This is a genomic window from Pseudomonas sp. Z003-0.4C(8344-21), assembly GCF_900104975.1.
Lineage (GTDB): Bacteria > Pseudomonadota > Gammaproteobacteria > Pseudomonadales > Pseudomonadaceae > Aquipseudomonas > Aquipseudomonas granadensis.
In genome coordinates this window covers 5,409,621-5,524,963 of record NZ_LT629756.1, presented here as the reverse complement: position 1 = coordinate 5,524,963, position 115,343 = coordinate 5,409,621, and the positions used below count along the sequence as shown (strand labels likewise).

At 58.8% G+C, this 115,343-nt stretch carries 97 protein-coding genes, 3 tRNA genes, 1 other RNA gene and 2 pseudogenes; 61 read left to right on the top strand and 42 right to left on the bottom strand.

Translation table 11 applies throughout. From position 1 onward, the window contains the following. Nucleotides 1-43: 43 nt before the first annotated feature. The 6 genes from BLU24_RS24990 (at nucleotide 44) to BLU24_RS24965 (ending at nucleotide 6,463) form a co-directional block, all read left to right on the top strand. A complete protein-coding gene (locus BLU24_RS24990) occupies nucleotides 44-955 on the top strand; it encodes a LysR family transcriptional regulator (RefSeq protein WP_093104905.1) in 912 nt (303 codons plus the stop codon). Between the two features lie 103 nt (nucleotides 956-1,058). Continuing rightward, nucleotides 1,059-1,952: an NAD-dependent epimerase/dehydratase family protein gene (locus tag BLU24_RS24985; protein WP_093104901.1), complete on the top strand. Its 894-nt coding sequence runs from the start codon at nucleotides 1,059-1,061 to the stop codon at nucleotides 1,950-1,952. A 338-nt stretch (nucleotides 1,953-2,290) separates the two neighbouring features. Further along, nucleotides 2,291-3,640 (top strand): GntP family permease, encoded by a 1,350-nt coding sequence (locus tag BLU24_RS24980; RefSeq protein WP_093106951.1) that lies wholly within the window; start codon nucleotides 2,291-2,293, stop codon nucleotides 3,638-3,640. A gap of 16 nt (nucleotides 3,641-3,656) precedes the next feature. Then, entirely contained in the window at nucleotides 3,657-4,517 is an 861-nt protein-coding gene (locus BLU24_RS24975) for a MurR/RpiR family transcriptional regulator (protein ID WP_093104897.1), read from the top strand. Nucleotide 4,518: 1 nt separating this feature from the next. Then, nucleotides 4,519-5,976 carry an N-acyl-D-amino-acid deacylase family protein gene (locus BLU24_RS24970; RefSeq protein ID WP_093104893.1) on the top strand — a complete coding sequence of 486 codons (1,458 nt, stop codon included), beginning with the start codon at nucleotides 4,519-4,521 and terminating at the stop codon, nucleotides 5,974-5,976. Between the two features lie 118 nt (nucleotides 5,977-6,094). After that, nucleotides 6,095-6,463, top strand: coding sequence for a glyoxalase superfamily protein (locus BLU24_RS24965; RefSeq protein ID WP_093104889.1), 369 nt, complete (start codon nucleotides 6,095-6,097; stop codon nucleotides 6,461-6,463). A gap of 278 nt (nucleotides 6,464-6,741) precedes the next feature. Here BLU24_RS24965 and BLU24_RS24960 read toward each other — a convergent pair whose 3' ends face one another. Further along, entirely contained in the window at nucleotides 6,742-7,689 is a 948-nt protein-coding gene (locus BLU24_RS24960; RefSeq protein WP_093096277.1) for an IS110 family transposase, read from the bottom strand. Between the two features lie 234 nt (nucleotides 7,690-7,923). Further along, on the bottom strand, nucleotides 7,924-8,940 hold the full coding sequence (gliR, locus tag BLU24_RS24955) for an AraC family transcriptional regulator GliR (protein WP_093104885.1): 1,017 nt from the start codon (nucleotides 8,938-8,940) through the stop codon (nucleotides 7,924-7,926). Between the two features lie 206 nt (nucleotides 8,941-9,146). Here gliR and BLU24_RS24950 point away from each other — a divergent pair, with 206 nt between their 5' ends. The 5 genes from BLU24_RS24950 (at nucleotide 9,147) to BLU24_RS24930 (ending at nucleotide 14,738) form a co-directional block, all read left to right on the top strand. Then, entirely contained in the window at nucleotides 9,147-10,742 is a 1,596-nt protein-coding gene (locus tag BLU24_RS24950) for an FAD-binding oxidoreductase (protein WP_093104881.1), read from the top strand. Nucleotides 10,743-10,747: 5 nt separating this feature from the next. Further along, on the top strand, nucleotides 10,748-12,340 hold the full coding sequence (locus BLU24_RS24945; protein ID WP_093104878.1) for a glycerol-3-phosphate dehydrogenase/oxidase: 1,593 nt from the start codon (nucleotides 10,748-10,750) through the stop codon (nucleotides 12,338-12,340). Continuing rightward, nucleotides 12,337-13,896: an FGGY-family carbohydrate kinase gene (locus BLU24_RS24940; RefSeq protein WP_093104874.1), complete on the top strand. Its 1,560-nt coding sequence runs from the start codon at nucleotides 12,337-12,339 to the stop codon at nucleotides 13,894-13,896. The genes BLU24_RS24945 and BLU24_RS24940 overlap by 4 nt, the downstream gene beginning before the upstream one ends. A gap of 180 nt (nucleotides 13,897-14,076) precedes the next feature. Next, nucleotides 14,077-14,322: a FitA-like ribbon-helix-helix domain-containing protein gene (locus BLU24_RS24935; RefSeq protein ID WP_093104871.1), complete on the top strand. Its 246-nt coding sequence runs from the start codon at nucleotides 14,077-14,079 to the stop codon at nucleotides 14,320-14,322. Continuing rightward, a complete protein-coding gene (locus tag BLU24_RS24930; RefSeq protein ID WP_093104867.1) occupies nucleotides 14,319-14,738 on the top strand; it encodes a type II toxin-antitoxin system VapC family toxin in 420 nt (139 codons plus the stop codon). The genes BLU24_RS24935 and BLU24_RS24930 overlap by 4 nt, the downstream gene beginning before the upstream one ends. Nucleotides 14,739-14,882: 144 nt before the next feature. Here the strand turns inward: BLU24_RS24930 and BLU24_RS28295 are convergent, their stop codons facing one another. Both BLU24_RS28295 and BLU24_RS28290 read right to left on the bottom strand, forming a co-directional pair. Further along, nucleotides 14,883-15,587: a methyl-accepting chemotaxis protein gene (locus BLU24_RS28295; RefSeq protein ID WP_370593651.1), complete on the bottom strand. Its 705-nt coding sequence runs from the start codon at nucleotides 15,585-15,587 to the stop codon at nucleotides 14,883-14,885. Between the two features lie 201 nt (nucleotides 15,588-15,788). Next, a pseudogene (locus BLU24_RS28290) lies at nucleotides 15,789-16,667 on the bottom strand (methyl-accepting chemotaxis protein); the annotation flags it as partial. A 388-nt stretch (nucleotides 16,668-17,055) separates the two neighbouring features. Here BLU24_RS28290 and BLU24_RS24920 point away from each other — a divergent pair. Together BLU24_RS24920 and BLU24_RS24915 are read left to right on the top strand one after the other, a co-directional pair. Beyond that, on the top strand, nucleotides 17,056-17,727 hold the full coding sequence (locus BLU24_RS24920) for a histidine phosphatase family protein (protein WP_093104859.1): 672 nt from the start codon (nucleotides 17,056-17,058) through the stop codon (nucleotides 17,725-17,727). Next, complete coding sequence (locus tag BLU24_RS24915) at nucleotides 17,724-18,545, top strand: phosphatase PAP2 family protein (RefSeq protein ID WP_093104855.1); 822 nt, start codon at nucleotides 17,724-17,726, stop codon at nucleotides 18,543-18,545. Before BLU24_RS24920 ends, BLU24_RS24915 begins: the two co-directional genes overlap by 4 nt. Nucleotides 18,546-18,604: 59 nt before the next feature. Here BLU24_RS24915 and BLU24_RS24910 read toward each other — a convergent pair whose 3' ends face one another. The 4 genes from BLU24_RS24910 to BLU24_RS24895 form a co-directional block, all read right to left on the bottom strand. Further along, entirely contained in the window at nucleotides 18,605-20,044 is a 1,440-nt protein-coding gene (locus tag BLU24_RS24910; RefSeq protein WP_093104851.1) for an ArnT family glycosyltransferase, read from the bottom strand. A gap of 68 nt (nucleotides 20,045-20,112) precedes the next feature. Further along, nucleotides 20,113-20,700 (bottom strand): ribosomal protein S5-alanine N-acetyltransferase, encoded by a 588-nt coding sequence (gene rimJ, locus BLU24_RS24905; RefSeq protein ID WP_093104848.1) that lies wholly within the window; start codon nucleotides 20,698-20,700, stop codon nucleotides 20,113-20,115. Nucleotides 20,701-20,949: 249 nt separating this feature from the next. Next, complete coding sequence (locus tag BLU24_RS24900; RefSeq protein WP_093104845.1) at nucleotides 20,950-21,312, bottom strand: DUF6124 family protein; 363 nt, start codon at nucleotides 21,310-21,312, stop codon at nucleotides 20,950-20,952. Between the two features lie 378 nt (nucleotides 21,313-21,690). After that, a complete protein-coding gene (locus BLU24_RS24895; protein ID WP_231982447.1) occupies nucleotides 21,691-22,476 on the bottom strand; it encodes a hypothetical protein in 786 nt (261 codons plus the stop codon). Nucleotides 22,477-23,327: 851 nt separating this feature from the next. On the opposite strand from BLU24_RS24895, the gene BLU24_RS24890 reads away from it, so the two are divergent. The 4 genes from BLU24_RS24890 (at nucleotide 23,328) to BLU24_RS27715 (ending at nucleotide 28,051) form a co-directional block, all read left to right on the top strand. Further along, nucleotides 23,328-24,563, top strand: a complete 1,236-nt coding sequence (locus tag BLU24_RS24890; RefSeq protein WP_083354178.1) for a hypothetical protein — start codon at nucleotides 23,328-23,330, stop codon at nucleotides 24,561-24,563. After that, on the top strand, nucleotides 24,550-25,194 hold the full coding sequence (locus BLU24_RS24885) for a hypothetical protein (protein ID WP_083354179.1): 645 nt from the start codon (nucleotides 24,550-24,552) through the stop codon (nucleotides 25,192-25,194). Before BLU24_RS24890 ends, BLU24_RS24885 begins: the two co-directional genes overlap by 14 nt. Nucleotides 25,195-25,458: 264 nt before the next feature. Next, on the top strand, nucleotides 25,459-26,631 hold the full coding sequence (locus BLU24_RS24880) for a ComEA family DNA-binding protein (RefSeq protein WP_083354180.1): 1,173 nt from the start codon (nucleotides 25,459-25,461) through the stop codon (nucleotides 26,629-26,631). A gap of 217 nt (nucleotides 26,632-26,848) precedes the next feature. Beyond that, nucleotides 26,849-28,051: a hypothetical protein gene (locus BLU24_RS27715; RefSeq protein ID WP_157720872.1), complete on the top strand. Its 1,203-nt coding sequence runs from the start codon at nucleotides 26,849-26,851 to the stop codon at nucleotides 28,049-28,051. A 230-nt stretch (nucleotides 28,052-28,281) separates the two neighbouring features. Here BLU24_RS27715 and BLU24_RS24865 read toward each other — a convergent pair whose 3' ends face one another. The 19 genes from BLU24_RS24865 to BLU24_RS24780 form a co-directional block, all read right to left on the bottom strand. Next, nucleotides 28,282-28,647 carry a histone-like nucleoid-structuring protein, MvaT/MvaU family gene (locus BLU24_RS24865; protein WP_093104838.1) on the bottom strand — a complete coding sequence of 122 codons (366 nt, stop codon included), beginning with the start codon at nucleotides 28,645-28,647 and terminating at the stop codon, nucleotides 28,282-28,284. Nucleotides 28,648-28,711: 64 nt separating this feature from the next. Continuing rightward, nucleotides 28,712-28,900, bottom strand: a complete 189-nt coding sequence (locus tag BLU24_RS24860) for a hypothetical protein (RefSeq protein WP_083354184.1) — start codon at nucleotides 28,898-28,900, stop codon at nucleotides 28,712-28,714. A 57-nt stretch (nucleotides 28,901-28,957) separates the two neighbouring features. Continuing rightward, nucleotides 28,958-29,806 (bottom strand): chromosome segregation protein SMC, encoded by an 849-nt coding sequence (locus tag BLU24_RS24855; protein WP_231990175.1) that lies wholly within the window; start codon nucleotides 29,804-29,806, stop codon nucleotides 28,958-28,960. Between the two features lie 93 nt (nucleotides 29,807-29,899). Further along, a complete protein-coding gene (locus tag BLU24_RS24850; RefSeq protein WP_093104835.1) occupies nucleotides 29,900-32,806 on the bottom strand; it encodes a DUF927 domain-containing protein in 2,907 nt (968 codons plus the stop codon). Further along, nucleotides 32,803-33,075, bottom strand: a complete 273-nt coding sequence (locus tag BLU24_RS24845) for a DUF3077 domain-containing protein (RefSeq protein ID WP_083354187.1) — start codon at nucleotides 33,073-33,075, stop codon at nucleotides 32,803-32,805. The genes BLU24_RS24850 and BLU24_RS24845 overlap by 4 nt, the downstream gene beginning before the upstream one ends. Beyond that, on the bottom strand, nucleotides 33,072-33,356 hold the full coding sequence (locus tag BLU24_RS24840; RefSeq protein ID WP_083354188.1) for a hypothetical protein: 285 nt from the start codon (nucleotides 33,354-33,356) through the stop codon (nucleotides 33,072-33,074). Before BLU24_RS24840 ends, BLU24_RS24845 begins: the two co-directional genes overlap by 4 nt. Next, a complete protein-coding gene (locus BLU24_RS27860; protein WP_172833297.1) occupies nucleotides 33,353-33,511 on the bottom strand; it encodes a hypothetical protein in 159 nt (52 codons plus the stop codon). The genes BLU24_RS24840 and BLU24_RS27860 overlap by 4 nt, the downstream gene beginning before the upstream one ends. Before the next feature lie 373 nt (nucleotides 33,512-33,884). Further along, the gene (locus BLU24_RS24835) at nucleotides 33,885-34,190 is read right to left on the bottom strand and encodes a hypothetical protein (protein ID WP_093104830.1); all 306 of its coding nucleotides are present in this window, start codon (nucleotides 34,188-34,190) and stop codon (nucleotides 33,885-33,887) included. Next, on the bottom strand, nucleotides 34,187-34,795 hold the full coding sequence (locus BLU24_RS24830) for a hypothetical protein (protein ID WP_083354190.1): 609 nt from the start codon (nucleotides 34,793-34,795) through the stop codon (nucleotides 34,187-34,189). Before BLU24_RS24830 ends, BLU24_RS24835 begins: the two co-directional genes overlap by 4 nt. Continuing rightward, complete coding sequence (locus BLU24_RS24825) at nucleotides 34,792-35,112, bottom strand: helix-turn-helix transcriptional regulator (RefSeq protein ID WP_083354191.1); 321 nt, start codon at nucleotides 35,110-35,112, stop codon at nucleotides 34,792-34,794. Before BLU24_RS24825 ends, BLU24_RS24830 begins: the two co-directional genes overlap by 4 nt. An 88-nt stretch (nucleotides 35,113-35,200) precedes the next feature. Next, a complete protein-coding gene (locus tag BLU24_RS24820) occupies nucleotides 35,201-36,040 on the bottom strand; it encodes a hypothetical protein (protein ID WP_083354192.1) in 840 nt (279 codons plus the stop codon). A 280-nt stretch (nucleotides 36,041-36,320) separates the two neighbouring features. Continuing rightward, the gene (locus BLU24_RS24815) at nucleotides 36,321-37,556 is read right to left on the bottom strand and encodes a tyrosine-type recombinase/integrase (protein ID WP_083354193.1); all 1,236 of its coding nucleotides are present in this window, start codon (nucleotides 37,554-37,556) and stop codon (nucleotides 36,321-36,323) included. Nucleotides 37,557-37,723: 167 nt separating this feature from the next. Further along, nucleotides 37,724-38,112: a transfer-messenger RNA gene (ssrA, locus tag BLU24_RS24810) on the bottom strand. A gap of 95 nt (nucleotides 38,113-38,207) precedes the next feature. After that, entirely contained in the window at nucleotides 38,208-38,486 is a 279-nt protein-coding gene (locus tag BLU24_RS24805) for a hypothetical protein (RefSeq protein ID WP_093104826.1), read from the bottom strand. 130 nt (nucleotides 38,487-38,616) lie between these two features. Continuing rightward, a complete protein-coding gene (locus BLU24_RS24800; protein WP_093104822.1) occupies nucleotides 38,617-41,427 on the bottom strand; it encodes an FAD-binding and (Fe-S)-binding domain-containing protein in 2,811 nt (936 codons plus the stop codon). Beyond that, nucleotides 41,424-42,095: a LutC/YkgG family protein gene (locus BLU24_RS24795; RefSeq protein ID WP_093104818.1), complete on the bottom strand. Its 672-nt coding sequence runs from the start codon at nucleotides 42,093-42,095 to the stop codon at nucleotides 41,424-41,426. The genes BLU24_RS24800 and BLU24_RS24795 overlap by 4 nt, the downstream gene beginning before the upstream one ends. Beyond that, on the bottom strand, nucleotides 42,095-43,549 hold the full coding sequence (locus BLU24_RS24790) for a LutB/LldF family L-lactate oxidation iron-sulfur protein (protein ID WP_093104814.1): 1,455 nt from the start codon (nucleotides 43,547-43,549) through the stop codon (nucleotides 42,095-42,097). The genes BLU24_RS24795 and BLU24_RS24790 overlap by 1 nt, the downstream gene beginning before the upstream one ends. Further along, entirely contained in the window at nucleotides 43,546-44,370 is an 825-nt protein-coding gene (locus BLU24_RS24785) for a (Fe-S)-binding protein (protein WP_093104809.1), read from the bottom strand. Before BLU24_RS24785 ends, BLU24_RS24790 begins: the two co-directional genes overlap by 4 nt. A gap of 149 nt (nucleotides 44,371-44,519) precedes the next feature. Then, complete coding sequence (locus BLU24_RS24780; RefSeq protein WP_093104806.1) at nucleotides 44,520-46,214, bottom strand: lactate permease LctP family transporter; 1,695 nt, start codon at nucleotides 46,212-46,214, stop codon at nucleotides 44,520-44,522. Between the two features lie 263 nt (nucleotides 46,215-46,477). Here BLU24_RS24780 and BLU24_RS24775 point away from each other — a divergent pair, with 263 nt between their 5' ends. Continuing rightward, nucleotides 46,478-47,245 (top strand): GntR family transcriptional regulator, encoded by a 768-nt coding sequence (locus BLU24_RS24775; RefSeq protein WP_093104802.1) that lies wholly within the window; start codon nucleotides 46,478-46,480, stop codon nucleotides 47,243-47,245. Between the two features lie 119 nt (nucleotides 47,246-47,364). On the opposite strand, the gene smpB is transcribed toward BLU24_RS24775, so the two are convergent. After that, nucleotides 47,365-47,847, bottom strand: a complete 483-nt coding sequence (gene smpB / locus BLU24_RS24770) for an SsrA-binding protein SmpB (RefSeq protein WP_007953781.1) — start codon at nucleotides 47,845-47,847, stop codon at nucleotides 47,365-47,367. Nucleotides 47,848-47,966: 119 nt separating this feature from the next. Here smpB and BLU24_RS24765 point away from each other — a divergent pair, with 119 nt between their 5' ends. From BLU24_RS24765 to BLU24_RS24755, 3 genes are read left to right on the top strand one after another with little or no spacing between them, the layout of a single operon-like run. Further along, complete coding sequence (locus tag BLU24_RS24765; RefSeq protein ID WP_093104799.1) at nucleotides 47,967-49,370, top strand: sodium-dependent transporter; 1,404 nt, start codon at nucleotides 47,967-47,969, stop codon at nucleotides 49,368-49,370. A 7-nt stretch (nucleotides 49,371-49,377) separates the two neighbouring features. Next, the gene (locus BLU24_RS24760) at nucleotides 49,378-49,824 is read left to right on the top strand and encodes a type II toxin-antitoxin system RatA family toxin (RefSeq protein WP_090281361.1); all 447 of its coding nucleotides are present in this window, start codon (nucleotides 49,378-49,380) and stop codon (nucleotides 49,822-49,824) included. After that, the gene (locus BLU24_RS24755) at nucleotides 49,805-50,113 is read left to right on the top strand and encodes an RnfH family protein (protein WP_093104795.1); all 309 of its coding nucleotides are present in this window, start codon (nucleotides 49,805-49,807) and stop codon (nucleotides 50,111-50,113) included. Before BLU24_RS24760 ends, BLU24_RS24755 begins: the two co-directional genes overlap by 20 nt. 62 nt (nucleotides 50,114-50,175) lie before the next feature. Here the strand turns inward: BLU24_RS24755 and BLU24_RS24750 are convergent, their stop codons facing one another. Next, complete coding sequence (locus tag BLU24_RS24750) at nucleotides 50,176-50,703, bottom strand: outer membrane protein assembly factor BamE (RefSeq protein ID WP_093104791.1); 528 nt, start codon at nucleotides 50,701-50,703, stop codon at nucleotides 50,176-50,178. Between the two features lie 97 nt (nucleotides 50,704-50,800). Between BLU24_RS24750 and fur the strand changes: the two genes are divergently transcribed. Further along, nucleotides 50,801-51,205: a ferric iron uptake transcriptional regulator gene (gene fur, locus BLU24_RS24745; protein WP_016771770.1), complete on the top strand. Its 405-nt coding sequence runs from the start codon at nucleotides 50,801-50,803 to the stop codon at nucleotides 51,203-51,205. Between the two features lie 76 nt (nucleotides 51,206-51,281). On the opposite strand, the gene recN is transcribed toward fur, so the two are convergent. Further along, complete coding sequence (gene recN / locus BLU24_RS24740) at nucleotides 51,282-52,955, bottom strand: DNA repair protein RecN (RefSeq protein WP_093104788.1); 1,674 nt, start codon at nucleotides 52,953-52,955, stop codon at nucleotides 51,282-51,284. 241 nt (nucleotides 52,956-53,196) lie between these two features. Between recN and grpE the strand changes: the two genes are divergently transcribed. The 8 genes from grpE (at nucleotide 53,197) to BLU24_RS24700 (ending at nucleotide 63,670) form a co-directional block, all read left to right on the top strand. Then, nucleotides 53,197-53,763, top strand: a complete 567-nt coding sequence (gene grpE / locus BLU24_RS24735; RefSeq protein WP_090281700.1) for a nucleotide exchange factor GrpE — start codon at nucleotides 53,197-53,199, stop codon at nucleotides 53,761-53,763. A gap of 101 nt (nucleotides 53,764-53,864) precedes the next feature. Further along, nucleotides 53,865-55,781, top strand: a complete 1,917-nt coding sequence (gene dnaK / locus BLU24_RS24730) for a molecular chaperone DnaK (protein ID WP_039759567.1) — start codon at nucleotides 53,865-53,867, stop codon at nucleotides 55,779-55,781. A gap of 296 nt (nucleotides 55,782-56,077) precedes the next feature. After that, a complete protein-coding gene (gene dnaJ, locus BLU24_RS24725; RefSeq protein ID WP_090281702.1) occupies nucleotides 56,078-57,202 on the top strand; it encodes a molecular chaperone DnaJ in 1,125 nt (374 codons plus the stop codon). Nucleotides 57,203-57,211: 9 nt separating this feature from the next. Beyond that, nucleotides 57,212-58,018 carry a 4-hydroxy-tetrahydrodipicolinate reductase gene (gene dapB, locus BLU24_RS24720; RefSeq protein ID WP_090281703.1) on the top strand — a complete coding sequence of 269 codons (807 nt, stop codon included), beginning with the start codon at nucleotides 57,212-57,214 and terminating at the stop codon, nucleotides 58,016-58,018. Between the two features lie 257 nt (nucleotides 58,019-58,275). Then, the gene (carA, locus tag BLU24_RS24715; RefSeq protein ID WP_093104784.1) at nucleotides 58,276-59,412 is read left to right on the top strand and encodes a glutamine-hydrolyzing carbamoyl-phosphate synthase small subunit; all 1,137 of its coding nucleotides are present in this window, start codon (nucleotides 58,276-58,278) and stop codon (nucleotides 59,410-59,412) included. 124 nt (nucleotides 59,413-59,536) lie between these two features. Beyond that, entirely contained in the window at nucleotides 59,537-62,758 is a 3,222-nt protein-coding gene (gene carB / locus BLU24_RS24710) for a carbamoyl-phosphate synthase large subunit (RefSeq protein WP_039759558.1), read from the top strand. Between the two features lie 2 nt (nucleotides 62,759-62,760). Beyond that, on the top strand, nucleotides 62,761-63,237 hold the full coding sequence (gene greA, locus BLU24_RS24705; protein WP_093106947.1) for a transcription elongation factor GreA: 477 nt from the start codon (nucleotides 62,761-62,763) through the stop codon (nucleotides 63,235-63,237). A 28-nt stretch (nucleotides 63,238-63,265) separates the two neighbouring features. Next, entirely contained in the window at nucleotides 63,266-63,670 is a 405-nt protein-coding gene (locus tag BLU24_RS24700) for an MFS transporter (RefSeq protein ID WP_093104781.1), read from the top strand. Nucleotides 63,671-63,679: 9 nt separating this feature from the next. Here BLU24_RS24700 and BLU24_RS24695 read toward each other — a convergent pair whose 3' ends face one another. Further along, entirely contained in the window at nucleotides 63,680-63,988 is a 309-nt protein-coding gene (locus BLU24_RS24695; RefSeq protein ID WP_003221534.1) for a YhbY family RNA-binding protein, read from the bottom strand. Between the two features lie 101 nt (nucleotides 63,989-64,089). Here BLU24_RS24695 and rlmE point away from each other — a divergent pair, with 101 nt between their 5' ends. The 16 genes from rlmE (at nucleotide 64,090) to BLU24_RS24615 (ending at nucleotide 79,630) form a co-directional block, all read left to right on the top strand. After that, nucleotides 64,090-64,719, top strand: a complete 630-nt coding sequence (rlmE, locus tag BLU24_RS24690) for a 23S rRNA (uridine(2552)-2'-O)-methyltransferase RlmE (protein ID WP_090281706.1) — start codon at nucleotides 64,090-64,092, stop codon at nucleotides 64,717-64,719. A 200-nt stretch (nucleotides 64,720-64,919) separates the two neighbouring features. Further along, nucleotides 64,920-66,827 (top strand): ATP-dependent zinc metalloprotease FtsH, encoded by a 1,908-nt coding sequence (gene ftsH, locus BLU24_RS24685; protein WP_090281707.1) that lies wholly within the window; start codon nucleotides 64,920-64,922, stop codon nucleotides 66,825-66,827. 8 nt (nucleotides 66,828-66,835) lie between these two features. Further along, entirely contained in the window at nucleotides 66,836-67,687 is an 852-nt protein-coding gene (gene folP, locus BLU24_RS24680; protein WP_093104778.1) for a dihydropteroate synthase, read from the top strand. A gap of 16 nt (nucleotides 67,688-67,703) precedes the next feature. Then, entirely contained in the window at nucleotides 67,704-69,041 is a 1,338-nt protein-coding gene (gene glmM / locus BLU24_RS24675) for a phosphoglucosamine mutase (RefSeq protein ID WP_090281709.1), read from the top strand. Between the two features lie 65 nt (nucleotides 69,042-69,106). Continuing rightward, a complete protein-coding gene (gene tpiA / locus BLU24_RS24670) occupies nucleotides 69,107-69,862 on the top strand; it encodes a triose-phosphate isomerase (protein ID WP_090281710.1) in 756 nt (251 codons plus the stop codon). Nucleotides 69,863-69,866: 4 nt separating this feature from the next. Then, on the top strand, nucleotides 69,867-70,253 hold the full coding sequence (gene secG, locus BLU24_RS24665; RefSeq protein WP_093104776.1) for a preprotein translocase subunit SecG: 387 nt from the start codon (nucleotides 69,867-69,869) through the stop codon (nucleotides 70,251-70,253). A 22-nt stretch (nucleotides 70,254-70,275) separates the two neighbouring features. Further along, a tRNA-Leu gene (locus BLU24_RS24660) sits at nucleotides 70,276-70,361 on the top strand. A 97-nt stretch (nucleotides 70,362-70,458) separates the two neighbouring features. Continuing rightward, nucleotides 70,459-70,535, top strand: a tRNA-Met gene (locus BLU24_RS24655). A 139-nt stretch (nucleotides 70,536-70,674) separates the two neighbouring features. Further along, entirely contained in the window at nucleotides 70,675-71,133 is a 459-nt protein-coding gene (rimP, locus tag BLU24_RS24650; protein ID WP_048385666.1) for a ribosome maturation factor RimP, read from the top strand. A gap of 47 nt (nucleotides 71,134-71,180) precedes the next feature. Beyond that, nucleotides 71,181-72,662, top strand: coding sequence for a transcription termination factor NusA (gene nusA, locus BLU24_RS24645; protein WP_093104773.1), 1,482 nt, complete (start codon nucleotides 71,181-71,183; stop codon nucleotides 72,660-72,662). Between the two features lie 27 nt (nucleotides 72,663-72,689). Next, entirely contained in the window at nucleotides 72,690-75,218 is a 2,529-nt protein-coding gene (gene infB, locus BLU24_RS24640; protein ID WP_093104770.1) for a translation initiation factor IF-2, read from the top strand. Between the two features lie 159 nt (nucleotides 75,219-75,377). Further along, nucleotides 75,378-75,779, top strand: a complete 402-nt coding sequence (gene rbfA / locus BLU24_RS24635; RefSeq protein ID WP_016771753.1) for a 30S ribosome-binding factor RbfA — start codon at nucleotides 75,378-75,380, stop codon at nucleotides 75,777-75,779. A 4-nt stretch (nucleotides 75,780-75,783) separates the two neighbouring features. Further along, complete coding sequence (gene truB / locus BLU24_RS24630; protein WP_024011571.1) at nucleotides 75,784-76,701, top strand: tRNA pseudouridine(55) synthase TruB; 918 nt, start codon at nucleotides 75,784-75,786, stop codon at nucleotides 76,699-76,701. A gap of 144 nt (nucleotides 76,702-76,845) precedes the next feature. Beyond that, entirely contained in the window at nucleotides 76,846-77,115 is a 270-nt protein-coding gene (gene rpsO, locus BLU24_RS24625) for a 30S ribosomal protein S15 (RefSeq protein WP_016771751.1), read from the top strand. A 204-nt stretch (nucleotides 77,116-77,319) separates the two neighbouring features. Further along, nucleotides 77,320-79,425, top strand: a complete 2,106-nt coding sequence (pnp, locus tag BLU24_RS24620) for a polyribonucleotide nucleotidyltransferase (RefSeq protein WP_090281714.1) — start codon at nucleotides 77,320-77,322, stop codon at nucleotides 79,423-79,425. A gap of 129 nt (nucleotides 79,426-79,554) precedes the next feature. Then, nucleotides 79,555-79,630, top strand: a tRNA-Thr gene (locus tag BLU24_RS24615). 7 nt (nucleotides 79,631-79,637) lie between these two features. On the opposite strand, the gene BLU24_RS24610 is transcribed toward BLU24_RS24615, so the two are convergent. Further along, entirely contained in the window at nucleotides 79,638-80,132 is a 495-nt protein-coding gene (locus BLU24_RS24610) for a hypothetical protein (protein ID WP_090281715.1), read from the bottom strand. Between the two features lie 275 nt (nucleotides 80,133-80,407). On the opposite strand from BLU24_RS24610, the gene BLU24_RS24605 reads away from it, so the two are divergent. Continuing rightward, nucleotides 80,408-80,707 (top strand): DUF6388 family protein, encoded by a 300-nt coding sequence (locus BLU24_RS24605; RefSeq protein ID WP_093104769.1) that lies wholly within the window; start codon nucleotides 80,408-80,410, stop codon nucleotides 80,705-80,707. 81 nt (nucleotides 80,708-80,788) lie between these two features. Here the strand turns inward: BLU24_RS24605 and nadC are convergent, their stop codons facing one another. Next, a complete protein-coding gene (nadC, locus tag BLU24_RS24600) occupies nucleotides 80,789-81,637 on the bottom strand; it encodes a carboxylating nicotinate-nucleotide diphosphorylase (protein WP_093104768.1) in 849 nt (282 codons plus the stop codon). 387 nt (nucleotides 81,638-82,024) lie between these two features. On the opposite strand from nadC, the gene BLU24_RS24595 reads away from it, so the two are divergent. From BLU24_RS24595 to BLU24_RS28280, 5 genes and pseudogenes are all read left to right on the top strand, one after another. Then, a complete protein-coding gene (locus BLU24_RS24595) occupies nucleotides 82,025-84,205 on the top strand; it encodes a DUF1631 domain-containing protein (protein ID WP_093104767.1) in 2,181 nt (726 codons plus the stop codon). A gap of 64 nt (nucleotides 84,206-84,269) precedes the next feature. After that, the gene (gene ampD / locus BLU24_RS24590; protein WP_093104766.1) at nucleotides 84,270-84,830 is read left to right on the top strand and encodes a 1,6-anhydro-N-acetylmuramyl-L-alanine amidase AmpD; all 561 of its coding nucleotides are present in this window, start codon (nucleotides 84,270-84,272) and stop codon (nucleotides 84,828-84,830) included. Beyond that, nucleotides 84,827-85,666 carry a regulatory signaling modulator protein AmpE gene (ampE, locus tag BLU24_RS24585; RefSeq protein ID WP_093104765.1) on the top strand — a complete coding sequence of 280 codons (840 nt, stop codon included), beginning with the start codon at nucleotides 84,827-84,829 and terminating at the stop codon, nucleotides 85,664-85,666. Before ampD ends, ampE begins: the two co-directional genes overlap by 4 nt. Nucleotides 85,667-85,863: 197 nt before the next feature. Then, a pseudogene (locus BLU24_RS28285) lies at nucleotides 85,864-86,955 on the top strand (methyl-accepting chemotaxis protein); the annotation flags it as partial. Next, nucleotides 86,932-87,861, top strand: a complete 930-nt coding sequence (locus BLU24_RS28280; protein ID WP_442965791.1) for a methyl-accepting chemotaxis protein — start codon at nucleotides 86,932-86,934, stop codon at nucleotides 87,859-87,861. The pseudogene BLU24_RS28285 and the gene BLU24_RS28280, both read left to right, overlap by 24 nt. A 116-nt stretch (nucleotides 87,862-87,977) precedes the next feature. Here the strand turns inward: BLU24_RS28280 and BLU24_RS24575 are convergent, their stop codons facing one another. Both BLU24_RS24575 and cra read right to left on the bottom strand, forming a co-directional pair. Beyond that, the gene (locus BLU24_RS24575) at nucleotides 87,978-88,754 is read right to left on the bottom strand and encodes a TatD family hydrolase (protein WP_093104763.1); all 777 of its coding nucleotides are present in this window, start codon (nucleotides 88,752-88,754) and stop codon (nucleotides 87,978-87,980) included. Nucleotides 88,755-88,757: 3 nt separating this feature from the next. Beyond that, nucleotides 88,758-89,753 (bottom strand): catabolite repressor/activator, encoded by a 996-nt coding sequence (gene cra / locus BLU24_RS24570; RefSeq protein WP_093104762.1) that lies wholly within the window; start codon nucleotides 89,751-89,753, stop codon nucleotides 88,758-88,760. Nucleotides 89,754-90,056: 303 nt separating this feature from the next. Here cra and ptsP point away from each other — a divergent pair, with 303 nt between their 5' ends. From ptsP to BLU24_RS24550, 4 genes are all read left to right on the top strand, one after another. After that, nucleotides 90,057-92,918, top strand: a complete 2,862-nt coding sequence (ptsP, locus tag BLU24_RS24565) for a phosphoenolpyruvate--protein phosphotransferase (RefSeq protein ID WP_093104759.1) — start codon at nucleotides 90,057-90,059, stop codon at nucleotides 92,916-92,918. Continuing rightward, on the top strand, nucleotides 92,918-93,859 hold the full coding sequence (gene pfkB, locus BLU24_RS24560) for a 1-phosphofructokinase (RefSeq protein WP_093104756.1): 942 nt from the start codon (nucleotides 92,918-92,920) through the stop codon (nucleotides 93,857-93,859). Before ptsP ends, pfkB begins: the two co-directional genes overlap by 1 nt. Nucleotides 93,860-93,870: 11 nt before the next feature. Then, a complete protein-coding gene (locus BLU24_RS24555) occupies nucleotides 93,871-95,604 on the top strand; it encodes a PTS fructose-like transporter subunit IIB (protein WP_093104742.1) in 1,734 nt (577 codons plus the stop codon). A gap of 179 nt (nucleotides 95,605-95,783) precedes the next feature. After that, nucleotides 95,784-97,325 (top strand): alkaline phosphatase D family protein, encoded by a 1,542-nt coding sequence (locus tag BLU24_RS24550; RefSeq protein WP_093104741.1) that lies wholly within the window; start codon nucleotides 95,784-95,786, stop codon nucleotides 97,323-97,325. A 124-nt stretch (nucleotides 97,326-97,449) separates the two neighbouring features. Here BLU24_RS24550 and BLU24_RS24545 read toward each other — a convergent pair whose 3' ends face one another. After that, entirely contained in the window at nucleotides 97,450-99,978 is a 2,529-nt protein-coding gene (locus BLU24_RS24545; protein WP_093106943.1) for a PepSY domain-containing protein, read from the bottom strand. 235 nt (nucleotides 99,979-100,213) lie between these two features. Next, nucleotides 100,214-102,517 (bottom strand): TonB-dependent receptor, encoded by a 2,304-nt coding sequence (locus tag BLU24_RS24540; protein WP_093104737.1) that lies wholly within the window; start codon nucleotides 102,515-102,517, stop codon nucleotides 100,214-100,216. Nucleotides 102,518-102,724: 207 nt separating this feature from the next. Between BLU24_RS24540 and BLU24_RS24535 the strand changes: the two genes are divergently transcribed. From BLU24_RS24535 to BLU24_RS24520, 4 genes are all read left to right on the top strand, one after another. Further along, nucleotides 102,725-103,405: a Fe2+-dependent dioxygenase gene (locus BLU24_RS24535; protein WP_093104734.1), complete on the top strand. Its 681-nt coding sequence runs from the start codon at nucleotides 102,725-102,727 to the stop codon at nucleotides 103,403-103,405. Continuing rightward, nucleotides 103,402-104,157, top strand: a complete 756-nt coding sequence (locus tag BLU24_RS24530; protein WP_093104732.1) for a tetratricopeptide repeat protein — start codon at nucleotides 103,402-103,404, stop codon at nucleotides 104,155-104,157. The genes BLU24_RS24535 and BLU24_RS24530 overlap by 4 nt, the downstream gene beginning before the upstream one ends. A gap of 241 nt (nucleotides 104,158-104,398) precedes the next feature. Further along, nucleotides 104,399-106,600, top strand: a complete 2,202-nt coding sequence (locus BLU24_RS24525; protein WP_231990174.1) for an alpha-xenorhabdolysin family binary toxin subunit A — start codon at nucleotides 104,399-104,401, stop codon at nucleotides 106,598-106,600. A gap of 48 nt (nucleotides 106,601-106,648) precedes the next feature. After that, nucleotides 106,649-107,527, top strand: coding sequence for a hypothetical protein (locus tag BLU24_RS24520; protein ID WP_093104730.1), 879 nt, complete (start codon nucleotides 106,649-106,651; stop codon nucleotides 107,525-107,527). A 39-nt stretch (nucleotides 107,528-107,566) separates the two neighbouring features. On the opposite strand, the gene BLU24_RS24515 is transcribed toward BLU24_RS24520, so the two are convergent. The 5 genes from BLU24_RS24515 to BLU24_RS24495 form a co-directional block, all read right to left on the bottom strand. Then, nucleotides 107,567-108,730: a type III PLP-dependent enzyme gene (locus tag BLU24_RS24515; RefSeq protein WP_090281733.1), complete on the bottom strand. Its 1,164-nt coding sequence runs from the start codon at nucleotides 108,728-108,730 to the stop codon at nucleotides 107,567-107,569. A gap of 785 nt (nucleotides 108,731-109,515) precedes the next feature. Further along, nucleotides 109,516-110,673 carry an osmoprotectant ABC transporter ATP-binding protein OsmV gene (locus BLU24_RS24510; RefSeq protein WP_093104729.1) on the bottom strand — a complete coding sequence of 386 codons (1,158 nt, stop codon included), beginning with the start codon at nucleotides 110,671-110,673 and terminating at the stop codon, nucleotides 109,516-109,518. Then, nucleotides 110,670-111,323, bottom strand: coding sequence for an ABC transporter permease (locus tag BLU24_RS24505; protein ID WP_090281735.1), 654 nt, complete (start codon nucleotides 111,321-111,323; stop codon nucleotides 110,670-110,672). Before BLU24_RS24505 ends, BLU24_RS24510 begins: the two co-directional genes overlap by 4 nt. A 13-nt stretch (nucleotides 111,324-111,336) precedes the next feature. Beyond that, nucleotides 111,337-112,230: a glycine betaine ABC transporter substrate-binding protein gene (locus BLU24_RS24500; RefSeq protein ID WP_093104728.1), complete on the bottom strand. Its 894-nt coding sequence runs from the start codon at nucleotides 112,228-112,230 to the stop codon at nucleotides 111,337-111,339. 19 nt (nucleotides 112,231-112,249) lie between these two features. Next, nucleotides 112,250-112,939: an ABC transporter permease gene (locus BLU24_RS24495; protein ID WP_172833351.1), complete on the bottom strand. Its 690-nt coding sequence runs from the start codon at nucleotides 112,937-112,939 to the stop codon at nucleotides 112,250-112,252. A 358-nt stretch (nucleotides 112,940-113,297) separates the two neighbouring features. Here BLU24_RS24495 and BLU24_RS24490 point away from each other — a divergent pair, with 358 nt between their 5' ends. Beyond that, the gene (locus BLU24_RS24490; RefSeq protein ID WP_093104726.1) at nucleotides 113,298-114,881 is read left to right on the top strand and encodes a peptide chain release factor 3; all 1,584 of its coding nucleotides are present in this window, start codon (nucleotides 113,298-113,300) and stop codon (nucleotides 114,879-114,881) included. Nucleotides 114,882-115,343: the final 462 nt, after the last annotated feature.

Sequence of the window (115,343 nt, the reverse complement as noted above, 5' to 3'; positions counted from 1 at the left end):
GGGCCTGCGCCTGCGTGGCAGGCCCATCGAGCAGAGGACACCCGTGAAAGCCAGATCCGATGAATTGCAGATTTTCGTCTGCGTGATCGAGTGCGGTTCGATTTCCGCCGCGGCCGAACAGGTCGGGCAGACGCCATCGGCGGTCAGTCGCACGCTGTCGCGGCTGGAAGCCAAACTCGAAACGACGCTGATCAACCGCACCACGCGGCGCATGGACCTGACCGAGGAGGGCCGGTACTTCTTCGAACAGGCCAAGCTGATTCTCGATCAAATGGACCAACTCGAAGAACGCCTGTCCTCGCGCCAGCAAACCCCGTCCGGGCGACTGCGAATCAACGCCGCCTCACCGTTCATGCTGCACGCCATCGTGCCCTACATCGACGAGTTTCGCCGGCTCTACCCGGACATTCAGCTCGAACTCAACAGCAATGACCTGATCATCGATCTGCTGGAACAAAGCACCGACATCGCCATTCGCATCGGCAATCTCGCCGATTCGACGTTGCATGCGCGTTCGCTCGGTTGCAGTCCGTTGCTGATCGTCGCCAGCCCGACCTATCTGAAACAGCGCGGTACGCCGCGCCAAGTGGCCGATCTCAGCGAGCACACATTGCTCGGTTTTACCCAAAACGAAGGTCTCAACCAGTGGCCGCTGCGTTACGTACACGGTGACCGTTGGCCGATCACTGCGGCGATCAGCGCCTCCAGCGGTGAGACCGTGCGCCATCTGGCGCTGGAAGGGCAGGGCATTGCCTGTCTGTCGCACTTCATGACCATCGATGACATTCGTGCCGGGCGCTTGAAAGTCCTGCTGGGTGAATTCAACAGCGGATATCGCCAGCCGATCAATGCGGTGTACTACCGCAACTCGCAACTGGCGCTGCGCATTCAGTGCTTTCTGGATTTCATTCAAGGCAAACTTGCGGCGTACGCCAGCGCGGATTTCAAGGGCTGATTCGTGATCCCTGCGCAAGAGTGATTTGGGTGCGGGCGGGTTTTTCGATCGAGTTCAGCGGTCGATACTCGCCTCATCACTTATTCACGCAGGGAGTTTCTCCATGAACGTATTCGTTACCGGCGCTGCCGGTTTCATCGGCGGTTCCATTGCCACTGGCCTGGTCCAGGCCGGGCATCAGGTCACCGGGCTGGTGCGCAGTGCCGAACAGGCTGATGAACTCAAGGCTCTGGGGATTAACGCCGTCATCGGCACCCTTGACGATCAGGCATTGCTCGCCGAACGGGCCCGCGCGGCGGATGCGGTAATCAACGCCGCCAGCAGCGACCATCGCGGCGCGGTCGAAGCGTTGCTCGACGCTTTGCGCGGCTCCAACAAAGTGTTCCTGCACACCAGCGGTTCGAGCATTGTCGGCGATGCGTCGGGCGGTAAGTCCAGCGACGTCATCTATTACGAAGATAACTTGCCGGAACCGACCGTCGACAAAGCCGCCCGCGTGGCGATCGACAACCTGGTGCTTGCCGCGGCGAAGGATGGCGTGAATTCCGCTGTCATTTGCAACACGCTGATCTACGGTCATAGCCTCGGCGTCAAACGCGACAGCGTGCAGTTGCCGCGTCTGCTGAAGCAGGCGCGCAAAAGTGGTGTGGTGCGGCATGTTGGTACCGGGCAGAACATCTGGTCCAACGTGCACATCGAAGACGTCGTGGCCCTTTACGTACTGGCGCTGAGCAAGAATGTGCCGGGCACTTTCTACTTCGTCGAAAGCGGTGAAGCGTCGTTCATCGACATGACTACCGCCATGGCCGCCGCGCTGAATCTGGGCCAGCCACAAGACTGGCCGCTGCAGGACGCCGAAGCCGAATGGGGCTATGAGATGGCCAACTACGGCCTCGGCTCCAACAGCCGCGTCCGCGGCAAGAAGGCCCGCGAACTGCTGGGCTGGGCGCCGAAGCGTACTTCGGTAGTTGAATGGATTCGTCACGAAATGGTGTGATCCGTACGCTACGTCCCACAGGTTTTGCGCATTCTGTCTGGAGGAATGCGATCAAACTGTAGGAGTGAGCCTGCTCGCGATAGCGGTCATTCAGCCAATGATGATATTGACTGTTACGACACAATCGCGAGCAGGCTCACTCCTACAGGGGGCTGTGTTGGCTGTAAAAGCATGTAAATCCCACCCCACGATTTTCATTCATCACGACAACCCATACCCATCAGCGACACACCTTGCCTTTCCACGAAAATTACTTTCATGCGGTTTGAAATCTCGATCTCGAAATGATTTATGAGTTTCACGACCCATTCGAACGTGACCCTTTCGAGGAGTACCGCATGACGCCTTCTTTCGGCTACTGGCTGTTGATCTATGCCGCTGTCGCCATCATCGCGCTGATCGTGTTGATCGCCCGTTACCGGCTCAATCCGTTCATCGTCATCACCCTGATTTCCATCGGCCTGGCTCTGGTCGCCGGCATGCCACCGTCGGGCGTGGTAGGGGCATATGAGGCCGGGGTCGGCAAGACGCTGGGGCACATTGCGCTGGTGGTGGCGCTGGGGACGATGCTTGGCAAGATGATGGCCGAGTCCGGCGGTGCCGAGCAGATGGCGCGAACCTTGATCGATAAGTTCGGTGAGAAGAACGCGCACTGGGCGATGGTCTGCATCGCCTTTCTGGTGGGGCTGCCGCTGTTCTTCGAAGTCGGTTTCGTCTTGCTGGTACCGATTGCCTTTACCGTGGCGCGGCGAGTCGGTGTGTCGATTCTGATGGTCGGGTTGCCGATGGTTGCGGGCCTGTCGGTGGTGCATGCACTGGTGCCGCCGCATCCGGCGGCGATGCTCGCGGTGCAGGCGTATCAGGCCTCGGACGGGCAGACCTTGCTCTACGCGATCGCCATCGGCATTCCGACTGCAATCATCGCCGGCCCGCTGTACGCCAGATTCATCGTGCCGCGCATTCAATTGCCGGCGGATAACCCGCTGGAAAAACAATTTCTGGACCGCGAGCCACGCGACAAACTGCCCGGTTTCGGCATCACCATGGCAACCATTCTGTTGCCGGTGGTACTGATGCTGATCGGCGGCTGGGCCAATCTGATTTCCACCCCGGGCAGCGGGTTCAACCAGTTCCTGCTGTTCATCGGTAACTCGGTCATCGCCCTGTTGCTAGCGACCTTGCTGAGCTTCTGGACACTCGGCATCGCCCAAGGCTTCAACCGCGAATCGATCCTCAAGTTCACAAACGAATGCCTCGCGCCCACCGCCAGCATCACCCTGCTGGTCGGCGCCGGCGGTGGCTTGAACCGGATTCTGGTGGACGCAGGCGTGACTGATCAGATCGTCGGCCTCGCCGATGAATTTCATCTGTCGCCGCTGCTCATGGGCTGGCTGTTAGCCGCGTTGATGCGCATCGCCACCGGCTCCGCAACCGTTGCGATGACCACCGCATCCGGGGTGGTCGCGCCGGTGGCCATTGGTCTGGGTTATCCACACCCGGAGCTGCTGGTGCTGGCGACCGGCGCCGGGTCGGTTATCTTTTCCCACGTCAACGACGGCGGCTTCTGGTTGATCAAGGAATACTTCAACATGAGCGTCGCGCAGACGTTCAAGACCTGGACGGTACTTGAGACGCTGATCTCGCTGGTCGCTTTCGGCCTGACCGTTGGCCTTTCTTACCTGCTGTAACCGGAGCCCGCCGCCCATGGATATCCTCTACCAGATCCGCGCCCGCCAGGATTCCTTCAGCGCAGGCGAAGGGCGTATCGCCCGGCTGATGCTCGACGACGTCGGTTTCGCCGCCAGCGCCAGCCTCGAAGACCTCGCGCAACGCGCCGAAGTCAGCACCGCCACGCTGTCGCGCTTTGCCCGCACAGTCGGCTGCCGCGACCTGCGTGACCTGCGCCTGCAACTGGCCCAGGCCAGCGGCGTCGGCAGCCGTTTTCTTGATCCGGCGGGCACGCCTGAACAGTCGGCGTTCTACGGCCAGATCGTCGGCGACATCGAAACCACGCTGCGCCAGCATCTGGCCGGTTTCGACGAATCGCGCTTCGACGATGCGGTGAAAATGCTTGGCCAGGCGCGGATGATTCATGCGTTCGGCATGGGCGGATGCTCGACCCTGTGCAGCGATGAATTGCAGGTGCGCCTGGTGCGCCTCGGCTATCCGATTGCGGTGTGTCATGACGCGGTGATGATGCGCGTCACCGCGGCCAGCCTGAACGCCGAGCAAGTGCTCATCGTCTGCTCATTGACCGGCATCACCCCGGAGTTGCTGGAAACGGTCGAACTGGCGCGCAACTACGGCGCGCGCATTCTGGCAATCACCCGCGCCGATTCGCCGCTGGCCGAACTGGCCGATGTCGTCCTGCCGCTGCAAGGCGCGGAGACCTCGTTCATCTATAAACCGACGGCGGCGCGCTACGGCATGCTGCTGGCCATCGACGTGCTCGCCACCGAGCTGGCGCTGGCCAGTCCTGAAGACAATCAAGAACGTCTGCGGCGGATCAAACTCGCCCTCGACGAATACCGTGGCGGCGACGATCACCTGCCGCTGGGAGACTGACATGCTGTACGACACGCTGATTCGCAACGCCTTGCTCATCGATGGCAGCAATACCCCAGGCTATGAAGCCGACGTGGCGATTCTCAACGGCCGCATCGAGCGCATCGGCGACCTGCACGACGCCAGCGCCAGGGAAGAAATCGACGCCGCTGGCCGCGTGCTGGCGCCGGGTTTCATCGATGTCCACACCCACGACGACACCGTGGTCATCCGCCAACCGCAGATGTTGCCCAAGCTCAGCCAGGGCGTGACCACGGTGATTGTCGGCAACTGCGGCATCAGCGCTTCGCCGGTCACGTTGAAGGGCAATCCGCCGGACCCGATGAACCTGCTCGGCAATCAGGCCGCGTTCGTTTACCCACGCTTCAGCGATTACCGCGCGGCGGTGGAAGCGGCCAACATCACGCTGAATGTTGCGGCACTGGTCGGCCACACGGCGCTGCGCAGCAATCACCTCGACGACCTGTTCCGCACCGCAACGGCGGAGGAAATCGCTGCGATGCGCGTGCAGTTGCGCGAAAGCCTGGAGGCCGGTGCCTTGGGTTTATCCACGGGCCTGGCCTACGCCAGTGCCTACAACGCTTCAACCGATGAAGTCATGCAGCTGACCGAAGAACTGACGGCATTCGGTGCGGTTTACACCACCCATTTGCGCAGCGAATTCGCCCCGGTGCTCGAAGCCATGGACGAGGCGTTTCAGATTGGCCGTCACGCGCAATCACCGGTGATCATTTCCCACCTCAAATGTGCCGGCGTCGGCAATTGGGGGCGCAGTCCACAGTTATTGGCAGCGTTGGAGGAGGCAGCAAAAAGTCACCCGGTCGGTTGCGATTGTTATCCCTACGCGGCGAGTTCGTCGACCCTGGATCTCAAGCAAGTCACCGACGCCCACCGCATCACCATCACCTGGTCGACACCGCACCCGCAAGTCAGCGGGCGCGACCTGATCGACATCGCCGCCGAATGGAATCTGTCGCTGCTCGACGCCGCGAAACGTCTGCAACCGGCAGGCGCGGTGTACTACGGCATGGACGAGGCTGATGTCAGAAGAATCCTCGCCCATCCACTGTCCATGGTCGGCTCTGACGGCCTGCCCGAAGACCCGTTCCCGCATCCGCGCCTGTGGGGCGCTTTCCCACGGGTGCTGGGGCATTTCAGTCGCGACGTCGGCCTGTTTCCGCTGCACACCGCCGTGCACAAGATGACCGGCCTGTCGGCAGCGCGCTTTGGCTTGAAAGAACGGGGCGAAATCCGTGAAGGCTATTGGGCGGACCTGGTGTTGTTCGACCCGGCGACAGTGCGCGATGTGGCTGATTTCAACGACCCGCAACGGCCGGCGCAGGGCATTGACGGGGTGTGGGTCAACGGCGTGTTGAGCTATCGAGAGGGCCAGGCGAATGGCAGTCGGGCAGGGCGGTTTCTTGCGCGACAGGGGGATTTGCGCGACAACTTTCGTTGACGATTCGTGGTCTGCGTCACAGTGATGGCACATTGCGACTAAAGAAAGCCGGCAGCAGGCCGACTTGCTGACATCCACCCCGTCTACACTGTGGGGCCAATCAGTCAGGGAGCACCCCATGAGCTTCGGCAAAACCACACCGATCCTGCGGATCTTCGATGAAGCCAAAGCTGTTGAGTTCTACGTCGATTTTCTTGGTTTCAAGATCGACTGGCAGCATCGCTTCGAAGCGAATTTTCCGCTGTATCTGCAGGTGTCGCGCGGCGATTGTGTGCTGCATTTGTCCGAGCATCACGGCGACGCGTGCCCGGGTTCGGCGCTGCGCATCGAGACGGATGAGCTGGAAGTTTTTCAGCAACAACTGATCGCCAAGGACTACACGTTTTCACACCCGCAGATTCAGGCGATGCCGTGGGGCAGCCAGGACATGACGATTGCCGATCCGTTTGGCAATCGGCTGGTGTTTACCAATGCGATCAGTCTCTGACGCGGGAAAAAAGCCCCTCACCCTAGCCCTCCCGAAACGTCGGACCGCCCAGAGGGAGAGGGGACTGACCGAGGTGTCTTGCGCTATACACCGACCTGAAAAATCGAGTCGATTGGGGATTCACCGCCGCTCTTGCAGGTCGGCGCATCGTTCGAGCAACCCCCGGTCGGCTCCCTCTCCCTCTGGGAGAGGGCTGGGGTGAGGGGAAACGGGGTAAACACCAAACTCGCGACCAACCACGATCAACCGTGGGAGATTCTATGGTTCATGCCTAGCCCCTAAACGCCTTTGGGTGAGTATTCGCTCTGGTTTTTCAACAGAGCAAATACCACCCGTGCAAGCTTGCGGGCTAGTGCGACCAGTGCTTGGGTAGTGCTCAAACCACGCCCTCTCATAGCCTCATAAAACCCTTTCCACACCGAGGTCCGACTGGCCGCCATTGCAGCGTTGTGCAGCAATCGACGTGCCTCAGGGTCGCCTCGTTTGGTCAGGCAGCGCCGGCCTTTCTTTTTGCCTGAGTCCGCTATGCGCAGATCCATGCCTAGAAAAGCGATGAAAGCGTCGGCATTCCTGAAGTCCCCACGCTGAAAGGATGCGAGCAAGCGGGCGCCAGTCAACGTACCGATGCCTTCGACCTTCATGCAGCGCTTGAGCTGTGCGCCCAAACCGGCTTCTTCTATCTGCGTCAGGATCGTTTTTTCAAGCAAGGTTTCCAGCCTTTGCATGGCGCTTATCTGATTCTTGAAAGCGGTTTTGAGCAGCGGCTCATTCTCCCAGCTCTGCTTGAGGCTGACACGAGCCTGAACCAGAGCCGCACGACGCCGGAACAGACTGATGAGCCGGCAATACAGCGGAGACGGCGGTGTCCAAGGGCGCAAATGGTCCCCTTCGTTTGTCAGATAGCGGGCCAATAAACGAGCATCCAGCGCATCAGTTTTAGCGCGAACGTTCACGCCTTTGCGGTAATGACTGAGTTCATAACCGCCAACCATATAGATCCTGCAGCCATCCGCGTGCGCCAGCTCGGCGAACTCCTGGTGATAAATATTGGTGGCTTCGATGGCGATTGCTACTGGTTTGGCAACGGTCTTGAGCCATTTCTTGATCGCCGTTTTGGTATTGGAGATTGTCTCGAGCCGATCTGATTCGACGTGATAAATCACCAGTTCGTCTTTGGCGACATCAACCCCGACAATCGACTGGGTAGTAGCGACGGGCATTGCCATGAGAAATCCTCCGGGCTAAGGTTTGAACACTTGAAGGGTTCACCCAGAGGCGCAGGCTTGTTCCTATCGTCGGTCTAGGCCAGATGCATTCTTTATCGGCGCTTGGGTGAAAGGAGGAGGGTGAAAATCTCCCACGGTCTGTACTGCGCTAACAGTCAGAATCGAGCCTTGTCCCTCCTCCTCCCTTCAAGTCCTACCATACAAGCGAGCCCGCTCGCGAAGAGACCCGACCCATCACCGCCGATGCATCTGCCGAAACTCCCCTGGCGGCATCCCCCTCTGACTCTTGAACGCCCGGTGAAATGACCGCGGTTCGGTAAACCCGAGATACTGGGCAATCTCCTGAATCGGCAAATCACTGTTGAGCAAATAATGCTCCGCCAGTTCTTGCCGCAACTCATCGAGCACCTGCTGATACGACGTCCCCGCCTGCTGCAACTGTCGCTGCAAGGTGCGCAGCGACACATTCAGCTGTTCGGCCACTTGCTCCTTGCGCGGCAAGCCCTGCTTGAGCAGACCGCGCAGAATGTTTTTCACCTGCTGCGCCAGCGGCGCGTCCTCCAGTGTCGCCAGCAAGCCCAGCGCGTGTTCCTCCAGCGTGCGCAACAACTGCGCATCGGCCTGACGCAACGGCAATTGCAGATAGGCCAGCGGCACGATCAACGCCGAATACGGCTGATCGAACAACACCGGGCAACCGAAGAAGCTCTGGTATTGCGCCGGCGTCACCTCGGCCGGGCAGCAGTGTTCCAGCCAGACAGCGGCCGGCGACAGCTGCGTGTCGGCAATCCAGCGCGCATAGTGCAGCCACGAACCGAGCACGTTTTCCACCAGATGCCGCCGGATTCGCGGGCGCTGATGACGGCAATCCCAGATCAAATGCACCTGACCGTCGCGCATTTCGGTGCGGCTGACGCCCATGTCGCCGACCAGTTTTTCAAACGGCATGATCCGGCTCATCGCATCGCCCAGCGTCGCGCAGTTCATGGTGATGTAACCGAGCACGCTCCAGGAATTGGGCAGGACGAAATTCGCCGCGTTGAGACCAAACAGCGGATCGCCGGAATGCTCGCAGAAATAGTCGAGCAAACGCTCATGCGCCTCGCCTGGCAAGCGCAAGCTGTTGTCGCTCAACTGCTGCGTCTGCAACCCGGCCGCCGCCAGCGCCGGCTCGATGGCCATGCCCAGTTGCCCGGCATGGCGCAGGTACTTGAGCAGCGGCGGAACCGAAGTGAAACCGAGCGATTGCATGATCGCGTTCCTTTGAGCAACGCCTGAGCGAAGGGATGGCCGAAAGGTACGGTGAAACCCCGGCGAAAGTAAATGACCGTATCTGGCACGCCGGTTGACTCAATTAGCTACCCCGATTGGCCGGATACGACCGTGACACTCTTGCGCCGCTGGCTAGTATGAGGACTTGAAGCCGCACTGATTCGACGGCTCATAAGGACACACGCATGCGACGCTGGAACGGCTGGGGAGACGCAACCACGGTGGTCGAGTTACCAGCGCAGGGCGCAAGCTTTCTTGCGCAGCGAGTGGGCGAGGGCCGCGCGCTGCCCGACGCCTCGCTGGACACCGCGCTGGCCCGGGTGCCCGCCTCGCGGTTGCCGGCGCACGCCTTGTACAGCATCGACGCCCATGAGCGTTTGCTGCATGCGCGCGGTCAGAGTCTGCCGGACTGGCTGGCGCTGCGCGAAGGCACGCTGGGCGTTTATCCCGACGCCGTGGCATTTCCGGAGAGCGCCGCCGCCATTCGCCAATTGCTGAAGCTGGCCGAGGAGCAGGACGTGTGCCTGATCCCTTACGGCGGCGGCACGTCGGTGGCCGGGCACATCAATCCGCCGAATTCGGCACGGCCAGTACTGACCGTTTCACTGGCGCGAATGAACCGCTTGACCGACCTCGACGAACAGAGTCTGCTGGCGACCTTCGGCCCCGGCGCGAGCGGCCCGCAGGTCGAGAGCCAGTTGCGCGCGCGCGGCTATACCCTGGGGCATTTTCCGCAGTCGTGGGAGCTGTCGATGCTGGGCGGTTGGGTCGCCAGTCGCTCGAGTGGCCAGCAGTCGTTGCGCTACGGGCGCATCGAGCAATTGTTCGCCGGCGGAACGCTGGAAACCTTCGCCGGACCGCTGCAGATCCCGACCTTTCCAGCCTCGGCGGCTGGCCCGGACCTGCGCGAAATCGTGCTCGGTTGCGAGGGCCGTTTCGGAATCATTTCCGAGGTCAAGGTGCGCGTCAGTGCGCTGCCTGCCGATGAACATTTCTATGGCGTGTTCCTGCCGGACTGGACGCAGGCACTCGGCGCCATTCGCCAACTGGCCCAGGCGCGCGTGCCGCTGTCGATGCTGCGCCTGTCCAACGCGGTGGAAACCGAAACGCAACTGGCCCTGGCCGGTCATCCGCAACAGATTGCCTGGCTGGAAAAGTACCTGAGCCTGCGCGGTGCCGGCGAGGGCAAATGCCTGCTGACCTTCGGTGTGACCGGCAATCGTCAGCAGAACGCGCTGTCGTTGCGCCAGGCGCGGCAGAATCTCAAAGCGTTCGGCGGTGTGTTCACCGGCACCTTGCTCGGCAAGAAGTGGGCGCAGAACCGCTTCCGTTTTCCCTACCTGCGGGAGAACCTGTGGAACGCCGGTTACGTGGTCGACACCCTGGAAACCGCGACCGACTGGAGCAACGTCGACCACTTGCTCAACCTCATCGAAAACAGCCTGCGCGACGCCCTGGCCGCTGAAGGCGAGCGCGTGCATGTGTTCACCCACCTGTCCCACGTCTACGGCGAAGGCTCGAGCATCTACACCACTTACGTGTTTCGCCCGGCGGCGGATTACCCGGCGACGCTGGCGCGCTGGCAGGCGCTCAAACATGCGGCCAGTCAAACCATCGTCACCCACCACGGCACGATCAGCCATCAGCACGGCGTCGGCAAGGACCACGCGGCGTATCTGCTGCGCGAGAAGGGCGCGCTGGCGGTGGAAACCTTGCAGGCGTTGAGCAGACATTTCGATCCGGCCGGGCGCCTCAATCCCGGCACGTTGCTGCCGGAATGACTGCCGTGAATGAGAACTGGAACGCCGCATGGCGCGAGCAGATGCTGCCAACCCTGGCGGACGAACGCTGGGATCTGATCGTGATCGGCGGCGGCATCAGTGGCGCCGGGATAGTGCGTGAAGCGGCGCGGCGTGGCTGGCGCTGTCTGTTGCTGGAGCAGCGGGATTTTGCCTGGGGCACCTCCAGTCGTTCTTCGAAAATGGTCCATGGCGGTTTGCGCTACATCGCCAAGGGCCAGTGGCGGCTGACCCGCGATTCGGTGCGCGAACGCCAGCGCCTGCTCGACGAGGCGCCGGGGCTGGTCGAGCCGATGAGTTTCCTGATGCCGCACTATCGCGGCGGCTTTCCCGGCCCGCGTGTGTTGAGCGGTTTACTGAGTATTTACGACGCCTTGGCCGGGCGCCGCAGCCATCGTTTCCATGACGCGCAGCAGCTGCGTTTTCTGACGCCGGGGCTGAAGGAACATGACCTTGTCGGCGGCACCCGTTTCGTCGATGCATTGACCGACGATGCCCGGCTGGTGATGCGCGTATTGCACGAGGCGCGCGCCGATGGCGCCGTGGTGCTCAATGGTTTGCGCGTGACGCAGGTGCTGCGTGAAGACGGGCGGGTGTGTGGCGTTGAAGTTGAAGATGGCGAGTCGGGTAACGCATTGCAATTGCGCTGCGCTGTGCTCGCGGTTGCCACGGGCGCATGGGCCGAGCGCCTGCGTCCAAGCGATTCGCCACGGCAATTGCGCCCGCTGCGCGGCAGTCATTTGCTGCTGCCGGGTTGGCGTTTGCCGGTGGCGCAGGCGCTGACCTTTCTGCATGCGCGTGACCGGCGGCCGGTGTTCGTTTTCCCGTGGGAAGGCGCGACTGTGGTCGGCACCACTGATCTCGATCATCGTGAAGATCTCGATCAGAGCGCGAGCATCAGCGGCGAAGAACTCGACTATCTGCTGGCCGCTTGCACGCAAGCCTTTCCCGCTGCCGAATTGACGGCGACGGATGTGCTGTCGACCTGGGCCGGCGTGCGTCCGGTGGTCGGCGCTGCTGGCGAGCATCAGGGCAAACCGTCGAACGAAACCCGGGAACATGTGCTGTGGCAGGAGCCCGGCTGCGTCACCCTGGCCGGCGGCAAACTGACCACGTTCCGTCCGCAAGCGATTGAAGTGCTCAAGGCATGCGCGGACATGCTCGGCCGCGCTTTTGAAGATGACGCCGCGCCGGTGTTTGCCGCGGTGCAGCCATCGCCGATTCCTGGCCTCAGCCCGCAGCAATGGCGACGCCTGGCCGGGCGCCATGGCCGTGATCTGCCGAGGCTGGCGCAACTCATTGCCGAAGTCGGGCAGGAAACGGTCGGCGCCACGGATACGTTGTGGGCCGAACTGGCGTTTGCCTGCGAGGCGGAAATGGTCCTGCATCTGGATGACTTGCTGCTGCGTCGCACTCGTCTGGGGCTGTTGCTGGCGCGCGGTAGCGAGGAGCATTTCGCCGCGATCCGTACGCTCTGCCAGCCGCGCCTGGCCTGGAGCGACGAGCGCTGGCAGGCGGAGATTCAGCGTTATCGTTTGCTGTGGCAACGCGATCATGGCTTGCCGGAGGTCACGCCATGACGGCTAAAAAATACCTGCTGGCGATCGACAACGGCACCCAGAGCGTGCGCGCGCTGCTGTTCGATCTGCAGGGCAATCTGCTCGGCAAGGGCAAGGTCGAGTTGCAAGCGTATTACTCGACGCAACCGGGCTGGGCCGAGCAGGATCCGGAATATTACTGGGCGAAACTCGGCGAGGCGTGTCAGCAACTCTGGCAGCAGACCGGGATCGACCGTGCGCAGATTGTCGGCGTTTCCCTGACTACGCAGCGCGGCACGGTGATCAATCTTGATGCCGATGGCAAACCACTGCGCCCGGCAATTGTGTGGCTCGATCAGCGTCAAAGCGAAGTTGCTGGCGGCATCAAAGGGCCGTGGGGCTGGCTGCTCAAACTGGTCGGCGCGAAAGCCACCGTCGACTACTTTCGCGCCCAGGCCGAGGCCAACTGGATTGCCCGGCATCAACCGCAAGTGTGGGCGGCGACCGACAAGTTTTTGCTGCTGTCGGGGTTTCTCAGCTATCGACTCTGCGGGCGCTTTGTCGACTCGGTGGGCTGCTGCGTCGGCTACCTGCCGTTCGATTTCAAGCGGCTGAAGTGGGCGGCGCTGCGTGACTGGAAATGGCAGGCGCTGGCGGTGCGTCCCGAGCAGTTGCCGAGCCTGCACAAGCCCGGCGAAACCCTCGGCCACATCAGCGCTGAAGCCAGCCGTCATACGGGTATTCCCGAAGGGTTGCCGCTGATTGCCGCCGGTGCCGACAAGGCCTGCGAAGTGCTCGGTGCCGGCGTGGTCGATACAAGCACCGTGTGCCTGTCCTACGGCACCACGGCGACCATCACCAGCACCCGTTCACGCTACCTGGAAATCGTCCCGCTGATCCCGCCGTACCCCGCGGCAGTGCCCGATCAGTACAACTGCGAAGTGATGATCTACCGCGGCTACTGGATGGTCAGCTGGTTCAAGAACGAGTTCGGCCTGCGCGAAATGCAGCAGGCGCAAGAGCAGGGTATCGAGCCCGAGCAACTGTTCGACGCGCTGGTCAATGCGGTGCCACCGGGTTCGATGGGATTGATGCTGCAACCCTACTGGTCGCCGGGCATTCGCGAACCGGGCGTGGAGGCCAAAGGCGCGATGATCGGCTTCGGCGATGTGCACACTCGCGCGCATATCTACCGGGCGATTCTGGAAGGTTTGGCTTATGCGCTCCGCCAAGGCATGGAAAACATCGAGAAACGCTCGAAGGTCTCGATCAAGCGCCTGCGCGTGGCCGGGGGCGGATCGCAAAGTGATGCGGCGATGCAACTGACCGCCAACATCTTCGGCCTGCCGGCAGAGCGCCCGCACGTCTACGAAGCCTCCGGCCTCGGCGCCGCGATCTGCTGTGCAGTAGGGCTGGGCCTGCATCCCGACTTCCCCAGCGCCATCGCCGCGATGACCCACGTGGGCACGGTGTTCACCCCACAACCTGAGGCGCAGCAGGTTTATCAGCGACTGTATGCAGAGGTGTATCTGCGCATGTATCGGCAGCTTAAACCGCTGTATCAGAGCATTCGGGAGATTACCGGGTATCCGGCGTGAAGCCGCTGAATGTGGACAACTCACAAACTGAGCGAGCCTGCTCGCGATAGCGCAGTGTCAGCCAGCATCGAATCGCCTGACACAACGCCATCGCGGGCAAGCCCGCTCCCACAGTTATGTAGGAAACTCAAACTATGCTAGCCTGCAATCAGTGATTTCATTGATTACAGGAGGGCGGGTATGGCCAGCATCACAATTAGAAATCTGGATGAGAAGCTAAAGGAGCAGTTGAGAATTACTGCTGCGCACAATGGACACTCTATGGAAGAAGAGGCTCGCCTGATATTGGGTAGAGCATTGGCAGCCGTTGATCGAGCCGGAGGACTTGGCAGTCGGATTCGCGGCCGGTTCAGCGCTGTCGGCGGAGTCGATCTCAAGCTGCCCGAACGTTCCGAAAAAGCCACTGCGGTGGATTTTTCTGAATGATAGTGCTTGATACCAATGTTCTTTCGGAGTTTATGCGAGTTGAGCCTGAATCCCGTGTACTGGCTTGGGTTGATGCTCAGCCCGCAATGGAGTTGGCAGTCAGTGCAGTTACGGTGGCAGAAATACTTCATGGCATAGCAAGGCTGCCGTCTGGCAAGCGCAAACAGAAACTTGAAGCCCATGCTATGGCAATGTTCGAAGAGGACTTTGCCGGACGAATCCTGCCGTTCGATGCTCATTCAGCCGTTGAATACGCAACGCTCGTAGCTGGTGCGGAGGCGAAGGGAAGGGGAGTCGCGATGGCTGACGCGCAAATCGCTGCAATCTGCCGAAGCTGCGGTGCTGCAATAGCGACGCGAAATATCAGGGATTTCGAGTTTTCCGAAATCGAAGTGATCAACCCGTGGGAAGCATGAGGCGCTTTTAACCATTCGAAATGACATCGCGGGCAAGCCCGCTCCCACAGTTTTCGAGGCGAACACATCATCTGTGGACGACCCAAAAACCTGTGGGAGCGGGCTTGCCCGCGATTGGGTTTTAGCTTCAGCGCAACATGAGCATCAAACGCGGAAGTGGCTGACCATCTGCTGCAACTGACCACCCAGACGCGCGAGTTCAACGCTCGACGCGGCCGTTTCATCACTCGCTGCGGCGGTCTGTTCAGATACATCGCGCACGTTGATGATGCTGCGGCTGATCTCTTCGGCCACGGCGCTTTGCTGTTCGGCAGCGGCGGCGATCTGCTGGTTCATCGATTGGATGTTCGACACCGTGCGGGTGATGTTTTCCAGCGACGCACCGGCCTTGCGGGTCAGGGCGACGCTGCTGTCGGTCAGCGCGCGGCTGTTGTTCATCACCGCAGACACTTGTTGAGTGCCGTTCTGCAGACCAGCAACCAGACCCTCGATTTCCTCGGTGGACTTTTGCGTCCGCTGGGCCAGACCACGGACCTCATCGGCAACCACAGCAAAACCACGACCGGCCTCACCGGCGCGGGCGGCTTCGATGGCGGCGTTCAGCGCCAGCAGGTTGGTCTGTTCGGCTACGGCTTTGATCACGTCCATGACGCTGCCGATCTTGTCGCTTTCCTGTTGCAGCACGCTCATCGCTTCGGTCGAACGCACCACTTCGCTGGCCAGACGCTCGATCTGCGCGATGGCTTCGTTCACCACCTTGTCGCCTTCACGGGCTTCACCGTCCGCCGCCGCAGCAGCTTGCGAGGCTTCTTCAGCGTTGCGCGCGACTTCCTGCACGGTGGCAGTCATCTCGTGCATGGCAGTGGCGACCTGATCGGTCTCGACTTTCTGGCTGTTCACGCCGGCACTGGTCTGTTCGGTCACGGCCGACAGTTCTTCGGCGGCGCTGGCAATCTGGGTCACGCCATCGCGGATACCGCTGATCAAGTCACGCAGGGTCACGCCCATGCGAGCAATGCCTTGTTGCAGCACGCCGAGTTCGTCGCGACGCGTGACGGTCACGTTCTGGGTCAGGTCGCCGCTGGCGATGCGCTCGACCACGGCCAGGGTCTCTTGCAGCGGACGGGTGATCTGGCGGGTGATGATCACCGCAGCGATCACGCCCACCAGCAACGCCAGCAGGGTACTGATCAACTGAAAGGTGCGGGCCTGAGCACTTTCGACGTCACGACGGTCGAGCTGAATCTGGTACAGCTGCTCGCTCAGGGACACGATGGTGGTGCCCTGGTCAGTCATTTCCTTACGCGCCTGCACCGCTTCGCTGTTGGCATTCTTGAACGCCATCAGCGAGCTGCGGTAGTTGACCAGCGCGGTCTCCAGCTGACGCAGCGCGTCTTGCTGGGTCGACGCAAAATAGCTGTTCAGTGGCTTGAGGCTGGCAAGCGCCGCATCGATCTGGCCGACGGCTTTCTGCTCGGTTTCGGCATTGCTGGTGGCGGTGTAGCCGCGCACTTCGTAGCGCGCGAGGATGAACGCTTCCTTGGCCGCCGTGACCGCCTGGAACTGTTCGAAACGCTGCTCGCTCAGCTCCATCTGCTGCACACGCTGGCTGATCGATTCGATCAAATCGTACGCGGTCGCGGCGTTGACGCTCATGCTGTCGCGGGCGCTGTTGCCGGTGCGATAGGCGTTGCGCATCTTGTTCAGGGAAATCTGATATTCGGCAATGGTCGCAGCCTGCTGTTTAAGCAGTTTGACGTTTTCCGGGCTCTTGAATTTGCTGATCAGCGCTTGCTGCTGAGCGGCGAAACCATCGAGGGTGGTCTGCACGTTCTGCGCGGCGGTTTCATCGCCATTGGTCAGCATGTATTGCAGGCGCACCACGCGCAGTTTGGTCAGGCCGCTGTTGAGCTGAGTGATGTCGCTCATCCAGTTGCTGCGGTCGATCAGCCCGCCGAGGCTGGTCCAGCCGGTCAAGGCCAAAACGCACGTCAGGGCCAGCACCAGTCCGAAGCCCAGGCCCAGTTTCATGTTCACGCTGATGTTGCCGAACCAGCTATTCATCAATAATCCTCCAGAAACGTTGGGTTTCTTGGTCGTCAGTTAAGCTGGAAGATTGTTGTTCTTTTGAGCCAGCAGGGGTGTAAGCAGGACTGTATCGGCCGCAAATCCGAGAGCTGAAAGGTTTTTTGTCCTGCGGTACGGGGCGCCCGCTGCCAAGACTTTTTTCACATGGGTTTCACCGGTCGCCGACGCCGGGCTCGGTACCCTCGCCGCATCGAATGACAGCAGATGCATTGCGGCGAGGCGGCTTTTTGTGGAATTGAGACTGAACCTGTTTGGCGTCAAACGCGCGATCGATTTGCGCGTACTGGCGCGTTTTCGCGACACCTGGGTGGTGCTGGCGGCATCCATACTGGTCATCCCGCTGACCCTGTGGTTGCTGGCGCCGACAGCGGTGCCGGACCTGGCGCACGGCAACGTCGCCGGCGCGCAGGCATTGGCGCAGGACTGGGCCCAAGGCGACGTGATCGCCCTGGTGCGCCACGTCGAGCGCTGCGATCACTCGCGAGCGCAATGCCTGAGCGGCCACGACGGTATCACCGAGCGCTCGCGCAGTGTCGCCGTCGCGGTCGGCGCGCGTTTCGAGCAACTGGGCTTGAGCAACGCCGACATCTACAACAGCCCGTCGATGCGCACCGTGCAGACCGCCGGCTATATGTTCAACCACGCCGCCAGCGGTGATGACTGGCTGATCAATTGCCGCGGACGAATGCTGCAAGACGCGCTGGCGCACAAAGTGCCGGGCCGCAATCTGATCCTGGTGACGCACAGCGAGTGCATGGCGCAAATTGAAAAAGACTTGAAAGTACCGACCTCCAACCCAGATTACGGCGCGTCTCTGTTCGTTTCTGCTGCCAACACCGCCGCGCCAAAAATGCTCGGTTTTATCGAAGCCTCCGACTGGCGCACGGTGACCACCCGATGAAATCTCGTTTCTACGCGTACAACTTCGGCATTCCACTGCTCTGCGCAGCGCTGGTGTTCCTGATGTTCGACATGACCGGTATCGACATCGCGATCAGCAACCTGCTGTTCGATCCGCAGACCCAGACGTTCCCGATCGACAAGATCCCCTTCTTCGAAAAACTCACCCATAAATGGGCGCGGATCATTCCCGACTGGACGGCAGAAATCGCCCTGATCGGTGCGCTGCTCTCAGTGATCTGGCCGCTGGTAAACCCGCAAAAGCGCCCACGCCTCGGCGCATTTCTGCAACGCAGCAAAGTCGCACCACTGCTGCGATTCTGCGCAGAACACCGTAGGGATTTTCTCTTTGTGGTGGTCGCTTTTGCGGTGTGCACCGGGGTGATCCATTTCCTCAAGTACCACACCAGCGTGTACTGCCCGATCGAAACCACCTTGTACGGTGGAAAAATGCCCCACATCGAGTGGTACCAAAACTTCCAGCTGTTTCACGAGGCAGGCAGTGGTCGGTGTTGGCCGGGGGGACATGCGTCGGGCGGCTTCACCATGCTGGCGCTGTACTTCGTCGCACGCCGCTATCAGTGGCGTTTGTCCAAGGCCATCCTGTGGGGCTCGCTGCTGCTGGGATTCATCTATGGCACCACCCGCGTCCTGCAAGGCTGGCACTACATGTCCCACACGCTGTGGGCGGGCATCTTCGTCTGGCTCGCCTGTTTGCTCACGGCGCTGGCCTTCTATGGATGGGCGCGGTTGGCGTTGCCAGTGCTGGAGCGGCGCGAGCCAAACGCTGTCGGCGCGCAACCCGAGGTTTCCCTCTGAGCCGATCTAAAAGAAGCGCAAAACCCGCCATCGGCGGGTTTTTTGTGCGCTGCGCGACCTCAATAACTGACGAAATAATACGCTTGGCGCCCGACCTTCAGAGTCTTCAGCACTTTGAGTGGCGCAACGGGTGCGCTGTCGCCGGCCATCACCGCGACGTGGGCTGACGAGGCCGCGAGAAAATCACGCAGTTGCACATCGGTATCCAGGCCCTTGAGCACTTGCCGGGTGTAGAAAACGCTGGCGCCGCCGACCCGTTCGTTGGCTTGAAACAGCGCCACCTGGCGACCTTCGGATTGCAGCTGCTGAATGTGTTCGCTCAACGGCAGGAACGAGAGTTTCTTGTCGGCATGGGGCAGCGCCCATTGTGCGGCGACCAGATAACTTGCGATCACCAGCGACAGAATACCCACAGCCAAAGTCTGACGATGACGGGCGATTCGGCGTACCCACTGCTCGGTGGACTCGTACGCCTTTAACCGCTCGAACAGCACGTTCGCGTATTCTGCCGCAATCACCGCCGCGGCCGGCGTCATCGACATCAGGTAAACCGTGCGTTTACTCGACGCCAGCGTCAGCATCAAAAATTGCGCGACGATCCACAGGCTGAAGAACAGCAGATAACGGTTGGCCTTCAACTGTTGGCGAAAATGCCAAAGGCCCAGGTACACCAGAATGTTCCACGGCAGGAACGCTTCCGGCAGCTTGGCGAGGTAGTAATAGAACGGCTCATAGTGCCCCGCCTCGACGAACGAACCGCTGAAGCGCCCGACACTGTTGGTCAGCAGCACTTCGCGCACAGCCTGGGCACTGCCGTGCTGAAACAATATGATCAGCCAGATCATCAGCGGAATCAGCCCGACCAGCGTCCACAGCGCAGGTCGCAGCCAATCGGCGATTTTCAGGAGTCGGTCGATCAGGTTGTCAGCCAGCAAATAAGCAAAGATCACCACCCCCGGCATGGCCAGGCCCAGTACGCCTTTGCTCAACGTGGCGATGGCAATCCCGACTGCGAACAACAACGAGTTAGCCACAGTCGTGCGGCGTTGCGCCTGAAAGAACGCCAACAGCGCCGTGGTCACGCCGAGCGCCAACAATGCATCCTCGCCGACGCCACGCACGTTGCTCCAATAACTGGCCATGGTCGCCAACAGAATGCCTGCGGTCCAGGCGACCGTTTTCGGCCGTTCGAAACGCCGCAACATGCCGTACAGCAGCAACACGCTCAACAGCCCGGCCACCGCCGAAGCCAGCCGTACCGCCCACGGCGACTCGCCGAACACGCGCATGGCACCGGCGTCCAGCCACAGGCTCAGCGGTGGTTTTTCCAGAAACGGCTCGCCGAACAGACGCGGCGTGACCCAGTCATCGTCCAGATGCATTTCCATGGCGATGCCGGCAACGCGGGCCTCGGTGGAGCCTTGCAATTGATGACCACCAAGGGCAAAGAAAAACAGCAGGGCGGCAAGCAGAAACAGCGAAGTGGCGGCACGCGACATGGCTTCAGGCAACCGGAAAGGACGGAAGGCCCGAGCATACGTCGGCAATGCTTAACAAATTGTGAAACTCAGGTCAGCGGGCGCGACCAGCGTTTCTCCGGCGTCTCGAACCGCGCATTGACCAGCGCCGTCAGCACATGATCCTGCCAGCGCCCGGCAATGTTCAGGTACGCCTTGGCGTAGCCTTCCTTCTCGAAACCCAAACGCTCAAGCAGCCGCGCACTGCGCTCATTGCCGGGAATGTAATTGGCCATGATCCGGTGCAGATTCTGCGTATCGAACATATAACCAATGCCAGCCTCCAGCGCCTCGGCCATCAAACCCCTGCCCTGATGTTTTTCATCCAGGTGATAACCCAGATAACACGCCTGAAACGCCCCGCGAATAAGACCACTGAAATTGCACGCACCGATCATCTGCTGACCATCCAGCGTCAACAGCGCGAAATGCATCGCCAGCCCGGCTTCGAACGCACTGGCCTGAATATCGAGACGCCGACGAATCTGCTCGGTGGAAAAATACTCAGTGGTACGAATCGGCGACCACGGCGCGAGGTGACGCTGGTTGCGCTGGTAGAACGCACTTTCCAGCTCAGCCTGATCCGGATCGAGAATCGCAAGCGTCAGGCGCTCGCAGGGCAGGGTCAATAGCGGCATCGGACGCTCCGGCGCGAGGAATCTGCTCGCAGAGTCGCGCAATCACGGGGTGACGGCAAGTCGGGGCGTGGCAGGGACTTTCTTCAAGGCAAAAAAAAGCCCGCAGGAGCGCGGGCGAACCGTAGTTTCTTGAATGAGCGAGAGGACTGTACAAGGGTTGGCGGCGCAGGAGCAGTGAATAAAAATTCATCTCGATAGGTGGCTGACAACGCGGTCCCCAGGCTTTGGAAATCAACGCGTCTGACCGACTCAGTGGCAGGTTTCCGGCCCGGCAGCCGACGGATCAAGATTGTCCCGCGCCCGGCAAACCAGCATCTCCGCCATCGCACTCAACTGCTTGATCGCCACTGCCACATGATATTTCGAACCATCGAACTCATCGGCGAACGTGGCGCTGATGGCCACGAGGGAATCGAGAATCTCACTGGCATGGTTGAGCAACGTCAGCGTGTCGACATCGTCACGCACTCTGATCAGTTGGTTGAGCGGCAACGCCCGCCGCCGGCTCGACGCTTCGGGGCGGGCGGTGGCAGTGGAGGGGGCGACAGGACTGGCGGACAGCGCATCGGCCGTGGCCGGGCCAACCAGCGTGAGCCGGGTGATTTTCTTCATGATGGAGCTCCGTGGGTGAACATTCACAGCGATTCAACTGCCAGACCGTCCGCTGGATGGCAGGAATGGAGGAGGGTAACGGCGAGGGGGAGGGAGCGCCAGTTCATGGGAGTCGACGCGGGTTGAGGGAAAAGTCCTAGGATGGTTTTTTTGTAGGATGGAGATTTGGGAATAGAGCTTCGGGTATGTGTTCGTGATGGGAACTGCAGATACGACAAGGCCCGCACTTGGCGGGCCTTGTTGATGAGAGTTGGTGGGCCGGGGTCATTTGAACTGGTATGAATATGTCCCGAAAACATTGGTCTTCGTATGGTTCGAAAATTTTAGGGATACAGAATGGGATACAAAAAGCGTGGCCTGCTATCCCTAAGAGGTAATTCACTTCTTCGAGTTGGTGTCCTCCTCGGCACGCAGCTCGGTTTCGCGAATGACTCGACCAGTGGTTCCATCAATTTTGAAGACCGTTCTGTCAACAAGCAGGAAGGTGTTTTTGCTATCCGCCAGAATCAGGTGGCCTTTGATCTTGTTACCTTTGTCTGTCAGAACTGTGTGGGTACTCTCCAAAGCATTAGGTTGGGGCAGACCTGTGTACTCACTGAATTTTTCCAAGCCCATACCTTTGCCTTTCTGAACACCAACTGCTGGGGCAAAAAATATTAAGAACATGGAAAAACCGATCCAGGTGGAGAGGCCAACAATTACCCCTGCCTTCAGGCGTTTTGTGATGAGTCCAATGAAGGCCGCCGCAACACCAATAAATACTGAGGCTAGTAAGGCTGGCCCAATGATAGGAACACGACTTGCTGCTGTTAAGGCCCCGCTAAAAACATTCACGTATCCGTGGAGCAATAGGGTCGGAGTACCCAGCGTGAGCTCGTTTGTATCAATACCAAATTGCTCGTAGTAACCAACGAGCACCGAGTATCCGGTGACTATAAGGGCTGCCTGTAAGACCAACGCCCCGTAGATGAGCAGCTTAAAGGCTAAGTCAGTATTCGTTTTTGCGTCTTGGGGATCGGCTGGTTCGGGCACGTCACGAATGGTTTTCAACGGACTCAAGGAAATGTTGACCGGTGTCGTCAGCTCGACCTTGAGTTTTTTTTCTCTGTTCCAGAACACGTTTACTTCCTTGTTAGCTATAGAAGGGGAAACATACTCAGTCATGAAGTCTCTTGCTAGTGGGGCGTTGAACGAGAAATTGCCGGGGGCCCCTGAGGGTTTTACGGAGGTACGGGGTCGGAAACCCGCGGGTTCTTGGTAGTGGGAGGCCTCCCAGCTTACTGAAATTTCAGTCATTGAAATCGAAAGCATTTGCTTGAAATAAGACCATCGTTACTGCTTCGGTAATGATGGTCTTTTGTGTTGCTGATTCCTCATGCCCTGAGCTGCCAACCGAGTCAACCTGTCAACCAATCTAAAAAAGTCAGCCACTACCAAGATCCCGCGGGTTTTATGCCCCGTGTCATTCAGAAATGCTCAGGGTCCCCGGCGACCTCCCATCATCTTGTGCAATTGCACTGGTGAACTGGGTGTTCACCCGGTTCACCTGTTCACTAAGCTGGGCACCTGTCCGCTAACAAAGTCCGGCGGGTTTCCGACCCCGTATATGTCGCTTTAGCGCAGGGGCCCCCAGCTCCCGCGGAATCACCCCGCTGGTGGAATTGATTTCTGACGGGGAGTGGGGTAGATGCTTTAGAAACGAGGTGTAATAAGTGTTACAGGTGTAACGATACCTCCTAAGTCATTGATTTTATTACATATATTGCGCGTTACACAGGCCGTTATTGCGAAGGGCATGAGGTGTATCAGGGACGCAGTGTGTAACGTTTTCAGTCCCTCTGGTGAGCCAAAAAAGCTCGTGCCGCGCGTCAAACAGAACGCTCGCATTGATCCCTTAGCCATCATCCTGCCATTCATGCCATCATGCCGCCAATGCGATTGTAGGAAAGGTTCAACGTCACTGTTTTCACTTATTACCAAGATAAGAACATAAGCCAATACTAAAAGGATTTAATATGCTGCAAAATTTGAAAATCGCTCTCCTCACTCAAGAACAAAACGTATGGTTTATACGTGCAGAAAAAGGGAAGTATGCTAAACACTTTCGTGCAGGAGGCGTAATAGCAATCGAACACTTGGAAAGAGCTTATGGTGGAATCATTCCTAATGAATTGCCAACTGAGGAATTTATTAGAGCTCAATTACTAACCAACGAAAAATACAGTGAATTTCGCGATAATACGAACGGGAAAGAGAGTCGTAAACTCAATAGGTCTGGGTTTAATGTCTTGAACCAAATCAGAAGATTTGCTAATGATATTAAATGCGGAGATCTTATTGTTACCCGAAACGAAAAAGATGATGGTTATAGTTTTGGGATCTGTAGCGAAACTACTCCGTATATCGATCAGGCACCCATTCGCATACCAACAATAAAAAAAGATGGTACACCAGGCTTTGAACGTTCCTCCTTAAGTTATAAACTGCGAAAACATGTGGTCTGGGGGCCCTCCATCTCTCGATCTGAGCTCCCGGGTGCGGTTAGAAAAGCTACAAGCGGCCAACAAACAGTTACGTCCCTAAATAATCACAAAGAAAAAATCTTTCACCTGATTTATCCATTTTTCACAGATGGCGAATCGCTGTTTTTCTCGAATAAAATAAAAACCAGTCATCGTGTAAATGCGCTTGCTGTAGGCAAGCTATTTCAAAATGTCGCGCTAATCAAAAGCCTTAGCGAGACACTTCTTGGTGAAGAGTTTTCCGATTTAAGTCAATTAGCACGGTTAATCGAAAGTGCGATACTTTTGGGTAAGAGTGACATAGTCACCTGCCAAGCTGAATTTATGTCTCCGGGTGATATGTGGTGCCGAATACCACTCATTGGCGACTCCCTTACTAATCAAATTTTTGCTTGCGTTTTGGCTTGTCTTTTACTTACTGGTCAGGTGAAGGCGGAGGAGATAGCGAGCCTGACAAACAATGAGGCAATACCGACACTTACTGTTAAAAAAGATACGGGCGACATATTTAATGATAGATATAAAACGCCAGTAGTATCCCAGAAGCTAAAGTCAATTGCGAAGGCAGCTGGTTCTCAAGCTGAGGTTATTGAAAGTCAAGATCACTCAATCACTGAGGTCAAGAAAAGTCTGAATTTAAGCATTACAAAGGTGGATACTGAAAAGCTCGAAGGCTTCGAATTTGGCATAAACGTGTTGGAGATAGGAAAATCCCATGAAAATCGTTGAGCCAATTAGTAGCGCCCTGCTAATAACTGGCTGTGTCTATGCTGCTGGCACAGGCCAAAATAGTGCATTCATGCGAGAGTTTGGTATTAATCCAGAATTCAGTCAGCCATCAGTCGACAAGATATTATATGACGGTGGTCTTATTACATTTGAGATTTTTTATCACCATTTAAAGGTTATTGCTCTAACATCATTTGTCGTAATTATTGTTTTAGCTGCCATATGGGCTGCAGCAAAATTCATGAAGCCAAATTCAGCGATTGCGAGAGCGCCGAGCCACTTCAGTAAAATAAAAAGCGCGTTGCAGTATACCCCGGCTGGACTGCTACTACTGCTCTATATAATATTTCTATGCTTTTCGTCATACCAAAAATCGCAAGACGTCGGTGTGAAGCTTTCGGAGACATTTATGGAGAGTTGTCACTGGGTGATTTTAAAAGACAAGGAAAATACTACCAAGGCTTGCGCCTTCAGAAAGGATAAAGACTCCATCTGGTATTACAATATCAAGGATGGGGGGTTAAATATAAACTCCAAGTTGTTGACAGAGTTAGGGCAGGTCACTTATATGGAGCCTCAGAAAAATTCGATCACATCAGAGTCCGCTAAAGACAAAAAAGATGGATCATAATTTCCGAATAACTTTGAGCCTATATCTTTACATTCCGCAAATTTGAATCGGCTAATTCCAGTTTTGTTCAATTGGCTAGTTGATTGTGGCCGTCAGCGCTCGATGTAGGTCGGACGAGCTTAGGGTGCTTGTGTCTCGCATTAAGCCAAACTCCCTGAAGCAGGTGGCTGACAATATCTACGCCAGACACGTCTACCTCTGTTGTCCAAATCCGAGTACTATCTGAACGGAAAATTCGCTAAATTTAAGTCTGATGAGTGAACTATGACGCAAAAAGCTGAAGCTTTGAATTTATTGGAACAGACATTGAGGGATTTGGACTCGCCCAAGAGCTCGGTCTTCTCGTCAGTACAAAAATTATCTCGGGCAGCAGTGCTAGTAGATAATCTTGATGTTCAAATATGGTGCCAGATTCAATTTGGTGATCACAAGTACGTAGGCGAAATACAGAAGCTTTTAGCCACTCTAACTAAAAATGACTATTCAAGTGATGAGGTCAAGCAGCAAGAAATAGATAAGGATATAAGAAGGCTCGAAAAACTTGGTTTGAAGCGAGGCTTGCACTTGGTCACCGAGGAGTTGACTTTCAAAAATCATGTTGCAGGTGGTGGTTTTTTGAGCGTCGGAGTTATCGAAGAGCGATATTCTGATCTTGCAAAAAACAAAATTGGCAATGACGGAACTTATTATAAAACACCTCTTTACAATCATCTTAGCTATGTTCGTAGAAAGGCGCATGAGTTTGCTTCAGAGCTCTATAATAAGCTAAGGTTTTCCGGTACGGTCAGTAGTAGCTTTGATGTGTTAAAAACAGTTGTCGATGACAAACTTCTGGACCTAAACCCGTTGTTGGCTGAGCAGTTAATGATAGTTTTCCGCTCAGTATCCGCATCTAACGCGGAAGAGTGGTCCCAAGCCCTCACATCTTGCCGACGGCTTCTCGAGGGTTTAGCTGACGAGCTTTATCCATCGAATCAGACCTCCGTTAAAGGACGGACGCTCGGTCAGGGGCAATATGTCAATAGGCTTTGGGCATTTATGGATAGCGCTATTGAATCAGAAAGCAATCGAGATTTAGCTAAAACGCATGTCGATTTTCTGGGTGCTTGGCTTGAAAAAACGAATAAAATAACAAATAAAGGGGTTCATGCTGAGGTTGAACAGGTAGAAGCGGTTAAAGCAGTTTTTCATACATATCTTGTAATTGCAGACCTCCTGGAGTACATGGGGGAGTCGCATAAAATCGCAACTTGCATTGACGTCAATACGGCGACAATTGACGAACTTGAAGCGTTACTTGACGTGAGTCGAAATACTGCTAAAGAAATAATCAAGGCGCGAGTTCAGCATGGATCGCTTGATAAAAGTTCTTTGTCTAAGGTTAAAGGTGTTGGTGCCAAGACGATGTTAAAAGCGGTCGAGGTATTTAACCTGTAGCAGAAAATCTTATTACTTTGTGGGTTTCTAAGAATTGGGAGGTGCGTTTCCACTGCTTTCTTAGAGGGCTATCTTTCGCCGGCAACTCGCTCATTGCCTGTGAGGGGGAGTCGCGTTTTGAGCTGACTATGTGGTTCCTTTTATACATTCTTAAGGTCAGACAAGCCTTTTCTCGTTAGAATCATCGATCCAAGAGTGGCCAAAGAACCGCATTAACATGTCACCAACTATTTCATTCGCAGCGCCACATCCCGCCCTCTCGCACCTTTCGATTACTCAAATTCTCGAGCTGCACACCCGGTTTATGAACGGGGAGAAAGTGAAAGACCTGCTTGTTGAGTATCACGTTGAGACCTCCTATAAGCAGTTACAGCCGCTTTTGCCATTGAGGGTTCTAAACGACAGCCCGTGTCCCAGTTGCGGTTCTCCAATGCAGCAGAAATGGCAAACCAAGAGCTATGGCATGCCAGCACCGTTCTGCAAGCCATGTGGCCACGAACAAGGCAGCCATTGTTGCTGTCATCATTGTATCGAGCAGCGAATTCGCCGCGCTAATAAAGAATGGGCTGGGCAGCGGCTGCCTTATAGTCGTCTCCTCCTCAAAGACAAGATTCTCCTCACGGCCCTGCTTCTCACCCATGTTGGCGGTGTAGCCAGCGTAGCGGGGACCGGTGACTTAGGGGCATTTGCACCAAGTATCAACGGTACCCAATCCTTCATCGGCGCGCTGTGGGGTGCAGGAGCAATAGTTATGGTCAGTGCCCCTCATTGGGTAACCGACAGCTTGCGCTCTGAATGGATTTACGCCGCGGAGGAGTATGGTTGGTCAAACAATGTGAGCGCTGACACCGCCGATGACGCGGCATTGTCTGCATCGGAGCTATTGCTACGACTACGCGCAGACTTAGCCTCGAGCTTGGCGTCTTCGGATGAAACGGCCTTAGTCGGCATGATCAGGGAAGTGGCAGAAGACTACGCCTTTAGTTATCTAGACTTGCAGATGAGTAAGCAAAAGTTAGATATCACGTCAGAATCCGCTACTCGAAAAGTGTTGCGAGCGCTGATTGAGGTCTTGTCTCTGGCGGATATCTGCGCTATCGGCTGGCAGGCCGCCAGGGACTGCGGAAATGCATACGAAAATAAAGTTGCCACGAGCCGCAAACATGCAGCGAATATGCTACCCGGTGCAATGACTAGGATCGCAGAAATGAGATCGCGTAAAGCCGATCCATGGAAAGTTGAACGAGCACTTAATCGGGTGTCACGCATTGAGCGAGTCTTGCACGATCTGCTCTTCGGCGGCCACGACAGTTTTTTCAACTGGCCGCTGAATACCTACTACACGGACGTCGTACTGCCGCGAATTCAGAATGGTCGTATTGTAACTCCGAGCAAGTTCCCGTACCAACCGCCGAGGTAACTCGTTTTCGCTAAAGTGGGAATCGCTGATCGTGAGAGGTCCAGCAACAAGGCTCCGTAGGCATACCAGTCGAGCGGATGACTTTAATATTTACGGTTGCCGCGCTTCTCCTAGACGACCTGTACGATAAGCAGTTCATTGGCTGGAAATCTGCAACTGTGGACTGATGTCAGGCCTTTTCTTTCGTAACAAAAAGGGCCCGACTGGGCCCTTTTTCAGGTTAAGCAGAGTTAGTTCTTCAGCCATCCTTCGACGACGTTGGCTCCGTGTTTCGCTTTCCACTCTTTCAGCGCTTTGTGATTCCCGCCCTTTGTTTCGATGACTTCACCAGTGTTCGGATTTTTGTAGACCTTGAGTTCGCGTGGTTTACGTGTGCTGGCTGCTGGAGCTGCACCTTGACGCTTCGCCGTGGTCTGCGGTTCTAGAATGTTGATGATGTGCTTCAGACTGAAACCATAGTGTTCAAGCAGCTTGCGCAGCTTGGTCTCGAACTCGATTTCTTTCTTCAGTCCGTCATCACCTTTTAGTGCTTCCAGTGCCTGGAGCTGCTCAGCGAGGTGTTTTTCCAGCTGGCGGTACTCTGCGAGTTTGGACATTGTCTTTCCCTTGAGTGATCGTGAGTAGTTATTAAGATAAAACGAGTTAGTTATAAGTTCACCGCTATTTTCGACGGTTCAGTTGGTTGTCAATGTGGGTCATTTCCGATTTGATCGCGTTAATCGTCAGCGTTTGTATTGGACTGGATTTGCCCGGGCCTGCGTTGATGGTCTTCAAGAGGGCATTGAGATGGGCCTTCCGAGTTTTGAGCGTGTCAGACCAACTGGCGCTGTTCTGTATCGGCTTGTTCATTACGTTCATCCTTGCGTCGTTCTGGATTGTTCATATCTTCGAGGTACTGCGGTATCGTCAGGCTGTCGAGCTGATTAAGTCCCGCGCGCGATATTGGCGCGAACGAGCTGATAGCTCTTCCCACGTCCAATTCCCAAAGTTCTCACCTTGCTCTGGAACGGCAAGCTTCATAAGTCCAATCTGGTCACGGTCAAGCAGGTTGTAATTGGCCCACAATTTTCCGCCCACCTCGAACAACGCTTTTGCGGCCTCGTTCCACTTCTCTTCGAGTACCGTTTGCGATAGCAGCAGGGCGGTGCGCTCTATCCCCTTATGCTTTACGTGTGCTTCTGCGATGTATTTATCTACGGTGACCAGCTCCTGCTCTAAAGCCTTCATGATCAGGTGTTGGCGACGATTGTGTTCGGTGGCCACCGTGAGGTTCTTCGCCGCCTTCTGCGCATCAGTGTTGGCGGTCTTCTCGCCTTCGGTATCACCCCAGGCGACTGCCTGCGCGTAAGCCGTGGCAGCGTCCGTCTCGGCCTGACGAGCTCTCGCCATGTCCTCTTCCGCCTGCTGCTGAATCTGCTCCAAACGGTTGCTGAGGCTTTGGCGCTTCTCCCTCAACTCCTGTTCATCAGCGGTCCAGTTATCCATCGCTTCGATGTATCCCGCCATCAGTGAATCGCAGTAGGCAAGGTTCTCGCGGCGACTGATCTTCCTGTCCAAAAGGTCGGCGTTGTTTTTGCGCGAATCGAAACTCCGTTTCAGCTCGTTGTACCTGTTGCGGAGTTCGCGCTCCTGAGTCGGCTCGATGGTTTCCTCGCCTTCCAGCACAGCCTCAAGAGGCAGTAGTTCGGCATGCAGTTGGTCGGCCTCGCTCAACAGATGGTCGCGACGGTCTTTCAGGTTTTGAATCTCGTTCATGTGGTTGGTCTCTGTTCAATTCGATTGTGGGTTTGCTGAGTGGCTGGCGAGGCCGGGATTTAGCCGGCGCTACCTCGATCAGCAGAGATGCCCTCAGGCAGCCCGAGCCTCGCTCTCATCCATTCCCGGAATCGTCTTCACGATGTAGCAACGTTGCGTACCGAGGCCTGGTAACCGGATCAGGCTCGACGCCTTGCCGTCCTTCCCCGGTTCCAGAACACCGCGCTGCAGCAGTTCCTTGTTCACCGCGTTGATGTTCATGCCTCGGAAGATTTCCGAGCGCCATAACTCGGGGAGCACGTAGTAGGTGTTGGTTGTGTGCAGGGAATCACCAAGACCGTGCTCCAACGTCTTACGAAAACCGAGTCGGTCGATGGTGCGCGGACCGTGTTCGTCGATCTTCGCCGCCGTCGACTCCCAACGCGTAAAGCGGCTCTCACCGAAGCGCTCGATGATCTGTCTAAGTCGCGCCACGATTGCATCGCCCTCGAAGTTGCCGGCGCCGCCACGCTCGTTCATCCATGCGTTGAGGCACACGCGAGCAGCGATGGTTGCGGTCCCGTCGGGCCAGCCGGTGATCCCCATCGCGGTTGCCAACTCGCCCGCTGCAGCGGCGAGACCGAAGCGAGCGGCGGCACGGTGCGCTTGTCCACTGGCCGACGCCGGTAACGACTGGGCGATAAAACCTTCCAGCGTGCGGCGCAGGATGGCTGCCCAGCCGTGACGCTTACCGGGTTCACACAGCGCGGTAAGGAAGGCTGTGAGCGGCGTGCCGTAGTACTTCGCTACGCGTGCTTTGAGCGCGTCGGACAGTGCCGCTGCATCTTCAAAACCGTTAAGCACATCGAACATGCCGAGGCCTTTGCTGGCATCGGCCGGGACAGCAAGCATGCGCACTTCCATACCCGCTTTTAGTTCCTTGTTCGCTTCGGCCATGTGCTGGGCCAACGTCTTCTCGCCGGTGGAGAGAAATAGCAGGCGCCACTCCTGTACCTGTCGGCCAGCTTGGCCTCGATCGTTGGCGCGTGCCTTGCCTGTGCCGTTGCCGAGCATGTACACCGTCTCGCCGATGATGCGCGGGTCGCACATGCCGATTTCATCCAAGACCAGAAGGCCGTCGGAATGCGCGGCGGCGATAGACTCCAGCGCGTTGTCGGTGGAACGCCACGAACGCACCAGTCGCGGTCCGCCGTAGATCGAGGCGGCGACCTGCAAATGGGTGGTCTTGCCGCCGGAGCTGTCGCCGTACAAGTGAAAGCCGCCCGACTCATGACCAAGCATGTGCAACAGCGGCCCCGCGAAGGCCACGCCGACGACAAATGCCAAACGATGATTGCCGACGCACAGCGCGCCGATCTGCTCTTGCCATTGTTCAAGCGTGCCCGCTTCGCTGATTGGCGGAAGTTGCGAACCGGCTTCGTAGAAGTGTAGGTGCTCGCTGTGCGCACCAACCTGCTGCTCGGGCAGTAGAAACGCCGTGTCATGCCAACCTAAACGCGTGACCAGTCGAGCCCGTTGGGCGCTGTCGAAGCCGCCGAGATAACTCTGCAGATCATTGCGTGCATTACGCCCTGACCGACTTCCGGCGAGACGTAGCCCCATGTCCACCAGCGGGCCGAGCACGTCTTTGCCAAAGTCACCGGTCATGGTGCGCGCCGGAATGTTCCAGCGTTTCTTGGCGCCGTCGGGATCGTCGAATTCGACTAACAAGCCCCAGTTCTGACCTTTGTCGTCGCGAGTACGGGCGAGGATCTCCAATGGCGAGCACACCGGACGCGCCTCACCGTCATCACCGGCATAAAACACACCTTCTGACGTGAGTCGAAAGCCGCCGGGCATCAGGTCGGTTTTCGATTTTGTCGGGCGCTTGGCTGCGGGTTTCGTCTTCGCGTCCGGCTTGGCTTCAGTTTGCTCCGGGGATGGTTTTTCCTCGACCAAACCAAACAGCTCGCCGCTGCTTTGCAGCTCAGCGAAATGCGCGGCTGTCCAATTTTTGGTGAGCGCATCGGCAGCGTCATCACCATCATCCCATTGACCACCTTTGGCGAAAGCGGCGCGGCCACTCTTCAGCGTGGGCTTGCGTTTGAACAAGTCCAGAGCGATGAAACGGACCGAGGCGGCTCCGATTTCGCGCAGCTTTTCGGCGACGGTTTTCATGCAAGCTTTGCCGCTGTCGTCGTTGTCAGGCCACAACAGCACATCGCGACCCTTAAGTGGTGTCAGGTCAGCTTTATGCCAAGAGTTGGAACCGTTCGGCCAGCAGGTGGCCACGTGGCTCGGCAGCAGTTCGGCGGCAGCGTCGGCAGCTTTTTCGCCTTCGCATAAAACCACTGGCGCGTCACTGCGCTGAGCGAGTTCATCAAGTCGCAACAGCGGACGTGGATCGGGCAGACCCTGCCAGCGCCATTGCGTGGTTTGGCCATCGGCGCGCTCGCACCATGTAAGTGGTGCAAAAACCTTTTTCGGCTTGCCGTCCTCATCGGGCGTCAGGTCGAAGCGGTAGAGCGCCATAAGCGGCTGGCCTTTTGCATCACGGTAGATCCACACCTTGGACGGTGCGCCGTGCTGCCGATGCTTGGCAGGGCATTTGTTCATGGCCTCGCCTGGGATCGGCTGGATGGCAATCCACTCAGGAGCTTTTGTCTTGGCAGGCGTTGTCTTCGCCTGGGCACCGCCGGGCGACACGTTGAGCAATTCTGCGAGTTGGTTGCAGGCCTCGATGTCGGTGCCGCCGTCCAGATAGCGCACCAGATCGATCAGGTCGCCGCCCTTGTCGCCGGTGGCAAAGTCGGACCATGTGCCTTTGCTCAAACTGATCTTGAGCGAACCGGCGCGCTTATCGCTGCGGGTTGGGTTGGGTGCGGTGTATTCCTTGCCTCCGTCGACGCGCTTGCCATTGGGCAGCCAGTGAGACAGAACGCGATCAATGTCTTTCAGTGCGGCGGCTTTCACGTCGGCAAAGCTTAGACGCTTTGCGGAGGTGCTCGGGCGTTGGCTCATGCGTCAGCCCTCGGCAGAAACAATGCGTCGTTGATGTCATCGATCAGAGCTTTAGCCATCTCGCCTAGGTACATGGCAGGCCAACTGAAACGCTCACCGCTGTCACTCATGGCGGCGTCGAAATTAAGTTGGTTGGCGTGATGCTGCAGCAGGGAAACCATCTCCAGTGCGTCTTCGACCGGTACTCCGGCATTGACCCGGAACAACTTCAAATCGGAGGCGTTCACGCGAGTGAACGTGGCATGCCCGAGGGTGGTGGAGGTGGTCATAGCGCACCGCCTTTCTGCGCAGCAGGCATCGAGGTGGAGTCGCCGTGCAAGGTCAGCGTTTTGATCAAGCCAAGTGTGCCGCGCACGTCCCAGAGGACGGCCGCGATGACGTGATTAGCAAGGCGCGAGGAGTCGTTTTCGAAGTGTTCTTCAAGCAGCGTCAGCACCGAGTCGGCGCGAGCAATGGCGCAGGTGATGGCGTCGATGGGCACACCGGCTTCTGCGGTCGGATTCACGCAGAGCAGGTCTTCGGGCAGGGCGAAACTCAAAGCGTTGTTCATTGGGCACCGCCTGCGGTTTCGAGTGCGCGGGCTTTGGCCATGTGAGCGTTGTAACGGGAGAGGCGTGTAGCGAGGCTGGAGTTGGCGTGTAAAGCGGCGAGAGCCATTGCACGGTGTGCAGCGGCGCGAATTTTGGACGGATTGATAGCGGTCATGTAGAGCTCCTTTTGCTGAGGAGCTGCCACCGCTTGCGGCCAAGCAAGGAAAGGTGACAGCTGTACGCGGGTTGGCCGACCGGGGCAAAAGGGACCCGGCACACCCGAAGGTGTCCCACGCACAGCCGCCATAACACGATACGGCGGGCACAAAAAAAGCGCCTGCGTTCGGATGGAGGGCGCTTGTGCGCCTTTTGCGGTTCGGACGGCCAAGTCCGGTCACTGAATTTGCAGCGACGACCAGAGAGTAACGTCCGTCTTTCGAAAGTGCAACTGCGCTGATGGCTTGCGGTTTTTTCAGGTGCGGCATAAATTGTTTGTGCATGTAGATTGACCTCAACGCCTCCGGATCGCCCCCGGAGGCGTTTTCGTTTCAGGCATGGGCTTCCCAGCGCAGGGATAGGAGGGGTAGGAAGCCGCCGCTGAGCATCGAGCGGGCGTCTTCATAGGCTTGGGTTTGCTGGCCTTCGTCGACGACCACCGCGCCGGTTTTTTCGCAGTAGAGGGAAAGGGCGCACCAGGTGCCGTCGGCCCAACTCATCACGCTAACTACGCGGCCTCGCTTTTCCTGTCGGCTGCGGTGGCGTTCGAGGCGCTGCATGAGACGAGTAGAAAATCCGATCCGGCGCAGTACGGAGAACGGATGCATCAAGGCGTTATCAGCGATCTTGCGATTCATGCTGCCTCCTGCGTACTAGCGAACAGTGGAGGAGGTGTTTCGCCTTTGAGCCAAGCGAGGATCTTGCTGTCTTCAGCACAGCGGCGACGGTGTACAACGGCCATTTGCTCGCGGCGTTGTGCAACACACTCCTCGACATAACCGTTCAGGTCGGAGGTCAAGCGCATATGTTGATGAGCGCGCTCGCTTGTCGTCTTCTCGACGGCAAGATCCTCATCCATGATCCGTTGCCATACCGCCGGATCGTTCGCGAATCCCGCTGATTGATCGACGAGCCAGTAGGTAACCCAGTCGGTCATGCCCCGCGATTTCAACGAGGCGAGGCGGCTTTCGCTCATAGCAAAATAGCCGGAGCCGTGAACGCTCGAAAACTCTCTGCGCACCGTATTTTTGCGGATGAGTTCGGGCAGTTCCCAAGGATTGGCTTTTAGTGGAAGCACGAGACCGTCAGGGCTGAAGAAGTACGCATCTTGCTCTTCGCCGTTCCAGCTCACGCCCGCAATAGTGCGATGACGCCAGTTAATTTCACCAGGTTGATAGAGGCGGAATCCGATGCTGTACGAGTCAAAGAATGGTCCCTTGAAAGGGCAGTAATTGCGCTTCATGCGGCCACCTGATTCCGGGCCTCGATGCGGCTTTTGACCCAGCTCTGGACTTCAGAAAGAACCCACGCGACAGGAGCTCCGCGTGCGTTGCTATTGCTCAGTTTTACCGGTCGTGGAAAACCACTTTCAGGGCACTGCATCAGCTTGTAGAGAGTCGAGCGCTTGAGTCCCGTAGCTATCTCAAGACGCGGCATGCGAATGAGGGTAGTGGCGGGATCAAACGGAGTGGCTAGATCTGGTACGGCGGAAGGAGAGTCGAAACGATTAGCAAGATTTGAAAAGGTTGGAGCGGGGAATTGGGTGAGGTTCTTTGTCATTGGTATTGCTCTCGATTGGTTTGGACGAGAGCAATGGTCTAGAGATTGGGCGCCGGTGAGCAGTTCACTTCCATTTGAAATTTCAGGTTTACACCACGAAGTTGCGCTTGAGAATTGCCTCGACACTTTTACGAGACAACGCCTTTTCGGTTTCAAGGGCGATCCACTCAGGGCGCTGCGCGGGTGGCTTTGCGACTTCCTGCTCGAGCCAGGAATGTACCTTCGAGGTGATATCCCTGTGTGACATGCCGCTCGCCAAGTAATGAAGGGCCTGCTTAGTGATAGCCGCATCGCGAGTGGTCATGTCTTGAGCTCGCCCTATCCCACTGACGACGCCACCTTTCTTGCGAATGGCGTTTTTGATAGCTCTATCTGCAGTCGGGGTCAGCTCATCATCGATAAGGCAGGGGAGTGAAGTAATCGGCTCCAGATGAAGCACATATTGCTCGAGCGCCTCAATGCGTTCCCGCGGATCAATCTGAGTCTCGACGAAATTACAATAGAAGCTCCAAGGCCAGTCGGTCGGATGCTTCGACACGTATGACCAGACCTTCTGATCGGCTTCACGCATCCAGTCGCTCAAAATCCCGAGTGCCTTCACAGCGCATGCCATGATGTAGGCCGCATGTGCCTCTCGATCCGAAGCAGCGTGACAACCGCTGTATTGACGAACCCAGTGCGCGAGGCGCGCTCTGTGGTCGGTAGAGGCGTACTGGAAAATGGTTTCCTCATGCATAGTCGCCTTGATGCACATACTGCTGAGATCGCTGCTGATGCCGCTGCTCTGGATGCGCTGGCAACACTGATCGATCAAGTAACACACGTCATTGAGCTGTTCACGGCACAGGGCATAAAGCGACTGGTCAGATAGGAAGCCCCTCAAGCCAGACGTAAGTGCCGAATGCGCGATGCTTTGGTTAGTAGTCATTGGTTAGTGGCTCGCGCATCGTCTCCGCTTTGATCCCACGCCCTATATTTTGCGAGCGTAACCAGCGAAACCCCTCTTTCAGTACGCGGTAAGCAGCGGCCCGCAGTGGGGAAAGGGCTCGTTTTGGCGTTACACATTTGTGCCGAGTTACATGGGGTGTACGAAGATCCGCGCAATCGTGTAACAAGCCTTAGAGTCAATGAATTCAGGCGTTTGGTAGCGGTCGTTACATGCGTAACACCTGTAACACCGATTTTTGGTCGGATATGGAAACGCACGTTCATACCACTTCTTCAAAATGCCCGTGAACGACATTTCCGGCAGCTAACTGGTCCAGGTAATCCGCGTACCACTGCATCATCGTCGTACGTTGTTTAACGTAGACCGCTTTGTTGTAAACACCTGCAACTCCATCCTTCACATGCGAAAGTTGGGCCTCGATATGGTTCTCATCAAAACCGTGCTCGTTGAGTATCGTGCTGGCGATGTGTCGGAATCCGTGGCCAGTTTGTCGACCTTCATAACCGAGGCGACGTAACGCCATTAGGAAGACAGTGTTGGAGCGTGCTTTGGTTGTGTCGCTGCGGCCTGGGAAAAGTAACTGGTAGCTGCCGGTCAAAACATACAGCTCTTTCAGCAGAGTTACTGCTTGGTGCGGAAGTGGCACTAGGTGCTCTCGGCGACGTTTCATTCGCTCCGCCGGGATTGTCCATAGCGCTTTTTTTAAGTCGAATTCTGACCACCGAGCCTCCCGAATTTCGGACGGACGACATGCCAGCATGGAAAGCAGATGCAGGCCGATACGGATATCCATAGCACTTGGATACGCTCGGATTGCTCGGAGCAGCGGAGGCAGTTCTTCTTGGGATACATGGGCGTAGTTTTCCGCCGGTTTCGTCTGAAGAAATTTGTGAAGGCCTTCCAACGGATTGTGGGTTGCCCGGCCGGTTACCCTAGCAAGATCGTATATCTCTCGACACATTCCTCGTACACGGCTGGTCTGCTCAATGATCCCTTTCCGTTCCATCGAGCGAAGAAAGTCCATCCACTCCATCGGAAGGATTTCGCGATAGGAGCGCGTTCCGAAAACTGGGAAGACGTGAAGCTCTAAAGCGCCAATGGTTCGAACGGCGGTGCCGTTGGTCCAGCCTTTTCGTTTGGACGCGTACCACTCCCGAGCAAGTTTCTCAAAGGTATTACTGGCGCTTTCCAACTCCGCAGCTTTCCTGGCTCGCATCGTTGCCAAGGGGTTGCTCCCTTCAGCTGTACTAGCCCGCAGTTCGGTCGCTTTCTGTCGTGCAGCAGATCCAGTAACTGCCGGGTAACTGCCTAGCCCTATCCAGGACCACTTACCGTCAGCCTTCTTGTATCGAAGCTGCCATGACTTTTTGCCATCGGGCCGCACTCGGAGATACACGTTGTTTCCATCGTGCTCGCGGTACTCCTTGGAATCGGGTTCCAGAGTCGCTACGACCGTGTCAGCCAGAGGACGACGTTTGATTTCAGTGCGCTTCATTTCCTTGTACCCATCAGTTTCAATTTACATCCGTGGTACACGGGAGGATACAGCGCATGATGGGATAGGGGTAGACAGGGACGGATAGCCAGAAACAAGAAAGCCCGCACAGGGCGGGCTTCTTGGGGAGTTTCGTAGACTGTCTGAGACAGGTCTAGATTGCTATTTGGTGGAGCCGGGGGGATTTGAACCCCCGTCCGCCAGTACTCCGCTGTCGGTACTACATGCGTAGCCGTGTCTATTAAGTTAACCCTCAGCGACCCGACGGGCAGGGTGCTTTGGGCGAGTTGTGTAAGTTTTAGCCGCTTCGTCCACAACGTACTGCACGGCGATTCTGTTCTATATGACAATCATTTCGGGTTTACAGACATCCCCTGATGATTGCTGGACCCGAAGGTACCAGGAGCATTGTCAGCTGCAATTAAGCAGCGAGAGCAACACCGTATTGGTCGTCATTGGCAACTATAAGTAGTTGCAACAGTGGATTTACGACTTCTGTTACCAAGTCGGCATGCACCTAGAGTTTCGCAACCGGCGTCGAATCCTAAACGGCCCCGAACTCATTGCTCAGCGAATCTGTTTGAGCAACAAGCCTGCACAGTGTACGTCAATCAGCCCGCGAGGCCAACCCGCAGGTTGGCCCGGCGTTGATCAATTGTTGGTGCCGGTGGCTTTGCGCATTTCCACGATGAGTTGCGAGGTTTCCGCAACGCAGTCGTCGATTTTGCCTTCGGCTTTGAGCGACTGGGCTCTGGCCACGCTGGTCTCAGCACGCTGCACCAGCTCTGGTTTAGACGCCAACTGCGCCTTGGAATTGTTGATCGTCTGAATATTGGCATCACACAGATCGGCTGGCTTGTCAGCGGCGAACGAAGTGGAGGCCATCATCGAGGCAGTAACGAACAGACCTAACAGTACAGAACGCTTCATGTGTATCTCCTTGAACTGAGGGATCCAGGCTTCGCTGACCGTAGGGACGGGCCACCGAATGGAGGAAAAGCCCCGATTGTTCGGGGCTTGTTCTGTGGACTGCCGTCTCGCTCAAGGGTTCTATTTTTCTTCAGACGGCTTTTGCACGGGTCACCCGGTCCACCAGATAGACCAGGCCGTGGTAGTCGATTCCCCCGTGTTGCGTCAGGCCGATTTCGCACGTGCGGCTGGTCGAGATGCCTTCGCTGCACTGCTGCACCGCATCCTTGAGCGTGCGCAGCGAGTGGCTGTTGAGCTCCGGTGTGGTGAAGCCCTTGTCGCCGGCAAACCCGCAGCAATGAATGCCTTCGGGGATGACCACGTTTTTGCTGCACTTACGCGCCAGATCGATCAGCGCCTGGCTTTCGCCCAGATGCTGGGTGCTGCAGGTCACGTGCACGGCAATCGGTGCGTCTTGCGGGGTGAAGTCCAGGCGATCCGCCAGATGAGTGCGGATGAAACGCACCGGATCGTACAGATCCAGGCGCGATTCGCCGACGTCCTGCACCAGTCGCAACGTACACGGGCTGGTATCGCAGTAGATCGGGTCGAGCCCGCCGCGGCTGGCATGCAGCAATGCGCTGATCAGTTCCTGGCGCTTGTGTTCGGCCTGTTCGGCGTAGCCTTTGGAGGCAAACGGCTGACCGCAGCAGAGGTTGTCGAGATTCTCCGGGAACACAACCTGGTAACCGGCCTTTTCCAGCAGACCGCGAGTTTTGTCGTAGAGCGACATCTGTTCTTTGTCGCCCGCCGCCGGGCCCATGACCCGCGACACGCACGCGGCCAGATACACCACGCGCGGGCGCTCGTCTGCGACGTTCGGACTGAAGCGAATGGCTTTTTCCGGTTGCGGCATCGCGTTGGTCCACAGCGGCACCTGGCCTTTGGACAAACGGGTCAGGGTCGCCGACAGCTTTTCCAGACGCGGTGCGCCAAGCAGCATCCGCGCACCGTTGGCGACGTGCAGGGTGAAGCGTGCGCCTTGCAGGGTCTTGTCGAAATTTCCTTCGATCCAGTCGGCGGTTTTCTGATGGGTTGCGTGTCGGCCGCGGAGCTTTTTCACCAGCTCGCCAGTATTGATGCCGACCGGGCAGCGTTGTGCGCAGAGCCCAGTCGCCGCGCAGGTTTCGATGCCTTGGTACTCGTAGGCTTCTTCCAGTTCGCGGGTGTCGATGCCGGCGCGTTTTTTCGCCTGAATATCGCGCCAGATAACGATGCGCTGACGCGGGCTCAGGGTCAGGCCTTTCGACGGGCAGACCGGCTCGCAGAAACCGCATTCGATGCACTTATCCACAATCTCATCGGCGGCGGGCAGTGGTTTCAGGTGTTTGAGATGGATCTGCGGATCTTCGCTGAGGACCACGTCCGGGTTGAGAATGCCGTTGGGGTCGAGCAGGCGCTTGAGCTGCCACATCAACTGATAGGCGTCGCTGCCCCATTCCAGTTCAACGAACGGCGCCATGTTGCGGCCGGTGCCGTGCTCGGCTTTCAGTGAACCGCCAAACTCGACCGCCACCAGTTGCGCGACGTCGTCCATGAACGCTTGATAGCGTGCGATTTCTTCCGGGTTGTTGAAGCCTTGGGTGAAGACGAAGTGCAGATTGCCTTCCAGCGCGTGTCCGAAAAGGATCGCTTCGGCGTAGACATGTTTATCGAACAGCTCGATCAGGCGATTCACGCCGATGGCCAGTTGCTCGACCGGAAAGGTCACATCTTCGATGATCACTGTCGTGCCGGTTTTGCGCACGGCGCCGACGGCGGGGAAGGTGTCTTTGCGGATCGCCCACAGCCGGGCGTTTTCCACAGGATCCTCGGTGAAGTCGACCTGCTTCTCGACGGGGAATCCGCTGAGCGACGCCATGATTTGCGCCAGTTGTTCCTGCAGCAAAGCGGAAGATGCCGCGCGGGATTCGATGAGCAAGGCGCAGGCATTGTTCGACAGCTGTTGTACGAAAGCAGGCATGCCCGGTTTGTCTTGCACCGAGCGCAGGCTGCGCCGGTCGAGCAGTTCGACGGCGGACACCGGTTGGCTTTTCAGCACGGTGACCGCGTTGCAGCAGGTTTCCACATTTGGGAAGACGATCAGCGCCGAGGCTTTGTTCGGGTGGTCGATAACGGTGTCGTAGGTCACTGCGCTGATGAAGCCGAGGGTGCCTTCGGAGCCGACCAGCAAGTGGCTCAAGATATCCACAGGCTCGTCGAAATCCACCAGGGCATTGAGCGAAAGGCCGGTGGTATTTTTCAGACGGTATTTGTGGCGGATTCGTGCGGCCAGTTCGGCATTGGCGCGGGTCTCGCGGCCCAATGTCGCCAATCGCTCGAGCAGCTCGCCGTGGCTTGAGCGAAACGCTGCGACACTGGCCGCGTCTTCGGTGTCGAGGCAGGTGCCGTCGGCCAGCACCAGACGAATTCCGGCCAGGGTGTGATAGGTATTTTGCGCGGTGCCGCAGCACATGCCGCTGGCGTTGTTGGCGACGATGCCGCCGATTTTGCAGGCGTTGATCGACGCCGGGTCCGGGCCGATCTTGCGTCCGAACGGCGCCAGCCAGGCGTTGGCCTGCGCGCCGATAACGCCCGGTTGCAGACGGATCTGCGTGCCTTGGCCACGGATCTCACGGGCGTTCCAGTTATCCCCGAGCACGATCAACACCGAATCGCTGATCGCCTGACCGGACAGACTGGTGCCCGCGGCGCGGAAGGTCACCGGCACGCGATCACGCTGGGCCAGTTTCAGCAATGCCACGACTTCGTCTTCGGACTCGACGCGGATCACCAGTTGCGGAATCAATCGATAGAAACTGGCATCGGTGCCGAAGGCCAGAGTCGATAACGGATCGTCAAAGCGGCGCTCGGCCGGGATCAGTTGCTCGGCATCACGCAGGAAAGCGGCAGGAAGACTCATTGATCCTCCAGAATCAGCACGACCAGATCTTTCGGGCCATGCGCGCCATACGCCAGCACCTGTTCAATATCGGCGGTTTTCGAAGGCCCGGAGACCAGTAGCGCGTTAGTCGGCATGCCTTGCGCCCATTCAAATTCCGCTTGCACTTGGTAGAAGTTGTCGCGGATCTCGCTGGCCTTGAGCAGGGCGAAATGCACCGGCGGTACCAGGCTCATCAAGCGCGGCTCTTCGCGGGTAGGCCAGATAATCAGGCTGCCGGTCGCAGCGATGGCACCGAGGGTGCCGGTAAGGCTGGCCGGGGTGTCGTTGAACAGCTCGGCTTTCCATTCCTCCACCGGCCGGTCGTAGGATTTCAGTGCAGGCAGCCCGGGATTGTTCGCCCAGTGTTGTGTGATGCGTTGCCCGTGCGGTGTCGTCGGTGCGATCAGCAGGCTGGGCAACTGGCGATCGCGCAGTAATTGCGCGAGCAGCGCCGGCCATGCTTCGGCCGAGGTCAGATGGATTTCGGTGTGCACCGCTTCCATCAATTTGCGCAGTTGCGGAATGCGCTGTTCGGCGCTGTAGGTGTAAGGCTGCGTCACCAGTTCGACATCGAAGTTGTCGGCGATCGGCGTGGTGCCGGTCAGACTTTTCCTCAGTTTGCCGAGGATATTTTGCTTGGCGCTCATCAACGATCTCCCTGTTTGGCCAGATGCTCGCGGGCCATGTCGTGCAGTGAGCGAGCGGCGGGTTTCGGTGCGCTGTGGTTTTGCGTCCACGGGCCGACATTGTTTGGCGTGAGCGCGCGCAGGCGGGTGGCGAAGAAGCCGAACAGGCGATACAGAGTTGGCGAGCTGTTGAGTTTTGCCCAGGCGTTCCAGATCAAGCGTTCCTTGCGCGAATACTTGCTGCCTTGGCCGCGCATCACTTGATGCGGCGAGTCCGGCGCTTTGACGTTCTCTTCGCGTAAGCGGCGCAGAATCGCCGGGATCGGAATTTTCACCGGGCACACTTCACCGCAGGCGCCGCACAGCGAGGACGCGCTCGGGTGGTCCGGGACTTTCGCCAGGCCGACCATGTGCGGGGTGATGATTTTGCCGATCGGTCCCGGGTAGACCTCGCCATAGGTGTGGCCGCCGACGCGGGTGTACACCGGGCAATGATTCATGCAGGCGCCGCAGCGGATGCAGTTGAGGGTCTGGCGCAATTCACTGTCGGCGAAGGCCTGGCTGCGGCCGTTGTCGAGCAGCACCAGATGCACTTCCTGCGGGCCGTCGAGTTCGTGTTCCTTGCGCGGGCCGGAGATCATGTTGACGTAGGTAGTGATCGGAATGCCCAGTGCCGAGCGGGTCAGCAGGGACAGCAACGGCACCACGTCGCGCAGGTTTTCCACGACTTTTTCGATGCCGGTGACGGCGATGTGCACCGGCGGCACGCTGGTGGTCATGCGGCCGTTGCCTTCGTTTTCCACCAGCAGCAGGGTGCCGGTTTCAGCCACGGCGAAGTTGACGCCGGAAACGCCGATGTCCGCTTCGAAGAATTTCTGCCGCAAGACTTTGCGACCGATCTGAATGAGTTGGTCAACGTCCTTGGTGTACTCCACGCCAAGTTTGTCGTGGAACAAGGACGCGACCTGACCGGCATTCTTGTGGATCGCCGGCATAATGATGTGTGAAGGCTTCTCGTGGTCGAGCTGGACGATGTATTCCCCCATGTCGGACTCCAGACATTCAATGTCCCGAGCCTCGAGGAAATGGTTCATCTCCATCTCTTCGCTGACCATCGATTTGCCCTTGATCACTTGCCGCGCCTCGTGAGCGCGGATGATCGAGAGGACGATGCCATTGGCTTCGTCCACCGTTTCCGCCCAGTGCACTGTCACACCGTTGCGGGTCAGGTTCTGTTCCAGTTGCTCGAGCAGCTCGGGCAATTTGGACAATGCGCGGGCCTTGATCGAATTGCCCAGTGCGCGCAAATGTTCTCGTTCATGGGCATCACTGAAAGCGGCGGCGCGCTTGGTCATCAGGGAGTCCATGGCAGTGCGGAAGTTGTTCCGTAGCTGCTGGTCACCCAAGGCGTTGTGCGCCCGGGTGCGGAAATCTTCTTCTACGGCGACCGTAGGAATAATCGTCGAGGTGCTCATTGCGCACCTCCGGTTCGTTGCCAGAGGAAGCTCGCCAGGTGTTGCCCGCGCAGCGCTTCCCGTTGTTTCTCCAGTGCGCCGTTGATGTTCATCAGGCAGCCACAGTCGGCACTGAGAATCTGATGCGCGCCGGATTCCTTCAAGGCCCGGGTCTTGTCAGCCACCATCGCCCCGGAAATGTCTGGCATACGGACGCTGAATGTTCCGCCGAAGCCACAGCATTCGCTTTCGTGGTCGTGGTTGACCCGTTCCACGTTGCTCAACTGCGCCAACAGCTCGCGGCCGTGCAGGTGGGTGTTCATTTCGCGGCGTGCCGAACACGAGGTGTGCAGCGCGACTTTCACCGGTTCGCCGCTGTCTTTGAGCTGCACCTTGCAGACGAACAGCAGAAACTCGGCCAGTTCATAGGTGCGGGCTGCGAGGGCCTGTACCTGTTTCAGCGTTTCCGGCTCGTCCTTGAACAAGTCGGCGTAATGTTCACGCAGCATGCCGGCGCAGGAACCCGACGGCACCACCACCGGATAATCCCCGGCAAACAGCGCCAGTTGCGAGCGCGCCACGGTCCGCGCCTGCTCGGTGTAACCCGAGGTGTAGGCCGGTTGCCCGCAGCAGCTCTGCCCTTGCGGGTACTCGACCCGAATGCCTTCACGCTCCAGCAAGTGGATCGCGTCCATCCCGGCTTCGGGGTAGAACAGGTCGACCACACACGTGCCGAACAGGTACACCCGCGACGGTTTCTCGCTGGGGTATTGCCGAGGTTCGGGCAGTGGCGGCGCCACGCGGGTAGCGTTTGGCACAGCATTGTAAAAAAGCTCGCTCATCAGGCGTGTCTCCGGGTGGTCCCGGTTATCCGTCTGCGGCGGCTGCTGAATATAGAGCGCATTGCTTTTAGCAGCCTTACAGACCCGGTGGTGAATGGCTGACGCCGGATCACGGGCCGGCGTCGGTTATTGCTGTATTGCTTGTAGGCTTAATGCACCAGTATGCCGGTGAACCAGTAGGCCTGAGCCAAGGTGATCAAACCGACGATCGTTGCAAAGAATAGGCTGTGCTTGAGGGTGAAGCGGAACAGATCCGACTCCTTGCCCACCAGCCCGGTCGCGGCGCAGGCCACGGCGATCGATTGCGGCGAGATCATTTTGCCGGTCACGCCGCCGCTGGTATTGGCGGCCACCAGCAAGGTGTCGTTGACGCCGATCTGGTGCGCGGTGGTCGCTTGCAGCGAACTGAACAGCGCGTTCGACGAGGTATCGGAGCCGGTCAGGAACACGCCCAGCCAGCCAAGGAACGGCGAGAAGAACGGGAACGCCGCGCCGGTGCCGGCCAGTACCAGGGCCATGGTCGACGACATGCCTGAGTAATTGGTGACGAAGGCGAACGCCAGCACCATGCCGATCGACAGAATCGGCCAGCGCAGTTCGTAGAAGGTTTCCTTCAAAGTGGTCAGACCAGTTTTGAAATTGATCTTCAGGACCAGCATCGAAATCAGCGCAGAGAAGAAAATCGCCGTGCCGGTCGCGGAAATCGGGTCGAGTTTGAATACCGCTGGAATGGCCGTTGGATTCGCCACGATCGGCGCAGTCTTGATCACCAGTTGATCAAGATGCGGAATCGCGAAGTTGAACACCCAGCTGTACATCGAGCCGCCCGCAGCGAACATCGCCTTGAAAGGCTTCAGCGTCCAGATCGTCACCAGCACAGTAAGAATCAGGAACGGCGACCACGCCTTGAAAATTTCCCCGAGGCTGTAAGGCGACGCCACGGTAGTGCGCTTCTGGCCGAAACCGCCGACGCTGGCGCTCACCACCGAAGCAGAAACGGCGCCGGCGATGTGTTGGCCGGCTGCACGTTTTGGCTGCCAGATTTTCAGGAACAGGGTCAGGGAAATCAGGCTGGCCAACGCCGAGGTAATATCCGGCAGTTCCGGGCCGATGAAGTTCGACGTGAAGTACTGCGTGATGGCGAAGCTCAAGCCTGCGACCAGCGCGGCCGGCCAGGTTTCGCGCACGCCGCGCAGGCCGTCCATCATGAACACCAGCCAGAACGGCACGAACAGCGACAGCAGCGGCAGTTGGCGACCGGTCATGGCGCCGATCTTGAAGGCGTCGATGCCGGTGACTTGACCGGCGACGATGATCGGAATCCCCAGCGCACCAAAGGCAACCGGTGCAGTGTTGGCAATCAGGCACAAGCCAGCGGCGTAGAGCGGATTGAAACCAAGACCCACCAGCAGCGCAGCGGTGATCGCCACGGGCGCGCCGAAACCGGCGGCGCCTTCGAGGAACGCACCGAAGCAGAAACCGATCAGCAGCACTTGCAGGCGCTGGTCGTCAGTGATCGACAGCACCGAACTGCGGATGACCTCGAACTGGCCACTCTTGACCGTCAATTTGTAGAGGAACACCGCCGCGACGATGATCCAGGCAATCGGCCACAGACCGTAGGCGAAGCCATACCCGGCCGCAGCGAACGCCATATCGATCGGCATCTGGAAGGCGAAGATCGCCACGGCAATCGACAGTGCCAGCGTGATGCTGCCCGCGACATGGCCCTTGAGGCGAAACACCGCCAGGGCGAGAAAGAAGAACACGATGGGGATGACGGCCGCGAGTGCGGAGACGCCGAGACTGCCGAGCGGGCTGTAGAGCTGTTGCCAGGTTTGCATAGTGGGGTGGCCCCTAATTGTTGTTGGTCAGGCACTGTCAGCGTTCTTGGTTAATTGGTAAGACCAATTTACAATCGCTGTTGGCTAGGGTAAAAGCCTTGATATCGGTGTGTCAATTTGTCGCCCTAAAACTTTTGTCGAACATGCGGTGCAGATCGCATCTGCTCCGCTTTCGGCAAGTGACGTCTGCCAGGTGCCGGCAGGGCGCCGATAGGCCAGAATAGAGAGCCCGGCGAGCGGTCGGGATCGTGGAGAAATGAGTTATGGGGTTTGATCAGATACGTTCGCGCCGTTTGTCTGACGACATTGTCGAGCGGCTCGAGGGGATGATTCTCGAGGGCACGCTGAAGTCCGGTGAACGGCTGCCGGCGGAGCGCACGCTGGCCGAGCAATTTGGCGTATCACGTCCGTCGCTGCGCGAAGCGATCCAGAGACTTGCGGCCAAGGGCTTGCTGGTCAGCCGTCAGGGCGGCGGCAACTACGTGGTCGAAAGCCTGGGGTCGACGTTCAGCGATCCGCTGTTGCAACTGCTCGAAAGCAACCCCGAGGCGCAGCGGGATCTGTTGGAGTTTCGCCACACTCTGGAAGCATCGTGTGCCTATTACGCTGCATTGCGCGCCACCGATGTGGATCGCGAGCGCCTGACCGCCGCGTTCGAAGAGCTGCAGGACTGCTATTCGCGCCACGAAGAAGTGAGTCGGGCGGAGGAGGGGGCGGCCGATGCGAAATTCCATCTGGCGATTGCCGAGGCCAGCCATAACGCGGTGTTGCTGCACACCATTCGCGGGCTGTTCGATTTGCTCAAGCGCAACGTCGTGACCAACATCGGCGGCATGTACAAGCAGCGCACGGAGACTCGCGACATGCTGATCACTCAGCATCGGGAATTGTATCTGGCGATTATCGAAGGCCGTGCGGAGCAGGCGCGGGAAGTGTCCAGCCGACACATTCTGTATGTGCAGGAAGTGCTGGAAGAGGTTCGGCAGGAGGTTCAGCGGATGGCGCGGGCGGAGCGGCGCAAGGGGGTGTGATCAGGTGTATTTGTGTTGATGCTGAAATAGCTTTCGCGAGCAGGCTCGCTCCCACATGGAAATTCATTCCAAGGGTGGGAGCGAGCCTGCTCGCGAATACGCGCCAGAGGCAGAAGAGGTTAGTCTTCCTTGCCCTTGTTGCGCACCGCGCGCTGCAATTCGCGACCGGCATCGCGTTCGCGCTCGGTGTCACGCTTGTCGTATTCCTTCTTGCCCTTGCCCAGAGCAATCTCGCACTTGACCATGTGCTTGCTCCAGTACCAGGACAGGCAGACGCAGGCGTAACCCTTTTGCTGCACGGCGGCGGCGAGCTTGTCCAGCTCGCGGCGGTTGAGCAGCAGCTTGCGCGTGCGCACCGGGTCGGCGATGACGTGGGTGCTTGCGGTCATCAGCGGCGTGATGTGGCTGCCGAGCAACCACGCTTCGCCATCCTTGAGCAGCACGTAGCTGTCGACCAGCTGTAGCTTGCTCGCCCGCAGACTTTTTACTTCCCAGCCGGCCAGGACCAGACCAGCCTCGAACTTGTGCTCGATGAAGTAATCGTGTCGCGCCTTTTTATTTTGCGCGATGGTCCCTGTTGGGTGTTTCTTCTGTTTAGCCATAGGGGCGGCATTATATGGAGTTGTTCGGCTGTCGGCTACGGTGATGCTGCGTGCTTGAGCAGGTTGAGTGAATCCCGGACAATGCGGCCTCTTTTTCTAACGCTTGGGCGTGATAAACGATGTCGACAGACAAGGTTTCTGTCCACGGCAGTTGGGCTAGCCGCTGGGTATTCATACTCGCCGCGACCGGTTCGGCCGTGGGACTGGGTAGTATCTGGAAGTTCCCCTACATGGTCGGGGTCTACGGCGGCGGCGCCTTTGTGCTGATGTTTCTGGCCTGCATCGCGCTGATCGGCGTTCCGGTGATGCTCGCTGAAACCCTGATCGGCCGGCGCGCCCGGCAAAGTCCGGCGAACGCTTTAAAGGTGCTGGCGCTGGAAGCCGGGCACTCGCCCAAGTGGTCGTGGGGCGCCTTCGCCGGGATGATCACGGCGTTGCTGATCCTGTCTTTCTATAGTGTGGTCGGCGGCTGGTCGCTGGATTACATCGTCGACATGGGCCGCGGCGACTTCCAGGGCGCGACACCCGACCAGGTCGGCGCGTATTTCGGCAACGTCATCGCCGATCCATGGCGGCTGACACTTTGGCACACGATTTTCATGCTGCTGTCGGCGTTCGTTATTGCCAGAGGCGTGGTTGCCGGCCTGGAACGCAGCCTTCGGATCATGATGCCGCTGTTGTTCGTGATGATTCTGGTGCTGCTGGGCTACAGCATGACCACCGGGCATTTCATGGAAGGTGTGCATTTCATGTTCGACTTCCATCCGGAAAAGGTTCTGGATGGCTTGCTGCCGGCGATGGGGCACGCGTTCTTCTCGCTGAGCGTCGGTGTCGGCTCGATCATGATCTACGGCGCCTACATGCCAAAGAACACCTCGCTGTCGCGTACCGTGGTGGGTGTCGCGTTGCTCGATACGTTTGTGTCGCTGGTCGCCGGTCTGGCGTTGTTTCCGATTGTGTTCGCGGCCGGCCTGAACCCGAGCGAAGGGCCGGGGCTGATGTTTGTCAGCCTGCCGTTTGCCTTTGGTAACGTGGTTTTCGGCCAGTTGATGGGCGTGGTATTTTTCGTGCTGGTGGCGGTCGCGGCCTGGAGTTCGGCGATTTCGCTGCTTGAGCCGATGGTCGCCTACCTGGTCGAACGCACGAAAATCAGTCGCGCGTGGGTCACGTTCTGGCTGGCCTTTACCTGCTGGTTCGTCGGTCTGGGCACGGTGTTTTCCTTCAATATCTGGAAGGAAGCCAAGTTTTTCGTGAACGAAGGCGGAGTGTTCAGTCTCTACCAATGGGGCGCGAAGAGTGGTCTGGATTTCTTCGGCGTGATCGATTTCTTCACCTCGCGGATCATGTTGCCCGTCGGTGGCTTGTGTTTCGTGTTGTTCGCCGGATGGGTCGTGGGGCGTGAGGCGGTGCGCGACGAGTTGTCGATCCGCAACCCGGCACTGTTTGCCCTGTCCCTGTTCTTGATGCGCTACGTGGCGCCTATCGGCATTCTTGTAGTATTTGCCGCTCAGCTCTGGAAGTAACGCTTACATGACGACACATATTCAACGATCCGCGCTGCTGCCTTACCCGGCGCAGTTTCTCTACGACCTGGTCAATGATGTGGCGCGGTATCCGGAATTCCTGCCGTGGTGTTCGGCTGCCGAGGTGCTGGAAAGCTCGCCGGAACACATGCGCGCCAGTGTCGGCGTGGCCAAGGGCGGCCTCAGCCAGCATTTCGTGACGCGCAATACCCTTGTGCCTGGGCAGTCGATTGAGATGAACCTGGAAGAAGGCCCGTTCAATCAGTTGCACGGCGTCTGGGTGTTCAAGGCGTTGAACGAGAAAGCCTGCAAGATCAGCCTCGACCTTTCGTTCGATTATGCCGGGCCGCTGGTGCGCGCTACGTTGGGGCCGCTGTTCAATCAGGCTGCCAACACACTGGTGGACGCGTTCTGCCAGCGCGCCAAACAGATGCATGGTCAGCCCAGTGCTTGAGATTGAAGTGGTGTATGCCGCGGTTGATCGCCAGGTGCTGCGTTCGGTCAATGTGCCGGAGGGCATGACGGTTCGTGCGGCGGTGCAGGCGTCGGGAATCGCTGCTGACTTTCCTGAGCTCAATCTGGATGAGTGCCCGTTGGGTATCTTCGGTAAAGCGGTCGCGGACACGCGTGTGATTCAGGCAGGCTATCGCATAGAGATCTATCGGCCGCTGCTCGCCGATCCCAAGGAAGTGCGCCGTTTGCGAGCGGCCAAAGCGGCAGAGGCCAAGGCCCGAAATCTTTGAGGCGAACAAAACGCAGGCAATAAAAAACCCGGAATGTCCGGGTTTTTTATTGCCTCGCAAAATTATTGCGGCGAGGTGTCCAGCGGTTCTGGCGTTGGCACCGGAACGGTTTCTACGCCATCGACGTCCTTCTGGATCTGATCCAGCAAGGAGCCGGGCTTGGCTGGTTTTTCAGCTTCTGGCTTCTCGGCGTTTTCAGCAGGCGCGGTGACGGTGGTGCCACTGTCCTTGCCGAGAATGGCTTCGTCACGGCTCACGCCCGGCATGAAGTCACCGGACAAGCTGACAAGCTGGTCGTTTGAATTGAAGATAACGCTGACGCGTTCCTGTTGGCGTTCACCGCCACCCGGTTGCAGGCTGTACAGATAATCCCAGCGATCGGCATGGAACGTGTCGGCAAGCAGAGGGTTGCCCATGATAAACCGTACTTGCGGCCGGGTCATTCCCGGGCGTAACTGGTCTATCATGTCCTGCGTGACGACATTGCCCTGCTGGATGTCGATTTTGTAAACCCCGGGGAATGAACAACCGGCGAGTGCGAGCAGTCCCACAAAGGTGAAACTGGTTAGCAAGAGCTTGGTGTTTTGCATCGGTGGGCGACTTCCACTATCTTGGCTGGGACAACGTAAACGCCGATCATACCCGCATTAAGAGAAGCTGCGAAGCAGCATCGCGAGAAAGCTGACCATGGTTGAAAATAGCGAACTACGCAAAGCCGGCCTCAAAGTGACCCTGCCACGGGTCAAGATCCTGCAAATGCTCGACTCCACCGAGCAGCGTCACATGAGTGCCGAGGACGTCTACAAGGCGTTGATGGAAGCTGGCGAGGACGTCGGTCTGGCCACGGTTTACCGTGTCCTGACCCAGTTCGAAGCGGCCGGCCTCGTGGTCCGCCACAACTTCGACGGCGGCCACGCGGTCTTCGAACTGGCTGATGGTGGTCACCACGACCATATGGTCAACGTGGAATCGGGTGAAGTGATCGAATTCTTCGACGAAGAAATCGAAAAACTTCAGAAGTCGATCGTCGAGAAGCATGGCTTCGAAATGGTTGATCACAACCTGGTGCTGTACGTACGCAAGAAAAAGTAAGCATGTCGCGCGAATTTCACATTCGCGAAACGAACGAAGGCGACCCAAGGGTCGCCTTCGTGCTTTCTGCTGCGGGTCAGGCCTTGGCCGTTACCACCATTTTTTTCGCATGGGCCAAGGATTCCTTGGTCAGATCGATACCGCCGAGCATGCGCGCGACCTCTTCGATACGTTCGTTCTTGCTCAGCTTCGCCACAGCGGTGTGAGTCGCTTTTTCATCGCGTACCTTGTGCACGAACAGATGCTGATGCCCTTGCGCTGCCACTTGCGGCAAGTGCGTCACGGTCAGCACCTGGCCGCGCTCGCCGAGACGGCGCAACAATTGGCCAACAATTTCCGCCGTTGGCCCGCCAATACCGACGTCCACTTCGTCGAACACCAGCGTCGGCACGCGTGATGTCTGCGCTGTGATCACCTGAATCGCCAGACTGATTCGTGACAACTCGCCGCCAGAGGCTACTTTCGCCAGGGCTTTCAACGGTTGACCGGGGTTGGCGCTGACCAGCAATTCAACCTGCTCCAGGCCGTTGGGTTGCAGTTCGTCGCCGCTGTTGGCTTTCAATTCAATGGTAAAGCGACCGCCGGGCATGCCCAGGCGCTGGATTTCCTGTTCCACCGCGCTGGCGAGACTGCCGGCGGCCTGATGGCGAAGATCGCTCAGCTCGCGTGCTTTCTCCTGATAATGACGGGCATACGAAGCCAGCTCTTCACCCAGGCGCTCGACGGATTCGTCATTGGCATTCAGTGTTTCGATTTCATCCAGCAGTTTCTGCTGCATTTCTCCGACTTCGGTGGGCTGGATGCGGTGCTTGCGCGCCAGCGTGTAGATGGCGTCGAGACGTTCTTCCAGATATTGCAGGCGCGCCGGGTCGGCATCGAAGTTATCGAGAAAGCGGTTGAGCTCGCCGACAGCTTCTTCGACCTGGATCTGTGCACTGGTCAGCAGGCTGCTGGCTTCGCCCAGCGCGCCGGCGGAATGGTTCACGCTCGACAGGCGGTTGAGGCTGGCGGTCAGCGCATTCAGCACATTCCCGGAATCGCTTTCGCTGCATTGTTCGACCACCTGGCGACAGATGCCCAGCAAGGTTTCGGCATTGGTCAGGTTCTTGTGTTCCTGCTCCAGTTGCTCCAGTTCGTTCTCGCCGAGGCCGAGGTTTTCCAGCTCTTCGAGTTGATAGCTGAGCAGCTGATGCCGGGCGCGTTGTTCGTCGCCGGAGTTGGACAGACGCTCCAGTTCCTGACGAGTCTGGCGCCAGCGCTGGGCGGCAAGCTGCACCTGACGGGCCAGATCGGTGGCGCCGGCGTACTCATCCAGCAAGCGGCGGTGGGTATCGGTTTTCAGCAGCGACTGGTGTTCATGCTGGCTGTGGATATCGATCAGCAGTTCGCCAAGCGACTTGAGGTCGCCAAGCGGGCAGGGCGTGCCATTGATATAGCCGCGCGAGCGACCTTCGGAGGTGATGACCCGACGCAGAATGCACGGGCCGTCGATGTCCAGATCGCGCTCGGCCAGCCAGGCGCTGGCTTCCGGGATGTCGGCCAGATCGAAGGTTGCCAGGATATCGGCCTTGTCGGCGCCCGGGCGTACTACGCCGCTGTCGGCGCGATCGCCGAGAGTCAGGCCCAGCGCGTCGAGCATGATCGACTTGCCGGCGCCGGTTTCCCCTGTGATCACGCTCATCCCGCGATCGAGTTCGAGATCGAGATGTTCAACGATGGCGTAGTTGTGTACGGACAGGTGCACCAGCATAGAGGCCGCTCCCAGGCTTGAGGTCTGGTTATTTATACAGTGTTTTGTTTGGGCCTGACAATGCCCCTGCTTAGCTCGATTCGCTTGGTCGAATAACTTTCTTAGCGCATTCGAGAATGACTAATCAGCACTTTTTTGTAGGGACAATCGAATCCAGCCCTTGAAGCCTGATTTTGCGGCCCCATATATCGGGGCAGAAGCGCGAGTCAGGCTCGCGGACGTAATTGAAAGGAGAATTTCTATGGCTGACGAATCGACAGTAGATCCGCAAAACCCAGAAGCCAATCAGGCGCCCGAAGGTTCGGGTGACGACCTGGCGACCCGTGTACAAGTGCTCGAAGAGCAATTGGCCGCCGCGCAGGATCAGTCTCTGCGTGTTGCTGCCGATCTGCAGAACGTCCGTCGCCGTGCCGAACAGGACGTCGAGAAGGCGCACAAGTTTGCTCTGGAGAAATTTGCCGGCGACTTGCTGCCTATCGTTGACAGTCTGGAGCGTGGCCTCGAGCTGTCGAGCCCGGACGACGAAAGCATCCGCCCGATGCGCGAAGGCATCGAGCTGACGCTGAAAATGTTCCACGACACCCTCAAGCGTTATCAGCTGGAAGCGATCGACCCGCATGGCGAACCGTTCAACGCCGTTCAGCATCAGGCCATGGCCATGCAGGAAAGCGCTGACGTCGAGCCGAACAGCGTGCTGAAGGTGTTCCAGAAAGGCTACCAGCTCAACGGTCGCCTGTTGCGCCCGGCCATGGTTGTGGTCAGCAAGGCGCCTGCGCCAGTTTCGCCTTCTATTGACGAGCAGGCTTGAAATTAGCCGCAAGGCCCCCATTTAGAAGTCAAGCGTTTAAGTATTACCGCAGTCAGCCACCACTGCTGCGGCAAAAAAATCAAAGTTTCGGGAGAGTGAACATGGGCAAAATTATCGGTATCGACCTGGGGACTACCAACTCCTGCGTCTCCGTGCTGGAAAACGGCAAGGCTAAAGTTATCGAAAACGCTGAAGGCGCGCGTACCACGCCGTCGATCATCGCTTACGCCAACGATGGCGAGATTCTGGTAGGTCAGTCGGCCAAGCGTCAGGCTGTGACCAACCCGCACAACACCCTGTACGCAGTCAAGCGTCTGATCGGTCGTCGTTTCGACGAAGAAGTTGTGCAGAAAGACATCCAGATGGTCCCTTACAAGATCGTCAAGGCTGACAACAATGACGCCTGGGTTGAAGTGAACGGCCAGAAAATGGCTCCGCCACAGATCTCGGCTGAAATCCTGAAAAAGATGAAAAAGACCGCCGAAGACTACCTCGGCGAAGCAGTGACCGAAGCGGTGATCACCGTTCCGGCCTACTTCAACGACAGTCAGCGTCAGGCGACCAAAGACGCCGGCCGCATCGCTGGTCTGGACGTAAAACGTATCATCAACGAACCAACCGCAGCGGCTCTGGCTTACGGTATGGACAAGGCCAAGGGCGATCACACCGTGATCGTTTATGACCTGGGTGGCGGTACTTTCGACGTTTCCGTGATCGAGATCGCTGAAGTTGATGGCGAGCATCAGTTCGAAGTGTTGGCCACCAACGGCGACACGTTCCTGGGCGGTGAAGACTTCGACATTCGTCTGATCGACTACCTCGTTGACGAGTTCAAGAAAGAAAGCGGCATGAACCTCAAGGGTGACCCGCTGGCCATGCAGCGCCTGAAAGAAGCCGCTGAGAAAGCCAAGATCGAGCTGTCGTCCGCTCAGTCGACCGATGTCAACCTGCCGTACATCACTGCAGACGCCACCGGTCCTAAGCACCTGAACGTGAAGATTTCGCGTGCCAAGCTCGAAGCACTGGTTGAAGACCTGGTTCAGCGCACCATCGAACCTTGCCGTATCGCCATGAAAGACGCCGGTATCGACGTTGGCGCGATCAACGACGTGATTCTGGTCGGTGGTCAGACCCGTATGCCGCTGGTGCAGAAGCTGGTAACCGATTTCTTCGGTAAAGAAGCTCGTAAAGACGTCAACCCGGACGAAGCTGTCGCAATGGGTGCCGCAATCCAGGGCGCGGTTCTGGCCGGTGATGTTAAAGACGTTCTGCTGCTCGACGTCAGCCCGCTGACCCTGGGTATCGAAACCATGGGTGGCGTGATGACCGCGCTGATCGAGAAAAACACCACGATTCCTACCAAGAAATCGCAAGTGTTCTCGACTGCCGACGACAACCAGGGCGCTGTGACCATTCACGTTCTGCAGGGTGAGCGTAAACAAGCCGCACAGAACAAGTCGCTGGGCAAGTTCGACCTGGCCGACATTCCACCTGCTCCACGTGGCGTGCCGCAGATCGAAGTGACCTTCGACATCGATGCCAACGGCATCCTGCACGTAGGTGCGAAAGACAAGGCCACCGGCAAGACTCAGTCGATCGTGATCAAGGCCAACTCCGGTCTGTCCGACGAAGAAATCGAGCGCATGGTGCGTGACGCCGAGGCGAATGCCGAGGAAGACCGCAAGTTCGAAGAGCTGGCCGCTGCCCGTAACCAGGGCGACGCACTGGTTCACTCGACTCGCAAGATGGTCGCTGACGCCGGTGACAAGGTGACTGCCGAAGAGAAGACTGCAATCGAAGCTGCCGTGGTTGCCCTCGAAGCCGCTGTTAAAGGCGACGACAAGGCTGCCATCGAAGCCAAGGTTGAAGAGCTGTCGAAAGTCTCCGCTCCGGTTGCGCAGAAGATGTACGCCGAACAGGCTCAGCCAGCTGATGGCGCAGCCCCGCAAGGCGAGTCGGCCGAGAAGGCTGATGATGTTGTCGATGCAGAGTTCGAAGAAGTAAAAGACCACAAGTAAGTTGTTGGTCGTCCGGTTGACTGCCTTGCGGCGGTGACTGGTAGGATGTCGCCGCGCGGGAGCTTGCTCCCGCGTTGGCGTATCTGGAATACGCGAATTTTTACAGCATGCGACAACGCTCGGATGTTGGCGGTATGGACGAAAATGCTCCTGCTTTTCGCGCCGCAGATACCGCACCAATCAAGACCAGGATCGTTGAATTGACGTGAGTTGGGTCCGGGCCTTCATGGGGGCTCAACGAGTTTGGCGAGGCTCAGGAGGGGTTTGCCGAACGTCCTTAAGAGTGCAAAGAACTTATGGCAAAGCGTGACTATTACGAAGTATTGGGTGTCGAGCGAGGCACGAGCGAAGCGGACCTGAAGAAGGCCTACCGCCGCCTGGCAATGAAGCACCACCCTGACCGTAATCCGGGCGACAAGGCTTCGGAAGAGGCGTTCAAGGAAGCCAACGAGGCTTATGAAGTGTTGTCCGACGCCAGCAAGCGCGCGGCGTACGACCAGTACGGTCATGCCGGCGTGGACCCAAGCATGGGTGGCGGCGGTGCCGGTTTCGGCGGGCAGAACTTCTCCGATATTTTCGGCGACGTCTTCAGCGACTTTTTCGGTGGCGGTCGCGGCGGTTCCCGTGGCGGCGCTCAGCGTGGCAGCGACTTGCGCTACACCCTGGAGCTGAATCTGGAAGAGGCGGTGCGCGGTACCTCGGTGAATATCCGTGTGCCGACGCTGGTCAACTGCAAGCCGTGCGATGGCTCGGGGGCGAAGAAAGGCTCGTCGCCGTCGACCTGCCCGACCTGTGGCGGCATCGGTCAGGTGCGCATGCAGCAAGGCTTCTTCTCGGTGCAGCAAACCTGTCCGCGCTGCCATGGCCAGGGCAAGATCATTTCCGACCCGTGCGATTCATGCCACGGTGACGGTCGCGTTGAAGAGTACAAAACCCTGTCGGTCAAAGTGCCGGCCGGCGTCGACACCGGCGATCGCATTCGTCTGTCCGGCGAAGGCGAGGCGGGGACGCAGGGTGGCCCGACGGGCGATCTGTACGTGGTCATCAATGTCCGCGAACACGACATCTTCCAGCGCGACGGCAAGCATCTGTTTTGCGAAGTGCCGATCAGCTTCGTCGATGCAGCGCTGGGCGGCGAGCTGGAGATTCCGACCCTCGACGGTCGGGTCAAACTGAAAATCCCGGAAGGCACCCAGACCGGCAAGCAGTTCCGCGTGCGTGGCAAAGGTGTGGCGCCGGTCCGTGGCGGTGGTGCAGGCGACTTGATGTGCCGCGTAGCGGTCGAGACGCCAGTCAACCTCAATCGTCGTCAGCGTGAACTGCTGGAAGAGTTCCGCAGCTCGCTGGCCGACGACAACAGCCATTCGCCGAAAACCACTGGTTGGTTCGATGGTGTGAAGCGTTTCTTCGGCGATCTGTAAGGAGTCAGCATGCGACGTATAGCTGTGATGGGCGCTGCTGGGCGCATGGGCAAGATTCTGGTCGAAGCCGTGCAGCAGCGCGCGCCGCTGACCGGTCTGACGGCCGCGGTGGTGCGTCCCGGCAGTACGCTGATCGGTGTCGACGCCGGTGAGCTGGCTTCGCTGGGGCGCATCGGTGTGCCGCTGTCCGGGCATATTGAGGCCGTTGCGGAAGAGTTCGACGTGCTTATCGACTTCACGCTGCCGGAAGTGATGCTGAAAAATCTGGCATTCTGCCGCAAGGCCGGCAAAGCCATGGTCATCGGCACCACCGGGCTGGACGCCGCGCAGAAGCAGTTGCTGGTCGAAGCAGGCAAAGACATTCCGATCGTCTTTGCGGCCAACTTCAGCGTCGGCGTCAATCTGTCGCTGAAGCTGCTCGACATGGCAGCACGTGTCCTGGGCGATGAAGCGGACATCGAAATCATCGAAGCGCATCACCGGCACAAGATCGACGCGCCGTCGGGCACCGCGCTGCGCATGGGCGAAGTCATCGCCAGTGCGCTGGATCGTGATCTGCAGAAAGTTGCGGTCTACGGTCGCGAAGGTCACACCGGCGCCCGTGAGCGTGAAACCATCGGGTTCGCCACCGTGCGCGGTGGCGACGTGGTGGGTGATCACACCGTGTTGTTCGCCTGCGAGGGCGAGCGTCTGGAGATCACGCACAAGGCCTCGAGCCGCATGACATTCGCCAAGGGTGCGGTGCGTGCCGCGCTTTGGCTGGACGGTCGTGAGCCGGGCCTTTACGACATGCAGGACGTGCTCGAACTGCGTTGATGCAGTGCTGAACCCGGTGCAAACGCCCTGTTTGCACCGGTTTTTCTCCGCTTGGCGACGACCTGTCGCATTCTCCGGCCTTTAGGGCTCTTTAGCGGTGGACCAAAAAAGCCTTTTTCTGTAAGCTACAGCTTTAGTGTGTCCACTAAAAGCGCGCAGAATAATTCAGTGAAGAAGCGGGGTGACGTGTCCATACGTCACTCCGCTTTTTTACAACCTGCGATCGCCCTTTCATGCGTTATTTACGGGAGGTCTTCTTGACTAAGCCAGCCATACTTGCCCTTGCTGATGGCAGCATTTTTCGCGGCGAAGCCATTGGAGCCGACGGTCAGACCGTTGGTGAGGTGGTGTTCAACACCGCAATGACCGGCTATCAGGAAATCCTTACCGATCCTTCCTACGCCCAACAGATCGTTACCCTGACTTACCCGCACATCGGCAACACCGGCACCACGCCGGAAGACGCCGAGTCCGACCGCGTATGGTCCGCTGGCCTGGTCATCCGTGACCTGCCGTTGGTAGCGAGCAACTGGCGTAACACGATGTCGCTGTCCGATTACCTGAAAGCCAACAATGTCGTGGCGATCGCCGGTATCGACACCCGTCGTCTGACCCGCATCCTGCGTGAAAAGGGCGCGCAGAACGGCTGCATCATGGCCGGTGACAACATCTCCGAAGAAGCCGCCATCGCCGCTGCGCAAGGCTTCCCGGGCCTGAAGGGCATGGACCTGGCAAAGGTCGTCAGCACCAAGACCCAATACGAATGGCGCTCGACGGTCTGGGATCTGAAAACCGACAGCCACGCGACCATCGACGCTTCCGAGCTGCCGTATCACGTGGTGGCCTTTGACTACGGCGTCAAGGTCAACATCCTGCGCATGCTGGTCGAGCGTGGCTGCCGCGTCACCGTGGTGCCTGCCCAGACCCCGGCTGCCGATGTCCTGGCGCTGAAGCCGGACGGCGTGTTCCTGTCCAACGGCCCGGGTGATCCGGAGCCATGCGACTACGCGATCCAGGCGATCAAGGACGTGCTGGAAACCGAAATTCCGGTCTTCGGTATCTGCCTCGGTCACCAGCTGCTGGCTCTGGCCTCCGGCGCCAAGACCGTGAAGATGGGCCACGGCCACCACGGTGCCAACCACCCGGTGCAGGATCTGGACACCGGCGTTGTGATGATCACCAGCCAGAACCACGGTTTTGCGGTCGACGAAGCCACCCTGCCGGGCAACGTTCGCGCGATCCACAAATCGCTGTTCGACGGCACCCTGCAAGGCATCGAGCGCACCGACAAAAGTGCGTTCAGCTTCCAGGGCCACCCTGAAGCGAGCCCGGGCCCGAACGACGTCGCGCCATTGTTCGACCGCTTCATCAACGAGATGGCCAAGCGACGCTAAGCGTTCGCCTTGAGACTGTAGAGAGAAGCCCTCGAGGGCGGCCCCGGCACCGGTGGCCCCTTCGGGACTTCAGAAATCGATCAAGACGGCTTGCCGACTGACCTGCGGATTTGAGTGACAACCCATGCCAAAACGTACAGACATTAAAAGCATCCTGATTCTCGGCGCTGGCCCGATCGTTATCGGCCAGGCCTGCGAATTCGACTACTCCGGCGCCCAGGCCTGCAAAGCCCTGCGCGAAGAGGGTTACCGCGTCATCCTGGTGAACTCCAACCCGGCCACGATCATGACCGACCCGGACATGGCCGACGCCACCTACATCGAGCCGATCAAGTGGCAGACCGTTGCCAAGATCATCGAGAAAGAACGTCCGGACGCCGTCCTGCCAACCATGGGCGGCCAGACCGCTCTGAACTGCGCACTGGACCTGGAGCGCGAAGGCGTTCTGGAGAAGTTCGGCGTGGAAATGATCGGCGCCAACGCCGACACCATCGACAAGGCTGAAGACCGTTCGCGTTTCGACAAGGCGATGAAATCCATCGGCCTGGCGTGCCCGCGCTCCGGCATCGCGCACAGTATGGAAGAAGCCAACGCCGTCCTCGAGACGCTGGGCTTCCCGTGCATCATCCGTCCGTCCTTCACCATGGGCGGCACCGGCGGCGGTATCGCTTACAACCGTGAAGAGTTCGAAGAAATCTGCGCCCGTGGTCTGGACCTGTCGCCGACCAAAGAGCTGCTGATCGACGAATCGCTGATCGGCTGGAAAGAATATGAAATGGAAGTTGTCCGCGATAAAAAGGACAACTGCATCATCGTCTGCTCGATCGAAAACTTCGACCCGATGGGCGTGCACACCGGCGACTCGATCACCGTGGCGCCGGCACAGACTCTGACCGACAAGGAATACCAGATCCTGCGTAACGCCTCGCTGGCGGTACTGCGCGAGATCGGCGTCGAGACTGGCGGTTCCAACGTGCAGTTCGGTATCTGCCCGAACACTGGCCGTATGGTCGTGATCGAAATGAACCCGCGGGTATCGCGTTCCTCGGCGCTGGCTTCGAAAGCCACCGGTTTCCCGATCGCCAAAGTCGCGGCCAAACTGGCCGTGGGTTACACGCTCGACGAACTGTCGAACGACATCACCGGCGGCAAGACCCCAGCGTCCTTCGAACCGTCGATCGACTACGTCGTGACCAAGCTGCCACGCTTCGCCTTTGAGAAATTCGCCAAGGCTGACGCACGCCTGACCACTCAGATGAAGTCGGTGGGTGAAGTCATGGCCATCGGCCGGACTTTCCAGGAATCCCTGCAGAAAGCCCTGCGCGGTCTGGAAGTCGGCGTTTGCGGTCTGGACGAGAAGCTCGACCTGAGCAACCCGGAAAGCATGAGCGTGCTCAAGCGCGAGCTGACCGTGCCGGGCGCCGAGCGTATCTGGTACGTGGCTGACGCGTTCCGCGCCGGTCTGTCGGTCGAAGATATCTTCGGCATGAACATGATCGACCCATGGTTCCTGGTGCAGATCGAAGACCTGATCAAGGACGAAGAGAAGGTCAAGACCCTCGGTCTGTCTTCGATCGACCGCGACCTGATGTTCAAGCTCAAGCGCAAAGGCTTCTCCGATCAGCGTCTGGCCAAACTGCTGGGTGTGACCGAGAAAAACCTGCGCACGCACCGTCAGAAGCTCGAAGTGTTCCCGGTCTACAAGCGCGTTGATACCTGCGCCGCCGAGTTCGCCACCGACACCGCTTACCTCTACTCGACTTACGAGGAAGAGTGCGAAGCCGCGCCGTCTGGCCGCGACAAGATCATGATTCTGGGCGGCGGTCCGAACCGTATCGGCCAAGGCATCGAGTTCGACTATTGCTGCGTTCACGCCGCTCTCGCTCTGCGTGAAGACGGCTACGAAACCATCATGGTCAACTGCAACCCGGAAACCGTTTCCACCGACTACGACACCTCCGACCGTCTGTACTTCGAACCAGTGACCCTGGAAGACGTGCTGGAAATCTGCCGCGTCGAGAAGCCGAAAGGCGTGATCGTCCAGTACGGCGGCCAGACCCCGTTGAAACTGGCTCGCGCGCTGGAAGCCGCTGGCGTGCCGATCATCGGCACCAGCCCTGACGCCATTGACCGTGCCGAAGACCGCGAGCGCTTCCAGCAAATGGTTGAGCGTCTGAACCTGCGTCAGCCACCGAACGCCACCGTGCGCAGCGAAGACGAAGCTGTTCGCGCTGCCGCGAAAATCGGTTACCCGTTGGTTGTGCGTCCGTCCTACGTACTGGGCGGCCGTGCGATGGAGATCGTCTACAAGGAAGACGAGCTCAAGCGCTACCTGCGTGACGCGGTGCAAGTGTCGAACGACAGCCCAGTGCTGCTCGACCACTTCCTCAACTGCGCCATCGAAATGGATGTGGATGCGGTCTGCGACGGCAAAGACGTGGTGATCGGCGCGATCATGCAGCACATCGAACAAGCGGGCGTTCACTCCGGTGACTCCGCGTGCTCGCTGCCGCCGTACTCGCTGCCGGCGCACATCCAGGACGAAATGCGCGAACAGGTCAAGAAAATGGCCTTGGAACTGGGCGTTGTCGGCCTGATGAACGTGCAGCTGGCCTTGCAGGGCGAAGATATCTACGTCATCGAAGTCAACCCGCGCGCTTCGCGTACCGTGCCGTTCGTGTCCAAGTGCATCGGTGTTTCCCTGGCGATGATCGCTGCGCGCGTGATGGCCGGTAAGACTCTGAAAGAGATCGGCTTCACCAAGGAAATCATTCCAAACTTCTACAGCGTGAAAGAGGCGGTATTCCCGTTCGCCAAATTCCCTGGCGTTGACCCGATCCTCGGCCCAGAGATGAAGTCGACCGGTGAAGTGATGGGCGTCGGCGACACCTTCGGTGAAGCGTTCGCCAAGGCTCAGATGGGCGCCAGCGAAGTGCTGCCGACCGGCGGTACTGCGTTCATCAGCGTACGTGACGACGACAAGCCACTGGTTGCAGGCGTGGCCCGTGATCTGATCAACTTGGGTTTCGAAGTGGTTGCCACTGCCGGCACTGCCAAGCTGATCGAAGCCGCAGGCCTGAAAGTGCGCCGCGTAAACAAGGTGACCGAGGGTCGTCCGCACGTGGTCGACATGATCAAGAATGACGAAGTCACGCTGATCATCAACACCACCGAGGGTCGTCAGTCGATCGCCGATTCGTACTCCATTCGTCGCAATGCCCTGCAGCACAAGATCTACTGCACCACCACTATTGCTGCGGGCGAAGCGATCTGCGAAGCGCTGAAATTCGGTCCGGAAAAGACCGTGCGTCGCTTGCAGGATCTACACGCAGGATTGAAGGCATGAGCATAACCAAGTACCCAATGACTGTTCAGGGCGCTCGCGCCCTGGAAGAAGAACACGCTCACCTGACCAAGGTCGTTCGTCCGAAGCTCAGCCAGGACATCGGTACGGCCCGCGAGTTGGGTGACTTGAAGGAAAACGCTGAATACCATGCCGCGCGCGAACAGCAGGGCATGGTCGAGGCGCGGATCCGTGACATCGAAGGCCGGATTCAGAATCAGGTCGTCATCGATGTCACGACCATCCCGCACACGGGCAAGGTGATTTTCGGCACGACCGTTGAAATCGCCAATGTCGAGACGGATGAAAGCGTCACTTACCAGATCGTGGGTGAGGATGAAGCTGACTTCAAACTCGGCAAGATTTCGGTCGGCTCGCCGTTGGCCCGTGCCTTGATTGGCAAGGAAGAGGGTGACGTAGTCGCCGTCAAAACGCCAAGCGGCGTGATCGAGTACGAGATTGTCGAAGTTCGTCACATCTGAAAGAAGGCGTCCGCTGCATGCGGGCGCCATGCTTTGGCAGCTGGCCCAGATGCTTTGGGTTGGCGGGCTATGGCTGATCCATCTCGGTTTGCAGCCGGCCTTGGGCCAGATTGGCCTGGCGCCGCTGCTGATCGACGAAGTCGCCAGTGCGTTTGAAGTCCTGGTCGTGGGTTTCGCTGCAGTCTGCGTGATTTTTCAGGCTTTGGTGCTGGTACAGGCCGAGGGCCATGGCAGTCTATGGCGGGATTTTCGCGGGCAGGTGCTGATGATGGCGTTGTACGCGTGTGCGATGTATGTCGCCGTGCGTGTCGGCTGGCCGGATGCGCAGCGCTGGCAGGTGTTCAGTTATCTGGTGCTGGGGTTTTCCGGGCTGGTGCTGGTCATGCAGCCGGTGCCGGGCTGGAGTGGCAGGGTGCGCGAAGCACACCCTTGACCCTTGTCATCACTTGAAGCGATGAACGTTCGACAGCTGCTTGTTGACGCTGAAGTTCTTGCGATACACCAGTGCCATCTTGCCGATGACCTGTACCAGGTCCGCTTTGCCGACCTTGCACAGTTCTGCAATGTGCGCCAGGCGCGACTCGCGATCGAGGATGTTGAGCTTGATCTTGATCAGCTCGTGATCCGCCAGGGCGCGTTCGAGTTCGGCTAGCACACCTTCAGTCAGACCGTTGTCAGCCACAGTCAGAACTGGTTTCAGATGGTGGCCAATGGATTTGTACTGTTTCTTCTGCTCTGGAGTGAGCGGCATAATCTGACCCTTTCGTCTGGATTCTGTAAAATGGCGGCCATTTTACCCGAGGGTTCGTGGATCCGCCCAACTAATCACGACCCTTATCATCGAGGTGCCCAATGGCGCGTTCCAAGACAAGCCTTGGTTGGCTGAAAAGACATGTCAACGATCCCTATGTGAAGCAGGCGCAGAAGGATGGCTACCGCTCGCGTGCGAGTTACAAGCTTCTGGAAATCCAGGAAAAATACAAACTGATCCGTCCGGGCATGAGCGTTGTCGATCTGGGCGCGGCGCCCGGTGGCTGGTCGCAGGTCACCAGTCGACTGATCGGTGGTCAGGGACGTTTGATCGCCTCGGACATCCTGGAAATGGACAGCATTCCAGACGTCACCTTCATTCATGGGGACTTCACCGAGGACTCAGTACTTGGTCGAATCCTTGAGGCTGTCGGTAATTCGCAAGTGGACCTTGTGATTTCCGATATGGCCCCCAATATGAGTGGTACGCCTGAAGTGGATATGCCCAAGGCCATGTTCCTGTGCGAACTGGCACTGGACCTGGCGGAACGGATACTCAAGCCGGGTGGCAATTTCGTCATCAAGATTTTTCAGGGCGAAGGGTTTGATGTTTATTTGAAGGATGCCCGTCGCAAATTCGACAAGATCCAGATGATCAAGCCGGATTCTTCGCGTGGCAGCTCCCGCGAGCAATATATGCTGGCCTGGGGCTACCGTGGCAACGGCGAATAATGTGGTTTTTCAGCGGGGCGATAGCTTTTTCATATTTTGCCCCGCGTGCATAAACGAATATTGTGTAGAAAGTGTTTCACAAAGGGTTACAGACGGCGCCTGCCAGAGTTGTAGGTAATGTAGTAAGTTAGGCCGGTGAATATCATGCGAAGCGCGCGCCAGTAGCGGAGCTTGCTTCAGAGGGTAGTTAATTGAACGATATGGCAAAGAATCTGATCCTGTGGTTGATCATCGCGGCTGTCCTGGTGACGGTGATGAACAACTTCTCCAGCCCTAACGAGCCGCAGACCCTCAACTATTCCGACTTCATCCAGCAGGTCAAGGATGGCAAGGTCGAGCGCGTCGCCGTTGATGGTTATGTGATTACCGGCAAGCGCACCGATGGCGACAGCTTCAAGACCATTCGTCCGGCAATCCAGGACAATGGCCTGATCGGCGATCTGGTCGACAACCATGTCGTGGTTGAAGGCAAGCAGCCCGAGCAGCAAAGCATCTGGACGCAACTGCTGGTGGCCAGCTTCCCGATCCTGGTGATCATCGCGGTGTTCATGTTCTTCATGCGCCAGATGCAGGGCGGCGCCGGTGGCAAGGGCGGGCCGATGAGCTTCGGCAAGAGCAAGGCGCGCCTGCTCTCCGAAGATCAGGTGAAAACCACACTGGCTGACGTCGCCGGTTGCGACGAAGCCAAGGAAGAAGTCGGTGAACTGGTCGAGTTCCTGCGTGATCCGGGCAAATTCCAGCGTCTGGGCGGTCGCATTCCTCGCGGTGTGCTGATGGTCGGTCCTCCGGGTACCGGTAAAACCTTGCTGGCCAAGGCGATTGCCGGTGAAGCCAAGGTGCCGTTCTTCACCATTTCCGGTTCTGACTTCGTAGAAATGTTTGTCGGTGTCGGTGCCAGTCGTGTTCGTGACATGTTCGAGCAGGCGAAGAAGCACGCGCCGTGCATCATCTTCATCGACGAAATCGACGCCGTCGGTCGTCACCGTGGCGCCGGCATGGGCGGCGGTCACGACGAGCGTGAGCAGACTCTCAACCAGTTGCTGGTGGAGATGGATGGCTTCGAAATGAACGATGGCATCATTGTCATCGCTGCAACCAACCGTCCAGACGTACTCGATCCGGCACTGCTGCGTCCGGGCCGTTTCGACCGTCAGGTGGTGGTTGGCTTGCCAGACATCCGTGGTCGCGAGCAGATTCTCAAGGTCCACATGCGCAAGGTGCCAATGGGCGACGACGTTGCGCCGGCGGTGATCGCGCGTGGTACCCCGGGCTTCTCCGGTGCCGACCTGGCCAACCTGGTCAACGAAGCCTCGCTTTTTGCTGCACGCAGCGGCAAGCGCATCGTCGAGATGAAAGAGTTCGAACTGGCCAAAGACAAGATCATGATGGGCGCCGAGCGCAAATCGATGGTCATGTCCGAGAAAGAAAAACAGAACACCGCTTATCACGAAGCCGGCCATGCCATTGTGGGTCGAGTAGTGCCTGAGCATGATCCGGTTTACAAGGTCTCGATCATTCCGCGCGGTCGCGCGCTGGGTGTGACCATGTTCCTTCCGGAAGAAGATCGCTACAGCCTGTCCAAGCGTGCGCTGATCAGTCAGATCTGCTCACTGTATGGTGGTCGTATCGCTGAAGAAATGACCCTTGGCTTCGACGGCGTCACCACCGGTGCCTCCAACGACATCATGCGTGCCAGCCAGATCGCACGGAACATGGTGACCAAGTGGGGGCTGTCGGAAAAACTCGGTCCGTTGATGTATGCGGAAGAGGAAGGTGAAGTGTTCCTCGGTCGCGGCGGCGGTGGTCAGGCAGCGAGCTTCTCGGGTGAGACTGCCAAGCTGATCGACTCCGAAGTGCGCAGCATCATCGATCACTGCTACGGCACGGCCAAGCAGATCCTGACCGACAATCGCGACAAGCTCGATGCGATGGCCGACGCGCTGATGAAGTACGAAACGATCGACGCTGAGCAGATCGATGACATCATGGCGGGGCGTACACCTCGCGAGCCGCGCGACTGGACGGGTGGCACGGGTACTCCGCCACCACCAGTAGTCCGTGACGAGCGTCCGGAAACACCGATTGGCGGTCCGGCTGCTGACGTTTAAGGCTTGAAATGACTTCTGTACAGTCCCTGACCCGGTTGCCTTGCGGCAACCGGGTTCTTGATTTGGCCCGGACACATGTCATGGGCATTCTCAATGTCACTCCCGATTCCTTTTCCGATGGCGGCCAATACAGCCAGCTGGACGCTGCATTGCGTCACGCTGAAGCCATGGTGGCTGCCGGCGCCACGCTGATCGATGTCGGTGGCGAATCCACGCGCCCAGGTGCAAGAGCGGTGTCACCGCTGGAAGAGCTTGAGCGCGTGGCGCCGATCGTCGAGCTGATCAATCGCGAGCTCGACGTGATCATTTCGGTCGATACCTCGACGCCAGCGGTCATGCGCGAAACTGCGCGACTCGGCGCTGGCCTGATCAATGATGTCCGTTCGCTGCAGCGCGATGGTGCCCTGGACGCAGCGGCGGCGACCGGTTTGCCGGTGTGTCTGATGCACATGCTCGGCGAGCCTGGAAACATGCAGGACAACCCGCAGTATCAGGATGTGACTCGCGAAGTGGGTGAGTTTCTCGCCGAGCGCATGGCGCAGTGTGCGGCGGCCGGCATCCCTGCCGAGCGCATCATTCTCGATCCCGGTTTCGGTTTCGCCAAAACCCTGCAGCACAATCTAAGCTTGTTCAAACACATGGAAGCCCTGCATGCGTTGGGCAGGCCGTTGCTTGTGGGTGTTTCGCGAAAGAGCATGATCGGGCAGGCCTTGAATCGTCCCGTGGGCGAGCGTCTTCATGGCGGTCTGGCCCTTGCTGCGCTGGCATCGGTAAAAGGTGCGTGTATATTGCGCGTCCATGATGTGGCGGAAACGGTAGATGTGGTGCGAATGATCACAGCCGTAGAATCAGCCGAATAAGAATGATGGAGCGTTTATGAGCAAAAAATACTTTGGTACCGACGGCATTCGTGGCCGGGTCGGTGTGTACCCGATCACTCCTGACTTCATGCTCAAGCTCGGCTGGGCCGCCGGCATGGCGTTCCGCAAGATGGGCGCCTGCAAGGTGCTGGTCGGCAAGGACACGCGTATTTCCGGATACATGTTCGAATCGGCTCTCGAGGCCGGCCTGACATCGGCAGGCGCCGATGTGATGTTGCTCGGTCCGATGCCGACCCCGGCGATTGCCTATCTGTCGCGCACATTCCAGGCTGAGGCCGGGATCGTGATCAGTGCATCGCACAATCCGCACGACGACAACGGCATCAAGTTCTTCTCCGGCAAAGGCACCAAGCTGCCGGATGAGTTGGAGTTGATGATCGAAGAGTTGCTCGACGCGCCGATGACAGTGGTTGAGTCGAGCAAGATCGGTAAAGTGTCGCGAATCAACGATGCGTCCGGTCGTTACATCGAATTCTGCAAAAGCAGTGTGCCAACCGGCACCAGTTTTTCCGGTATGAAGATTGTCATCGATTGCGCACACGGCGCGACCTATAAGGTTGCGCCAAGCGTGTTCCGCGAGTTGGGCGCAGAAGTGACCGTGCTGTCGGCGCAGCCTAACGGTCTGAACATCAACGATAACTGCGGCTCGACCCACATGGGGCCGTTGCAGGCTGCGGTGCTGGCTGAGCACGCGGATCTGGGCATCGCATTCGATGGTGATGGTGATCGCGTTCTGATGGTCGATCACACCGGCGCCATTGTCGATGGCGACGATTTGCTGTTCATCATCGCACGTGACCTGCATGAGCGCGGCAAGTTGCAGGGCGGCGTGGTTGGTACCTTGATGAGTAATCTGGGGCTTGAGCTGGCGCTTGCCGATCTGTCCATCCCGTTTATCCGGGCCAATGTCGGTGACCGCTATGTAATCGCCGAGCTGCTGGAGCGCAACTGGCTGGTGGGTGGCGAGAATTCGGGGCATGTTGTCTGCTTCAATCACACGACGACCGGTGATGCGATCATTGCCGCCTTGCAGGTCCTGATGGCGTTGAAGAGCCGCAATGAAGGTCTGGCGCAAACCCGTCAGGCGCTGCGCAAGTGTCCTCAGGTGCTGATCAACGTGCGTTTCGGTGGTGGCGAAAGCCCGCTGGAGCATCCTGCTGTCAAAGAGGCGAGTGCGCGTGTAACCCAGGCAATGGCCGGTCGTGGTCGAGTGCTTTTGCGCAAGTCGGGAACAGAGCCTTTGGTGCGCGTAATGGTCGAAGGCGAGGACGAAACTCAGGTTCGCGGCTATGCCGAAGAACTGGCAAAACTGGTAACTGAAGTTTCTGCCTGATTCGGCTTGCCAGCCTTCATTCTCTTGGGTAACATCTGCGCCCACTTTGACCGACGAGGTACAGCATGCGTCGCCCTATGGTAGCTGGTAACTGGAAGATGCACGGTACCCGCGCCAGCGTCGCTGAGCTGATCAACGGCCTTCGTCACCTGGCCTTGCCAAGCGGTGTTGATGTCGCGGTATTCCCGCCTTGCTTGCATATCAATCAAGTGATTGATGGCTTGAAAGGCAAGTCGATTTCGGTCGGCGCGCAGAATTCTGCGGTGGAAGCCATGCAAGGTGCACTGACCGGTGAGATTGCTCCCAGTCAGTTGGTGGATGCAGGTTGTTCCCTGGTGCTTGTCGGGCACTCCGAACGCCGCCAGATAATGGGCGAGCGCGACGGGATGCTGAATCGCAAGTTCGCAGCGGCACAGGCATGCGGCTTGATTCCGGTGTTGTGTGTAGGGGAAACCCTCGAGCAGCGTGAAGCCGGTAAAACTCTTGAGGTTGTCGGGCGTCAGCTGGGCAGCATCATCGAGGAGCTGGGTGTCGGTGCCTTTGCCAAGGCAGTCATTGCTTACGAGCCTGTCTGGGCCATTGGTACCGGACTGACTGCAACGCCGCAACAGGCTCAGGATGTGCATAAAGCCATTCGCGAGCAGTTGGCGGCAGAGAATTCTGAAGTCGCACGAGGTGTGCGGCTTCTATACGGCGGCAGCGTGAAGGCGGCCAATGCGGCCGAACTGTTCGGCATGCCGGATATCGATGGGGGGCTCATTGGTGGAGCTTCCCTGAATGCAGATGAGTTCGGTGCGATCTGTCGCGCCGCGGGAAACTGAGAAAATGCTGGAAACAGTCGTAGTCGTTTTTCATCTGCTGGGTGCATTGGGCGTAGTTGCTCTGGTTTTGCTGCAGCAGGGTAAGGGTGCGGACGCTGGCGCGTCTTTCGGAGCAGGTGCTTCAAATACTGTGTTCGGAAGCCAAGGTTCCTCTACCTTTCTTAGTAAGTTTACTGCTATACTTGCCGCCGGTTTCTTCATAACCAGCTTGGGGTTAGGTTACTTTGCTAAAGAGAAGGCTCATCAGCTGACTCAAGCAGGTTTGCCAGATCCAGCAGTGTTGGAAGTACCTAAGCAACAACAACCGGCTTCTGATGATGTCCCGGTGCTTCAAGAGCAAAGGTCGGCTACTCCAGCGACTGACGTACCTCCAGCTCAAGAGCAGAAGTAAGAAGGGTTTCAAACGTAGTTTTGCCGAGGTGGTGGAATTGGTAGACACGCAACCTTGAGGTGGTTGTGCCCATAGGGTGTAGGGGTTCGAGTCCCCTTCTCGGTACCAATTAGTCAGGAGAGCCCGCTGTTGCGGGCTTTCTTGCAGGTGGAAGGTTACATTGACCCTATAAGGGATCGGTCGTATACTTCCGCCCCAGCTTTGTCGCGGGGTGGAGCAGTCTGGTAGCTCGTCGGGCTCATAACCCGAAGGTCGTCGGTTCAAATCCGGCCCCCGCAACCAGTTTAAGGAGCCCCTTTTCAGGGGCTTTTTGTTAGCTGGACACTTTCAACGCCGCTGTTCGACGGCGTTTCAAGGATGGGCGTTATGCCCATTTTTTTATTTTGCAAAGCATGCACATATCATGCACTAGGGGGTTCAGGTGTCGAGCAAGCTAGAAGAGTTGCAGGCCTTGCTGGCCCCGGTGGTCGTGGCCCTGGGCTATGAATGCTGGGGTATCGAGTTTTCGGCTCAGGGTCGGCACTCGATGTTGCGCGTTTATATCGATAAAGAGGGCGGCGTGCTGGTGGACGATTGCGCCATTGTCAGCCGTCAGATCAGCGGTGTACTGGATGTTGAAGATCCGATCGCCGTTGAATACACCCTTGAAGTTTCCTCGCCAGGCATGGAGCGCCCACTGTTCACTCTTGAGCAGTTCGCCCAGTTCGTTGGTGAACAAGTGAAGATCAAGCTGCGCTCGCCTTTTGAAGGTCGACGCAACTTTCAGGGCCTTCTGCGCGGTGTAGAAGAGCAGGACGTCGTGGTGCAGGTAGATGACCATGAATTCCTGTTGCCGATCGATATGATCGACAAGGCCAACATTATTCCCAGTTTTGACTGAGACGCGGATCCCGCGGATCCAATGGCTTGCGAAAGGCGAGGCGTACGATGAGCAAAGAAGTACTGCTGGTTGTTGAGTCGGTATCCAATGAAAAGGGCGTACCGGCAAGCGTAATTTTTGAAGCGCTGGAGCTGGCTCTGGCCACTGCTACCAAAAAGCGTTTTGAAGACGAAGTTGACCTGCGTGTGGAAATTAACCGCCACACCGGTTCTTACGAGACTTTCCGTCGCTGGACGGTCGTTGAAGAGGATGATCTCGACGATCCGGCCATCGAAACCTGGCCAAGCAAGGTTGCCGAAACGCATCCGGGTGCCAAGGTCGGCGACGTCGTCGAAGAAAAAATTGAATCCATCGAGTTCGGCCGCATCGCTGCACAGACTGCCAAGCAGGTCATCGTGCAGAAAGTTCGCGAAGCCGAGCGCGCTCAAGTGGTTGACGCCTATCGCGAGCGCCTGGGAGAAATCATCTCCGGCACCGTGAAAAAAGTTACCCGCGACAACGTGATCGTCGATCTGGGCAACAACGCTGAAGCGTTGCTGGCCCGTGAAGACATCATCTCTCGCGAAACCTTCCGTGTCGGCGTGCGTCTGCGTGCGCTGCTCAAGGAAATCCGCACCGAGAACCGCGGCCCGCAGCTGATCCTGTCGCGTACCGCGCCGGAAATGCTGATCGAGCTGTTCCGCATCGAAGTGCCGGAGATTGCCGAAGGCCTCATCGAAGTCATGGCAGCGTCCCGTGATCCGGGTTCGCGCGCCAAGATCGCCGTTCGCTCCAAGGACAAACGCATCGACCCGCAGGGCGCTTGCATCGGTATGCGCGGTTCGCGCGTCCAGGCAGTGTCGGGCGAGTTGGGCGGCGAGCGTGTTGACATCGTGCTGTGGGACGATAACCCGGCCCAGTTCGTGATCAACGCCATGTCCCCGGCCGAGGTTGCGGCAATTATTGTCGACGAGGATGCCCATGCCATGGACATCGCCGTTGGCGCAGATAACCTGGCTCAGGCCATTGGTCGCGGTGGTCAGAACGTGCGTCTGGCCAGCCAGTTGACTGGCTGGACCCTGAACGTGATGACCGAATCGGACATCCAGGCCAAGCAGCAAGCGGAAACCGGCGACATCCTGCGCAACTTCATCGACGAGCTGGAAGTCGACGAAGAGTTGGCGCAGGTGCTGGTTGACGAAGGCTTCACCAGCCTGGAAGAGATTGCCTACGTACCGGTGGAGGAGATGCTCAACATCGACGGCTTCGACGAGGATATCGTCGACGAGCTTCGCGCTCGTGCCAAGGATCGTTTGTTGACCAAAGCCATCGCTACTGAGGAAAAGCTGGCAGACGCCCATCCGGCCGAAGACCTGCTCTCGCTTGAGGGTATGGACAAGGATTTGGCGATGGAACTGGCGGTGCGCGGCGTAATTACCCGCGAAGACCTGGCCGAGCAGTCTATTGACGACCTGCTCGACATCGACGGCATTGACGATGATCGTGCCGGCAAGTTGATCATGGCCGCCCGAGCCCACTGGTTCGAGTAATTAGGCGCGGCCTGAGGAGAGAAGTGCATGACGCAAGTCACGGTGAAACAACTGGCCGATGAGGTCAAAACACCGGTAGAGCGCCTGTTGCAGCAGATGCGTGAGGCAGGTCTGCCGCACACCGCCGCCGACGAAAATGTGACTGACAGTGAGAAGCAGTCCCTGCTGACTCACTTGAAAAGCAGCCACAAGGCGAAAGTGGAAGAACCACGCAAGATCACGCTGCAGCGTAAAACCACCAGCACCCTGCGGGTGGCTGGTAGCAAGAGCATCAGCGTAGAAGTTCGCAAGAAGAAAGTTTTCGTACAGCGCAGCCCGGAAGAAATCGAAGCCGAGCGCAAGCGTGAACTGGATGAGCGTCGCGCAGTAGAAAATGCTGCCCGTCAGAAGGCTGAAGAAGAAGCCAAGCAGCGCGCCGAAGAAGAAGCGCGTCGCCAGCCTGCTGCTGCGCAAACCGCTGCCAGCGACGCCGTTGCGGCACCGGCTGCTGTGGCCGAGCCTGTGCGCGAAAGCGCGCCGGTGGCTGCTGCTCCAGCGCCGTCTGCTGACGTTCGCAACAAGCAGAACGAACAGCGCCGTCCGGACAAACCGCGTGCCGACGACAACAATCGTCGCAGCGGCGGTGGTGATGGCGAGCGTAAAAACGCTCCGCATCGCGCATCGGTCAAGGAAAAAGCCCCGGCTCCACGCGTGGCGCCACGCACTACCGACGAAGAAAGCGATGGCTTCCGTCGCGGCGGTCGCGGCAAGGCCAAGCTGAAGAAGCGCAACGCCCACGGTTTCCAGAGCCCTACTGGCCCTGTCGTGCGTGATGTGCAGATCGGCGAGACCATCACGGTTGGCGATCTGGCCAATCAGATGTCGGTCAAAGCGGCTGAAATCATCAAGTTCATGTTCAAACTGGGTACCCCAGCGACCATCAACCAGGTGCTTGATCAGGAAACTGCTCAACTGGTAGCCGAAGAACTGGGCCACAAAGTGACCCTGGTCAGCGACACCGCCCTGGAAGACTCCCTGGCCGAGTCCCTGAAGTTTGAAGGTGAGTCGTTCTCCCGTGCTCCTGTCGTGACCGTAATGGGCCACGTTGACCACGGTAAGACGTCCCTGCTCGACTACATCCGTCGTGCCAAGGTAGCTGCTGGCGAAGCCGGCGGTATCACCCAGCACATCGGTGCGTACCACGTTGAGACTGATCGCGGCATGGTCACCTTCCTCGACACCCCGGGTCACGCTGCGTTTACCGCAATGCGTGCCCGTGGTGCCAAGGCGACCGACATCGTGATCCTCGTGGTTGCAGCCGACGACGGCGTGATGCCGCAAACCATCGAAGCAGTCCAGCATGCCCAGGCAGCTGGCGTGCCTCTGGTGGTTGCGGTGAACAAGATCGACAAGCCGGGCGCCGATCTCGATCGCATCCGCAGCGAACTGTCGGTTCACGGCGTGACCTCCGAAGATTGGGGTGGCGACACACCATTCGTTCCGGTATCCGCGAAAATGGGTACTGGCGTGGACGAGCTGCTTGAAGCCGTCCTGCTGCAGGCCGAAGTTCTCGAACTGAAAGCGACTCCATCGGCTCCTGGCCGTGGTGTGGTGGTTGAATCGCGTCTCGACAAAGGTCGTGGCCCGGTAGCCACCGTGCTGGTTCAGGACGGTACCCTGCGCCAAGGCGACATGGTTCTGGTCGGTTCGAACTATGGCCGCGTGCGTGCCATGCTCGACGAGAACGGCAAGCCGATCAAGGAAGCCGGTCCTTCCATCCCTGTCGAGATCCTCGGCCTGGACGGTACCCCGGACGCTGGCGACGAGATGAGCGTGGTTGCCGACGAGAAGAAAGCCCGTGAAGTGGCTCTGTTCCGTCAAGGCAAGTTCCGCGAAGTCAAACTGGCTCGCGCTCACGCCGGCAAGCTGGAAAACATCTTCGAAAACATGGGTCAGGCCGAGAAGAAGACGCTCAACATCGTCCTCAAATCCGACGTCCGTGGTTCGCTGGAAGCGTTGAACGGTGCCTTGAATGGCCTGGGCAACGACGAAGTTCAAGTGCGCGTAGTGGGCGGCGGCGTCGGTGGTATCACCGAATCCGATGCCAACCTGGCACTGGCTTCCAACGCTGTACTGTTCGGCTTCAACGTGCGTGCCGATGCTGGCGCACGGAAGATCGTCGAGCAGGAAGGTCTGGACATGCGTTACTACAACGTGATCTACGACATCATCGAAGACGTCAAGAAAGCCCTGACCGGCATGCTCGGCAGCGATGTTCGCGAGAACATCCTGGGTGTGGCCGAAGTGCGTGACGTGTTCCGTTCGCCGAAGTTTGGCGCGATCGCCGGTTGCATGGTGATCGAAGGTGTTGTGCACCGTAACCGTCCGATCCGTGTACTGCGTGAAGACATCGTTATCTTCGAAGGCGAGCTGGAATCCCTGCGCCGCTTCAAGGATGACGCTTCCGAAGTACGTGCCGGCATGGAATGCGGTATCGGCGTGAAGAGCTACAACGACGTCAAAGTCGGCGACAAGATCGAAGTCTTCGAGAAGGTTCAGGTTGCTCGCAGCCTCTGACTCGCGCACTTCAAGGGCCACGATGCGCCGTAGCATGCAAATGCGCGGTGCAGCGTCCGGACTCTAAACGCAACGCCCGGTCTGGCATTTGTCAGGCCGGGCGTTTGCCGCTTTCAGACCTTGCGGGTTTCACCGCTGGGCAGTAACAGGTAACAAATCATGGCAAAAGAATACAGCCGTACCCAACGTATCGGCGATCAGATGCAGCGCGAGCTGGCTCAACTGATCCGTCGCGAAGTCAAAGACCCACGCGTGGGTCTGGTCACCATCACTGCAGTGGAAGTCTCCCGTGACGTCGGTCACGCGAAGATCTTCATCACCGTGATGGGGCAGGACAACGCCGAAGACATCGCGCAAAGCATCAAGGTGCTGAATGCCGCCGCAGGTTTCCTGCGCATGCAACTGGCCCGTGAAATGAAGCTGCGCAGCGTGCCGCAATTGCACTTCCACTACGACGAATCCGTCGTGCGTGGCGCGCATTTGTCGGCGTTGATCGAGCGCGCCGTGGCTGAAGACAATCAGCACGTCGCGGCGCCTGCACCTGAAGACACCAAGGAGTAACTCGGTGGCTCAGGTCAAACGTATCCGTCGTAACGTCAGCGGCATCATCCTGCTCGACAAGCCGCTGGGGTTCACCTCCAACGCCGCGTTGCAGAAGGTGCGCTGGCTGCTCAATGCCGAGAAGGCCGGTCACACCGGCAGCCTCGACCCGCTGGCCACCGGTGTGCTGCCGTTGTGCTTCGGCGAAGCGACCAAGTTCTCGCAGTACCTGCTCGATTCCGACAAGGGTTACGAAACCCTGGCGCAACTGGGCAAGACCACCACCACGGCGGATGCCGAAGGTGAGGTTTTGCAGGAGCGCCCGGTGACCGTTGGTCGCGCCGATGTCGAAGCGGTTTTGCCGAAATTTCGCGGCCAAATCAGTCAGATACCGCCGATGTACTCGGCGCTCAAGCGTGATGGCCAGCCGCTGTACAAGCTGGCCCGTGCAGGCGAAGTAGTGGAGCGCGAACCGCGTTCTGTTACTATTGCGCGCTTGGAATTGCTGGCCTTCGAAGGCGATACTGCGCGTCTTGCGGTGGACTGCAGCAAGGGCACCTATATCCGCACCCTGGTGGAGGATATTGGCGAGCAACTCGGTTGTGGTGCGTACGTCGCAGAATTGCGCCGTACCCAGGCCGGGCCTTTCACCCTCGCGCAGACGGTGACCCTCGAAGAGCTGGAAGCGGTACATGCCGAAGGCGGCAACGAAGCGGTCGATCGTTTCCTGATGCCATCGGACAGCGGCCTGCAGGATTGGCCGTTGCTGCATTTTTCGGAAGCGAGCGCGTTCTATTGGCTCAACGGCCAGCCGGTACGTGCCCCGGATGCTCCGAAGTTCGGCATGGTACGGGTACAGGATCACAATGGTCGCTTCATCGGCATCGGTGAAGTGAGCGAAGACGGGCGCATTGCGCCACGTCGTTTGATTCGGTCGGAATGACCGGAACCGGCCTGCGTCACAGCAGGTCGGCGAGTGTGGCTGTCAACAGGCACGGTCACGACTCATTTATAGATACAGGGATTTGTCCCTGGCCTGTTGAAACTGTTTTTTTGAAACAGTTTCCTGATAAGGAAGGATTGCCTCATGGCTCTCGACGTTCAAGAAAAAGCTCAAATCGTTGCTGACTACCAGCAAGCTGTTGGTGACACTGGTTCGCCAGAAGTGCAAGTTGCACTGCTGACCGCCAACATCAACAAACTGCAAGGTCACTTCAAGGCCAACGGTAAAGATCACCACTCCCGTCGTGGTCTGATCCGCATGGTTAACCAGCGTCGCAAGCTGCTGGACTACCTGAAAGGCAAGGACGTGAGCCGGTACGCCGCTCTGATCGCTCGCCTGGGTCTGCGTCGCTAATCAGCGATTGCGCTATGAGGTTGGTTGTCTGCAAGTCGTCAGCGGTTCGCCGCTGGCGCCTTGCAGGCTCCCAGCCTCAAGTTTTATCTGCGGCATGGCTTTACCTGTAGCACCCGGACAATCCACATCGGGCCGATTCCCGAGATTGCCCAAGAATTCGCAAGAAACCGTTTCCCCCAAGAGCCACAAAGAAGGTAGGACACCGTGAACCCGGTAATCAAAAAATTCCAGTTCGGTCAGTCGACCGTTACCCTCGAGACTGGCCGTATCGCCCGTCAGGCCTCCGGCGCAGTGCTGGTCACCGTTGACGACGACGTCAGCGTATTGGTGACCGTTGTCGGTGCCAAGCAAGCCGATCCGGGCAAGGGCTTTTTCCCTCTGTCCGTTCACTACCAGGAAAAGACTTACGCTGCCGGTAAGATCCCTGGCGGTTTCTTCAAGCGTGAAGGCCGTCCTTCCGAGAAAGAAACCCTGACTTCCCGACTGATCGACCGTCCGATCCGTCCGCTGTTTCCTGAAGGCTTCATGAACGAAGTGCAGGTTGTCTGCACCGTCGTTTCCACCAGCAAGAAGACCGATCCGGACATCGCTGCGATGATCGGTACCTCGGCTGCCCTGGCCATCTCCGGCATTCCGTTCGACGGCCCGATCGGCGCCGCGCGCGTGGCTTTCCATGAAAGCACCGGCTACCTGCTGAACCCGACTTACGAACAGCAAGCCGCTTCGAGCCTGGACATGGTCGTTGCCGGTACTTCCGACGCCGTGCTGATGGTTGAATCGGAAGCCAAAGAGCTGACCGAAGACCAGATGCTGGGCGCGGTACTGTTTGCCCACGACGAGTTCCAGGTGGTGATCAACGCTGTCAAGGAACTGGCCGCTGAAGCTGCCAAGCCAACCTGGAACTGGGCTCCACAGCCTGAAGCCACCGAACTGCTGGGCGCTATCCGTGCCGAGTTCGGCGACGCGATCTCCCAGGCTTACACCATCACCATCAAGGCCGACCGCTATGCGCGTCTGGGCGAGTTGCGTGACCAGGTGGTTGCCAAGCTGTCCGGCGAAGAAGGCCAGCCTTCGGCTGCTGAAGTCAAAGCTGCTTTCGGCGAAATCGAATACCGCACCGTTCGCGAAAACATCGTCAACGGCAAGCCACGTATCGACGGCCGCGACACCCGCACCGTACGTCCGCTGAACATCGAAGTCGGCGTTCTGCCAAAAACTCACGGTTCGGCACTGTTCACCCGTGGCGAAACCCAGGCGCTGGTTGTTGCAACACTGGGCACCGCCCGTGACGCACAACTGTTGGACACCCTGGAAGGCGAGAAAAAAGACCCGTTCATGCTGCACTACAATTTCCCGCCGTTCTCGGTAGGCGAGTGTGGTCGCATGGGTGGCGCTGGTCGTCGCGAAATCGGTCACGGCCGTTTGGCCCGTCGTTCGGTTTCGGCCATGCTGCCAGCCGCTGACGTGTTCCCGTACACCATCCGTGTGGTTTCGGAAATCACCGAATCCAACGGTTCGAGCTCGATGGCTTCCGTCTGCGGCGCTTCCCTGGCTCTGATGGACGCCGGTGTACCGATGAAGGCGCCGGTTGCCGGTATCGCCATGGGTCTGGTTAAAGAAGGCGAGAAGTTCGCCGTCCTGACCGACATCCTCGGTGACGAAGACCACCTCGGCGACATGGACTTCAAGGTAGCCGGTACCGCCAAAGGCGTGACCGCGCTGCAGATGGACATCAAGATCAAGGGCATCACCGAAGAGATCATGGAGATCGCTCTGGGCCAGGCCCTGGAAGCGCGCCTGAACATCCTCGGTCAGATGAACCAGATCATCGGTCAGTCGCGTACCGAGCTGTCGGCCAACGCACCGACCATGATCGCGATGAAGATCGACACCGACAAGATCCGTGACGTCATCGGTAAAGGTGGCGCGACCATCCGTGCGATCTGCGAAGAAACCAAGGCTTCGATCGACATCGAAGACGACGGTTCGATCAAGATCTTCGGCGAAACCAAGGAAGCTGCAGAAGCGGCTCGTCAGCGCGTTCTGGGTATCACCGCCGAAGCCGAGATCGGCAAGATCTACGTCGGCAAGGTTGAGCGCATCGTCGACTTCGGCGCGTTCGTCAACATCCTGCCGGGCAAGGACGGTCTGGTGCACATCTCGATGCTGAGCGACGCTCGCGTAGAGAAAGTCACCGACATTCTGAAAGAAGGCCAGGAAGTGGAAGTGCTGGTACTGGACGTGGACAACCGCGGCCGTATCAAGCTGTCCATCAAAGACGTGGCAGCTGCCAAGGCTTCGGGCGTTTAATCACCCCCAGCCTGTAGCGCAATGAAAATGCCCCACCGTGCAAACGGTGGGGCATTTTTTTGCCCGCGAAATACTCGGACATTCTGCGAAGTTGCCGGACCACAAGAGCGGTGCTAGTTTTAGCCCACCGCCCGTGTAGCTCAGCCGGTAGAGCAGCGCACTCGTAACGCGAAGGTCGCAGGTTCGATTCCTGTCTCGGGCACCATCCTCGCTTATTTCACCTTGCGACTCAGATCCTCGACGGTACGTTTGAGCTGATCCATGGCTCGATCCTGATCGTTGACCTTCTGCTTCAAGCTGGAAATCTCGCTGCTGCTGGAATTGGAACTGGAGCCGCTGTTGCGCTTGAGGTCTTCAACCTGACGGCCAAGGGATTCGAGTTCACGGTCCTGTTCCTTGACCTTGTTCTTCAGTTCGTCCAGCTCCCTGCCGCTGGAGCTTGAGCTGGAACCGCCGCTGCGCTTGAGCTCTTCGATCTGCTGTGATTGATCTTTGAGGGTATCGCGCATCTTTTGCAACTCATCGATGCTGATATCGCTTTTGATCACGACGGTCTTGCCATAGTCGTTGTGGATCAGTGAAACCTTGTCGCCATAGGACGGGCTGCTGGAACTCAGCTCAACGGCCATGGCGCTGGCCGGCAGGGCCAGGGCAGCAATCAAAGCGGTAGTGGAGACAACAGCGGAGATTTTCGAGAAGCTGCGCATCACTGGTTTTCCTTGTGAACAGCGTAAGTGAGTGCCGATGTGGCACATCGCTATGACTCGAGATCGGCATTTATGTTCCGCAAGTCAGCTTTTTGTGCGAGAGATGTAAAGAGCCGTGTAATTCGTCATGCAAACGTCCTATATTCGGTGCCTGCATGAGCATCGCTTAGCAGTTTTCAGATGATCCCGAATGGTTCCGAAGGCCGGCCAAGCCGCGTCAGAGAGATCCTTGATGATCCAGATCCATCCTCCATTCCCAGATCAACGAGAACGCCATGACTGAATTAACTCAAGAGCAGCGTCACCAACAAGCGCTGGAACAATACCTTCTGGACGTGCCCGATCTGAAGGAAGAGATCAAGGACCTGAGTCCCGATGATCAGAAAGACCAGATTCAGTGGGCCTTTGAAGACGAAGCCGAGGCTCAGGGCTTGCAGCCTTGGGAGTTGACGCTCAAGTACACGAGCACGCCGGAAGAGTTCGAGGCCCAACGCCTCGTACTGCATAAAGAGGCGGCTGAAGTATTGGGTGTCGAATGGGATGAGTACTGCGAGATGAACAACCTCGTCGTCTAAAAGCAGCTACAAGTTTCAAGCGGCAAGCTACAAGTCAAAGCAAAAGCGCTGTGGCTTGTAGCTTGAAACTTGCCGCTGCTGTTAGAGGCTGAGGCGCATCGACAGGTCCACTGCTTTCACATCCTTGGTCATCGCACCAATCGAGATGTAATCCACCCCGGTTTCGGCGATCGGCAGCAGCGTGCTTTCGTTGATGCCGCCGCTGGCTTCCAGCTTGGCTTTGCCGCCGTTCAGGCGCACGGCTTCGCGCATGTCGTCGAGGCTCAGTTCATCGAGCATGATGATGTCGGCGCCGGCATCCAGTGCTTCTTTCAATTCCTGCAGACTTTCCACTTCGATCTCGACCGGTTTGCCCGGGGCGATCTTGTGCGCGGCGGCGACGGCTTCGGTGATGCCGCCGCTGGCAGCAATATGGTTTTCCTTGATCAGGAACGCGTCGTACAGACCGATGCGGTGGTTATGGCAGCCGCCACAGGTCACGGCGTATTTCTGCGCCAGACGCAGGCCCGGCAGGGTTTTGCGCGTGTCGAGCAACTTGACCTCGGTTTGCCCGACGAAGTCGGCGAGGTACTGCGCGCGCGTCGCCACGCCTGAGAGCAGTTGCAAAAAATTCAGCGCGCTGCGTTCACCGGTCAGCAGCGAACGCGCCGGGCCTTCCAGATGGAACAGCGGCTGATTGGGTTTGACCCGTTCGCCATCGATCACTTGCCAATGCACGGCGACGCGCGGATCGAGCTGACGAAATACCGCATCGACCCACGCCGTGCCGCAAATGACGGCGTCGTCACGGGTAATGATGGTGGCTTTGGCCAGACGTTCGGCCGGGATCAGTTGTGCGGTGATGTCGCCGCTGCCGACGTCTTCGAGCAACGCACGGCGCACGTTGGCTTCGATTTCGGCGGTCAGATCGGCGAGACGTAGATTCGGCATAACGGGCTCCACAAACAAAGTGGCCCGATTATAGGGGTACGGCGCGAGCCAACCCAAGGTGAGAACAGGCGTGCCGGCCTGCAGCCGGTCGATTTTCTTTGAGCAAACCGGCGATATCGTGGTCATTGAAGGGGCGTTGCTAGGGGAAACCCTGACGGCTATGGCGCGGGTGACACGTTATGAAAGATAATCCGCCTTGCATTTGACGTCATGGCATTGACGTCTGATGTCGCCAGAATGGGCTGGGACTTGTGGGAGCGAGCCCGCTCGCGAATGCATTTTTTCAGTGACATTGATGCGGCTGACACACCGCCATCGCGAGCAGGCTCGCTCCCACAGGGGATCGGGGTTACTTGATCGAACGAATCACCGTTTCAGGAGGCTTGGATGCACAGCGACGGAAAAGTAGTGCCTTTGCACAAGGCTGCTATCGATCAGGCGAATCACTCGCCGCTCGCCCGCCTGCCGGTGATTCTGCTTCAGGTCCGCGACAAGGCCGCCCAGCAATTGCGCCACGGTTTGCAGGAGCTGTTCGATAACGCCGATGACACCCTGTTCGAAATGGCCGATCGGGCGCGCAACGATGTCGAGCAGAACATCTTTTTCGAAGCCATGCGTGACCTGCGCCTCAAGCGCAAACACATCGAACGCGGCTTTCTCGAACTGTTTTTCGGAGCCTTCGTCGGCCTGACTCAATACGACCCCACCCAGAATGCCTTGCCGCGCACGCTGCTGTTCGACGAGGCGGCGGCGCGCACCGACGACATGGAGCGCAGCGTGGCGATCGAGACCATGGTCCGTCGCGTGCTCAAGCGTGACGGCTTCGCCCTCGATCAGTTGACGGCGCGGCTCAACGCGTTGCTCGGCAAGACCCTTGACGATCAACACAACCCCCTCGGCCCGGCGCTGCTTTGCGAATTCTTCCTGCAGGCCGGACGCAATCTGGGCGTGGAAATCAAGGTCAAGCTGATCCTGCTCAAGCTGTTCGAGCGCTATGTCCTGGCCGAAACCGAGCAGTTGTACGCCGAAGCCAATCAACTGCTGCTCGCCACCGGCGTGCTGCCGGAACTGAAACCAGCGCCGGCGCGGCGTGCGCTGGATCGAGCGGCCGCCCAGGTCGAGCGCGACGAGCGTGAAGATTCGCCGCCCGCCGATGACGATGTGCAGGAAGTTTTCGCCGCGTTGCAGCAGTTGCTCGTGCAGGTGCGTGGCACGGTCGCGCCAACCCTGGAGCCGAGTGTCGCGGCGCAACCGATCTCCACCCGCGACTTGCTGCGGCTGCTCTCGCATCTGCAACACTACGTGCCGGCACTGGCGACTCAGGATGATTTCGACTTGCGCAATCAGCTCGAACAGCTGCTCACCCGGGTCAGTGTCAGGAGTGGCAAGTCGCGGATCGTCGGCGATGCGGATGAAGACGTGATCAACCTGATCGCCATGGTTTTCGACTGCATTCTCGAAGACCGCAATGTGCCGGATTCGCTCAAGGCGCTGATCGCCCGTTTGCAGATTCCGATGCTCAAGGTAGCGGTGCTCGACAAAAGTTTCTTCAGCCGCGGCACGCACCCGGCGCGGCGCCTGCTTAACGAAATTGCCGAGGCGGCGATGGGCTGGGGCGATTGCGACGGCGACGCGCGCGACAGTCTGTATCTGCGCATCGAACAAGTGGTGCAGCGCTTGCTCACCGATTTCGTCGATGACCCGGCAATTTTTTCCGAACTGCTGGCCGACTTTCTCGCCTTCACCAGCGACGAACGCCGCCGCAGCGAACTGCTGGAACAGCGTTTGCGCGATGCCGAAGAGGGCCGGGCCCGAACCGAACTGGCGCGGCGCCGGGTCGAGCAGGTGTTGAATCAGGCGTTGCTGGGCAAAACCCTGCCGCCGTCGGTGGTCACGTTTGTCGAGAACGCCTGGAGCAAGGTCCTGCTGCTGACCTGCCTGAAACATGGCGACCAGTCCGCGGAATGGCAAGCCGACGTGCAAACCATGGAACAACTGATCTGGAGCGTGCAGCGTCATGAAGACGCCGAATCCAGTCTGCGTCTGTTGGCGTTGGTGCCGGGGTTGCTCAAGTCGTTGCGTGATGGCTTGAACAGCTCAGCATTCGATCCGTTCGCCACCAGCGAGTTTTTCAGCGAACTCGAAGCGCTGCACGTCAGTGTGCTGGAGCGTTCCGCCGAAGCCGATCAAGCCGCGCCCATGGTCGAGGTGTCGCAAAAGATCGTGCTGCCCGCCGCCGACGAGGGCGACACCACGTTGCCAACGGTGCGCCTGCCCCACGATGACCCCGGTCTGCGGCAGGTCGAGCAATTGCGAGTGGGCAGTTGGGTGGCGTTTACCGAAGACGACGAGCATACCCTGCGCTGTAAACTCGCCGCGATCATCGAAGCCACCGGCAAATATGTTTTCGTCGATCGCACCGGAATGAAAGTGCTCGAGCGCAGCAGGACCGCGCTGGCCCTGGAGTTGCGCCGCGGTGTTGCACGTGCGCTGGACAATACCTTGCTGTTCGACCGTGCGCTGGAGTCGGTGCTGGGCAATCTGCGCCGACTCAATCGCGCCAAGTGATCGCGCGCCGGTGGCCGATCACGGCATACTGGGCGCCAACACAGTCGGCGTTGAAGGAATCGGTATGCAGTTGGATCCCGCTAGCGGGTGGTGTCACGGGGTGCAGGTCTGCCCATCGCCCAACTTCAATGAACGCCCGAGCGGCGAAATCTCCTTGTTGGTCATCCACAACATCAGCCTGCCGCCGGCGCAGTTCGCCACCGGCAAGGTCCAGGAGTTTTTCCAGAATCGTCTGGATGTCACCGAACATCCCTACTTTGCAGGGATTGCCGACTTGCGCGTCTCGGCGCATTTTCTGATTGAACGTGACGGCACGGTCACCCAGTTTGTCTCCTGTCTGGAGCGGGCGTGGCACGCGGGCGTCTCGGTCTTCGATGGGCGGGAAACCTGTAACGATTTTTCCGTGGGCATCGAGCTGGAAGGCACCGATGATCAGCCGTTCACCGATGCGCAGTACCAAGCGTTGATTGCCTTGACCCGGCAGTTGCAAAAGGCATTTCCGGCGATCACCGACGCACGCATCTGCGGCCACAGTGATATTGCCCCAGGGCGCAAGACTGATCCTGGCCCGGGGTTCGACTGGGCGCGTTACCGCGCGGCCCTGGCACAAGAGGAAGGACAATGAGTTTTCTGGTGTTACTGCTGGCGCTGTGGATCGAGAAGTTTTCGGCCTTGCGCCATCGGGTTCAACGCGATGGCGGATGGATCCGCGAGCTGCACAAACTTGAAAGCAGCCCGCGCATGGCGGGCAAACCGTGGCTGGTGCTGACCATACTGGTGCTGTTGCCGGTGGCGCTGCTGGCGCTTTTGCTGGTGGTGCTGGAGCCGGTGGCGTATGGCTTGCTGGCCTTGCCCGTGCATTTGCTGATGGTGATTTACAGCCTGGGGCGTGGCGATCTGCTCGGCGGGCTCGGGCCGTTTCGCGATGCCTGGCGCCGCGAGGATCTGCAAGCGGCGGCGCATGTGGCCAAGCGCGACCTGAACATCTGCGCCGACAGCGGCGAGCAGTTGCTCGAACGCGTGCAGGCGCATGTGTTGTGGCAGGCCTATCAAAGCTTCTTCGCGGTGATCTTCTGGTATTTCGTCCTCGGCCCGGTGGCAGCACTGGCGTATCGCTTGCTGGCGCTGGCCCAGGAACACGGGCAAAACCCGGCGCTGGTCGAGCGCGCCGCGCAACTGCGCCATGCCTTCGACTGGTTGCCGGTGCGTTTGCTGGCGGCGAGTCTGGCGCTGGTCGGCAACTTCGTCGCGGTCAGTCGGGTGATGCTGCATGAATTGCTCAACTGGAACATCAGCGCGGCGCAGTTGATCAACCGGGTCGGCCTGGCCGCCGGAGAAATCCCGCCACCGGCGCTCGGGCCGGAAGGCATCAACACCCTCGACTGCCTGTGGGAACTGCTGCTGCGCGCAGCCGTGCTGTGGTATGCCGGTTTTGCCCTGTGGACCGTGCTGGTGCACTGATCCCGACGTGCCGAGGGCGTCATGCCCTCGGCATCGCTGCCGTTAACCTTAAGTTACAAAAACTCCCTTCGATTTGAGCTATACAGAGATAGCGCCCGATAGTGGCTATCTGCTGTCGCTGCGCGACTGCCAATAAAAACAAGAAAAACCAAGGGAGACTTCCAGTGAAGAGCTTGCTCTATCCCGCCGTCTCGCTGATGAACCGCTTGAGCTTCGGCATGAAGTTCAGCCTGATCAGCGTGCTGTTTCTGGTGCCGATGCTGGTGACCAATTTCTATCTGGTGCGCGATTCCTATCGCGAATTCCAGGGCACCCGGATCGAGCTGCAAAGCCTCGACCTGCTGGGCAGCAGCCTGGCCCTGCGCCGCGATCTGGAAACCCTGAACAACCTGGTGCAGATCAACGTCACCCTCGGCCAGTCCGGCAAAGCGGGAAATGTCGACGCGCAGATCACCACGCTCGAACAAGCCGTGCTGACGCGCCTGCAAGGGCTGGAGGCGATGACCGACGACTCGGAGCAGATCAAACTCTTCGATAGCAAGCGCGACGAGATGATCGCCGCGTTCAAGTCCCAGCAAGCGGAAAGCTCGCTGCAGAGCAAAAGCGCACTGATCGGCAAACTGCTTGCGAACGCGCAGATTTTCAGCCAGATCATCAGCAGTCAGGCGGGTTTGAGTCGCGACAACCAAGGCGATATTCGTCAGCTCGCTGAACTGGTGACGCTCGTGACGCCCAGCGTCACGCAAACCCTCGGCGAAGGCCGGGCGATGGGTTCCTACTCTCTGGGCCAAGGGTTTCTCAATAGTGCGTCGAGCACCCGTTTCGATGAACTGCTGGTGCAGATTGAAAAACTCCAGGCCGAATATGCCTTGAAACTGCAGGACGCCCTCGCGTCCAGCAGCGCCGCGCGTGAGTTCCTCAATGCCCCGGCCGAGAGCAGCAAGGCATCGTTGAAACAGGCCAGCGAACTGTTCGAAGAGCAGGTGGTGATGGCCGATACCCTCGATGCGCCGTGGCAGGCGTTTTACGACCAGGTCACTGGGCTGATCGATAAGACCTACCAGCTCAATGACGCCACGCTGAAATTTCTCGACCGGCAATTACAGCAACGCCTGAGCGAGAACCGCACGCACATGGTCCTGCAGGCCGTGGCGCTGTCGCTGGTGTTTGTGCTGATTTTCTATCTCTACGGCGGCTTCTACGCCTCGACCCGCACCACGCTCAAACGCCTCGGCGCGATGATGGACAAAGTGGCGGCCGGCGACATGACCGTCAACTTCAAGGCCAGCAGCCGCGACGAGCTCGGCGAGTTGGGCGAGGTGTTCAATGGCACCGTGAAGAAGATTCACGATTTGATCGAGCGGGTCGGTCAGACTGTCGCTGAAGTCGAGCGCCAGGCCGGGCAGGTGGAAAACGTATCGGCGCAAAGCAATCAGGCGGTTGCCGGTCAGCGCACGCAAATCGAGCAAGTGGCGACGGCGATGAATCAGATGTCGGCCACCTCGCTGGAAGTCGCGCGCAGTGCCGCCGCCGCCGTGAGCAGCGCCCACAGCGTCAATGAAGAGACCGTCAGCGGCCGCGGTCTGGTCGAGTCGCAGCAGGGCAGCATTGCCGCGCTGGCCAGCGAAATCGACCAGTCGGTAATAGTCATCAATCAGTTGGCCAGCGACAGCCAGTCGATCAGCCGCGTGCTCGAAGTGATCAAGAGCATCGCCGAACAAACCAACCTGCTGGCGCTCAACGCGGCGATCGAAGCCGCCCGTGCCGGCGAGCAGGGGCGCGGTTTTGCCGTGGTCGCCGACGAAGTGCGCACGCTGGCCAAGCGCACCCAGCAATCGACCGAAGAAATCGAACAGATGATCGCCAAACTGCACGGCGGCGTCGGCGCGGCGGTGAAAGCCATGGGCATCAGCCATCAGATGGCCAACGGCACCGTCGACCAGTCGGCCAAGGTGCAGCAGGCGCTGGAAAACATCCTCGGCGCGGTGGGCATGATCGTCGATCAGAACCAGCAGATCGCCGCCGCGGTTGAACAGCAGACCGCCGTGGCCCACGACATCGACCAGAACATCGTCGAAATCAACCGCGCCGGCGAGCGCACGGCGCAAGGTGCACACCAGACCGAAGATGCCAGCCGGGCGCTGTCGGCGCAGGTGGTGGAGCTTAAACAGCTGATCAGCGCGTTTCGCGTCTAGGCCCACGCAGATCCCCTGTAGGAGTGAGCCTGCTCGCGATAGCGGTGTGTCAGTTACAATTTTTTATCTGACACACCGCTATCGCGAGCAGGCTCACTCCTACAGGGGGCGATGTGTCACCAGCCAAATATTTCGCAGCAGTTGGCGGTGCTGCCGGCGGCCAGTTGTTCAGGTGCGATGTGCATCAATTCGGCCAGCGCCACACAAATCGCTGGCAAGTGCGCCGGGCTGTTGCGCTGGCCCGGATACATCGCCGGCGCCATGTCCGGTGAGTCGGTTTCCAGCACCACCGACTCCAGCGGTAACTGCGGCAGCACGCGGTGCATGCGCAACGCCTGCGGCCAGGTCGGCGCGCCGCCAAGGCCGAGTTTGAAACCGAGCTTGATGTACTCGCGCGCTTCTTCGCGGCTGCCAGCAAAGGCGTGGATGATCCCCGCGCGTTTGAGCTTGAAGCGCTTGAGCGTTGCGATGACCGCCGCGTGGCTGCGGCGCACGTGGATCAGCGCCGGCAGTTCGAAGTCCGCGGCCAATCGCAGTTGCGCCTCGAACAGCGTCTGCTGGCGCTCGCGGTCGAGGGTTTCGATGAAGTAGTCCAGACCGATCTCGCCCACCGCGCACAGCTGTCGATGACCGTGCAGGCGCGTCAGCCAGTCACCCAGGCTTTGCAGGTCTGCGGGCTGGTGCTGATCGAGAAATACCGGGTGCAGACCAAACGCCGCGTACAGATCCGCATCGCTCTGCACCAGATCCCACACCCGCTGCCAGTTACCGGTGTGCACGCCAAGCACCACCATTCGCCGCACGCCGAGGGCGCGGCTTTCGGCCAGCAACGCCGAGCGATCGGCGTCGAAGTCGGGGAAGTCCAGGTGGGTGTGGCTGTCGATCAGCTCCACGGTTCAGTCCCGGTGAATACGCTGCTTGAACGTACGCGCGATGGCTTGCACGCCGGGGGCGTACTCCGATTGTTCGACGGCGGCGAGCGCCAGTTCCAGCGCCTTGTCGGCGATCAACTGGTGCTGCTGGGCCATGGCATTGACCGGCAGCGGCAGGAAATCCAGCAGCTGCGTGTCGCCGAAGGTGCCGAGACGCAGCGGCCGCGATTTCAGCGGGAAGTCGTGCAGCGCATCGAACACACCCTGCAGCAAAACGTAGGATGTGGTGATCAGCGCGTCGGGCAAATGCCCCAGACGTTGCAGGAGTTCTTCCATCAGTTGCTGGCCGCATTCACGGCTGAATGCCTCGGCGTGCTCGACCAGCACTTCGCCTTTGAAGTCACTCAATGCCTGTCTGAAACCGGCGGCACGTTCCTGGCTGATGCTCAGTTCCGGGCGCGCGCCGAGCAGCACGATCTGCTTCGGCTGCGGATCGAGCAGGCTCTGGGTCAGGTGCAGGCTGGCTTCGCGGTCGTCACTGATCACCGAGCAGAAATGCTCCGGCTCCATGACCCGGTCGATGGCGATGATCGGCAACCCTTTGGCCTGCAACTGCCGATAACTGTCATCGCTGGCTGGCAGGCAACTGGCGACGATCAACGCGTCGCAGCGCCTCGCGCGGAACAGTTGCAGCAACTGCCGTTCGCTCTCCGGCGCATCGTCGGAACTGGCGATCAGCAACTGATAACCGCGGGCTCGCGCGCCTTGCTCCAGCAGCTTGGCGATTCGCGCGTAACTGGGGTTTTCCAGATCCGGCAGAATAAAGCCCAGCGTGCGCGTATGCCGGCTGCGCAGGCCGGCCGCTTGCGGGTTTGGGGTAAAGCCGTGCAAGTCCACCACCGCGCGCACGCGCTCGACGGTCGCATTACTGATGCGTTGCTGTTCGGCCTTGCCGTTGATGACGTAGCTGGCGGTGGTCACGGACACGCCGGCCAACCGCGCGATATCACTGAGTTTCAACCCGGGATTTCCTTGTTTTTTCGAGCTTGCCTCGACATTTTCGCCAATCCTACCCGATTCGGGCAGACGACTTATGGCCTACGCACTTCCGACAAGTTGGACTTCAACGATGAGAGATTATCGAGTAACGTGCCGATCAATCTAGATTAAACGTTTCAGCAAGCGTATTTTCTACGTTTTAGACGCCTTTGCCCGGTTCTGCCGTAAAACCGCCAAAACTGCCGCTCAAAAAGCGCGGCCGAGCGCCTAAGCTGTGACCATCAAAACAATACCTGGCCTGTATCGGGCCAAAAAGGAGATTGCATGCTCGAGCTCACTATAGAGCAGATATCCATGGGCCAGACGGCCGTGGATAAACCCGCCGCCCTGCAACTTTTGGCCGATCATCTGGTTGCCGATGGCCTGGTCGCCGATGGCTATCTCGCCGGCTTGCAGGCCCGGGAAGCCCAGGGCTCGACCTTTCTCGGCCAAGGTATTGCCATTCCTCACGGCACCCCGGAAACCCGCGATCAAGTGTTCGCCACCGGCGTGCGCCTGATGCAGTTTCCCGAGGGCGTCGATTGGGGCGATGGGCAGATCGTTTATCTGGCGATCGGCATCGCGGCCAAATCCGACGAACACCTGCGCCTGTTGCAACTGCTCACCCGCGCCCTCGGCGAAACCGACCTGGGCCAGGCCCTGCGCCGTGCCAGTTCGCCGGAAGCGCTGCTGAAATTGCTGCAAGGCGCGCCGCAGGAACTGGCGCTGGATGCGCAGATGATCGGCCTCGGCGTTTCCGCCGACGATTTCGAAGAACTGGTCTGGCGTGGCGCGCGTCTGCTGCGTCAGGCCGATTGCGTCAGCAACGGTTTTGCCGGCGTGTTGCAGCAGGTCGAAGCGCTGCCGCTCGGCGATGGCCTGTGGTGGCTGCACAGCGAACAGACCGTGAAGCGTCCGGGTCTGGCGTTCGTCACCCCGGACAAACCGATGCGTTACCTCGGCCAGCCGCTCAGCGGTCTGTTTTGCCTCGCCAGCCTCGGCGAGGCGCATCAGGCGTTGCTCGAGCGCTTGTGTGCGCTGCTGATCGAAGGTCGCGGTCATGAATTGGGCCGCGCCACCAGCAGCCGTAAAGTCCTCGAAGTGCTCGGCGGTGAGTTGCCTGCCGACTGGCCGAGCGCGCGTATTGCGCTGGCCAACGCCCACGGCCTGCATGCGCGGCCGGCGAAAATCCTCGCGCAACTGGCGAAAAGTTTTGACGGCGAAATTCGTGTGCGCATCGTCGACAGCCAGGACAGCGCCGTGTCGGTGAAGAGTTTGAGCAAACTGCTCAGCCTCGGCGCCCGGCGTGGTCAGGTGCTGGAGTTGATCGCCGAGCCAAGCATCGCCGCCGATGCCTTGCCGGCACTGCTCGCCGCCATCGAAGAAGGCCTCGGCGAAGAAGTCGAGCCGCTGCCCGCCGTCAGTCAGCAGCGTGAAGTGATGGCCGACATTGCCGAGGTGCTGGTCGCCCCGGCCTCAGGCAGCCTGCTGCAAGCGATTCCGGCAGCGCCGGGCATTGCCATCGGCCCGGCGCATGTTCAGGTTCAGCAGCACATTGATTACCCGTTGCGCGGCGAGTCTGCCGCGATCGAGCGTGAGCGCCTGACGCAGGCGCTGAGCGACGTGCGCACAGACATTCAGGGCCTGATCGAACGCAGCAAGGCCAAAGCCATTCGCGAGATTTTCATTACCCATCAGGAAATGCTCGACGATCCGGATCTGACCGACGAAGTCGACACCCGCCTCAAGCAAGGCGAGAGCGCCGAAGCGGCGTGGATGGCGGTGATTGAAGCCGCGGCGAAACAGCAGGAAGCGTTGCAGGACGCCTTGCTCGCCGAGCGCGCCGCGGATCTGCGCGACATCGGTCGCCGGGTGCTGGCGCAGTTGTGTGGCGTGCAAACCGCGAGCGAGCCTGAGCAGCCGTACATTCTGGTGATGGACGAAGTCGGCCCGTCCGATGTTGCGCGCCTGGACCCGGTGCGCGTCGCCGGGATTCTCACCGCCCGCGGCGGCGCCACCGCGCACAGCGCAATCGTTGCTCGTGCCCTCGGCATTCCGGCGCTGGTTGGCGCAGGCGCGGCGGTGTTGCTGCTGGAGCCGGGCACGCCGTTACTGCTCGACGGTCAGCGCGGGCGCCTGCATGTCGACGCCGATGCTGCGACGCTCAAACGTGCCGCCGAAGAACGCGACACCCGCGAGCAACGCCTGAAGATCGCCGCCGAGCAACGCCATCAACCGGCACACACCACCGACGGTCACGCCGTTGAAGTGTTCGCCAACATTGGCGAAAGCGCCGGTGTGACCAGCGCGGTGGAGCAAGGCGCCGAAGGCATTGGCCTGCTGCGCACTGAACTGATTTTCATGGCCCACCCGCAAGCGCCGGATGAGGCCACGCAGGAAGCCGAATATCGCCGCGTTCTCGATGGTCTCGCCGGTCGTCCGCTGGTGGTGCGCACGCTGGATGTCGGCGGCGACAAACCGCTGCCGTATTGGCCGATCGCCAAAGAGGAAAATCCCTTCCTTGGTGTGCGTGGCATTCGCCTGACCTTGCAGCGCCCGCAGATCATGGAAGCGCAACTGCGCGCCTTGCTGCGTTCGGCGGATAACCGGCCGCTGCGGATCATGTTCCCGATGGTCGGCAGCGTCGACGAATGGCGCCAGGCCCGCGCCATGACCGAACGCCTGCGTAAGGAAATCCCGGTCGCCGATCTGCAACTGGGGATCATGATCGAAGTGCCGTCCGCCGCGTTGCTTGCGCCGGTGCTGGCCAAGGAGGTCGACTTCTTCAGCGTCGGCACCAACGACCTGACGCAATACACCCTGGCCATCGACCGTGGTCACCCGACTTTGTCGGCACAGGCTGACGGCTTGCACCCGGCGGTGCTGCAACTGATCGACATCACCGTGCGCGCGGCCCATGCCCATGGCAAATGGGTCGGCGTCTGCGGCGAGCTGGCGGCCGATCCGCTGGCAGTGCCGGTGCTGGTCGGCCTCGGTGTCGACGAACTGAGCGTGTCCGGCCGCAGCATTGCCGAAGTCAAGGCGCGCATCCGCGAACTCAGCCTGACCCAGGCGCAAACCCTTGCTCAGCAGGCCCTGGCCGTGGGCAGCGCCAACGAAGTGCGCGCATTAGTGGAGGCCCTGTAATGCCCAAAATTCTTACCCTGACCCTCAACCCGGCGCTCGACCTCACCGTCGAGTTGCCGCAGCTGGAGGCCGGTCAGGTCAATCGCAGCGACGAGATGCACACCCACGCCGCCGGCAAAGGTGTAAACGTCGCGCAGGTGCTCGCCGACCTCGGCCATCAACTGACGGTCAGCGGTTTTCTCGGCGAGGACAACCTGCAAGCGTTCGAAACCCTGTTCGCCAAACGCGGCTTTGTCGACGCGTTCATCCGCGTGCCGGGTGAGACGCGCAGCAACATCAAGATCGCCGAACAGGACGGCCGCATCACCGACATCAACGGTCCCGGGCCGGTGGTCGATGCAGCGGCGCAGCAAGCGTTGCTCGACCGTCTGCTGCAGATCGCGCCGGGGCATGACGCGGTGGTGGTCGCCGGCAGTTTGCCGCGCGGGGTCACGGCGCAGTGGCTGCGTGAGCTGATCGAAAAACTCAATGCGCTCGGCCTGAAAGTCGCCCTCGACTCCAGCGGCGAAGCCTTGCGCGCGGCGCTGCAAGCCGGGCCTTGGCTGATCAAACCGAATACTGAAGAACTCGCCCATGCGCTCGGTTGCGAAGTGGTTTCCCCGCTCGCCGAAGCGCAAGCCGCGGCACAGTTGCACGCTCAAGGTATCGAGCATGTGGTGATTTCCCACGGCGCTGACGGCGTGAACTGGTTCAGCGTCGGCTCGGCATTGCATGCGACGCCGCCGAAGGTCAGCGTCGCCAGCACGGTCGGTGCCGGTGATTCGTTGCTGGCCGGCATGCTGCACGGTTTGCTCAGTGCCGATACGCCCGAACAAACCCTGCGCACGGCCACGGCGATTGCCGCAATGGCGGTGACCCAGATCGGTTTCGGCATCAACGACGCCGCGCAACTGGCGCAGCTCGAACAGGGCGTGCGCGTGCGTCCCCTGACAGAACAATAAGAGGGTTTGTGATGAAGTTAGCCATTGTTACGGCTTGCCCGAACGGCATGGTCACCAGTGTGCTGTGCGCACGCTTGCTTGATGCCGCAGCGCAGCGTCAGGGCTGGAGCACCAGCGTCGAAGTGGTTGATCCGGCACACCCGGAGCGCGAGTTGTCGGCGGCGACCATCGAAGCGGCGGAGTGGGTTTTGCTGGTGACCACCGGTCCGGTCGACATGAACCGTTTCGTCGGCAAGCGGGTGTTCCAGATTGCCCCGGCGCAGGCGTTGCAGGATGTGGAAGCAGTGCTGCGCCGTGGTGCTGAAGAGGCCGAGGTCTACGTTGCCAGTGAAGCACAACCGGCGGCAGACACGTCGCGTGCGCCGCGCATCGTCGCGATCACCGCGTGCCCGACCGGCGTCGCCCACACCTTCATGGCGGCCGAAGCGTTGCAGCAGACGGCCAAGCGTCTGGGCTACGAATTGCAGGTCGAAACCCAGGGCTCGGTGGGCGCGAAAACCCCGTTGAGCGCAGCGGCGATTGCCGACGCCGACGTGGTCCTGCTGGCGGCGGACATCGATGTCGCCACCGAGCGTTTCGCTGGCAAGAAGATCTATCGCTGCGGCACCGGCATCGCCTTGAAGCAGTCCGAGGCCATGCTGAAAAAGGCCCTGGCCGAAGGCGTTGTTGAAAGCGCGGCAGGCGAGGGCACGGCCCCGGCCAAGTCAGAGAAAACCGGCGTCTACAAACACCTGCTGACCGGTGTCTCGTACATGCTGCCGATGGTCGTGGCGGGTGGTTTGCTGATCGCTCTGTCGTTCGTCTTCGGCATTACCGCGTTCAAGGAAGAGGGCACGCTGGCGGCGGCGCTGATGCAGATCGGCGGCGAGACCGCGTTCAAATTGATGGTGCCGCTGCTGGCCGGTTACATCGCCTACTCGATTGCCGACCGCCCGGGCCTGGCGCCGGGGATGATCGGTGGTTTGCTGGCGGGCACGCTGGGGGCCGGGTTTATCGGCGGGATCATTGCCGGTTTCATTGCCGGTTACGCGGCGAAAGCGATCAGCCGTTATGTCTCGTTGCCGCAAAGTCTGGAGGCGCTGAAACCGATCCTGATCATTCCGTTGTTCGCCAGTCTGATCACCGGTCTGGTGATGATTTACGTGGTCGGCAAACCGGTCGCCGGCATGCTCGCAGCGCTGACGCAGTTCCTCGACAGCATGGGCACCACCAACGCGATTCTGCTCGGCGTGTTGCTCGGCGGGATGATGTGCGTCGACCTCGGCGGGCCGATCAACAAAGCCGCGTATGCGTTTTCGGTAGGGCTGCTGGCCTCGCAGAGTTATGCACCGATGGCCGCAACCATGGCCGCCGGCATGGTGCCGCCGATCGGCCTGGGCATCGCCACGTTCATCGCCCGACGCAAGTTCGCCCAGAGCGAGCGCGAGGCGGGTAAAGCGGCCTTCGTGCTCGGCCTGTGCTTTATCTCGGAGGGGGCGATTCCGTTTGCCGCGAAAGACCCGTTGCGGGTGATACCGGCGGCCATCGCCGGCGGTGCACTGACGGGCGCGCTGTCGATGTACTTCGGCTGCAAGCTGATGGCGCCGCACGGTGGCCTGTTCGTGCTGGCGATCCCGAATGCGATCAATCATGCGCTGCTGTACCTGCTGGCGATTGTCGCGGGGAGTCTGGTGACGGCAGTGGTGTATGCGCTGCTCAAGCGGCCTGAGGTGGTTGAGCTGGTGGTCGATCCCGTCAATGCCTGACACCGCGATCCCCTTGTAGGAGTGAGCCTGCTCGCGATAGCGGTGTGTCAGATGCATTGATGTTACTGACCCACCGCTATCGCGAGCAGGCTCACTCCTACATTTGTTTGCGGTGTGGCTGATGTCATGGCGAGTTCATACAGCCATGCTTAAGTTTTCCCTTTTGCAGGGAGAACACCATGAGCGATTTCAACCTCGGGCGCCGTCGGGTCATGCAAGCGGTCGGCGCCGGGCTGTTGCTGCCGGGGCTGGCGCCGGCGGTGATTGCCTCGGTCAAGGATCGTCCGCAACTCACCGATGGCGTGCAATCGGGCGACCTGCTCGGTGACCGCGCGATGATCTGGAGCCGCAGCGATCGCCCGGCACGCATGGTGGTCGAGTGGGATACCCGCAGCCTGTTCGGCAACCCGCGCAAATTCGTCTCGCCATTGGCCGACGCCCGCAGCGACTTCACCGCCCGCGTCGAACTGACCGGGCTGCCCGCTGATCAGGCGATTTTCTATCGCGTGTACTTCGAAGATGCCCAGACCGGCGTTGCCAGCGAACCGTGGTTCGGCCACCTGCGCAGCGTCCCCACGGCGAAGCGCGATATCCGTTTTGTCTGGAGCGGCGACACCGTTGGCCAAGGCTTCGGCATCAACCCGGACATTGGCGGCATGCGCATCTACGAAGCCATGCGCCTGCGCCTGCCGGACTTCTTCATCCACAGCGGCGACACCATCTACGCCGACGGCCCGGTGCCGGCGCAACTGACCACTGAGAATGGCCGCATCTGGCGCAACCTCACCACTGAAGCCAAGAGCAAAGTCGCGCAGACCCTCGACGACTATCGCGGCAACTACCGCTATAACCTGATGGACGAAAACATTCGCCGCTTCAACGCCGAAGTGCCGCAGATCTGGCAATGGGACGATCACGAAGTGGTCAACAACTGGTCGCCGGGCAAACAACTCGATGAGCGTTATCAGGAAAAAAATATCCACACCCTGGTCGGGCGCGCACGGCAGGCGTGGCTGGAATATGCGCCGATGCGCTTGCAGGCGGCCGATGGTGGCGGGCGGATTTATCGCAAGCTGAGCTATGGGCCGATGCTCGATGTATTTGTGCTGGATATGCGCAGTTACCGCGAGGCCAACGACGACAACCTCGGCGCGGCGAAACCGTTTCTCGGGCGTGAGCAACTGGACTGGCTCAAGCGCGAATTGCAGGCCTCGAAGGCGCAGTGGAAAGTCATCGCTGCCGACATGCCCATCGGGCTCGGAGTGCCGGACGGCGAGGTCAAACCGGGCGTTGCGCGCTGGGAGGCCGTGGCCAATGGCGATCCTGGCCCGGCGCAAGGGCGAGAGCTGGAGATCGCCGAACTACTCGGCTTCCTGCGTGCGCAGCTGGTGCGCAATTTCGTGTTTCTGACGGCGGATGTGCATTACTGCGCCGCGCATCACTATCACCCGGATAGGGCGGCGTTTCAGGATTTCGAGCCGTTCTGGGAGTTCGTTGCCGGGCCGTTGAATGCCGGGAGTTTCGGGCCCAATCCGCTGGATAAAACCTTTGGGCCAGAAGTGGTTTTCGAGAAAGCTCCCTCCGCGCAGAACACCTCGCCGTTTGCCGGGTTTCAGTTTTTTGGCGAGGTGAACATCGAAGGGCAGAGCGGGGAGATGAGTGTGGTGTTGCGGGATCTCGATGGGGTGGCGGTGTTTGAGCAGAAGTTGCAGCCGGTTTGATTCGAGTAACACCGCAGTCCCCTGTAGGAGTGAGCCTGCTCGCGATAGCTATCTGTCAGAGAAATTGATGCTGACTGACACACCGCTATCGCGAGCAGGCTCACTCCTACAGGGATCGGAGGCGTTAGTAAACGTCGCGGCGGTAGCGGCCCTGTTCGATCAGGCGTTCGACTTCGGCGCTGCCGAGGATATCGGTGAGCACCTGATCCACGCCTGAGGCCATCCCGTGAAGGCTTCCACAGACGTAAATCACCGCACCCTCCGCCAGCCATTGCTTCAGCTCTTGCGCCGATTCACGCAAGCGATCCTGCACATAAACCTTCTCGGCCTGATCGCGGGAAAACGCCAGGTCCAGTCGCGCCAGATCGCCATTGATCAGCCATTCTTCCAGCTCAGTGCGGCAGAGGAAGTCGTGCTCGCGATTGCGTTCGCCAAACAGCAGCCACTGGCGTTGCTGGCCGTCGGCAATCCGTGCCTTGAGCAAACTGCGCAAGCCGGCGAGGCCGGTGCCGTTGCCCAGCAGAATCATCGGCACGGGCTCGTTCGGCAAATGGAAACCGCTGTTGCGGCGCACGCGCAGGCTGATGCTGCCGCCCACGGGTGCGTGTTCGGTCAACCAGCCGGAACCGATGCCGAGAGTGCCGTCGGCGTGCTGTTCCTGACGCACGATCAGTTCCAGCACGCCGTCGTCGGTGATCGAGGCGATCGAGTATTCGCGCATGGCCAGAGGCACCATCGCATCGACCAGTGATTGCGCATGCAGGCCGACCAGATGTGCGCGGTGTTCCGGCAATTGCCGCGAGGCCAGTGCCACTTCCAGCGGCTCGCTGAGGCCGTTGATTTTCACCGTGGTCTCGCCACGAATGCCGAGGCCGTCGAGGAAATGTTCAATCGCCCATGGGCAATTGCGCGGCAGCACTTCGACCAGATCGCCGGCCAGCCAGCTGCTGGTATCGGGAGCTTTGAGGCCAAGCAGATAAACCGGCGCGCCGCTGCTGTCGGGGTTCATCAGTTCGCGCCGCACCAGCGTCCAATTGGCGTAGCTCGGCGCCTGCCAGGTTTCGGTCGGCGCCTGTCCGGTGAGCTGGCCGAGTTGGGTTTGCCAGTGACGCAAAGCGTAGGGATCGCCGCTGTCGACTTCTACCGGCGCGAACAAGGTCTTGCCGCCGTGCTCGCTCAGCCATTGGTGCAGGCGTTTGGCGAAGCCGCAGAAGTGTGCGTACTGGCGGTCGCCGAGGCCCAGCACCGCGTAGTTCAGGCTGTCGAGGGTTGCGGCCCGGCTCAGCACCTTGCGCTCGAAACCGCGCGCGCTGTCCGGGGCTTCGCCGTCGCCAAAGGTACTGACCACGAACAGCGCATTGCTCGATGCGCGCAGATCCTGCTCGCTGACATTGGCCAGTGGCTGCACGTTGACCGGCAAACCGGCGGCTTGCAATTGGCCGGCGGTCTGCCAGGCCAGTTGCTCGGCAAAACCGCTCTGGCTGGCAAAGCCGACCAGCCACGCCGAGGCATCGCCGGCCGGTTGCTCAAGCCCTTTGCGCGCATCCTTGATCTGCTTTTTCTTGCGTCGACGGTCGAGGTACAGCAACCATCCCGTGATAAAGAACAGCGGCATGCACACCGCCGCAACGGTCACGATGATGCGCCCGACGAGGCCGAAATAGCTGCCGACGTGCAGCGCATAAATGCTGGTCAGCAGTTGTGCCTTGAAGCTTTTGTCGGCGTAGCGGTCGACGCGTTTGACCAGACCGGTCGCCGGGTCGAGGGTGATCTGGTTAAGCGCACGATCATGCGGCGAGCTGTCGAGCAGATAGAACACCGTCGCCGGTTGGCCGGCCACGGGCGGCATGCGGATGTTGTAGGCGGACAGGCCCGGGCCGGCGGCGCTGTAGATGCTGCTCCACATCGCTGCGTAATCGGCGGTCGGCGCCGGGCCTTCGGGGGCCGGACCACGACCGCCGCGCACGCGCTCGTTTTGCGGGGCGTCGGACAGCAGGCGGGTCAGGCCTTTGTTGTACCACTCGTAGGACCACGACAACCCGGTCAGCGCCAGCAGCAGATACACCAGCAGGCACCAGGTGCCGGCCACCGAATGCAGATCCCAGTTGAACGCCCGACCTTTTTTCTTCCAGTCCAGGGTCAGCCACACGCGCCAGCTGTTCCACTGCCGTGGCCAGCGCAGATACAAGCCCGACAGGCAGAAAAACAGCAGCATCAAGGTGCAGGCGCCGGTGATGTTGCGCCCGGTGTCGCCCATCGCCAGGAAGCGGTGCAGTTGCAGCATCAGGCCGAAGAAATCCTGGCCGACGGCATCGCCCTTGAACTCGGCGGTGTACGGGTCGAAGTAGCGCATTTCGCCGCGCCGCTCGCCTTTGGGCGGCGTGAAATACACCCGCGCCGCGTTGCCACTGTCGGTTTCGACCCAGAGCATGGCGACTTTCTTGCCCGACGCACCTTCGATGCGCTCCACCAGTTCGACCGGCGGCAGCACCCCGGCGACCTGTTTTTCCACTTGCAGGACGGACGGATTCAGCGCCCGCAGGATTTCGTCCTGAAACGAATAGGTCGCACCGGTGATGCCCATCAAGGCCAGCACCAGCCCCGCGGTGATGCCAAAAAACCAGTGCAACTGGAACAGGGTTTTCTTCAACACGTCACTCGCCGTCCGTTCGAAAGTTGTCATCACGGCGCGCATTATGCCGTGGGTTGTCGTGAAGCGTTTTTCGTAACACGCAAAAGCCCCGTTCAATTGAATGAACGGGGCCAGGCCTTGCGGCATATCCCTGTGTAGGAGTGAGCCTGCTCGCGATAGCGGTGTGTCAGTCAGCATTAATTTCTCTGACAGATAGCTATCGCGAGCAGGCTCACTCCTACAGGTTCCACTGTTATCAGAAGTGGAAATTGGTGCTCAACAGTGCCGTACGGCCCGCCGCCTGGTTGGCGAAGTGGGTCGAGAAGGCTTTGTCGTAATAGGTTTCGTCGGTCAGGTTCTGCACGTTGAGTTGCAGGTCGACGTTCTTGGTCAGCTTGTAGGCGGCCATCGCGTCGTAACGTACATAGGAATCGACCATCGTGGTGTTGGCGACACTGCCGTAGACGTCGTCGACATAGAACGCGCCACCGCCGATCGTCAGCTTCGGCGTGACCTGATACGTGGTCCACAGGCTGGCGCTGTTTTTCGGTGTGTTCGGCAAGTCATTGCCGTCGTTGGCGCGGCCCAACGGACCGCCGTCAACCTGTTCGCTGTCCATGAACGCGTACCCGGCGAACACCTGCCACTTGTCGGTGAGCTTGCCGCTGGCCGACAGCTCGAAACCTTGTACGCGGGTCTTGCCGGCGTTTTCGTACGAGCTGGTATCAACCTGCACGCGGGCGTTTTCTTTCTCGGTACGGAAGATGTCAGCGGTCAGCGACAGGCGATCATTGAGCAGATCCCACTTGGTGCCGATCTCGTAGTTCTTGGTGGTTTCCGGCTCCATGTCGCTGCTCAGCAGGTTGCCGCTGCGATCCGGCGTGCCGCCCAGCGGATTGCCTTCCTGACCTTCGCCCAAGGTGTTGCCCGGCGGGGTGGCCGAGGTGGCGTAGGAAGCATAAATGCTGCCGTTTTCCGCCGGCTTGTAGACCACGCCGAACTGGCCGGTGACGAACTCGCTGGTGTCATCGCCCTTGGAGGTGGTGCGACCGGCTGCGTTGTAGGTCTTGTAGTCGGTCTCGAAGTGGTCGTAACGCAGGCCCATGTTCACCAGCCACTGCTCGGACAGCTCCAGGGTGTCGAACACGTACAGTGCGTAAGTGTCGGCCTGGGTGTCCGTGCCGGCGTAGTTGCGCGAGATCGCGCCGTTCCACGGATCGTTCGGGTTCGGATTCGACAGCGAGGTGCAGTTGTAACCGCTGGCTGCGCCGATCAGGCCCGGGTTGCAGTTGGTCGTTACGGCGCTGGTGCGCGGCGTGGTATCGGTGTTGACGTTGTACGAGGATTTCTCGCTCTGCTCGCGGGTGTATTCGACCCCGGTGGAGAAGCTGTTCTTGAAACCGGCCACGTAGAAGGTGCCAAACAGGTCGGTCTGGTTGGTGGTGGTTTCGGTGTTGCTGACCCGCGTATTCGCTCGACGCCAGACGCTGCCATTGTTGACGTTGCCCTTGCTGTCGTCCGGCTGAGTGAGGATGTAATCCTGCATGCTGGTGCCGTGGCGCAGGGTGTTCTTGAGCGTCAGCGAATCGTTCAGGTCATGCTCGATGGCGAAGGTCGCGGTGTCGGTGCGGCCCTTGCGGAAGTCGCGGTCCAGACCGTAGAAGTTGCTGTCATCGCCACCGGCGTACGGCTTGTCCGGGTTGGACTTGGTGCGCGGGTTCGACAGGGTATAAGGGATGCCCGAATCCGGCGTGTCGTTGCTTTCCAGATGGTAGTAATCGAGGTTGACGCGGGTGTCGGTGCCCAGGCCAAACGCCAGCGATGGCGCGATGCCCCAACGGTCGTAATCGACCTTGTCACGGCCGGCGACGTTGCTCTCGTGGCTCATCAGGTTCAAACGGCCAGCGGCGCTGTCGCTGAACTGATAGTTGCCGTCAAGGGTGTAGCGCTGGGTCTGGTCGGAGCCGTAGGTGAAGCCGCCATCGAACGAATTACCCAGATGGGCTTTCTTGCTCACCAGGTTAATGCTGCCGCCTGCCGCGCCACGACCGCCGATGGCGGAGTTCGGGCCCTTGCTGACTTCGATGTTCTCGACAGCGAAGATCTCGCGGCTTTGCGAGCCGGTGTCACGCACGCCGTCCAGGTAGGTGTCGCCCTGTGCATCGAAACCACGGATGAACGGACGGTCGCCCTGCGGGTTGCCACCTTCACCGGCGCCGAAGGTGATGCCCGGCACGGTGCGCAGCGCGTCCTGCATGTTCAGGGCACCGGTGTCTTTCAGTACTTGTTGCGGAATGACAGTGACCGAGCGCGGCGTATCGACCAGCGGCGCGGTGTACTTGGGCGAGGAGGCCTTCTCGACCTGATAGGACGTCGGATCCTGAGCTTCGCCAGTGATGGCGGTGGCGTCCAGGGCGATGGCGTTACCGGAGGCTTTGCTCTCGGTCTTTTCGGCGGCGAATACCATCTGGCCTGCGGAGCCAGCGGTGATTGCCACACCGATTGCAGAGGCGAGCAGACGTGGTGAACTGACCGGTAATTGTGCGTGTTGACGTGCCATTTTTATTCCCCTCCCCAAGGATTTGAGGCGGCGGAATATAGGGTAAACAGGTATTTGTATCAATTGCGAAAAATTACTATTCGCGACAAATTTACATTCTTTACAATTTAACCTTACGGTTTTTGCCAGTTCGTTCGTCCCGCGGGTTTTACACGGTCAATAAGAATCAATACCATTGCCGCCTCTTTGCCATCAGGTGACATCGCCATGCTGCTGCACATTCCCGGACTGTTCGCCAAAGAAGAGGTGCAGCGCATTCGCCAGGCGTTGGAGCAGGCCGACTGGGCCGATGGCAAAATCACCGCAGGCTTTCAATCGGCCAAGGCCAAGCACAATCTGCAACTGCCCGAAGGCCATCCGCTGGCCAAGGAGATCGGCGCAGCGATGTTGGAGCGGCTGTGGAAAAACCCGTTGTTCATGTCGGCCGCGCTGCCGCACAAGGTCTTCCCACCGTTGATCAACTGCTACACGGCCGGTGGCAGTTTCGATTTCCACATCGACAACGCCGTGCGCCAACCCAAGGGCAGCATCGAGCGCGTGCGCACCGATCTGTCGGCCACGCTGTTTTTCAGTGAGCCCGAAGATTACGACGGCGGCGAGCTGGAGATTCAGGACACCTACGGCACCCAGCGAGTGAAGCTGCCCGCCGGCGACATGGTGTTGTATCCGGGCACCAGTCTGCACAAGGTCAACGCCGTCACTCGCGGCGCGCGTTATGCGTCGTTTTTCTGGACGCAAAGTCTGGTACGCGAGGACAGTCAGCGCGCGTTGCTGTTCGAAATGGACGGCGCGATTCAGCAGCTCACCAGTGACGTGCCCGACCATCCCTCGCTGATCCGCCTCACCGGCACCTATCACAACCTGTTGCGACGCTGGGTCGAGGTATGAGCTTCCAGCTGCGCCGCGAGGAAATGCTGGACGTTGCTGATCTGGCAGTGATGCTCGAAGAAAGCCCGGGCCGTGCTGCACAGGCGATTCTGCTGGCAGCAGGTGAAGGCGAAGTCGAAGCGCAAGCGTTGCTGGGGCAGATTTTGCTCGATGGCCGAGGCATCGCCCAGGATCAACCGCTGGCGCTGCGCTGGTTCGGCATCGCCGCCGGGCGTGGGCATCTGATGGCGCGCAACATGCTCGGGCGTTGTCATGAGCATGGCTGGGGTTGTGGGGCGGATGCGTCGATGGCGGCGCAGCATTATCGTATCGCCGCCGAGGCCGGGCTGGATTGGGCGATGTACAACCTCGCCAACCTTCTCGCCACCGGTCGGGGCATCGCGCAAAACCAGGAGCAGGCCTTGGAGCTGTACCGTCGTGCTGCCGAGTCGGGCCACGCCAAATCGATGAATCTGTTGGGTCGTTATCTGGAAGAAGGTCAGCATTGTCCGCAGGACTTGCGGGCGGCGAGCGAATGGTATCGCTGTGCGGCTGAGTCCGGAGATTTTCGCGGACAATTCAGTCACGCCGCCCTGCTCGCCGAAGCGGGGCAAATAGAAGATGCGCTTGGCTGGCTGGGCAAAGCGCTGGTTGCAGGTAACGAAAAATTCCTGCGAGTTGCCGGTGAGTCGCTGATGAGTGCACGGCACCCGCAGCTTCGCGCAATGGGCGAGGCTTATCGTATGCGCTTATCAAGTTTGATCGGCGTGTAATAGCTTGGTTTTGTTGCAAGTCAGTAAGTTAAATTTTCTAGATAATCAAAGGCGGCTGCTCGGCTTGGTAGTCGTCTCGTAGTGATTGTTCACATATAACGGCTTGTTGGTTTTTAGCTTGTTGTCATAAGGTGTTTTTGCGATGCCGCTGTTCGATTAATTGAAATGTTCTTGTAGCGGATATCGAAAATAATTTTTGTTGAATGTCCGGAGAAACAAGGAGTTTCTTATGGGAATCAGAATGGATAATAAGATTGTCGAGGCTGCCGTAAACGCACCTCAGGTATTTATCGCTGCGTCAGTCGGCGAGGGCCAGGAATACCATCGGGGTGTTGGTATTCAGTTGACCAAAGAGCAAATCATCAGTTTAAGAAAGTATGAAGTGCTTGGTTTGTCTCTGCCGATTCGGTTGCAGGATGTTATTGCCTATTTGAATTATGGCGCCGGTGATGGCGGCGGTACAGGCCTGAAGCCCGAGGAATTTCTATCAACTTTCACCATGGTCTATGATCACGCCAAAGGCTGGTCCACATTGCGTGAGGACATCAAACTCACTGGCACCCATCTGAATATCTTCGCGGGCAGCATCATCCGTATGGGTCGGGATATTGTCGAGGTCTATGAAGATCTGAAAGTTTCCCGGTACCTGGAAGAACACAATATCAACACACCGGAAGAGTTTCTGAAACTCAAGCAAAAGTTTCCCGATCTCCCCGACCTGAACGTGCCCGCTGCCGACGTTAAAGAGATCGGTGAATACCTTAATGGTTTGCTCAACAAGATCAGCGAGTGCCATCGGAAAGCCCAGGAGGTCCGCGGCAAGCTGGACACGTTTGGTACCGACATGCGCACTAAAGTGTTACCGGAAATCCGGCGCCGACTGGAGTTCGTCTCGAGAAATACCTATCAGGCGGACATTCAGGCGCTACAAGACGTGATCGACCAGCGCTCGAAGGAGATCGATGAACTTAACAAACGATATGATCAAATGGTTGAGGAAGCGATCAAGTCTGCAGCGACGCTGAATATTGGCGGATTGATTCTCGGTATTTATGGGGGCATAAAAGCAGAGGGAATTCGCAAGGATCGAAACAGGCTTAAAGACGAGCAACAAGCGGACAATCAGAAAATGGCCAGCAAGAACCAGACACTGAGTTCGTTGAACAAAGTGCGCGACGACTTGCAAAATCTAAACTATGTAGCGATCGAGGCTGAGCTGGCGACGCAAAACCTGATGTTGGTGTGGAATGCGCTGAGTGCTTACATCAGTGCGTCGGTCAGCGATGCCGATCTCCTTGGAGAAGCAACTTCTTTGAGGCGTTTTAAAAATCAGCTTCTTGGGGTGATCGATCCGTGGGAGCAGATCCAAATCAGTGCCGATCAACTTGTAGGTGTCTTCGCGGCAGCTGAACAAGAGTATGGAAACAGCCTTCAAACATTCAGGAGCAGGACGCTCATGCTATCACCAAAAAATTATTCAGCTTATCCAGAAGTAAACATGGCGGCTTTGCGTAATTACGCTGGCCTGATTCAGGCAGAAAATACCACGGCGCAAGTGCTGTTTGAACAGTTCGATTATCAACCGGGAACAGTCAGCAGCATGAATGCCATCTGCCTCGCTGTTCAGAAAGCGGTATTCGATATTCGTGATCAGGCACAGAAGAATGTTATGCATCTGCAACGTGCACAATCCAAACTCATGGATCTTCAGGCGGAGCTTGGTGCGCCAGATGATGAGCAAGATATTCACGAAGATATGGAGTTACAACTCAAGGACATCTTCAACAAGCTTTCGGAGCGATATCAAAACCTCAAGGGCTCGCGCAACGGAATGAGCTCTGCTTATGATCGGGCCACTTCGCAGGGTTGGGTGGTGACGTTGCAACAGGATAGTGAGGCATCGCAAGCATTGAAAATCAATGCTGAAGAGAAACTGATCGATCTCGAAGCAGAGATGAAAGTGGTTTCCGATGGTATCGATTTGATCGGCAAGGCCGGCGTGGAGAAGATCGGTGAGCAAGCGCAGCTAACGCTGGACCGCCTGCAAGCCCTGGGTCTGGCCCCACCTCAGGTTCAAATTGCACTGCTGGCCATCGATACCTTGAAAAAAATGATCTCGGGTATCGGTGAGGCGATTTCTTTCTTCAACATGCTGGCGTTCTACGACAGGCTCAAGGATAAAGCGGCCGACTTGCGCACACGGGTGAGAAATTACCAACGAGAGATCACCCGGATCGACGGGAAGATTCGATTGGTCACCGTGCTGGATCGACTGGACGACGAGCGCTGGAAGTATGTGGATGAGTACTCGAATCTGGAAGCCGTTTCTTATTCGTTATGCCGAGACTTCGAGCAGAACAAGGCACAACACGTCGAGGAGCGAGCGGCTACTGCCATCGCCCGTATTGACGACGTGGTCAAATATCTAAGGCAGATTCAATAACAAGGAGTCGGGAGCGGTGGGTTGCTTGCCCATCGCTTTCGAATAATCATGAATTTATTCGCCTATGAGTTTTCTGCAGAGCAGCGGCGCGCTCTGGATCGCTACACTGCATTTCTCGGCTCTGTTCACACCGTCACCGCCAATATCCCAGTGGTTTTCGAGCGCCGTAGGTCCAGCGGTCATGCACTGGCGGTATTGGCCAGCGACTCGCGCCTGAACAATATCCCGTTCAATGAACGCTACTTGCGTGACTTCTGGAGACGCACTGAAGATGTCGAGCAAAAGTGCAGTGCTTTCGTCTCGGAACTGCTGACGTTTACACGCGAGTCATTGGAAATCACCAAAAATAACTCACGACATTCACTTCTCAGCGAGGTGGACTTCAACTTGTACAGTTTGTCCCGGTCGCCGACCTGGATATTATTTCCGCCAACCAATGTGTCGGATCTGGTTCACGAACTGGTGCTTCGCCTGTACAGGCTGAGGGCAATGATACGCCAGCTCAAATATACAATGGTCGAAGTACATGACGAGTCGTTCGGCATTAAATCGGTATTTGCCAGGGCAATGGATCACCGCTCCTGCCAGTGTCATCCCCAGCCGACAGTCGTCCAGGAGTTGTTTAGCGAGAGGCGCACCCAACCGATGTGGGATACGGCGTACTCTTCAGCGGATCCGCTGATCCGGGCCGGGGAATACAAGGCCGGTGTTACCGGATTGTTCAACGCCGTGGCGTCTGTCAGCATGCAAATCTGCATGAATCTTGAGGAAACAGGAATACGCATGGACACGGCCATTCAAGAGCTGTTAACGGCAGAGCGTGTGTCGACCCTCGGCCAGCTGAATTCCAGACTGGCTGCGGCGAAAGAGCAAGCCGAAGCGTTCATGGCGATGCTCAACCACCTTGAAACATGGCTGCGTCATTAAAAAAGGCCCTGTGAGGGCCTTTTCATTCAGAGCATTGATTTACACGTAATAGGACTTCAACGGCGGAAAGCCGTTGAACTCCACGGCGCTGTAACTAGTGGTATACGCACCGGTCGACAACCAGTACAGACGATCACCAATCGCCAGGTTCAGCGGCAGACCGTACTTGTAGTTCTCGTACATGATGTCAGCGCTGTCGCATGTCGGGCCGGCGATGACCACTTCTTCCATCTCGCCTTTCTTCTCGGTCCAGATCGGGAACTTGATCGCTTCGTCCATGGTTTCGATCAGGCCGGAGAACTTGCCCACATCGGTGTACACCCAGCGCTCGACCGCAGTGCGGGATTTACGCGCCACCAGTACCACTTCGCTGACCAGAATGCCGGCGTTGGCGATCAACGAACGGCCTGGTTCCAGAATGATTTCCGGCAGGTCATCACCGAAGTCTTCTTTAAGGAAGCGGATGATTTCTTCAGCGTAGGTTTCCAGGCTGTTGGTGCGGGTGATGTAGTTGGCCGGAAAGCCGCCGCCCATGTTGATCAGCTTGAGGTGGATGCCGTCTTCTTCTTTCAGGCGCTCGAAGATCACTTTGACCTTGGCGATTGCCGCGTCCCAGACGCTGATGTCGCGCTGCTGCGAACCGACGTGGAACGAGATGCCGTAGGGCACCAGACCGAGGTCACGGGCGAGGATCAGCAGGTCCATGGCCATGTCGGTCTGGCAACCGAACTTGCGCGACAATGGCCAATCAGCGGTGGTCGAGCCTTCGGTGAGAATACGTACATAGACTTTCGAGCCCGGCGCGGCCTTGGCGATGTTGCGCAGGTCGGCTTCGGAGTCGGTGGAGAACAGCCGCACGCCCTTCTCGTAGAAGTAGCGGATGTCCTTGGACTTTTTGATGGTGTTGCCGTAGCTGATACGGTCGGCGCTGACGCCGCGGTCCATGACCTTGTCCAGCTCGTAGATCGAAGCGATGTCGAAGCTCGAACCCTTGTCTTTGAGCAGATCGATGATCTCGACCGCCGGGTTGGCCTTGACCGCGTAGTAGACCTTGGCGAATTCGAAACCGGCGCGCAGGTCATCGTAGGCCTGGGCGATCATCGCGGTGTCGATCACCACGAACGGGGTTTCCTGTTTGTCGGCGAACGCCTTCATTTTGTCAAAAGTGGCGCGCGCGAAATAATCTTCGACCTTGATCGACATGCTGGAGAGCTCCTATCGGCAAACTTCATTAAACAATGGGTGCATGAACGTCCTCCGTATCCCCACTTTGGTTCGCCTACTTCCCAAGGCATTGCCGCCGAAAGCAAAAAGGCCATCCAGATCGTTTGAGAGCTACTGCGCTTGACAATACTGCGTTGGGAAGAGGCTCGGAATGCTCATTTACAACCAGTAAACTCCGCTTCCTCGCCTCTTCCCGCCTTGTCTTGTCTGCGCTCGCTACGCTCTCAAACGATCTGGACCAAATTCCCTTGGCCTTGCTGTCTCGTCGTCAGTACTTGAGCCGGATGGATCGTTTCCAGCATGGACGTTCGGCGCGAACTTTAGGGCGTGAGGGGGTTGAGATCAACTAAAAATGTCGCGTTTTTGCACGCTTCTGACGTGCGACGCGTTCATCACTCCTTGTAGCCGACCGAGATGACGGAAAGATGTTCCCGGCGATTTTTCGAGTGTTAAACATACCTGCACGTTCGCGGCTTTTGGCGGCGGATTCGCTGGTAAGTGTGATGACTGCAACATCGGCGATGTTAGCGGCGAGAGGGCGGTGTGAGGGGGATTTTGACTGTTTGGGATGGTCGGTCCGAGAGCCAGTCAGCGGGGCGGTGTTGAGATTCTTTTCCGCCTTGTGAAGGCCGGAAATTCGCACCGATCCCTGTAGGAGTGAGCCTGCTCGCGATAGTTTTTTTCCAGACAACATATCGTCGACCGGGATTACGCCATCGCGAGCAGGCTCACTCCTGCATGGGATTGCATTTGAGCAGATGGAATCAGGCAACTACCGCCTCAGCCGGCGAGACGATATTGGTCTTCATCCCCCGTGAACGCCCCGAACTCAGGTACGCCGCAATCGACTCCTGCGTCACCTCGCCGAGGAACACCCGTTCGGCATCCATCACCGGCAGCCACGCGCGGTTGAACTCGTACATGCGCGACAGCAGGATGCGCAAGTGCTCGTCGTACGCCGCGGTGGCGTTGAACTCACGCAGGAACTGCGCGCAGGTGCCGGTCTGGCGATGCAGGTCGCGACGACGCACATAGCCCAGCGCCTTGTTCTCGGCGCAAGTCACCACGACGTAACGACGGTCATGTTCGTCCATCAACTCCAGCGCATCGGCCACGGGTGTTTCCGGGCTCACCGATGGCGCGTTGTCTGCCGCGTCTTCGGCTTTCACCAACAGCAGGCGCTTGAGCGTGCTGTCCTGACCGACGAAGTTGCTGACGAAATCATCCGCCGGGTGCGCGAGCAGCGTGTCCGGGTGATCGATCTGCAGCAGTTTGCCGGCGCGGAAGATCGCGATCTTGTCGCCGAGTTTGATCGCCTCGTCGATGTCATGGCTGACCATGATCACGGTCTTGTTCAGCGCGCGCTGCATTTCGAAGAACTCGTTCTGGATCATCTCGCGGTTGATCGGGTCGACCGCACCGAACGGCTCGTCCATCAGCAGCAGCGGTGCATCGGCTGCGAGTGCGCGGATCACACCGATACGCTGCTGCTGACCACCGGACAATTCACGCGGGTAGCGATGCAGATACTGCTTGGGCTCGAGCTTGATCATGCTCATCAGCTCGCGGGCGCGGTCGTGGCATTTCTGTTTGTCCCAGCCGAGCAGTTTCGGTACCACGACGATGTTCTCTTCGATGGTCATGTTAGGGAACAGACCGATCTGCTGGATCACGTAGCCGATGTTGCGGCGCAGTGTCACTTCGTCGAGGTCGGTGGTGTCTTCGCCGTTGATCAGGATCTTGCCCGAGGTCGGTTTGATCAGGCGGTTGATCATTTTCAGCGTGGTGCTTTTGCCGCAACCCGATGGCCCGAGGAACACGCAGATCTCGCCTTCATTGACGGTCAGACTCACCGAGTCCACGGCTTTGACATCTTTGCCGTTGCTTTGGAAAGTCTTGCTGAGGTTTTGAAGTTCGATCATTTCAAGAGTCCTTTTGGAGTCAGCGAGCGTTGCAGCCACTGCAGGAAGAGGTCGGCGAAGATCGCCAGAAGACTGACCAGCAGCGCGCCGACGATGAGCATCGACATGTCGCTGCGGCTGATGGAGGCGAGGATCAACACACCGAGGCCGCCGGCGCCGATGGTCGCGGCGATGGTCATCACGCCGATGTTCATCACCACGGCGGTGCGCACGCCAGCGAGGATCACTGGCACCGCGATGGGCAGTTCAACCATGCGCAGGCGCTGGCCGAAGGTCATGCCGATGCCGCGCGCGGCTTCACGAATGCCCGGCTCGACGCCGGTGAGGGCGAGGTAGGTGTTGCGCATGATCGGCAGCAGTGAATACAGGAACACTGCGGTGATCGCCGGCAGCGGACCGAGGCCCTGGCCGAACTTCGAATAGAACGGCAGCAACAGGCCAAACAGCGCGATCGACGGCACGGTCAGCAGCACCGTGGCGCTGGCCTGCAACGGACCGGCGAGGGCCGGAAAGCGCGTCATCAGAATGCCCAGCGGCACACCGATGACAATCGCCAGGGTCACGGCGATGCCGACCAACGTAATGTGCTGCCAGGTCAGGTGCATCACCTGCTGCCAGTCGAGATGGGAAAAGGCGTTCAGAAATTCCATGACTTCTCCTCTCTTAATTCAGTGGGTGCTGACGCAGGAAATCGGCGGCAACGGACGATGGGCTTTCATGATTGACGTCAACCCGCGCGTTGAGCTGGCGCATGGTCTCGTCGTCGAACAGTTCGGCCAGCGGCTTGAGTTGTTCGGCCAGTTTCGGATTGGCGTCCAGCGTGGCCTGACGCACTACGGGCGCGGCGGTGTAGTCGGGGAAGTAATGCTTGTCGTCGGCCAGCAACTTCAGGCCAAAGGCATTGAGGCGGCCGTCGGTGGTGTAGACCAGACCGGCGAATACCTGACCATTGCGCAGCGCGGTGTAGACCAGGCCGGCGTCCATCTGGCGGATGTTCTTGCGGGTCAGGTTCATGTTGTAGAGCTTGACCATGCCGTCGAGCCCGTCGGAACGGTTGGCGAACTCGGTGTCCAACGCTACCAGGTGATTGCTCTTGGCTTCGGCGCGCAGCACGTCGTTGAGCTGGCTGATGTTGCCGATCTGCGGATATTTCTCGGCGATTTTTTTCGGCAGGGCGAGGGCGTAGGTATTGCTGAATTTCGACGGCGTCAGCCAGATCAGGCCTTTCTTCGCGTCGAGTTCCTTGACCCGGGCGTAGGACTGCGCGCTATCGAGTTTTTCGGTGACATGGTTGTAGGCCACCAGCGACACGCCGGTGTATTCCCAGAGCAGGTCCAGTTGTCCGCTTTCGTGGGCGCTGCGGGCGAGGTTGCTGCCCAGACCGCCGGTGATCTGCGCGTCGTAGCCTTTGCTGCGCAGGTATTGCGCGGTGATTTCGGCGAGCAGGGTCTGCTCGGTGAAGACCCGGGCGCCGAGGCGAATCACCGGTTTTTCGGCGGCTTGTGCGATTCCTGCGAACAGCAGGAAGCAGCCTAGGATCAAGCTGAGTCGTTTCATAAATATTCCTCGCAAAGCCTTAAGACGGGCGCAAGCCGCGTTCCAGCCAGAGACGGCTGGCAAGGGTGACCACGCCATCGAGCAACAACGCCAGCAACGCGGTGCACGCGGCGCCGAGCAGCAGTTGCGGCTGATTGTTCAGGGCGATGCCGGGGAAGATCAGGCTGCCAAGGCTGTTGGCGCCGATCAGGAAGGCCAGCGGCGCAGTACCGACATTGATCGCCAGCGCGACACGCACGCCACCGACAATGATCGGTACAGCGTTGGGCAATTCGACTTTCCACAGCACCTGGCGCGGGGTCATGCCGATGCCGACGGCCGCTTCTTTCAGCGAGCCCTGGACATTTTTCAGGCCTTCGTAGGTGTTGCGCACAATCGGCAACAGGGAGGCGAGGAACAAGGCGAAGATCGCCGGGCCGCTGCCGATGCCGAGGATGCCCAGCGCGATCGCGAGCACGGCCAACGGAGGCACGGTGTTGCCGATATTGAAGATCTGCATGAAGCGTTCGGCGCGGCCGACCATGTTCGGGCGGCTGAGGAAGATACCGGCGGGGATGCCCACGACGAGGGCGGCCAGCATGGAAGCGAGGACGAGAACCAGATGAGCTTGCAGGTAAAACAACAAATCGTCGCGGTAGTGTTCGATCGTGTTGATGCCGATCCAGTGGACCAGCAGGGCCAGGAGCGCGATCACCACCGCACCTCCCATCAGCCCTTTGCCATAGCGGATAGCCACAGGCGGACTCCTTTTTTTGTAGTCGGCGAGCGCTGCTCCGCGTGGCAAAACCATTCCTGGCTGCCGGAGTCAGCGTTCGCGAAAAGTAGCCGTTTTCCAGCACCGGCCAAGCGGTGCGAAAGCGAGCCATGAGCGCAGCCTCGTCAGGCTAACTTGCTGATTTTTCAGCCCCTGACGAAGATTCGTAACAGGGGATGGACGTCTCCTTGCTTTAAAAGGTTCCCATCTGAGGCAGCATTTGGCCACCCTTAATGTGCTCAACGGTTCGGTTATTGTCCTGAGTTGGGCTATAATCGCGGCCCTTTTTTGAATCACCGCCAGGCGATTTCCCATGACCCAACAGGCCGCCGAAGTCGCGAAACGCCGCACTTTCGCCATTATTTCCCACCCCGATGCCGGTAAAACCACGATCACCGAAAAGCTCCTGTTGATGGGCAAGGCGATTGCGGTGGCCGGTACGGTGAAATCCCGTAAATCCGATCGCCATGCGACATCCGACTGGATGGAGATGGAGAAGCAGCGGGGTATTTCCATTACCACGTCGGTCATGCAGTTCCCGTATCGCGAACACATGATCAACCTGCTCGACACCCCGGGCCACGAAGACTTCTCCGAAGACACCTACCGCACCCTGACCGCGGTGGACTCGGCCTTGATGGTTCTCGACGGCGGTAAAGGTGTCGAGCCACGGACCATCGCGCTGATGGACGTCTGCCGTCTGCGTGACACGCCGATCGTCAGCTTCATCAACAAACTCGACCGCGACATCCGCGACCCGATCGAACTGCTCGACGAGATCGAAGCTGTTCTGAAGATCAAGGCTGCGCCGATCACCTGGCCCATCGGCTGCTACCGCGACTTCAAGGGCGTGTATCACCTGGCCGATGACTACATCATCGTCTACACCCCAGGCCACGGTCACGAACGCACCGAAACCAAGATCATCCAGAAACTCGACTCCGACGAGGCGCGCGCGCATCTGGGCGACGAGTACGAGCGCTTCATCGAACAACTGGAACTGGTGCAGGGCGCCTGCCACGAATTCAACCAGCAGGAGTTCCTCGACGGTCAACTGACCCCGGTGTTCTTCGGTACCGCGCTGGGCAATTTCGGTGTCGATCACGTGCTCGACGCCGTTGTGGATTGGGCGCCGCGTCCGCTGGCCCGTGTCGCCAACGAGCGTACCGTCGAGCCGGTCGAAGAGAAGTTCTCGGGCTTCATCTTCAAGATCCAGGCGAACATGGACCCGAAACACCGCGACCGCATCGCCTTCATGCGTATCTGCTCCGGCAAATATGAGAAAGGCATGAAGATGCGCCACGTGCGTACCGGCAAGGACGTGCGCATCGGCGACGCCTTGACGTTCTTCTCCTCCGAGCGTGAACAGCTGGAAGAGGCCTACGCCGGCGACATCATTGGTCTGCACAACCACGGCACGATCCAGATCGGCGATACCTTCAGCGAAGGCGAAGTCCTGGGTTTCACCGGTATCCCGCACTTCGCCCCGGAACTGTTCCGTCGTGTGCGTCTGCGTGATCCGCTGAAATCCAAGCAACTGCGTCAGGGCTTGCAGCAGTTGGCGGAAGAGGGCGCGACGCAGGTGTTCTTCCCGGAGCGCAGCAACGACATCATTCTTGGCGCCGTCGGTGTGCTGCAGTTCGATGTGGTCGCGAGTCGTTTGAAAGAGGAATACAAGGTTGAGTGCTCGTATGAGCCGATCACTGTGTATTCGGCGCGCTGGATCGAGTGCAGCGACAAGAAAAAGCTTGAGGAGTTTTCCAACAAGGCTGTGGAGAACCTGGCATTGGATGGCGGTGGGCATTTGACCTATCTGGCGCCGACGCGGGTGAATCTGGCGTTGATGGAAGAGCGTTGGCCGGATGTGAAATTCCGCGCGACGCGTGAGCATCATTAAGGTTTGATTTGTTTTTCTGAAAGCTCCTGAGGTGTAGGCCTTGGGGGCTTTTTTTTGCATTGGTATTGGCGGCCTTTGGGCCGACCATGCTCTGGTTGTTTTGGGGGCATATCCGTTTTTTGGGGTGTTGCGGCTGGCGGTTTCGCCCTTACGGCGAGTCCCTTTTTCAAACGCCAAAAAGGAACCAAAAGGCTTTGCTCCTACGTACGGCCCTCGCAGGCTCGGGTCCCTTCGCTCCGGGATCGATCCGGGCGCAGCGGCTACGGTTTGCTTCGCTGCACCTCCTTCCGCTGTGTCTGGCTGCGCCAGACGGTCGCTGCGCTCCCACGCCCGGATCAATCCCTCCACTCAGCCTTCCGATGTCGCCGGTGACGCAAGATCAAAAGCACTCGAGCTGGCGCTCATTGTTGAGTGGTGAGAAGCGCCGCATGGCTTGGGATTTTCGGTGGATTCGCCCCTCAC

Bases quoted from the DNA above. Each gene is read 5' to 3' on its own strand.
- BLU24_RS24525 (WP_231990174.1), top strand. From the start codon at position 104,399: ATGGATAATAAGATTGTCGAGGCTGCCGTAAACGCACCTCAGGTATTT.
- folP (WP_093104778.1), top strand. From the start codon at position 66,836: ATGACTTCTGTACAGTCCCTGACCCGGTTGCCTTGCGGCAACCGGGTT.
- BLU24_RS24950 (WP_093104881.1), top strand. From the start codon at position 9,147: ATGCGACGCTGGAACGGCTGGGGAGACGCAACCACGGTGGTCGAGTTA.
- ftsH (WP_090281707.1), top strand. From the start codon at position 64,920: ATGGCAAAGAATCTGATCCTGTGGTTGATCATCGCGGCTGTCCTGGTG.
- BLU24_RS24500 (WP_093104728.1), bottom strand. From the start codon at position 112,230: ATGAAACGACTCAGCTTGATCCTAGGCTGCTTCCTGCTGTTCGCAGGA.
- rbfA (WP_016771753.1), top strand. From the start codon at position 75,378: ATGGCAAAAGAATACAGCCGTACCCAACGTATCGGCGATCAGATGCAG.
- BLU24_RS24515 (WP_090281733.1), bottom strand. From the start codon at position 108,730: ATGTCGATCAAGGTCGAAGATTATTTCGCGCGCGCCACTTTTGACAAA.
- BLU24_RS24985 (WP_093104901.1), top strand. From the start codon at position 1,059: ATGAACGTATTCGTTACCGGCGCTGCCGGTTTCATCGGCGGTTCCATT.
- BLU24_RS28280 (WP_442965791.1), top strand. From the start codon at position 86,932: ATGACCGTCAACTTCAAGGCCAGCAGCCGCGACGAGCTCGGCGAGTTG.
- BLU24_RS24935 (WP_093104871.1), top strand. From the start codon at position 14,077: ATGGCCAGCATCACAATTAGAAATCTGGATGAGAAGCTAAAGGAGCAG.
- tpiA (WP_090281710.1), top strand. From the start codon at position 69,107: ATGCGTCGCCCTATGGTAGCTGGTAACTGGAAGATGCACGGTACCCGC.
- BLU24_RS24820 (WP_083354192.1), bottom strand. From the start codon at position 36,040: ATGACTACTAACCAAAGCATCGCGCATTCGGCACTTACGTCTGGCTTG.
- BLU24_RS24965 (WP_093104889.1), top strand. From the start codon at position 6,095: ATGAGCTTCGGCAAAACCACACCGATCCTGCGGATCTTCGATGAAGCC.
- ptsP (WP_093104759.1), top strand. From the start codon at position 90,057: ATGCTCGAGCTCACTATAGAGCAGATATCCATGGGCCAGACGGCCGTG.
- BLU24_RS24540 (WP_093104737.1), bottom strand. From the start codon at position 102,517: ATGGCACGTCAACACGCACAATTACCGGTCAGTTCACCACGTCTGCTC.
- BLU24_RS24885 (WP_083354179.1), top strand. From the start codon at position 24,550: ATGAAAATCGTTGAGCCAATTAGTAGCGCCCTGCTAATAACTGGCTGT.
- BLU24_RS27715 (WP_157720872.1), top strand. From the start codon at position 26,849: ATGTCACCAACTATTTCATTCGCAGCGCCACATCCCGCCCTCTCGCAC.
- BLU24_RS24530 (WP_093104732.1), top strand. From the start codon at position 103,402: ATGAGCTTCCAGCTGCGCCGCGAGGAAATGCTGGACGTTGCTGATCTG.
- BLU24_RS28295 (WP_370593651.1), bottom strand. From the start codon at position 15,587: ATGACTGCCACCGTGCAGGAAGTCGCGCGCAACGCTGAAGAAGCCTCG.
- ampE (WP_093104765.1), top strand. From the start codon at position 84,827: ATGAGTTTTCTGGTGTTACTGCTGGCGCTGTGGATCGAGAAGTTTTCG.
- dnaJ (WP_090281702.1), top strand. From the start codon at position 56,078: ATGGCAAAGCGTGACTATTACGAAGTATTGGGTGTCGAGCGAGGCACG.
- BLU24_RS24755 (WP_093104795.1), top strand. From the start codon at position 49,805: ATGGTCAGCCCAGTGCTTGAGATTGAAGTGGTGTATGCCGCGGTTGAT.
- BLU24_RS24595 (WP_093104767.1), top strand. From the start codon at position 82,025: ATGCACAGCGACGGAAAAGTAGTGCCTTTGCACAAGGCTGCTATCGAT.
- dapB (WP_090281703.1), top strand. From the start codon at position 57,212: ATGCGACGTATAGCTGTGATGGGCGCTGCTGGGCGCATGGGCAAGATT.
- BLU24_RS24940 (WP_093104874.1), top strand. From the start codon at position 12,337: ATGACGGCTAAAAAATACCTGCTGGCGATCGACAACGGCACCCAGAGC.
- BLU24_RS24910 (WP_093104851.1), bottom strand. From the start codon at position 20,044: ATGTCGCGTGCCGCCACTTCGCTGTTTCTGCTTGCCGCCCTGCTGTTT.
- recN (WP_093104788.1), bottom strand. From the start codon at position 52,955: ATGCTGGTGCACCTGTCCGTACACAACTACGCCATCGTTGAACATCTC.
- BLU24_RS24850 (WP_093104835.1), bottom strand. From the start codon at position 32,806: ATGAGCCAACGCCCGAGCACCTCCGCAAAGCGTCTAAGCTTTGCCGAC.
- BLU24_RS24760 (WP_090281361.1), top strand. From the start codon at position 49,378: ATGACGACACATATTCAACGATCCGCGCTGCTGCCTTACCCGGCGCAG.
- carB (WP_039759558.1), top strand. From the start codon at position 59,537: ATGCCAAAACGTACAGACATTAAAAGCATCCTGATTCTCGGCGCTGGC.
- smpB (WP_007953781.1), bottom strand. From the start codon at position 47,847: ATGGCTAAACAGAAGAAACACCCAACAGGGACCATCGCGCAAAATAAA.
- BLU24_RS24780 (WP_093104806.1), bottom strand. From the start codon at position 46,214: ATGCAAACCTGGCAACAGCTCTACAGCCCGCTCGGCAGTCTCGGCGTC.
- BLU24_RS24890 (WP_083354178.1), top strand. From the start codon at position 23,328: ATGCTGCAAAATTTGAAAATCGCTCTCCTCACTCAAGAACAAAACGTA.
- BLU24_RS24805 (WP_093104826.1), bottom strand. From the start codon at position 38,486: ATGAAGCGTTCTGTACTGTTAGGTCTGTTCGTTACTGCCTCGATGATG.
- ampD (WP_093104766.1), top strand. From the start codon at position 84,270: ATGCAGTTGGATCCCGCTAGCGGGTGGTGTCACGGGGTGCAGGTCTGC.
- BLU24_RS24915 (WP_093104855.1), top strand. From the start codon at position 17,724: ATGAAATCTCGTTTCTACGCGTACAACTTCGGCATTCCACTGCTCTGC.
- BLU24_RS24930 (WP_093104867.1), top strand. From the start codon at position 14,319: ATGATAGTGCTTGATACCAATGTTCTTTCGGAGTTTATGCGAGTTGAG.
- BLU24_RS24490 (WP_093104726.1), top strand. From the start codon at position 113,298: ATGACCCAACAGGCCGCCGAAGTCGCGAAACGCCGCACTTTCGCCATT.
- fur (WP_016771770.1), top strand. From the start codon at position 50,801: ATGGTTGAAAATAGCGAACTACGCAAAGCCGGCCTCAAAGTGACCCTG.
- BLU24_RS24765 (WP_093104799.1), top strand. From the start codon at position 47,967: ATGTCGACAGACAAGGTTTCTGTCCACGGCAGTTGGGCTAGCCGCTGG.
- BLU24_RS24845 (WP_083354187.1), bottom strand. From the start codon at position 33,075: ATGACCACCTCCACCACCCTCGGGCATGCCACGTTCACTCGCGTGAAC.
- pfkB (WP_093104756.1), top strand. From the start codon at position 92,918: ATGCCCAAAATTCTTACCCTGACCCTCAACCCGGCGCTCGACCTCACC.
- BLU24_RS24895 (WP_231982447.1), bottom strand. From the start codon at position 22,476: ATGACTGAGTATGTTTCCCCTTCTATAGCTAACAAGGAAGTAAACGTG.
- BLU24_RS24825 (WP_083354191.1), bottom strand. From the start codon at position 35,112: ATGACAAAGAACCTCACCCAATTCCCCGCTCCAACCTTTTCAAATCTT.
- BLU24_RS24775 (WP_093104802.1), top strand. From the start codon at position 46,478: ATGGGGTTTGATCAGATACGTTCGCGCCGTTTGTCTGACGACATTGTC.
- grpE (WP_090281700.1), top strand. From the start codon at position 53,197: ATGGCTGACGAATCGACAGTAGATCCGCAAAACCCAGAAGCCAATCAG.
- BLU24_RS24795 (WP_093104818.1), bottom strand. From the start codon at position 42,095: ATGAGCGCCAAGCAAAATATCCTCGGCAAACTGAGGAAAAGTCTGACC.
- secG (WP_093104776.1), top strand. From the start codon at position 69,867: ATGCTGGAAACAGTCGTAGTCGTTTTTCATCTGCTGGGTGCATTGGGC.
- BLU24_RS24750 (WP_093104791.1), bottom strand. From the start codon at position 50,703: ATGCAAAACACCAAGCTCTTGCTAACCAGTTTCACCTTTGTGGGACTG.
- dnaK (WP_039759567.1), top strand. From the start codon at position 53,865: ATGGGCAAAATTATCGGTATCGACCTGGGGACTACCAACTCCTGCGTC.
- gliR (WP_093104885.1), bottom strand. From the start codon at position 8,940: ATGCAATCGCTCGGTTTCACTTCGGTTCCGCCGCTGCTCAAGTACCTG.
- BLU24_RS24840 (WP_083354188.1), bottom strand. From the start codon at position 33,356: ATGAACAACGCTTTGAGTTTCGCCCTGCCCGAAGACCTGCTCTGCGTG.
- BLU24_RS24790 (WP_093104814.1), bottom strand. From the start codon at position 43,549: ATGAGCACCTCGACGATTATTCCTACGGTCGCCGTAGAAGAAGATTTC.
- BLU24_RS24785 (WP_093104809.1), bottom strand. From the start codon at position 44,370: ATGAGCGAGCTTTTTTACAATGCTGTGCCAAACGCTACCCGCGTGGCG.
- BLU24_RS27860 (WP_172833297.1), bottom strand. From the start codon at position 33,511: ATGACCGCTATCAATCCGTCCAAAATTCGCGCCGCTGCACACCGTGCA.
- BLU24_RS24605 (WP_093104769.1), top strand. From the start codon at position 80,408: ATGACTGAATTAACTCAAGAGCAGCGTCACCAACAAGCGCTGGAACAA.
- rimJ (WP_093104848.1), bottom strand. From the start codon at position 20,700: ATGCCGCTATTGACCCTGCCCTGCGAGCGCCTGACGCTTGCGATTCTC.
- BLU24_RS24550 (WP_093104741.1), top strand. From the start codon at position 95,784: ATGAGCGATTTCAACCTCGGGCGCCGTCGGGTCATGCAAGCGGTCGGC.
- BLU24_RS24980 (WP_093106951.1), top strand. From the start codon at position 2,291: ATGACGCCTTCTTTCGGCTACTGGCTGTTGATCTATGCCGCTGTCGCC.
- BLU24_RS24610 (WP_090281715.1), bottom strand. From the start codon at position 80,132: ATGCGCAGCTTCTCGAAAATCTCCGCTGTTGTCTCCACTACCGCTTTG.
- BLU24_RS24900 (WP_093104845.1), bottom strand. From the start codon at position 21,312: ATGAAGAAAATCACCCGGCTCACGCTGGTTGGCCCGGCCACGGCCGAT.
- BLU24_RS24815 (WP_083354193.1), bottom strand. From the start codon at position 37,556: ATGAAGCGCACTGAAATCAAACGTCGTCCTCTGGCTGACACGGTCGTA.
- infB (WP_093104770.1), top strand. From the start codon at position 72,690: ATGACGCAAGTCACGGTGAAACAACTGGCCGATGAGGTCAAAACACCG.
- BLU24_RS24800 (WP_093104822.1), bottom strand. From the start codon at position 41,427: ATGAGTCTTCCTGCCGCTTTCCTGCGTGATGCCGAGCAACTGATCCCG.
- BLU24_RS24860 (WP_083354184.1), bottom strand. From the start codon at position 28,900: ATGAACAAGCCGATACAGAACAGCGCCAGTTGGTCTGACACGCTCAAA.
- BLU24_RS24535 (WP_093104734.1), top strand. From the start codon at position 102,725: ATGCTGCTGCACATTCCCGGACTGTTCGCCAAAGAAGAGGTGCAGCGC.
- BLU24_RS24520 (WP_093104730.1), top strand. From the start codon at position 106,649: ATGAATTTATTCGCCTATGAGTTTTCTGCAGAGCAGCGGCGCGCTCTG.
- BLU24_RS24695 (WP_003221534.1), bottom strand. From the start codon at position 63,988: ATGCCGCTCACTCCAGAGCAGAAGAAACAGTACAAATCCATTGGCCAC.
- BLU24_RS24960 (WP_093096277.1), bottom strand. From the start codon at position 7,689: ATGGCAATGCCCGTCGCTACTACCCAGTCGATTGTCGGGGTTGATGTC.
- BLU24_RS24855 (WP_231990175.1), bottom strand. From the start codon at position 29,806: ATGAACGAGATTCAAAACCTGAAAGACCGTCGCGACCATCTGTTGAGC.
- glmM (WP_090281709.1), top strand. From the start codon at position 67,704: ATGAGCAAAAAATACTTTGGTACCGACGGCATTCGTGGCCGGGTCGGT.
- BLU24_RS24495 (WP_172833351.1), bottom strand. From the start codon at position 112,939: ATGGGAGGTGCGGTGGTGATCGCGCTCCTGGCCCTGCTGGTCCACTGG.
- BLU24_RS24510 (WP_093104729.1), bottom strand. From the start codon at position 110,673: ATGATCGAACTTCAAAACCTCAGCAAGACTTTCCAAAGCAACGGCAAA.
- BLU24_RS24865 (WP_093104838.1), bottom strand. From the start codon at position 28,647: ATGTCCAAACTCGCAGAGTACCGCCAGCTGGAAAAACACCTCGCTGAG.
- BLU24_RS24880 (WP_083354180.1), top strand. From the start codon at position 25,459: ATGACGCAAAAAGCTGAAGCTTTGAATTTATTGGAACAGACATTGAGG.
- nusA (WP_093104773.1), top strand. From the start codon at position 71,181: ATGAGCAAAGAAGTACTGCTGGTTGTTGAGTCGGTATCCAATGAAAAG.
- nadC (WP_093104768.1), bottom strand. From the start codon at position 81,637: ATGCCGAATCTACGTCTCGCCGATCTGACCGCCGAAATCGAAGCCAAC.
- BLU24_RS24830 (WP_083354190.1), bottom strand. From the start codon at position 34,795: ATGAAGCGCAATTACTGCCCTTTCAAGGGACCATTCTTTGACTCGTAC.
- BLU24_RS24505 (WP_090281735.1), bottom strand. From the start codon at position 111,323: ATGGAATTTCTGAACGCCTTTTCCCATCTCGACTGGCAGCAGGTGATG.
- BLU24_RS24835 (WP_093104830.1), bottom strand. From the start codon at position 34,190: ATGAATCGCAAGATCGCTGATAACGCCTTGATGCATCCGTTCTCCGTA.
- rlmE (WP_090281706.1), top strand. From the start codon at position 64,090: ATGGCGCGTTCCAAGACAAGCCTTGGTTGGCTGAAAAGACATGTCAAC.
- BLU24_RS24700 (WP_093104781.1), top strand. From the start codon at position 63,266: ATGCTTTGGCAGCTGGCCCAGATGCTTTGGGTTGGCGGGCTATGGCTG.
- BLU24_RS24975 (WP_093104897.1), top strand. From the start codon at position 3,657: ATGGATATCCTCTACCAGATCCGCGCCCGCCAGGATTCCTTCAGCGCA.
- rpsO (WP_016771751.1), top strand. From the start codon at position 76,846: ATGGCTCTCGACGTTCAAGAAAAAGCTCAAATCGTTGCTGACTACCAG.
- BLU24_RS24970 (WP_093104893.1), top strand. From the start codon at position 4,519: ATGCTGTACGACACGCTGATTCGCAACGCCTTGCTCATCGATGGCAGC.
- BLU24_RS24555 (WP_093104742.1), top strand. From the start codon at position 93,871: ATGAAGTTAGCCATTGTTACGGCTTGCCCGAACGGCATGGTCACCAGT.